Genomic DNA, 112,418 nt, shown 5'->3' on the forward strand with positions numbered 1-112,418 from the left:
TGACCCGTGCCGGCGTAGAGCTTGTTCGCGATGTTGAACAGTCCGAGCGACACCACCACGAGCACCACGCCGACGGCCAGTTCGCGGGTTCCGAAGTAGTCGACTGCGTAGGGTTCGAGGAGTACGTACGCGCCGGCGACGACGAGCGAGAACGCGAGGTGCGCGAGGAGCGCCGTCCCGAAAAAGGAGCCGGGCTCGACGCCGACCTCGCTCACCCGCTTTTTCACCGCCGCACCGATACCGCTCGGAACCTGCGTGAGGACGAATGCGGCGGCGAGGACGGTCCGGTACGTTCCCCAGCCGACGTCGCCGAGGAGGTTCGCAAAGATGACGACGCCGGCGAAACCGGTACCGGCGGTGAGGACCTTCGAAAACAGGGAAAGGAACGCCTCGCGGCCGATGGAGAGGCTGTCTGTCTTTTTCATGGGAGGCTGAACGACCGGCGTGCGAGGGAGTAGTCAGTCACGGCTGGGTCAGAGATAGCCGAGTTCGCGGAGGCGGTCCGCCGTCGCGCCGTCGACGCCGAGTTCGTCTTCGGCGGACCGGGCGCGCTCCGCGTAGTCGGCGACGGGCGTCTCGAAGAACGAGTCGTCGAGCGACTCGGCGTCGAACGGTTCGTCGGTCTCGGCCTGCCAGCACGGGCGGTCGGCGTCGAGACGGTAGGACTCTCGACTCCCGTCGTCGGCCCAGACGAACTTGCGGTCACCGTCGTAGACGGCGCGGAGCATCCGGTTCGTGTCCCGCGCCTGTTCGGCGAGCTTGTGCTGTTTGCCGCTGTGGCCGATTCGCTCGACGGGAATCCGCGCGCCGGTCACGTCGGGGCGCTCCCCGCGGGCGAGGCCGACGAGGAGGTCGCCGAGCCGAAGGTGCGAGACGTATCCGTCGACGACGTCGGTCCCCTCACCGGGCGCGTTCACGACCACGAGTGGGACGTGCGTCAGCGCTTCGTTGAGGCTGCTTTCGGTGTGACCCCACAGGCCGCCGTCGGCCTCGAACGCGAGGTTGTCGCCGTGGTCGGAGGTGACGACGAACGTCGTCTCCTCGTCGGTCGCCGCCCGCACCTCATCGATGAACGAACACACCTTGCGGTCGAGGTAGTCGATGGCCGCGCCGTAGAGGTCGCGGTAGCGCGTCATCTCGGTCTCGTCGCCCTCGGCGACGATTCGCGACCAGTCGAGGCGCTCGGAGCTCCACGAGTTCGGCGCGTCGTGGAGACTCCCGTCGTAGCCGAGGATGTGCCGTAGGGGACCGTGGGCGTCCATGAAGTTCGTAAAGAGGAAAAACGGCTCGTCGGACGCGCCGACGAGGCGGTTTGCCTGCCCGATGAGCGTCTTCGCGCCGTCGTCCATCGGCTTCGGAACCGGCGCGGTCGCAAGCGTGTTGTCGACCTGGACTGCCGCGCCGTTGAGGAGGCTCTGGACCGGCTTGTCGTGTTCGAGCGCGCGCCTGAGAAACTCGAGTTGTTTCCCGAGGCCGGTCTTCTCGCAGGACTGGCCGAACCGGGCCACGTCGATGCCCTCGGGAAAACGCCGGTCGGGAGAGATGTTGGAGAACTCGTCGAAGAAGCCGTCGAATCCGAACGACGACCCGGCCCAGACGTTGGCGCTCACGCCGAGCGCGCGGTGGTCCGGAAGCTCGGCGAGAAACGTGTCGTCGCGACCGATACCCGAGAAGTCGCGGTGATAGGCGTGAACGCCGTGTTCGTGGGGGAGCGTCCCCGTGAACATGCTCGCGTGGCTCGGGGCGCTCCAGGTGCTGGCGGTTCGGCACTGGTCGTAGACGATGTCCGCCCGCTCCTGGAGCCGCGAGGAGAAGGAATCGAAGAAGTCCTTTCGGACAGTATCGAGACAGATAAGGACGACATTTCTCATACGTCGGTACAGGTGGGTGATGTGGCGGCCATAGAAAGGTTCTTCGGGACCGAAATCGCCGCCGAAACCGCCCGAAATCGGGAGGAAGCGGTCGCCGACCGGCGCGTCAGCTGTTCAGATGTAGCCGAGGTCGCTCAGGCGCGCCTTCGTCGTCTGGTCCACGTCGTGGTCGGTGCTCGCGGTGACGGCCTCGCGCTTGTACTCGTCGAGCGGAACGTCGAAGAACGCCTCGTCGAGGTCGCTGACGTCGACGTCCTCCGCCGCGAGTTCCTGCCAGTTCGGTCGATCCGGGTCGAGTCGGTGGCGAAGCCGAGTCCCGTTGGAATCCCACTCGTACTTGTCGACCCCGTCGTAGACGACGCGGATCATGCGGTCCCAGTCGCGGCGCTCCGCCTCGGACGCGTCGGCGGCCATGTTGGAGCCGATTCGCTCGGCGGCGATGCGCGCTTCGAACACGTCGGGCGTCTCCCCGCGGGCGAGTCCGACGAGCAAGCGACCGAGGTCGACGTGCGAGAAGTAGCCGGTCTCGCTGTCGTCGTAGCCCTCGGGCGCGTTGACGACGAGAAGCGGGACGTGGAGCAGCCCCTCCGTGAGGACGCCCTTGTGGGCGAGGAGGCCGCCGTCGGCCTCGAACGCGAGGTTCTCGCCGTGGTCGGCGGTGATGACGAACGTCGTCTCTCGGTCCGTCTCAGCCTGCACGCGGTCGACGAACGAACACACCTTGCGGTCGAGGTAGTCGATGGCCGCGCCGTAGAGCCCGCGGGTGTGTTCGATGTGCTCCCGGTTCTCTTCGAGTTTGCCGGAGACGTTGACCTCGTGGGTGCTGTATTCGCCCGTCGTCCACGAGTACGGCGCGTCGTGGAGGTCTGAGTCGTAGCCGCGGACGTGGGTGAGCGGACCGTGGGCGTCCATGAAGTTCGTGAACATGAAAAACGGGTCCGCGTCGCCGTGTTCGCGGACGAGCTTCACCGCCTCGCGCGCGACGATGTTTGCCCCGTCGTCGAGCGGCTTCGGCACGGGGAGCTCGGCGAACTGTCGGTCGAACTCGACGAGCGCGCCGTTGGCGAGGCTCTGGACCGGGTGGTCACTGGCGAGCGAGGCTTTCAGGAAGGCGAGGTAGCGGGCGAGCCCCGTCTCCTCACACTCCTGTCCGAACTTTTCGGCGTCGATGCCATCGGGGAACCGCCGGTCGGGCGAGACGCTGGTAAAGTCGTCGAAAAGCAGGTCGAAGCCGAACGCGTCGCTGGCGTAGACGTTCGCGCTCGACCCGAACGCCCGGTGGTCCGGGAGGTCAGCGAGAAACGTGTCTTCCCGACGGAGCCCTGAGAAATCCCGGTTGTACACGTGAATCCCGTGTTGGTGCGGTAGTTTCCCGGTCATCATGCTCGCGTGGCTCGGAACGCTCCAGCCACTCGCAGCCCGACACTGGTCGAAAGAGGCGTCGGCCCGCTCGCGCAACCGCTCGGCGAACCGGTCGAAGTAGTCCTTCCGGACGGTGTCGAGGCAGATGAGGACGACGTTTCTCATTTCGGGTTGTCGGCGATTCTTCGCCGGAGGTTATAGCACCTTCGAGTGCGCCGACCGCTGAGCAACAGATATTTGAACGCACCTGCCACACCACCGAAGCAATGAACACCGTGTTGATCACCGTCGACGCGCTCCGGGCCGGCCACGTCGGCCAGTACGGCTACCAGCGGGACACGCTTCCGGTCCTCGACCGCCTGCTCGACGACGACTCGACGCTGTTCACCGCCGCCTTCGCCAACGGGACCAACACGGGAATTTCGGTTCCGTCGCTTCTCACCTCCCGGTACCGCGGGGACGAGCACGCTCGCGACGGGCCAAACATCGCCTCTCCGCTCCCCGACGAGGTATCGACCGCCGGCATCCATTCGAACACCTATTTCGCGAGCCGCGTCCCCCGCCCGGCCGACTTCGACCACTTCGACGACTTCGGCATCATGGACTCCGAGGACTCGGGGTCGCCGTCGGCGGCCCACAGGCTGTTTCGGCGGACGATGGACCTCGTCCGTCCGACGGTCGAGTCGCTCGGGATACGTCCCCTCGCCGAACGGATTCAGGAGGCCGTCTTCCCAGCGTCGCTCATCATGGAGCAGACGGTGTACGAGAACGCCGAGAAGACGACCGACCGGGCCCTGGAGTGGCTCGACGGCGTCGACGGCGACTTCTTCCTGTGGGTCCACTACATGGACCCACACCGCCCCTACGGCATCGACCTCGAGGACCCGGCGTACGGCGAGCCCGCCGACGAGTCGGAGATTCGCCGTCTCATGTCCAAGGCGGGAATCCACCCCGAAGACGTGACCGAAGCGGAGCGTCGGCGAATCGTCGACCTCTACGACTCTGATATCCGGTACACGTCCGACCACATCGACCGCTTCCTCGACGGGTTGCAGTCGCTCGGCCGCTACGACGAGACGGATATCATCCTCACCGCCGACCACGGCGAGGAGTTCGCCGACCACGGGAACTACTACCACCGGAACCGCCCCTACGACGAACTGACGCACGTCCCGCTCGTGGTGAAGTCCAACCGGGGCGACGGCGGGGTCGTCGACGAACAGCGCGAACTGCTCGACCTCGCGCCCACGGTAGCGCGAAACCACGGCGTCGAACCACCGAGCGCGTTCCGCGGGACCGACCTCTTCGAGGGCGGTCCCCGGCGGGTCGTCTCGACCGGATCGTTCAGCGACGCCGGCCCCGTCGTCGGCGTCCGCGAGGACGGCTGGAAGTACATCGCGGTCGACGGCGAGGAAGACGAACTGTACGACCTCCGCGCCGACCCGAAAGAGCGCGAGAACGTCGCGGCCGACCACCCCGACCGCTGTGCCTCGTTCCGGTCGGAGATTCCGCCGCACCTGCTGCGCGAGACGACCGAGGGCGTCCCGGAGGCCGACGACGTGAGCGAGGACGTACAGAAGCGACTCGAAGAACTCGGATATATGGATTGACCGCGAGGAGACGTCGCCAGCGGCGATAGCGTGGTGTCGTCCCGCTACGACGGGACGCTACAGGTAGCCGAGCGAAGAGAGCTTGCTGTCGAGCCCGACATCGTCGGGATCGGTGGATGCGGCGGGCGGCTCGTGGGTTCCCTCGTCAGTCGCCTCGGTGACGACCCACGGAACGCGAATGAGTTCCGGGACTGGGGTCGATTTGTGGTGGCCGTACAGCCCCCACTCGCCGAAACACTCGCCGTGGTCCGACGTGATTATCACCCGCTCCGAATCGAGGTTCGAGAGGAGGAGTTCGAGGTCGTCGAGCGCCCAGCGTAGGTTGTCTAGGTAGCCCTCCCACGCCTCCTCACGAGTTATCTTTCCGTCGAGAATCGCGCCGAATATCCCGGACCGGTCGTTCGCGTCGTCCTCGATGGCGAGCGCCCCGCAGTCGTGCTTCTCGAAGTGCGGGTACGGCGTGTGCGGCTGTTGGTACTGGATAATCGTTCGCGCTGGATCGAGTTCGCGGTGAGCCGCTATCGAGCGGTTCGTCACCGTCCGCGGCCGGACGCTCCCGATGTCGGCCTCCCAGGCGTCCCGCCACACCTCGTCCAACAGCAACCAGTCGTTGGGGTCGAGCATGGCGTCAGAGTTCGGGTTGAACGTGACGAACGCCGTCTGATCCATCTCCTCGCGATACTCTTCGGTGAAGTTGTACCGCATGAACTCGCGGGAGTTCGACCCGAGCGAGGTGGCCGTCGGGACGCGACCGTTGGGGAGGAAATCGTACCCCGATGCGACCGCTTCGAGGGCGTCGGGACGGCACGTGTCCAAAATAATCAGCGCGTCCCAGTCCCGCTCGTATATCGGTCTCCCAAGTCGTGGAGCGCGTGAATACGCCCGCCGAACCGCGCCCCCCAGTAGCTCCGCGGCGCTGACTTTCGCCGCGGTCCCGAGATTCAGATTCTGATAGTACCACCGTGCGTTAGATACCCAATCGCCAAGCCCCATAGGGTACACTCCTTTCAGGGGGGTTTGAACGTTTCTCCACAGAAATACAGTTTGATAATTAGGAACCGGGTATCCTACCGGTCGGTGTGAGACCAGCGACGGTCACGTGTCGGCGTATTCGCAGAACGCCTTCCTGCCCGCCTGGCTGAACTCGTCGCAGTCGACCTGGAAGCCGTAGTGGGCTTCCATCTCGGGGAGCGTCATCCGCGTCGCTGCGATGCGCGCTTCGAGCGCGCCCTTCCGCTGGAACTCCGCCGGGGCCTCGTGTCGTTCGAGCGGGAGCGATTTCAGGTAGGCGTACGGGAACGTCGCGAGGTCGTAGAGGCGCTTTAGGACCTCGCGGGGGAGGCTCCGCGGTCGCTCGAAGATGTAGTGGTGTTCGTGGTGGAGCGTCCACCGAATCGCGCTCCAGAAGGAGACACCCGACTGGAAGTCGGTTATCTTCCCGTGGATGTCGCGGCTGATTTCGCCGCGCAGGTCGAAGTCGTAGCCCAGCGAGTCCGAGACGTGACCGTGGTCCAGCCAGATGAGCGCGTCGCGGGCGTACAGCCGTCGCCAGTGGTCGCGGTCCTCTGCGCCGCCCACGTCGTAGTACGGCACGTCGAGCAGGAGTCCGCGGGGGGCGATGTTCATCCCGCGCCCGCTGAGGAAGAAGGGACGGTCGACCTGCGCCTCCAGCGCGTGGAATATCTCGACGAAGTCCTCGATGACCCCCTCGTGGTAGTAGTCGTCCGTGTCGAGCGATTCGAGGACGTACTCGCCGCGGGACTCCTCGAAGGAGATGTTTCGGTCCCCGCCGAGCCAGTCGCACTCGTCCGACCGGTCAAGGACCGCCCGCAAGTTGTCGAATTCGGCCTCCAGCTCGCGGAGGATATCGCGGCTACCGTCGGTCGAACCGCCGTCGACGACGACGACCTCGTACAGCTCCTCGTCGACCTGCTCAACCATGCTCCGAAGCGACTCCTCGATGGTCTCGGCCATGTTGTAGTTACAGACCGCGATGGAGTAGCGAGGGGAACTGGGCATACTCAGAGTGCCCCACACGAGGTTAAAAATCAACTGTCCGGTCGTCATCGCAGTCGCGTGCTCATCGTATTCTCTATCAACATTGATAACTGGGGGGCAAGGCTGATATAGCACCACGCGGAGACTCCGTACAATGCGGAGCGTAAAGACGACTGTCGAATCCGTGGTTTCGCGGCTTGGTTACCCCGAGATTGCCACGACGCTCATCGACAAGTCGCCCGCGGAGACGAACTTCTCACGGGGGCGGAACGTCGGCATCGAATCCGGCTGTTCGATGCGAGGAGATATCTCACTCGGTGACGACGTGCACGTCGGTCCCGACTGCGTACTCAACGGGACGGTAGGTCTCGGACGGGGGACGAATCTCAACGGTCGGAACACACTCAGAGGGACCGTCGATATCGGACGATACTGTGCCGTTGCCCCCGGCGCGGAGTTCCGGTCGCAGAACCACACGACCGCGAACCCGACGCTGCAGTTGAAACTGTACCGACAGGTCACCGGCGACGAGTTGGCGTGGACCTCGAAAGGAGACATCGACGTCGGGAGTGACGTGTGGATCGGTTCGAACGCGACCGTCCTCTCGGGAGTCTCTATCGGCCACGGCGCAATCGTCGGCGCGGGGGCCGTCGTGACGAGCGACGTAGAGCCCTACGCGGTTGTCGCGGGCGTCCCCGCCGAACGAAAGAAGTGGCGGTTCGACGAACACATCCGAGAGGAACTGCTCGACACGGCGTGGTGGAACTGGTCGGAGGAGAAGGTAGCAGAGAACAGGCAGTTCTTCGAGACGGACCTCACGAGCATCGAGAGCGTCTCCGACGTGCTCGGGTGAGACTGCCGGACGAATTCGAATCGGAACCCCGGCTGATTACTTGTAGCCGAGATTCTCCAGGCGCTCCGTGACCTCCGCGGAGGTGGCGCGGCTGCTGGACTCGACGCCGTCGTCGGTGATAGTCGGCCGCTCGCCGTCGAGGACCGCCCACGGGACCGTCACGAGGCCGGGGTGGCGGTGGTACGGCAGGTGTTGGTGGTAGGTGAATGGCAGCGGCCACGACTTTGCTTCGACCACGTTGCCGTGGTCGGACGTGAGGACGATGCGCTCGTCGAACGCGTCGATGAGCCGTTGGACCTCGTCCATCGCGTAGGTCAGGTTCTCGCCGTACGCCTGCCACATCTCTTCTTCGTCGACGATGCCCTTGGCCGCGGCCTCGAAGACGTTTCCGGCGCGGTCGTCGCCGTCCATGTCCAAGTCCTCGAACAGTTGGTAGGTACAGAAGTGGAGGTCCGGGCGGCCGACGAACGGGACGTGCGGTTGCATCAAGTGGACGATGAGCCGCTTGTCCGGGTACTCTTCGCGCGCTCGAATCGCGGCGTCGATGATGGGTCCGGGGAGAATCGCCTCCACGTCGTCGTCGTAGGCGTCCTGCCACACTTCGAAGAGCTTGTGCCACTTGTCCGGCACCTTCTTCGAGACCTGCGGGTTGCCCGAGACGTAGACGATGTCCCCGTACTCGTCGGGGAACGAGACCGGGAGCCACTCGGGAGTCGCGCTCGCTCGACTGGTCTCCGCGCGGTAGTCGTCGAACTGGTCGAGGTCGACGAACTCCTCGAAGAGGTCGGCCCGGCACGCGTCAAGGACGACGAGCGTGTCCCAATCCGCGTCGACCACGTCGATTCCGCGCCTGCCCGGATACAGTTTCGTCTGAATCGCCCCGTTTCCCCGCCGCATCAGCGTCCCCCGCCACCAGTTCAAACTCCGGCCGTTCTCGGCGATCTGCGAGAGGCCGTATTTGATCCGGTCGAATGCGTTCGACATAGAGGACCGGACCCAACCGACCAAAGAAAAACTTTCTATGGCTTCGGAACAGGACGGGCCGCGACGGCGACCCGCCGTCACAGCGACCCCATAACCGTAGACGCCCCGCTACCCGGGTATCCGCTTTCGTCGACGGGTCGGACTTGAGAGCGACCGTATAACCGCAGACGCCCCGCTACAGGTACCCTAAGTCCTTCAGGCGCTCTTTCGTTGCGCCCTCGGCGGCATCGATGCCCTCGCTCTCCTCGCGGACGCCGAGGTCGTCGAACGCGCCGAACGTCTCCGAGACGACGCCGTCGTCGGTATCGGCGGCCTTCCACGCGGTCTTCGCGTCGAAGATGCGAACCGTGCTGGCGGCGTCCTCCCAGGCCTGATACTGCACCACGCCCTCGTCGGTCGTCTCGTAAACGGTCCGTGAGACGCCTCCGTAGGGCATGACGGACCCGCAGAACTCCTCGGCGAGCGCCTGTGAGGGTTCGTCGAGGCCGTGGGTCGAGGCGACGACCGCCCCGTCGTCGGGGACGAACGCGTCGCAGTCCCACTCGCCGTCGAGGACGGCGTCGACCACGCGCGGGAACTCGGTGAGCGAGGCCGCCGCGGAGACCGTCTCGGAGTCCGCCTGCCCGGGGAACTTGACGACGAGCGGGACGTGGAGGACCGCCTCGTGTACGTCCTTGCCGTGGCCGGCGAGTCGCACATCGGGCTTGACCTGACTCTTCTCGCCGAAGCCCTCGCCGTGGTCGCCGGTGACGACGATGAGCGTGTCCTCGTACTCGCCGCGTTCTTTGAGCGTCGAGACGAGGCGTTCGATTTGGGCGTCCATCTGTCGGATGGTTCCGTCGTACAGCCCCTCCATGGCGCGTTTCTCCCACCAGGGTCGGTGGCCACCGAGGTACTCCCACACTTGGTCGTCGACGTCCTGTTGGAGCTTCTGGAGGCGTTTCCCGCCCCAGTTGTCGTGTTCCGGGCGGGGTTCGTACGGCATGTGGCCGTCCATGAGGTTGATGCAGGCGGCCCACGAGTCGTTCCGCGTCTCCTCCCAGTCCAGAAAGAGGTCGACGTACACGTCCGCGGGTGTAGTCGCCTTCAGCGAGTCGGGGAGGTACTGCGGGTAGTCCCACGCGAGCTTCGTGACGACCCCATTTGCGAGCGATTTCGCCGGGTGGTCGTGGGACAGACACCGCTTGAGGTAGCCGGCGTAGTTTCCCTGTCCCTCGGTGAGCACGAAGTTGCTCGGGTCGAGACCCTCGACGTACGGGATGTTTCGCGCGCCCTCGACGGTCTGGAAGGTCTCTTTCAGTCCCACGTCCATCTCGGTGACCCACGTGTTCTCGGAGAAGATGCCGGTCGAGTAGCCCTCCTCGTCGGCGAGTCGCTCGAAAATGGTGTGTCCGGGTTCGAGCTTGTTTTTCGCGCCGGTGACGCCGTGTTCGGCGACGTGGTAGCCGGTGAAGATGCTGGTGTGGCTCGGCAGGCTCCACGAGCCGGGGCTGATACCGGTCTCGTAGACCGTGGCCTCGTCGGCGAGCGATTCCAAGAACGGGGTCGTCCGGTGTTCGTGGCCGTGCAGGCTAGTGTTGCTCGCACGGACGCTGTCCATGATGAGGAGTAGGATATTCATGATTCGGAGGTCTGAAACTCAGTGTTCGAGCGGTGCGTCGTCGGCGTCGCTGAGCGAGAAAACGTCACCGGCCCACGACGCGTCGTACTCGATTTTCGACGGGGAGATGACGTTCACCTTCGCGAGCGCCAGTTTGAGCGCGGGGACCGCGACCTGCTTCGGGTGGCGCTTGAACAGGTAAAACAGCCATTCGAGGTGGGTCCCCACGTCGAAGTCCGACTCGGTATCGTGGTGCGGGACGATGCGACGGGGCAGGCGGTGAACCTCCGCGCCGGCCTTCTCGGCACGAATCGCGAAGTCGGTATCGCCGCCGTGTTCACGGTGCTCGTCGAAGCCGCCGACGCGTTCCCACAGGCTTCGGTGAAATATCATGAATCGAGTGAGCGTCCACCGCATGGGCCAGAAGTCCTCCAGCCCGACGACCTGGAACTCGTGCATCGAGTCGACGAGGTGTGCCGCGAGCCGAGTGGGGAAGGTGATGTCGTCGTCGGCGACGATTATCCACTCGTTTTCGGCCTCCTCGATGGCTCTGTTTCGCGCGTAGTTGCGGCCCTTGTCGGTGCGGACGACGACGTCGAGCCACTCCGGGGCGGTCTCACTGGAGTAACATCGCTCTCGGTTGCTCGCGACGACGAGCGACGCGTTGGAGAGCGTGGCGGTCACGTCGAGCGCCCGCGCCGTGTCGTCGCGGTACGGCGCACCCTCGTGGCTCCTGTCTTCCGTATCCCCGTCGGCCATACTGAGTGCTATCAGAAGGTCCCGTATAAAGAGTGTCGTTCGCGCGGGTCGGCCTCGCTCGGCCGCGAAACAGCGACGAGACGGCCGCGAACCCACGCAGAATCGAGTCTCTCCCGGAAATAGCCCGTGTCGGCGGTGAAACCGAGTCATAAGGCTTATGCGGGTTTTCCCAGTCCATCGAAGCGATGAGCGCAGACACAGAGCGTATCGAGGACCCCGACTCGAAGTCGGTCCTCGAACTCGCTAAAGACTGGTATCACGTTCCCGCCCTCCTCGTGATACTGGTCGCCATGTTGGCCGTCCGCCTTCGGTCGTATAGTACTTTCATCAGGGACGGTGATGTCCTCTTCTCCGGGAACGACGCCTGGTATCAGCTCCGAGAGGTGACGTACACCGTCCAAAACTGGCCGTCGACGATGCCGTTCGACCCGTGGACGTACTTCCCGTACGGGACGAGCGTCGGCCAGTTCGGGACGATTTACGACCAGATTATCGCCACGGCCGCCCTCGTCGTCGGACTCGGTAGCCCGTCGCCCGACCTCGTGGCCAAGGCCCTCCTCGTCGCGCCGGCAGTCTTCGGGGCACTGGTTGCTATCCCGACGTTCCTCATCGGTCGCCGCCTCGGCGGTCGGCTTGGCGGTGTCTTCGGGGTCGTCATCCTCGCGCTACTCCCCGGGACGTTCCTCCAGCGCGGCCTCGTCGGCTTCGCCGACCACAACATCGCAGAGCCGTTCTTCCAGGGCTTCGCGGTCGTCGCCATCATGATTGCTCTCTCGGTGGCGAACCGCGAGAAGCCCGTCTGGGAACTCGTCGCCGCCCGCGACTTCGACGCCCTCCGCTCCACGCTCATCTGGTCCGCGCTCGCGGGCGTGGGAATGACGCTCTATATGTGGGCGTGGCCGCCGGGCATCCTCCTGGTCGGCATCTTCGGCCTGTACCTGGTCCTCCAGATGGTCGCGGACTACGTCCGCGGTCAGTCCCCGGAACACGTCGCATTCGTCGGTGCAGTCTCGATGCTCGTCACCGGCCTCCTGATGTTCGTCCCCCTCACCGACTTCTCGTTCAGCGTGACGAACTTCAGCCTCCTCCAACCCGTGTTCGCCTTCGGTATCGGCGCGGGCGCGGTGTTCCTCGCCGCGCTGGCCCGGTGGTGGGAGTCTAACGACGTCGACGACCGCGGCTACCCGGTTGCGGTCGCCGCCCTCGGCCTCGTCGCCGTCATCGGTACGGCCGTCGTCCTCCCCGACGCCTTCCGTCAGGTGAGCGTCAACTTCCTCCGCACCGTCGGCTTCAGCGCCGGTGCGGCGACGCGGACCATCGGCGAGGCACAGCCCTTCATCGCCGCGAGCGTCCTGCAGAACAGCGGCATGACCGCGACCGAGCGCATCATGTCCGAGTACGGCTTCACGTTCTTCACCGGCCTCGTCGGTGCTATCTGGCTCGTCGGCAAGCCGCTCGTCCGCGACGGCGACACTCGGAAAATTGGCTACGTCGCCGGCAGTCTCGCCGTCTTCGGCGTTATCTTCCTGATTCCGGCCATCCCGGCCGGCATCGGCGAGCTCCTCGGCCTCGAATCCTCGCTCGTCAGCCTCGCCATCGCGAGCGCCCTCATCGTCGGTGCGGTGCTGCAGGCCGACTACGAGAGCGAACACCTGTTCGTCCTCGTCTGGGCGGCCATCATCACCTCGGCCGCCTTCACGCAGGTCCGCTTCAACTACTACCTCGCGGTCGTGGTCGCGGTGATGAACGCGTACCTCCTCCGCGAGATTCTCTCGCTCGGTATCATCGACCTCGCCGGCACCGACCGCCTCGACGACGTGTCGTACGGGACGGTCGCGGTCGTCGCCATCGCCCTGCTTCTCGTCCTCACCCCGGTGCTCGTCGTGCCGATTCAACTCGGCAACGCCGGCACCAGCAGCAACGCCCTCCAGTCGTCCCAGACCGGACCGGGCACGGTGACGCAGTGGCAGGACAGCTTCGAGTGGATGCAGAACAGCACGCCCGAAGAGGGGCAGTTCGGCGGCGCATCCAACGAGATGGACTACTACGGAACCTACGAACGAACCGACGACTTCAACTACGCCGAGGGAACGTACGGCGTCATGTCGTGGTGGGACTACGGTCACTGGATAACGGTCCTCGGCGAGCGCATCCCGAACGCCAATCCGTTCCAGCAGGGCGCGACCGAGGCCGCGAACTTCCTCCTCGCGCCGAACGAGGAGCAGGCCTCCGACGTCCTCGCCGACATGAGCGAGGAGGGTAACGAGACCCGCTACGTCATGGTCGACTGGCAGATGGCCTCGACCGACTCGAAGTTCGGTGCGCCGACCGTCTTCTACGACGAGTCGAACGTCTCCACGTCCGACTTCTACAGTACGATGTACCGCCTGCAGGAGCAGGAGGGACAGACGAGAGTCGCCGCTGTGTCGAGCCTCAAAGACCAGCGGTACTACGAGAGCCTGATGGTCCGGCTCTACGCGTACCACGGCAGCGCCCGTGAGGCGTCGCCCATCGTCGTCGACTGGGAAGAACGAACGTCCGCCGACGGGGAGACCACGTTCAAGGTGACGCCGTCTGACGGGCAGGCGGTCAGAGTGTTCGACAATATGACCGCCGCCGAGGAGTACGTCGCGAACGACCCGACCTCGCAGATCGGTGGCATCGGCACGTTCCCCGAGGAACGCGTCGCCGCCCTCGAACACTACCGCCTCGTGAAGTCCTCGAACAACTCGGCGCTCCGTTCGGGGTCCTACCAGAACTCGCTCATCCGCGCGGGCAACACCTACGGCATCCAAGCGCAGGCGCTCGTTCCCAACAACCCCTCGTGGGTCAAGACGTTCGAGCGCGTCCCCGGCGCGACGGTCGAAGGCAGCGGTGCCCCGGCCAACGCGACGGTGACCGCTCGCGTCCAGATGCGCGACCAGACAACTGGTACGAACTTCACGTACACGCAGCAGGCGCAGACCGACGCCGACGGTGAGTTCACGATGACGCTCCCGTACTCCACGACCGGCTACGACGAGTACGGTCCGGACAACGGCTACACGAACGTCGACGTCCGCGCGACGGGCGACTACACGTTCACCGGGCCGACGACCTTCGCCGGGAACAACACCGTCGTCAGCTACCAGGCGCAGAACGTCGCCGTCGAGGAAGGCCTCGTCAACGGTGCTGAAGACGGAACCGTGCAGGTCACTCTCGAACGGAACGAACAGGAGTTCAACCTGACGGAGAACTCCGATTCAGACGACTCGCAGACGAACGAGTCGGCATCGACCTCGGCGTCAGTCGACGCCAGCGCGGTTTCGGTCGCCGCGTAAGGTTTCGAGCCGGGCCGGGCAGTCGCCCGGTCGCTGATCGCCGTTTCGACGCGTTTCTCTTCTCGCCGCCGACCGGCAGAGCGGTGGACTGATATCCTTCCCGAGAGAGCATCCGACAACGAAATGTCGAGGAACTCAGACGGGACGACATCCCGTTTCTCGTGGCTTCTCATCTACCTGAAGGGCGTCTGTATGGGTGCCGCCGACGCCGTGCCGGGCGTCTCGGGCGGCACCATCGCGCTCATCACGGGCATCTACGAACGGCTCATCAGCGCGGTGACGGCCATCACGCCCGGCCGAATCAAGCGCGCTCTCGGCGTCGTCGTCCCGGGACGCCGGGCCGACGCAATCGCGGCGATGCGCGAGGTCGATGTCGGCTTCCTGCTCGCGCTCGGCGCGGGTATCGCCACCGCCATCGTGACCGTGATGCGCGTGCTACACATCGCGCTCAACGACGCGCCGGTCCCCACCTACGGCTTCTTCTTCGGGCTCATCGCCGCGTCGGCGGTCGTCCTGTACGCGCAGGTCTCGCTCGACGGCCCGCGGCAAATCGCGGCCGCCGTCACCGGGTTCGTCATCGCCTTCGTCGCCTCCGGCGGGAGCGGCGGCGCATTCGGGCACTCGCTCCCGGCGATTGCGGTCGCCGGCGGCATCGCCGTCAGCGCGATGATTCTCCCCGGCGTCTCGGGGTCGCTTCTCCTGTTGATTCTCGGCCAGTACGAGTACATGAACGCGGCGCTCAACACGTTCATCGACCGCCTCATCGACATCGCCGGCGGCGCATCGCTGTCGGTCATCGTCGAACCGGGGACGGTCGTCATCACGTTCATGCTCGGGGCGGTCGTCGGCCTGTTCAGCATCGCGCACGTCGTCCGCTGGGCGCTCGAACACCACCGCCGGGCGACGTTGGCGTTCCTCGTGAGCCTCATCGTCGGGGCGCTCCGCGCCCCTGTCGTCGAGAGCACCAACGCGCTCGTCGACGCGGGCCGGTCGTGGTCGACCGAACTCTACGCCGCGTTCGCCGTGGCCGCGGTCGTCGGCGCGGCGGTCGTCCTACTCGTCGACCGGTACACGGGCATCATCGAATCCTGAGCGGGCCGTCGTGGCGGGCGGCCACGGCGACCCGGTGAGAAGGAAGTCGGCTGTCTGTTCGGACTCGATGCGCTCACGGACTCGCGCGGGCGGCGGCGAATCTCACTCGCGGGCGACGGCGATGTTACGAACCGACCCGCCGCAGTCGGGGCATTCCGACAGGTGAGACGCACTGACCGTCCGCGTGCGACAGGAGCGACACTCGTAGTACCCCTCTGTCGGGTGATAGTCGTCGATGACTGAGTTATGCAATGCCATGGTATATTTTACCATGGTTTTCGTGGTAAGCGTTGTCCTGATATTCCCCAAATTACTCTAGTATGTTAATATTCTACGCCGTAGAAGAGCTCCGACCGAAAATAGAATCCGCATCAGAACACCGTACTGTTCAGTTCTGCCGGATTTCGGAGGACGGTGGCGCTTCACCGACCCCGCCGCGTCAGCGCCGGGCGACGCAGACAAACGTCTCGCGTCGGGTCTCGCCATGGGTGACCGTGAAGCCGACCGATTCGAGCGCGTCGACGGCGTCGCCGAGGCCGAACCGCTCGTCGAGCGGCGGCCCGTCCTCGCCCGAGCCGGATGTGGACCAATCGACCACGACCACGGTGCCGCCGGGGCGAACGACGCGGGCGAGTTCGGCGAGCGCGTCGTCGGTGGCGAACTCGTGGTAGGTCATCGTCGAGAACGCGGCGTCGAGGTGGTCGTCGTCGAACGGCAGGGACGCCACGTCGGCCGTGACGAACTCGACGTTGTCTGGCGCGCCCTTCTCGCGGTAGTAGTCGTGCATGACCTCCTGTACGTCCACGGCGTAGAGCGTGCCGACGTGGGGCGCGACCTCGTCGGTGAAAAAGCCGGTGCCGCTGCCGAGGTCGGCGACGACCCGGTCGGGAGCGACGCCGAGGTGCGAGAGCAGTTCCTCCCGGGAGACGAATCGGAACCGCGAGGGGTCGTCGAGTTTCGCCGCCCTGTCGGCGTCGAAGGTGTGAAAGCCCATGCGAATCACTCCGCACCCCGACCCGTAAGTCCCATCGGTTCCGGAAGACGCGTGTTCGTCGTGTGCACAACCGACCCGGTGGGTTCGCTCCGGTGGCGAGCGGTGCGGACCGGACGGGTCGACCGCGAAACTGCCGACGGCGATGGGCTTTTTTGCCCGGCAGTCAGTCTCACACGTATGGAACCCCAACTTCGACGACCGACGCGACGCGTCTGCGAGCGCTGCGGTCGGGTGGAACGCTGGGACGACGACACCGCGACGTGGGTCGTTGCCGAAGAGGACGGCGAGAAACGGGTCGGAAGCCCCTACTGCATCCACGAGTGGGACATCAACGGCCGCTTCGCTCCCTTCGAAGAGCCGGCCTGAGACGCCGACGAACTGCGCGCGCGGCCGGCGGCTACGCCGCGTCTTCTTGGAGCGATTCGAGTACCGAGAGCGTGCCGTCCATGTACGACTGTTCGAGTACGGTGTCGGCGGCGTCCTTGGCCACGTCGTCCGCGTTGGCGACGGCGAACGACCGGCCGACGACGGCGAACGTCGAGGCGTCGTTGACGCTGTCGCCGACGGCGACGAAGTCCGCCGGGTCGTAGTCAATCGTCTCGCAGACGCGTTCGAGGCCGACGCCCTTCTCCACTCCCGGCGTCTTGATGTGGTAGGCGAAGCCGGTGTCGATGACTTCGAGGTCGAACTCGTCTGCGACTTCCCGGAGGAGCGCCTCGTCGGCGTCGAGACGAGCGATGAGTTCGGTCTCGCGCCAGCGGTTCGCGGTGTCAGCGGCGTCCCACCCGAGGTCGCCGCCGCGCGCGACGAACTCGTCGGCGGCGGCCTGCGCGGCCTCGCGGTCACCGGTGAACGTCACCTCGCCGTCGGCGAGGACGACCCCGCCGTTCTCCGCGATGACGGTCTGCGGGAGGCCGAGGTAGTGACACAGCGAGACCGGGTAGGGAAACGCCTTGCCGGTGGCGAGGATGACGGGCGCGTCCCACGTCGGGAGCACCTCGAACGCGCGCGGGTCGAGGCGGCCCTGCGCGTCGGTGAGCGTCCCGTCGATGTCGAGTACGAGCGGCGGAACCATACCCGGAGTTGGGAGACGGGGGAAAAAGATTCAGCGGTCGGGGAGAAGCGCGCCGCAGGACGGCCCGAGCGGGTCGTCGCTCTCGCGGGTCACGCAGGTCCCGTTCTCGCAGGTCACGCAGGTCGTCGCCCCCTCGGCTCAGCGTTCGGCGTCGTCCAGTCCGCGGAACGCCAGCGTCGAGAAGTTCGGGATGGGCCGCGTCGCCGGCCGGCCCGGCCCGTCGGTGGAGTCGCAGTCCGAGACGCGGCGGACGATGCCGAGGTCAGAAAGCTCGTAGAGGACGCGCCGAATGGTCGCGGGCGACAGCGACACCCGCGGCGACGCGGCGATGTTCTCGGTCGCCGCCGAGACGGAGGCCGTCTCTTCGTCGTCGAGCGCGACGAACGCCCGGAGGACGCGCCGGCGACTCTCGGGGAGCGCGAACACGCGGCCGAGCGAACAGCCGTCGTCGGGGACGGCGTCGATGCCGGCGCAGACGTACTCGGTGTCGAGGGCGTCCCCGCCGTCGGCGGCGGCGAGCGTCGCCGCCCCGTAGAGCGCCGAGAGCGCGTCGTGGGCGTCGCCGTCGGCCCACTCGGCCACCTCGCGCGTCGCCTCGTGCGGGAGCGCGTTTCGGGTGACGCCGTCCGAGGCGCGCGCGACGAGGATATCCACGAGGCTGTGGCGCTCGTAGGCCGGCACCGCGATGGACGCCGCGTCGGTGGCGTCGGTCGCTCCGTCCCCGTCGTCGCGCTCGCTCGCGTCGCTTCGAGGGTCGCGGCCGACGGTGAGCACCGAGACGTGCGGCGATACCGACGAGAGCGTCTCGACCGCCGTCGCCGCGGGGTAGGTCTCCGGTTCGTCGACGTGGTCGACGGCGACGACCGCGTGTTCGTCGTGGGCGACCCGGTCTGTGAGCCGCTCGCGAAGCGCCTCGACGCCGACGCCCTGCGATGGCACCGGCTCCTCGCAGAGCGCGTCGAGCGCCGCGTGGAGAAGCGCGAACTCGGTCGAGGCGTCGCGGGAGTCGACGTAGGCGAAGGAGGTCGTCGGTGTGGCGGCGGTGCGCGTGGCGGTGTGGATGACCGACCGCTGAGAGGGGAGCGCGCTGGAGAGGTGCCCGAAGAGCGTCGCGACGACCGCCGACTTCCCGGCTCCCTTCGGTCCGTGGACGTGGGCGTCGGACGGCAGGTCGCCGTCGAACACCGGGTCGAGGTGGTCGAGGATGCGTTCGAGCGTCGGCCCGCGGCCGGTCGGCTCGTCGGGGTGGGCCGTCGGGTCGAGCGCGTTCAGGTCCCGGACGAGCCGCCGTCTCGTCCCGCCGCGGCGGCGTCGCCTGGTGATTCTGTCTTCGAGGCGCATGGCGTGGAAAGTCCGTAGCAGACGGTATCCGGTGCACGCGTAAAAATCGACCACTACCGACATCTCCCCTGAGAAATGAGAACATGAAACACGAAAATCGGCCGTCCGGGGCGCTTCAAAGCCAGTTGAGAGGTTCGTTGCCGGCGGGATTCCCACACCGGACGTAACTAATAAGAACAATAATTTTGAATTATTGTCGTCGTTTCGAATAGGCGTAGAAACGCCGAGCTACGGTATTCTACGGCCAGTACGATGGCAATCCGGTCGCCGAAGTGGTCCGTTCCGTGAGACGAACGGGGGGCGAGACGAGTGAAGGTAAAATAAAGTGCCGTCGGTCCTACCTCACGAAAGACAGATGAAAAAATCGCCGAGCGTCCTCGTCATTGGCGGGGGGTCGACCGGCACGGGCATCGCGCGCGACCTCGCGATGCGCGGGCTGGACGTGACCCTCGTCGAGAAGGGGAATCTCACACACGGGACGACGGGGCGGATGCACGGACTCCTCCACAGCGGGGGCCGGTACGCGGTGTCGGACCAGCCGTCCGCCAAGGAGTGTATCGAGGAAAACCGGGTCCTGCGGCGAATCGCCGGCCACTGCGTCGAGATGACGGGCGGGCTGTTCGTCCAGCGCCCCGAGGACTCCGACGAGTACTTCGAGAAGAAGCTGGAGGGCTGTCGCGAGTGCGGCATCCCCGCCGAGGTGCTGTCCGCCGAGGAGGCGCGCGAGATAGAGCCGTACCTCGCGAAGGACATCAAGCGCGCCATCAAGGTTCCGGACGGCGCGGTCGACCCGTTCCGCCTCTGCGTGGCGAACGCCGCGAGCGCCGTCGAACACGGCGCGCGCATCGAGACGCACTCAGAGGTCACGGACGTGCTCGTCGAGGACGGCGAGGTCGTCGGCGTCGAGGTCACCCACCAGACCGGCACCGGGCCCTACGTCCACGGCGAACCCGGAGAAGTCGAGGAAATCCGCGCCGACTACGTCGTCAACGCGACGGGCGCGTGGGCCGGCCAAATCGGTGACCTCGCCGGCGTCGACGTGGAAGTCCGCCCGTCGAAGGGCGTCATGACCATCATGAACACCCGGCAGGTCGACACGGTCGTCAACCGCTGTCGGCCGAAGGGCGACGCCGACATCATCGTCCCGCACGAGACGACGTGCATCCTCGGGACGACCGACGAGGAGGTCGAGGACCCGGAGGACTACCCCGAGGAGGGCTGGGAGGTCGACCTGATGATAGAGACGCTGTCGGAGCTCGTGCCCATGCTGGCCGAGGCGCGGACGATTCGCTCCTTCTGGGGCGTCCGTCCGCTGTACGAGCCGCCGGGCACCGGCACGGAGGACCCGACGGACATCACCCGCGAGTTCTTCCTGCTCGACCACGACGACCGCGACGACCTGCCGGGCATGACGAGTATCGTCGGCGGCAAGCTCACGACCTACCGGATGATGGCCGAGCAGATTTCGGACCACGTCTGCGAGAAGCTCGACGTGGAGGCCGAGTGCCGCACCGCCGACGTGCCGCTGCCGGGCAGCGAGGACTTCACCGTCCTCCGCGACTACATGGACGACTTCGGCCTGCGGTCGCCCATCGGCCGCCGGTCGGCCCAGCGGCTCGGCTCGCGCGCCGACGAGGTGCTCAACAGCGTCGACCCCAACCCGGTCGTCTGCGAGTGCGAGGCCGTCACCCGCGCCGAGATTCAGGACTCTCTCGACACCGCGGGTACGGAGCTCAACTCCGTGCGCATCCAGACGCGCGCCTCGATGGGCAACTGTCAGGGCGCGATTTGCTGTCACCGGATGGCGAACGAACTCGCCCCCGAGTACGACGAGGAGACCATTCGCGCGTCCCTCGACGACCTCTACCAAGAGCGCTGGAAGGGCGAGCGCCACGCGATGTGGGGCACGCAGCTCTCACAGACCGCGCTGAAGCACATGCTCCACGCGACGACGATGAACCGCGACGAGGACCCCGCGGCGGCCGACGCCGACATCGACTTCGCCGCCTTCGACGACGGCGGTGCCTCGGAGGGCGACGCCTCGGGCGTCGCGTCCGGCGGCGCGGTCGCGGACGGCGGCCGCGAGCGAACCGACTGCGCGGGCGACGACGCGCTCGGAGGTGCCGATGGCGATAACTGACGACGTGCTCGTCATCGGCGGCGGCATCGCCGCCTGCACGGCCGCGCTCTCGGCCGCGGAGACGGGCGCTCGCGTGCGCCTGCTCGCCCACAAGAAGAGCACGCTCCGGCAGGCCAGCGGCCTCGTCGACGTGCTCGGCTACGCCGGCGGCGACGGTCCACTCTCGGACCCCTCCGCCGGCCTCGACGCGCCCCCGGAGGGTCACCCCTACCACGTCGTCGGCGAGGACGGCGTCCGCGCCGGCCTCCGCATCTTCGACGAGGCGGTCGGCGACGCCTACCGCGGCGGCCACACGGACTCGAACGCGCTCGTGATGACCCACGGCGGCGCGGTGAAGCCGACCGCGCGCTACCCCGAGTCGGTCGCGCCCGGTCTCGCCAGTTCGTCCGGCGACATGCTCTTGGTCGGCTTTGCGGGCCTCACGGACTTCGACGCGCCCGTCGCGGCCGACCACCTGACGGCCGCCGGCGTGCCGTTTTCTGCCCGCGGCGTCACCGTCGAGTTCCCCAAGCGGTTCCGCGCCGACGCCAAGGTGACGCGGTTCGCCAAGGCACTCGACCGCGACGAGGAAGTCGACGGCGGCACGGTCCGCTCCGTCGTCGCCGACACGGTCGCCGAGAAACTGGACGGCGAGTCGCGCGTCGGCTTCCCCGCGATGCTCGGCGACGACCACGACGAGGACGTCCGCGCGGAGCTTTCGGACCGCCTCGGCGTCCCCGTCTTCGAGGTGCCGACCGGCCCGCCGAGCCTGCTCGGGCTCAAGCTCGAAGACATGCTGTTCGACGCGCTCGACGAGGCGGGCGTCCGCATCTCGGCGGGCAACCCGGCGGTCGACTTCGAGGCCGAAGACGGCCGCGTCGAGACGGTCATCGTCGACCAGAAGAGCCGGCCGACACCCTACTCGGCCGACCAGGTCGTCCTCGCCACGGGCGGCCTCGTCGGCAAGGGCCTCGACTCCGACCGAGAGTCGGTCACTGAGCCCGTCTTCGGCTGTCACGTCCCGCACCCCGAGGACCGCTACGACTGGTCCGAACCCGAGGCGTTCGGCGACCACGCGTTCGCGCGCTTCGGCGTCGTCCCCGACGCCGAACTTCGACCGACCGACGAAGACGGCGAACCGCACTTCGAGAACCTGCGCGCCGCGGGCGGCGTCGTCGGCGGTGCCGACGTGGCGCGCGAGAAATCCGCGAGCGGCGTCTCCTTGGCGACGGGTGCCGTCGCCGGCCGACTCGCGGGCGAGGAGGCAACCAGATGAGTGACGCAGAATCCCCAGGCAACCCGACGCTGACCCCCGACGCACAGACAGACGACTTCGAGGCCGTCGAGGTGTTCCCCGACAGCACCGACATGGACCTCCGACCGGGCGCGGACAACTGTTACAAGTGCACCGCCTGCGACGTGTCCTGCCCGGTCGCGGAAGTCGACGACGAGTTCCCCGGGCCGAAGTTCCAGGGCCCGGAGCAATGGCGGCTCAAGCGCAAGGAAGACGAGGCCGTCGACGACTCCATCATGTCGTGTTCGAACTGCATGCGCTGTGACGACGCCTGTCCCTCGGGCGTCCCGCTCAGCCAGATGCACAACACGGCCCGCGGCGAGTACGTCGACGAGGAGATGGACAAGCTCTCGCGGGAGTACATCCGCAACCGCATCCTCGCCAACTACGGCACGCTCGCCCAGTTGGGCAGCATGTTCCCCCGGCTGGCGAACGCCGTCATGGGCAACTCGGTCGTCCAGCAGATAAACGAGAAGGTGCTCGGCATCACGGCCGAGCGCGACTTCCCCGAGTTCGCCACCCAGACGTTCCGCGAGTGGTGGAACGAACGCGGCGGCCCGCAGGTCCGCTCCGAGGAGAAGCGCGTCGCCTACTTCCACGGCTGTTACTCCAACTACAACACACCCGAGGTGGGCAAGGCGATGGTCCGCCTCTTCGAGTCGTTCGGCTACGAGGTCGTCGTCCCCAAACAGCGCTGTTCGGGGACGCCGATGTTCGCAAACGGCATGCTCGACGACGCAAAGCGCGCCGCCGGCATCAACGTCGAGAACTTCGCGGGGCTCATCCCCGAGGGCTACGACATCATCGCGTCGTGTACCTCCTGTTCGATGTCGCTCCGCCAGGAGTACCCCGAGCTGTTCGACATCGACGGCATCGAGGACCTCTCGGCGCACACCTACGAGGCGCTCGAGTACCTGCGCATCCACGAGGACCTCGAAAGCGAGATTCGAGAAGCGTCCGTCGAGGACCAGTCGTTCGCGTACCACGCGCCGTGTCACGGCCGCAATCAGGGTCTCGACCGGCAGGCGGTCGAGCTGTTCCGCCAGCTCGACGGTGTCGACATCGAGGACGTGGGCGACTCCTGTTCCGGCATCTCCGGTACCTACGGCTGGAAGGAAGAGAAGTACGACAAGTCGATGCAGATCGGCGCGGACATGTTCGACCACATGGAGCACGCGCAGGGGAACGTCGGCATGACCGAGTGCCCCACCTGCTCGATGCAGATGGAGCACGGAACGGGCTACGACATCAAACACCCGCTCCAGCTCCTCGAAGAGGCGTTGGTCTGACACGCGCGCACGGCTGACGAACGACTTCGTTCGAGCGCCGGACCACTCGAACGCCGTCGCGCTCGGCGCGCGCGCCGATTCGACGGGGACTTTCCGGTGATTGTTGCTTGTTAATCACCGGATTTGTCCGTCGTTCGACCGAATCGTCCGTTTTGTCCGCCCGATTCTGTCCTCGATTAAAACGGGTGAAATAGTGCCCGTGTGAAATAGTAGACGCCATATTCTGGTGTTTCAGACCTTGTAATGCAATTTCATTCTCCACAATATACAGGCCAGTAGTAAAGAAACATTTATCATATAATTTGTACACGTTTGTAGTGGTAGGACTCTCACACCGAGAGTTCGTATCGAGGTTGGTTAGAAATGTCAGGAGAAACTTACGTCGGTGCCATCGACCAGGGTACCACAGGCACGCGGTTCATGGTGTTCGACCACGACGGCAAGGTGGTCGCCAACGCCTACGAGAAGCACGAACAGATCTACCCAGAGCCCGGTTGGGTCGAACACGACGCGAACGAGATTTGGGAGAACACGAAGAAAGTCATCGATGCGGCGCTCGGAAGCGCCGGACTCGACGCCGAGCAGTTGGAAGCCATCGGTATCACGAACCAGCGCGAGACGACGCTCATCTGGGACCGTGAGACCGGACAGCCGATTCACAACGCCATCGTCTGGCAGGACCGTCGGACGACCGACCGCATCGAGACGCTCGAGGCGGACGGCAAGACCGACGACGTACGCGCGAAGACGGGTCTCGAGCCCGACGCGTACTTCTCCGCGACGAAAGCCGAGTGGCTGCTGGACAACTCCGACCCCATCAAGCTCCAGCGCTCCCGACCCGAAGATATCCGAGACCGCGCCGCCGACGGCGAACTCGCCTTCGGGACCATCGACACGTGGCTCATCTACAATCTGACGGGGAACCACATCACGGACGTGACGAACGCGTCGCGGACCATGCTGTTCAACATCCACGACATGGAGTGGGACGACGAACTCTTAGAGGAATTCAACGTCCCGCGCGAACTTCTCCCCGAGGTCCGCCCGTCGTCCGACGACGACCACTACGGCGAGACCGACGCGGACAGCTTCCTCGGCGCGGAAGTCCCCGTCGCCGGCGCGCTCGGCGACCAGCAGGCCGCGCTGTTCGGCCAGACCTGTTTCGACGCCGGCGACGCGAAGAACACCTACGGTACCGGTTCGTTCATGCTGATGAACACCGGCGAAGAGGCGGTCATGTCCGAACACGGCCTCCTCACCACCGTCGGCTTCCAGCGCTCCGGTGAGCCGGTCCAGTACGCCCTCGAAGGCTCCATCTTCATCACCGGCGCGGCAATCGAGTGGCTCGAAGACATGACGCTCATCGACAACGCCGCCGAGTCCGAGAAGCTCGCTCGGTCGGTCGAGTCCACCGACGGCGTCTACTTCGTCCCCGCGTTCACGGGCCTCGGCGCGCCCCACTGGGACCAGCGCGCCCGCGGCACCATCGTCGGCATGACCCGCGGCACCCGCCGCGAGCACATCGTCCGCGCGACGCTCGAGTCCATCGCGTTCCAGACGCGCGACGTGGCCGAGGCGATGGAGTCCGACAGCGACATCGACCTCTCCAGCCTCCGCGTCGACGGCGGCGCGGTCAAGAACAACTTCCTCTGTCAGCTCCAGTCGAACATCCTCGACACGGAGATCGTCCGCCCGCAGGTCGACGAGACGACCGCCCTCGGCGCGGCCTACGCCGCCGGCCTCGCCGTCGGCTACTGGGAGACGCTCGACGAACTCCGCGAGAACTGGCAGGTCGACCGCGAGTTCGCCCCGAAAGACCCACAGAACGTCGAAGCGCGCTACGGCCGCTGGAAAGAGGCCGTCGACCGCTCGCTCGACTGGGCCCGGGAGGAGTAACTCGTGTTCGAAACATTCGCACTCCAGATTCCGGTCATCGGCGTCAGCGCCGAACGATTCGTCGTCCTCCTGCTCGCGGCGTTCGCGGGCGGTATGTTCGGCGCGGCCATCGGCGCACTGCCGTCGTTCATCTTCACCGGCTTCGTCGTGCTGCTCGGCGAGACGGCGGGCATCGTCATCCGACAGTTCGAAGGAGCCGACCTCATCACCGCAGGTGAACTCGGCACGGGTATCACCGGCAGTATCGGGTTCGGCCCGTTCGTCGGCCCGCACATCGCCTTCGCCGGCGGCGTCGCCGCCAGCGCCTACGCGGGCAAGCGGTACGCGGACATGGACCCCAGCGAGGGCGGCTACCACTTCGGTAAGGACATCACGTACGCGTTCGGCACGCAGCCCGACATCCTCGCAGTCGGCGGCCTCTTCGGCGTCCTCGGGCTCCTCATCTCCCGCATCGCGGGAGGTATCGGCCTCCCGCTCGACAGCGTCGCACTGTCCGTCATGACGACGGCGTTCATCGCGCGTATCGCCTTCGGCTACCCGCTCATCGGCTCGCCCGCCGGCAGCGGCCTCCTCGACATGTCGCCGTTCGAGAAGGGAACGATGCGCGGCGACGGGAGCGGCCGGCCCGCGACCGAACCGTGGCTCCCCCACCAGTACAAGTGGGTCAACATCGTTGTCATCGGTCTCGGAGCCGGTATCCTCGGCGGCTGGACGTGGCTCATCACGGAGAGCTTCTTCCTCGCCTACGGTATCTCCGCGGCCAGCCTGCTGTTCTTGAACCTCGGCGTCGAGAAGATACCCGTCACCCACCACATCACTCTCGGTGGGTCGGCGTTCGGAGCCGTCGCCGCCCCGATGGTCGGCGGGAGCGAACCGCTCATCATCGTCGCCGCCGCGGTCGGTGGTCTCATCGGCGCGCTGCTCGGCGAGGTCACCCAGCGCGTGGCCTACGCGCACTCCGGAACGCACGTGGACCCACCGGCGATGTCGATTACCATCTACTCGCTGCTCATCGGCGTGCTGTTCCTGCTCGGGGCCATCCCCAACTCGGCGTACCTCGGGCTCTAACCGCCCCGGACGCCCCCGGCCCCGCACACGTCGTTCACAATTTTTCTGCGACGCGTTCCGCAACCGGTAGCGATAACGCTCCCCGGTCGATACCGAACGTATGGAACGCATCGTCGCCGTCGTCCCGAAAGACGGCCTCCACGCCCGTCCCGCCTCCCAGTTCGTCGAGACCGCGAACTCCTTCGACGCCGACGTACAGCTCGGCCGCGCCGACGAGGACGACCTCGTCCCCGCCGCCAGCATGCTCGCGGTCACCGGCCTCGGCGTCGGTCACGGCGAGGAGATTCGCCTCGTCGCAGAGGGCGACGACGCGGAAGCGGCGCTCGACGCCCTCGAAGCAGTGCTCTCGACGCCCGAAGCCGGCGACGAAGAATAGGAAACGCCGGTCCGGGTCCGCCCCGCGGCGGTGTCTTTTTTCCGCACGCGTCGCCGACTGCGGCCGGGTCGCCAGCCGGCCGCTCAGTTCAGCTTCCGGTAGTCGCGGGCGTCCTCGGCGCGCTCGACGACCGAGTCGAGCGTCGCCTTCTTGCTCGTCGTCTCGACGGCCGCGTTGAGCGTCCCCTCCAGAATCGGCGCGTCGGCGATGACCGCCTCGGAGTCCGTCGCCATCTCGATGGCGAGTTCCGCGTTCATCACGGCGCTGCCGAGGTCCACGAGGACGACGACGCCGTCGCCGTCGTCGGCCTCCTCGATGCCCTCGCGGATGCGGTCCGGCGAGGTTCCGATGCCGTCCTCGTCGCCGCCAGCGGGAACGATTCGGGCGTTGCCGCCGCCCATCTGCGCGGCGACCTCAGCGATTCCCTCGGCGGCCTTTGCGCTGTGCGAGACGACGACGAGGCCAATCATTCCGCTCTCCCGACAGCGTCTTCGGCCCGAGCGTCGCGGTCGACCTCGCCGTCGAGGTACTCCTCGGCCGTCTCAAGCAGCTCTTCGAGGATGAACAGCGTGCTCGTCGCGCCGGGGTCCTGATGGCCGACCGAGCGCCAGTCGAGGAACGACGCGCGGCCCTTCATCGCCTTGATGGGGACTGTGAAGGCGACACCGCGCTCGGCCGCGTCGACGGCCTTGGCGAGGGCTTCGAGCGGCGGGAGGTCGTCCTGCTCGATGGACTTCTTGTAGGTGTGGACGGCGGGGACGAGCGCGTCGACCATCGTCTTCGCGCCGACCTGCGCGCCGCCGCGGTCCTTGACCTTGTCGAGGTACGCCTCCGCGAACGCCACCGAAGTCTCGGCGGTGATGCCGCCTTCGAGTTCCTGACTGGCGAACATGATAGAGCCGCCGTAGAGAGGGCCGGAGGCCCCGCCGACGTTCGAGATGAGCGTCGTCCCGACGTTCTTGACGACCTCGTTCGGCTCCATCTCGGCGAACTCGTCGCGCTTGTCGGCGGCCTTGCCGAAGCCGCGCTCCATGTTCGCGCCGTGGTCGGCGTCGCCGATGGCGGAGTCGAGGTCCGTGAGGTACTCCTTCTCCTCGGCGAGGCGCTCGGCGACGTTGTCGAGCGCGTCCAGCACCGCTTCGCGTTGTGTCTCTGCGTCAGCCATGGCTGTCCTTCGTCGGCCTGTCGTTAATCCCTTGTCCCGCGGGACTGTTCTGCCGCGAAAAATCGGTGGACGCGTCGGGAGTCGTCCCCGAGCGTGCTCGGCGAGCGTCGCCGCTTACTCGGTGACGGTCAGGCCGGGCGTCTCCGCGGGCGCGCCGAGCAGTTCCTTCAGCTCGTCGTCGACGCGGAGTACGGAGACCGAACAACCCATCATGTCGAGCGAGGTCATGTAGTCGCCGACCCACGCGTCCCACGTCTCGATGCCGCGGTCGTCGAGGATGGACTGGAGCTTACGGTTGACGATGTACAGCTCCGACAGCGGCGTGCCGCCCATGCCGTTGACCATCGTCACGACCTCCTCGCCCTCGTCGAGTTCGAGGTCGTCGAGGACGTTCTCGGTCAGGTGTTCGGTTATCTCGTCGGCGCTCATGATGTCGGCGCGCTCGGTTCCCGGCTCGCCGTGGATGCCGATACCGAGTTCGATTTCGTCCTCGCCGAGGTCGAACGTCGGTTCGCCCTTCTCCGGCGTGACACAGGAGGTGAGGGCCATCCCCATCGTGCGCACGTTGTCGACGACCTTCTCGGCGACGGCTGTGACCGCTTCGAGGTCGCCGCCCGCGGCGGCCTTCGCGCCGGCGCACTTGTGGACGAAGATGGTGCCCGCGACGCCGCGACGACCCGACGTGTACAGCGAGTCCTCGACGGCCACGTCGTCGTTGACGACGACCTGCTCGACCTCGACGCCCTCCATGGCGGCCATCTCGGCGGCGGTGTCGAAGTTCATCACGTCGCCCTCGTAGTTCTTGACGACGCAGAGGACGCCCTCGCCCGCGTCCGTGGCCTGAATCATCTCGTTCAACTGGTCGGCCGTCGGCGAGGTGAAGACCTCACCCGCCGCCGCGCCGTCGAGCATCCCCTCGCCGAGATAGCCCGCGTGCGTCGGCTCGTGGCCCGACCCGCCGCCGGAGACGACCGCGACCTTCCCATCGACCGGCGCGTCGCCGCGGACGAGGACGTTCGTGCCGTCGAGCCGGCGCAGTTCGGGGTGCGCCGCGACCATCCCGTCGAGCATCTCGTCTACGACCGCTCCGGGTTCGTTGATGAGTTTCTTCATGACTCACAGTCCCTCACGGTCGATAAGGCCAAAAGTGTTGGTCAGCCGGAAGTCGAAGCCGGCGTCGTCTGCGAAAAATCGGGTTACGTCACCCACTATTTCGCGGGTGGTCGGCGACGGCCGGGCCGCGATCGAACGCCGGCCGAACGCCAGCCGACCGCCGCCAGCGGCCGGAGACCGCGCGGGGCCGCCTCAGTCGAGTTGCGTGACCGCGATGGTCACCGTCACGTCCTCGACGTCCCACGTCTCGACCGTCTCGCCCTCGGCGTCACCGAGGTCGAGCTCGCGGGCGCGGACCTCCTCGGCGATGAGGTCGCGGTTCTCCTCGACGAAGCCGGCGACGCGGTCGTCGTCGACCGCGAGCGACACGTCGATTTCGGCCTCGACGTCGAGGTCGAGCTGTTTGCGCATCTCCTGGATGCGGCGGATGACGTCGCGGGCGTAGCCCTCGGACTCGATGTCGTCGGTGAGCTCGGTGTCGACGTAGACCGTGCCGCCCTCGAAGTCGGCTCCGGTGACGTGTTCCGGGGGTTCGGCGCGGTACGAGACCATCTCGTCTGTGAGGTCGTACGTCTCGCCGTCGACCTCGACGCCGGACTCGACCTCGGCGCGCGAGAGCCCCTCGACGGCCTCCATGATTTCCTGGGCGTCAGCGCCGAACTCCGGCCCGATGACGCTCATCTGCGGTTCGGCCGTCTCGACGAGTTCGTCGAAGACCTCGACGACCTGCACGTCGCGGGTGTTCACGCGCTCCGCGAGGAGGTCCGAGAGGGCTTCGACCGCGTCGGCGACCTCGGCGTCTTCGGACTCGACGACGATGCGCGAGACGGGCCAGCGGAGCTTGCGACCGCCGAGCTGGCGGGCGTGCGCCGCGGCCTCCTCCACGTCGCGGAGGACGGCCATGTTGGCTTCGAGGTCCTCGTCGCGGCGTTCCTCGTCGGCCTCGGGGTACGACAGCATGTGGACGGTCGTCTCCGAGCCGTCGAGCCGCTGGTACATCCGTTCGGCCATGTAGGGCGCGTAGGGCGCGATGAGCCGGAGAGACTCCGAGAGCACCGTCGAGAGCGTGGCGTACGCACCGAGCTTCGACGCCGAGTCCTCTTCGTCCCACATGCGTTCGCGGATGGCCTTCACGTAGAACCGCGAAACGTCCTGCGTGATGAAGTCCAGAAGCGTGTTGAGCGCGGTGGAGACCTCGTAGTCGTCCCACGCGTCGGCCATCTCGGCTTCGACGGTCTGGAGCCGCGAGAGCACCCACTCGTCGACGACGGTGAGTTCGCCCTCCGAGAGGTCGGCCTCGGCGGGGTCGTAGCCGTCGAGGTCCATGTACGGAAGCGGGAACCGGAAGACGTTCCAGAAGATGTTGAGCGTCGATTGGGTGTCGACGAGGCCGTCCCACTCGAACGAGAGGTCCACGCCCTGCTGGTCGTGGCTGAGGAGGTAGGCGCGAAGCGGGTCGCGGCCGGCGCGGTCGATGGCCTCCTCGGGCGTCACGATGTTGCCGACGGACTTCGACATCTTGCGGCCGTCCTTGTCGTTGGCGAAGCCGTGCATGATGACCTCCTTGTACGGCGACTCGCCGGTCGCGGCGGTGCCCATGCCGAGTTGCGACCAGAACCACCCGCGGGTCTGGTCGTGCGCCTCGATGATGAGGTCGGCGGGCCATAGCTCGTCGTAGGCCTCGGTCTCGCCGGGGAAGTCGAGCGTGCCCCACGTGGCGACGGAGGAGTCTATCCACACGTCGAACACGTCGGGGACGCGCTCGTAGGTCACGCCGTCTTCGGTGATGGTGATGGGGTCGACAGAGGGCCGGTGGAGGTCCACCGTCTCGGGGTCGACGTCTTGGTCGGCGCGCTCTGCGAGTTCCTCGCGGGTGCCGACGACAATCATCTCCTGTGCGCCCTCGGCGTCGGCGTCCTGCGGGACCCAGATGGGAAGCGGGATGCCCCAGTAGCGCTGTCGGGAGACGTTCCAGTCGGGCGCGTCGCTCACGAAGTCGCGGAAGCGGTTGTCGCGGGCCCACTGCGGGTGCCACTCGGACTCCTCGATGTTGTCGAGAAGCTGTTCTTTCACGTCCGTGACCGTGATGAACCACTGGTCGGTGGCGAGGAAGATGATGTCCGTGTCACAGCGCCAACAGTGGCCGTAGCGGTGGTCGTGCTCGCCGGCGTGGAGCAGGTGGCCGAGTTCGTCGAGGTCCTCGATGACTTCGGGGTTGGCGTCGCGGACGAAGGTGCCCGCGTAGTCGCCGCCCTGCTCCGTGAACTCGCCTTTGTCGTCGACGGGGACGAACACGTCCAAACCGAGTTCCTGCCCGCGGGCGAAGTCCTCCTGCCCGTGACCGGGCGCGGAGTGGACGAGTCCGGTGCGGTCGGCCTCGACGTAGTCGGCGGTGTACACCTGTCCCGCGCCCTCGAAGTCGGCGTACTCGGCGACGACGCCGTCGAGCGGGTGGTCGTACTCCCAGCCGACCATCTCCTCGCCCGTGACCTCGGAGAGGACCTCGTAGTCCTCGTAGCGGCCCTTCTTCAGGACCTCCTCGACACAGGGTTCCGCGAGGTAGAGCACCTCGCTCTCGCCGTCCTTCTCGGCGCGGACCTCCTGGTACGTCATCTCGCCGTCGACGGCGACGAACGTGTTCGCGGGGATGGTCCACGGCGTCGTCGTCCAGATGACGAGGTTGCCCTCGCGGCCCTTCAGCGGGAACTTGACGTAGATGGACGGCGAGGTGATTTCGTCGTACTCGACCTCGTTGGCCGCGATGGCGGTCTGACAGCGCGGGCAGTAGTTGACGCTCCGCTTGCCCTGTTCGACCAGTCCGTTTTCGGCGACCTTCGAGAAGGCCCACCACGCGGACTCCATGTACTCGGGCGACAGCGTCTGATAGGGGTTGTCCCAGTCCATCCACGCGCCGATGGACTGGAAGTCCTCGTCCATCGCCTCGCGGTTGCGGACGGCGAACTCCTTGCACTTCTGGATGAACTGCTCCATGCCGAACTCCTCGATGTCGCGCTTCGAGGTGAAGCCGAGTTCCTCTTCGACTTTGACCTCGATGGGGAGGCCGTGCATGTCGTAGCCGGGGCGGTCCGTGACCTGATGCCCCGTCATGCGCTTGTGCCGGATGACGGCGTCCTTCAGCGTCTTGTTCCACGCCGTGCCGAGGTGCATCTGGCCGGACGTGTACGGCGGGCCGTCGACGAAGAAGAACGACGGGTCGTCGGCGTGTGCCTCCTTCGTCGCCTCGTACGCGTCGTTCTCGTCCCAGTACTCGCCGACGACGGACTCCACGTCCGACGGCGTGTACTGGTCTGCGATGTCTTCCATACCCCGTCCTTCTCGCGGATATATATCAAAACGGCGGGTCTGGTCCGCGTCGGTCGGGCGTTCCGTCGGGTCCGACTCAGACACGGGAGACCCTCCGCTGTCGGCGGTCTGTTGGTCGCTGTCGATACGCCTGTCGGGTGTGGTGCGTGTGTCGCTCCATGGGGGGTTCCGGTGTGTCACACCGGAAGAGACTGCAGTCGCTCGGAGGTCGATACGGACGGGTGTCGAGGATGAGGGATATGCGAGGCTACTGCCCCGCAATAATGAGCGACGGAGCGACGACCGACGGTCGGGACTGGCCGACCGCGGGTGAGCGAGAGAGGCTCCGGTGTCGTCGCATGCTATCCGAACGAAGTCTCGGAAGCGTCATAACGCTTACTCCGGCGACGACATCGACATCAACGCCGGCATCGACGCTATCGGTCCGACCAGCGACCGACGCGGTGGGTCGCGACGACCGACTCAGAGTCCGACCCGTGCGTGGTTCCGGATTCGTCGTCGCGCTCGAACACCCGGAGCGTGGCGTTCGTCGGCGCGGCACCTCTCGCCACGTCGAACTTCGAGAGGTGAGTGCAGACGAGCGTGTCCGCGTCGAACGGTTCGAGGTCGGACGGCGGCGACCGGCGAATCGGGAGTTCGGCGTCGCGCCACCCGGTCCACGACGGGGACTGCGCGACGTTGTAGAACGCGGCGTCCTCGCGGGACATCCGAACCTCGAACAGGAGGGCGAACGAGTCGCCTTCGGCCCACAGCAGGTCGTTCGAGTACTCCCCCTGCATCGCGCGGTCGGTGAACACGTCCGTCTGGTCGTCCGGCGGGTCGGCGAACAGCCACCCGCGGAAGTCGGCGTCGTCGGGGAACGACCCGTTCACGTACTGCTCGTCTGCTGGGTGGAGTTTCGAGTGGCCGGTGTCGGCGCGGATTCGACCGCTGGCGGTCCGTCGGGCGTCGGCGAGACAGCCCGAGAGGCCTGCCAACGAGAGCGCAGCCGCGCTCGAAAGGAGGGCTCGGCGGTGCATGTCCGACGCTGACGGCGGCTATCGGTTTAATCCCACGTAATCCACAGGAGGACCGCCAGCGCCACCGCCTGGAGGACGTGGACGCCCATCAGCACCCGCCACGCCGCGGCGGGAACGGCGGTGGCGAACCAGACCGACAGCGTCGGGTCGACCAGGTAATAGTACAGCGCGAAGAGGCTCTGCGCGAGCAGAAAGACGCCGAAGACGACGAGACCGAGCGCGTGTTTCGACCGGAACAGCAGGTAGTTCCGCCCCCAGATTCCGAGCAGGACGACGAGGAACACCGCGCTCGCGCCGAGCGCGAACCGCGCGGCGTCGACCAAGACGCTCATGGCCGCCGCTGGGCGCGAGGCGGTTCACGTCGTCGGGTTCGCGTCGGCGTCATTCGTTCGGGAGGTGGTTCGCTCGAAGGCGGTATCGGAGCGGGGGCGGCGGCAGGGCGAGTGGGCGGCTCGCTCCGGGTCAGTTGTCCGCGACGACGCTGAGGTCGAACGCGGCGTCCGCCGGCTCGTCGTCGGGCGTCAGGTAACCGAGCGCGATGGCGGTGTACGCGCGACCGCCCTCGACGGTGACGTCGAACTCGGCGACCACGTCGCCGTCGTTCGACTCCGTATCGCCCCGAATCTGGAGCGTGTAGTCCCCGGCAGGGACCTCGACGGTCGCGGCGTCGCCGAAGGCCGCGCCGTCGACGAGAGCGTCCCCAGAGCCCGCGACGGTCACGTCGACCGCGGGCGCGTCCGGCGAGGCGTGTAGCACTCGGACGCGGGCCGCGTCGTCGGCGGGGGCCGAGCGGTCGTCTTCGAGGAGGGAGACGGCGAAGCCGTTCTCGGCCGCCGAGTCGAGTTCGCCGAGCGCCGCGGCGGTGTACGCACCGGCCGCGAGGTCGAGCGTCTCGTCGAAGACGACCGTGTCGGGCGCGTCGGTCGCGCGAATCGTCACCTGATGGGACCCGGCGGTCAGCGCGAGGTAGTCGCTGACCGCGCCGAACGGCACGTCAGAGAGGGCTACCGAGCCGTCGACGTACACGTCGACGTTCGGCGCGTCGGGAGAGAGGTGAGCGACGCGGAGCATCGCCATCTCGGGTTCCGGCGTCGGTGTCGGGGTGGGAGTCGGAGTCGCCGTCGTGGTCGTCTCCGTCTCGTCGTCGGTCCCGCCGCCGCCCATACAACCTGCGAGCCCGCCCGCGATGGCGACGCCACCGAATCCACGGAGTACGTCGCGGCGTTTCATGTTCGTCATAGCGACGAGAGATGAGAGCGTCGATTGGAATATCACCGTTTTCCCAAATTCGGCCACAATGGTTCCAGAAATATGTCTTTTTGCGAGAATGTCAGCAGATAACGCCGTTATTTTGTGAACGTTCGGAACCGAGCTCCAACCGGCGTCGGAGTGGGCACAGAAGCTAAGAAGGGAGGGGAGACCCGCCTCAGAAGTCGGGCAGGTCGTCGGGCGCTTCGTACTCGGACTCCCAGTCGATGTAGTCGTCTTTGAGCACGTCGCACACGTCCTGTCCGAGTTCGGTGAGACCGGCGTTGATAGACGACACCTCGCCCCACGAGGTCAGGTCGGGGTGGAGTTCGCGCTCCTTCCAGTCCTCGGGGATGCCCGGCGCGTGGTAGCCGACGCGGTCGGCGAAGTCGTCCCAGAAGAAGTCGAAGTGGGAGAGGAGGTCGAGGTCGAGGACGATTTCCCACTGCGCCTCGGTGACGGGCGTCTCCGCGGCCCACGCCTCGAAGGCGTCGGCCCACGCGCCGGCTTCGAGGAACGCCTCCAACTCGGCGCGCTTGAAGTCGGCGTCGGCGGCCACCTGTGCGTCCTCGTACTGGTTCGGGTCCACGGTCGGGAGCGACGGCGGGTCCGGGACGGGAACGTCGAGCATGGTCGCCAGTCGGTCGCCGTCCGGGAAAAGAGTTCGGCGCTGGTTTCCTCAGTTCTCCATGCGCTCGATAACGGATTCGAGCTGTTCGGCGCGGGCGGCGACCGCCTCGGCCCGGAGCTCCGCTTCCTCGTCGGTCTCGCAGACGAGTCGGGGGACCGGCGTCGGCTTCCCGTCGTCGTCGAGCGCGACGAACGTCAGGAACGAGGTGGTCGTCTTCCGGAGTTCGTCGGTCTTCGGGTTCTCGGCGTGCACGTCGACTTTCACGTCCACGCTGGTCCGGCCGACGTTGAACACGTACGCCTCCATCACGGCGACTTCGCCGAGGTCGATGGGGCTGATGAAGTCGACGTGGTCCATCGACGCGGTGACACACTGGCGGTTCGAAAAGCGCATCGCTGCGATGGCCCCGCAGATGTCCATCCAGTGGAGGACCGCCCCACCGAGGGCTCGCCCGAGGTTGTTGGTGTCGTTCGGCAGGAGGAGTTCGGTCATCTCGGTGCGCGACTCGTCGAGCGTCGCGGTGGATTCGCTCATGCGAGCAGGGTCACGCCGAGGGGGCTTGAAATCGTGGGGCGCGGCGGCGACGGCCCCAACTCACTCGTCGAAGTCGGCGTCGAACGCCTCGGGCGACTGCCCGGCGGCGTCGAGCACCTCGTCGGAGATGAGAATCGGACAGTCCACGCGGATGGCGAGCGCGATGGCGTCGCTCGGGCGCGCGTCGAAGACGAACGTCCGCGCCTCGCCGTCGTGGTACCGCTCGGCGTCGACCTTGGCGAGGAACGTGCCGTTCGAGAGGTCGTCGATGCGGATGCTGTCGATGGCCCCGCCGAACTCGGTCACCATCTCGACCAGGAGGTCGTGGGTCAGCGGGCGCTCGAACTGCTCGCCGGAGAGCCCGAGCTGGATGGCCTGAGCCTGGTCCGACGTGATGACGATGGGCAGGAACTCGTCGCGCGCTTCGAGGACCACCGCCGGCACGTTCGAGCCGTCTTCGCCGACGCCGACCCCGATACCGCGGACCACGGCACGGTGTTTCATGCTATCCTGTAGTTGGCCGGGGTACGAATAGTTACCCCAGAACGAGTCGCCGACCCGGTCGCCGTCGCTCCCCGCGAGCGCTCAGCGTCGGGCGAACTGAACGGCCGCGATGACGAGCAGGATGGCGAGGCCGCCGGCGAAGAAGGCGAGCCCCGGCGGGATTCCCTGCGCCGCCGCGGGCGCGGCCTCCGCGGCCATCGTCGAGACCGTCCCGGCGTCGGCAGACTCAGCCGCTCCACCAGCCCCGCCGAGAACGCCGAGACCCCGCGACGCGACCCACTGGACGAACGCCGAGAGCAGGCCCAAGACGGCGACGCCGCCGAGCAGGCTCGTCAGCATGGACGCCAGCCCCGTCCGCGTCTCCTCGCCGGCGGCGACGACGACCAGCGGCCTGTCGGCGGGGGCGTACACCTTCATCTCGCGGCCCTTCTCGGAGTAGACGGTGTCGACCACTTCGACGAGGCCCGCGTCGTCGAGCTTTCGGAGGTGGTACTGGACGTTCTGAAGCGACGTGTCGACGCGCTCTGCGAGGTCCGCGGCGTTCGTCGGCGTTTCGTGGAGCGCGGCGAGCACGCGGCGGGCCGTCTCCGACGAGAGCGCCGAGAGGAGGTCCGACGCCTCGTCGTCGTCGAGTCCGATGACCCGCGGGGAGGATTCGTCCGCGGCGGAGGTGTCGGGAGTGGAGGGCAACAAACCGGCCATGGGGGTGAGTACTCCGCCGGAGGATACAAACCTGTTGTCCGTCGCCCGCGGAACTGTCGGCGCTCAGACGCCCTCGCCGACGACGACGACGCGCAGGTCGTTGACGTTCGTCCCCGTCGCGCCGGACTCGACGAGCGCGCCGGCCTCCCGAAGCACCGGGAGCGCGTCGTTTCTCGCCAGCGCGTCGTGGGCGTCGCCGGCGTCGACGGTCGACGAGTCCACGACCGCGCCCGCGACCTCCGTCCCGCCGTCTTTCCCGTCGCTGTCGATGCTGGCGAGGACGGTCTCCTCGGGGAGTTCGGCGGCGGCCGCGAGGCAGAATTCGAGGTTCGGCCCGCCGTCGCCGTCGCCGCGGACCGTCACGGTGCACTCGCCGCCCGAGAGGACCACGGCAGGCGCGGAAATCGGGTTCCCGGTCGCGAGCGACTCCTCCGCGACGGCGACGTGGGTCTTCGCGGCCTCGCGCGCCTCGCCGCGCACGCGAGACGAGAGGACGAGCGGGTCGTAGCCGCGGTCCGCAGCCACCTCGCGGGCGGCGTCGAGCGCGGTGAACGTGTCCGCGAGAACGTGGTTCGTCACCCGGTCGAACACCGAGTCGCCGGGCTTCGGTGTCTCCGGAATGTCGCCGGCAGAGCCGCGAGCGAGGCGCGTGCGGACCGATTTCGGCACGTCGAGGTCGAAGCGGTCCAGCACGTCGAGGGCGTCGTCGTAGGTCGTCTCGTCGGGTGCGGTCGGGCCGGAGGCGATGACGCCGAGGTCGTTTCCGACCACGTCCGAGAGGACGAGGCCGACGACCGTCGCGGGCGCGGCGAGGCGTGCGAGACCGCCGCCCTTCAGCGCCGAAACGTGCTTTCTGACCGCGTTGAGGTCGTGAATCTCCGCGCCGCTTTCGAGCAGGCTGTCGGTCGTCTCCTGCAACTCGGCGAGCGAGATGCCCTCGGCGGGTGACGGGAGAACCGCGCTCGCACCGCCGGTGATGGCGGCGAGGACGAGCGTGCGGTCGTCGAGGTCGGAGATGAGGTCCACGAGCCGCCGGGTGCTCTCGACGCCGCGCGCGGAGGGGACCGGGTGGTCGCCGGGGAGTCGCTCGATACGCCCGTCGGGGCTCGGCGTCGGGTCGGGCGTCACGACGACGCCGTCGTCGATGCGGTCGCCGAGGACGGCTTCGAGGGCGTCTGCGACGCCGTCGCCGGCTTTGCCCCCGCCGACGACGAGGATTCGGTCGTAGGCGGTCAGGTCGTAGGTCTCGTCCGCGACGGTCAGGGTGTCGCCGTCGAGCGACACCGACTCGCGGACGACGCGGTCGGGTAGGACGGCCTCGACGCCGGCCTGCAGGCAGTCGATGGCCGTCTCGTGGGCGGGCGTCGGGGTTCGCGCGTCGAAATCCTGCATAGTTCGTGGGAGATGCCGACACGGATAAAAACCGTGGGGCGGTAAACCCGGCGATGAACGATTCGTCGCCCGGCGAGGGTCACGTCCGCGTCGTCGGCACGGCCCACGTCTCGGCCGACAGCGTCAGAGAGGTCGAAGAGACCGTCAGGGAAGAGCGTCCCGACGTCGTCGCGGTCGAACTCGACGAGGGTCGCTACCGGCAGATGAAGGGCGGAACGCCCGACGACATCGAAGCGCGCGACCTGCTTCGCGGCAACACCGTCTTCCAGTTTATCGCCTACTGGATGCTCTCGTACGTTCAGTCGCGGATGGGAGACAAGTTCGACGTGAAGCCCGGCGCGGACATGCTCGCGGCGGTCGAGACCGCCGAAGACGAGGGCCTCGACGTGGCGCTCGTCGACCGCGACATCCAAGTAACCATCCAGCGCTTCTGGCGGCGGATGGGCACGCTCGAAAAGATGCGCATGGCCGGCGACCTCCTGTTCGGCGTCGCCGACGCCCGCGGGGTCGGCGCGGTGTTGGGCATCGCCGTCGGCGTCTTCCTCGGGCCGCTCGTCGGCCTGTTCGGGGGCGCGGTCGGCGTCACCGACCTCCTGTTGACGCGCACCGCCACCGCCGCGGTCCTCGGGGCCGCGTCCGCGTACCTGCTCTACACCGTCGCCTCGTTCTCTCTCGACGGCGACGACGCGGTTCTCGCGGGCCTCGGCGGCGGCGCGGCAATCGGTATCGTCGTCGGCTTCGGTCTCGGGCTCGGCACCGGCCTCGTCTCCGGAATCCTCGGGAGCCTCGGCACCGCCATCGTCGGGAGCCTCGTCATCGGCGTCCTCGCGGGCGTCGTCGTGGGCGTCACCGCCGGCGCGGTCCTGAACGCCTTCGGCCTGTTCGCGCCCGCCGAGAGCGACGCCGACTACGAGGAGTTCGACATGGCCGAACTGACCGACGGCGACGTGGTCTCGGCCATGATGGAGGAGTTCCGCCGGTTCAGCCCCGGCGGCGCTGAGGCGCTCATCGACGAGCGCGACGCCTACATCGCCCACCAGCTCGTCGCGCTCCGGCAGTCCGGTCGGCACGTCGTCGCCATCGTCGGCGCGGGCCACCGCGAGGGCATCGAGAACTACCTCGCACACCCCGAGACGCTCCCGCCGATGGAGTCGCTCGTCGGCGTCGCGGAGAAGGACGGCTTCCCGTGGGGGAAACTGCTCGGCTTCGGCGTCACCGCCGTGTTCATCGCCTTCTTCGTCCTCCTCGCGATGGCCGGCGTCGGCAACGAACGGCTTCTGACCATCTTCGGCGCGTGGTTCCTCATCAACGGCGTGTTCGCCGCCGCGCTCGCCAAGGTCGCCGGCGCGCGGTGGACCTCCGCCCTCGTCGGCGGCCTCGTCGCGTGGATGACCTCCATCAACCCGCTTCTCGCGCCCGGCTGGTTCACCGGCTACGTCGAACTCCGACACACGCCGGTCAACGTCGGCGACATCGGCAAACTGAACGAACTGCTCTCCGACGAGGAGACGCCCATCGTCGACCTCGTCGGTCAGATGTTCGACGTGCCGCTGTTCAAGCTCATCATGGTCGTCGCCATGACGAACATCGGGAGCATCATCGCGAGCTTCCTCTTCGTCACCTACGTCATCCCCGTCATCGCCTCGGACCTCGGCGGCGTCGCGGGCGTGGCGAACCTGATGTTCGAGGGCGCGCGCAACAGCGCCGACCTCATCTGGAGGTCTCTGACGTGAACGTCTCCTTTTCCTCGCGCGAACTCCGCGACCTGCTCGTCGCGTGGGTCGCACTCGGCCTCGCCTTCGCCATCTTCTTCGCCGGCGGCGGCAACCGAACCATCCAACTGCTGACGAGCGGGTCGTTCGGCCTCGCGCTCGTCGTGAGCCTGCTGACGGCCGGCGTGGGCTTTCTCCTCCACGAGGTCGCACACAAGGTCGTCGCCGTCAGGTTCAATCAGGTCGCCGAGTTCCGCGCCGACTACGGCATGCTCGCAGTCGCCATCATGAGCGCGCTCGTCGGGTTCATTTTCGCCGCGCCCGGCGCGGTCTACCACCGCGGCGTGCTCACGGAGCGAGAACACGGCCTCATCGCCCTCGCGGGCCCGGTGACGAACCTGCTGCTCCTCGTCGCCTTCGCGCCGGTGTTCGTCGTCGGCGTCCTCGTCGGCTCTGACGTGGTCCAACTCGTCGGCTCTCGCGGACTCATTATCAACGCCTTCCTCGCGGCGTTCAACATGCTCCCGTTCGGCTCCTTGGACGGCAAGACGGTCAAGGCGTGGAGCACGCCGGCGTTCGCCGGCGTCCTCGTCCTGTCGGTTCTCCTCACGGTCGGTCTGTTCCTGTTCGTCGGGTTCTGACCCGACCGACGGGGGTTTCGGACGACTCCAATCGCTCTATTTCTGGCACGTCTCGGTCTCGAAGTCGCGAGCGACGCTAGAGTCGAGACGCGGGACGGAGAGCGGAGAGCACTCGGAGGGCTCGGGACGCACAGACGGTACTCGGGGCGCGACAGGGACGAATGGAGGGAGAAGGGGACCGCACGAGTGCGGCGGGGACCGGTCGGGCCGCCGAGGTCGGGATTCGGGGCAGGTTGCGGCTGTGGAGTGCAGTTCGGGACGCGAGGTTGGGTTAGGCTGTGTCGGGTGTGGGTGGGCGGGGGTTAGCTGCGGTTAGTGTTCGGGTTGGAGTGGGTGTCAGGTGGGCTGGTTTGCGGGCGGTTCGCGGTCGGGCAGGGGCAGACGCGCGCCGTGGGAGGGGAAAGCGTCGGCGGGGAACCGAGACGAATCCGGGTTGGTCGTACGCGTCGGGGACCGCGTTACTGCTGGCCGTGGTCGCGCCCGAGAACGAGCGCGACGGCGTGGACGGCGATGAGCCCGGCGAAGAGGGGGAGTTCGCCGGTTGAGAGACCGCCGCTGAGGACGGGCAGGTACGCGAGGGGCAGCGCGACTGCCGACCAAAACGCGACGGTTTCGAGGGGGGCGTACGCGAGGCGGCCGATGGTCGATGCGAAGCCGAGGGCGAGCGAGTCGTTCGTGGAGGGGATTCCGGACATCGTCACTCCTGCATACGACGGGGACCATCATATAAGGGGCCGAGCGTTACCGTGAATTCGCTTCTTTTTCGACTGTTCAGACCCGGCTTAGGGCGAACATTCTTCTTTCGTAACGTTTTATGAAGGTGTTAAAACCGACGAGAAATTTTATAATGCTCTCTAGAGCTTTTTCGCAAATATTGCAAAAGCTATAGATTATTCAACACAATCGGCTCGGAGAACCGTCGATTAGGAGGCTCGTAGCGGGGTCGTCGGAGCGCGCGCGCGACCGGCAGGACGCGCGTAACCGGAAGGGCGACGACGACACGACAACGACCGAGCGGCGGCGAACACTCACCTATGCGAGAACGTGTATGATTCGTACCCTGTGATTTTATATTTCGGCCTATCTCGTACACGAACATGACGAACGACGACTCCGAAGGGATGACCTACGCCGATGCGGGCGTCGACATCGAGGCGAGCGAGGCCGCGACCGCGGCGCTCGTCGCGCAGGTCGGCGGCGGGTCGGGCGACTACGCCGGCCTGCTCGACATCGGCGACCGCTACCTCGGACTCGCCACCGACGGCGTCGGCACCAAACTGCTCGTCGCCGAGGCGCTCGGCGACTACTCGACGGTCGGCATCGACTGCATCGCCATGAACGCCAACGACCTCGTCGCGGCCGGCGTCCGGCCCGTCGCGTTCGTGGACTACCTCGCGGTCGACGCGCCCGACGAGACGTTCGCCGAGCAGGTCGGACAGGGCCTCGCCGCGGGTGCCGAGGAGGCGGACATCGAACTCGTCGGCGGCGAGACGGCGGTCATGCCCGAGGTCATCAACGGCCTCGACCTCGCGGGCACCTGCGCCGGACTGGCGAAGAAGGACGCTATCTTCCCCGGCGAGGCCGAGGAAGGCGACGCGCTCGTCGGCTTCCCGTCGTCCGGCATCCACTCGAACGGCCTCACGCTCGCCCGCAAGGCCGCCACGGCCGACGGCGACTACGACGACGCGTGGGACGGCGACGACTACGACACCGTCGGCGAGGCGCTCCTCGAACCGACGCGGCTCTACACCTACCTGTTGGACGACCTGCGCGCCGCCGAGACCAACGCCGCGGCCCACGTCACCGGCGGCGGCTGGACCAACCTCGAACGCATGGGCGAGTTCCGCTACGTCGTCGACGACGCCTTCGAGCCCCAGCCGGTGTTCGAGTTCGTCCAGGAGCGCGGCGGCGTCTCCGACGAGGAGATGCACACGACGTTCAACATGGGCACCGGCTTCGTCGCGGCCGTCCCCGAGGCGAACGCCGAGGCGTTGGTCGAGGCGACCGACGGCCGCATCATCGGCCGCGTCGAATCGGGCGACGGCGTCTCGATTCGCGGCCTCGACCTCTGAACGCGGACAGCTTGTCGAATCGAAGTGTTCGATTAGAAGCACTATTTTATCGACGTTCGCCATAGTGGAGGTGTGACTTCACCGCCACCGACACCGAACGGCCTCCCGCTCGTGGGCCACACCGTCGGCTTCGCGGCCGACCCGTTCGGCTTCGTCGCCGACCTCCTCGCGGACCACGGCGTCGAGGACGCGGTCGGACTCGACGTGGTGGGTATGGGCGACCTGTACGTCCTCGCTCACCCCGACCACTTCGAGCGGGCGTTCGTGACCGACCGCGATACTATCGTCAAGGGCGGCGAGTTCGAGGCCGCCTTCGGCGACGCCGTCATCGCCGCCGAGGGGGACGAGTGGCGGCGACAGCGCGACGAGCTAGAGCCCTTCTTCGGCTGGGAGCGGGTCGACGAGTACGCGTCCGTGATGCGCCGACAGGTCGAGCGCCGCCTGCGGACGTGGCCCGACTCGGGGACGCTGTCGCTCGAAGCCGAGATGAAGTCCGTCACCCTGGACATCATCTTCGCCACCATCCTCGGGCGGGAACTCGACCTCGACGGCGACGACCGAGTTCGCTCGGCCGCCGACGGCCTCAACGGCCGCTTCGCGCCCGCGTCGTGGGTGTTGCCCTCGTGGGTGCCGACGCCGAGCAGGCGTCGGTTCGACCGGGCCGACCGAGTCCTCCGCGAGGAGGTCAGAAAACTGGTCGAGACCGCCGACGAAGAGAGTCTCACGCGCCGACTCGCCGACGCGCTCGGGACCGACGCCGACTACCCGGCGGCCGTCGAGTCACTGGAGAACCAGCTCGTGGGCATGATTTTCGCCGGCCACGAGACGACGGCGCTCGCACTCACCTACGCGCTGTACCTGCTCGCGACGCACCCCGATGTCCGCGAGCGCGCCACCGACGAGGTCGACCGCGTCGTCGGCGATGGCCCCGTGTCCGCCGAGGCGACCGGGGAACTCCCGGTGCTCGAACGCGTCATCAAAGAGACACTCAGGCTCTACCCGCCGGTTCACACGCTCCCGCGGGAGACGGCGAAGCCGTTTCCGACCGGCGACCGAGTCATTCCGGCGGGCGCGGACATCCACCTCTCTGTCATCCGCATCCACCGCGACGAGCGGTGGTACGACGACCCGCTCGCGTTCCGGCCCGAGCGCTGGGACGGAGAGACCGACCGTCCCGCCTACGCCTATCTCCCCTTCGGGGCCGGGCCGCGGAGCTGTCTCGGGCGGGCGTTCGCGCTCACGGAGGCGAAAATCGTACTCGCGACCGTCCTCCGCGACTTCGACCTCGGCTGGGGCGGCGACGGAGAGTTAGAAATCGCGCCCGAGATGACGACCCAACCGAAGGGCGAAACGCCGCTCGTCGTCCGCCGGCGCTGAGTCCGTCGCGTGGGAGTGTCGGCGTTTGGCGTTTCGGACGGCGGACCGCCTCCGGCGTCTCGCCGGTCGCCGGACTCGACCTCAGATGTGGGCAGCGATGTCAGCTTCGGTGATGATGCCGACCGTCTCGCCGCCCTCGACGACGATGATGGCCGAGTTGTGGTCGAGGTAGACGCCGATTTCGTCCAGCGTCGTCTCGGGTTCGACGGTCGTGACGCCCTCGGACATGACCTCGTTGACCGGGCGGTCGGTCACGTCGTCCTCCTGGACGTGGCGGATGTCGGCGTTCGAGATGATGCCGAGCGGGCGGCCGTTCTCGATGACTGGCAGTTGGGAGAACCCGGCGTCGAGCATGATGTCGCGCGCCTCGCGGACTGAGTTGTCGGGGGCGACGCTCCGGACGGTCGTGTTCATGATGTCTTCCGCGCGCACGATGCGACCCTCGGCCTCGTCCAGCGCCTCGACGATTCGCCGGAGCGTCGAGAGACGCGGGTCGACGTCGCCGCCTTCGATGCGGGCGATGAGCGGCTGGGAGACCCCGGCCATGTCGGCGAGTTTGCTCTGCGTCAACTCCAGGGAGTTCCGCCGTTCCCTGAGGTCCTGCGGCGTGGGGAGTTCCATGCCGGAGTGATAACCCGTAGTTATGAAAAAGTGTTCCGGTCGCTCATCGGGGCATGGGTTCGCAGGCGCCGCGAAAATCGCTCGCTCGTGTCGGGCGGTCGCCCCAAGTACACCGGTCGGTGCGGTTTGGCACGACCCGACGCGGCCGGGCGCGACGGCGCGGGATTACTGGTCTTCGTCGGAGTCGAACTCGCGGATGTCGATGACGTCGAGGGGGACATCGCGGAGCGCGCCGCCGACCTCGCTTTTGGCGATTCGGGAGGCGTGCTTCTCGCCGTCCGCGTTGAAAATCTTGATTTCGAGGAGCAGGCCGACGAGGGCGGTGTTGGCCGCGATGAACGCGGAGTCGAACGGTTCGCCACAGGCGGGACAGGGCGTCGCGCCGACTTCGACCTCGACGTACTCCTTGTCCTTCTGGTTGAGTCGCTTGCCGGCCTCGCTGACCGCGACGCCGATGGCGTCGTCGATGTCTTCTACGTCCCGGACCAACCAGGCCGCCTCCATCGCGACGAGATAGTTGCTCATACACACGTTACGCGCCGGTGGGGTTTCGTGTCTTGTGGTTCGAGCGCCGGGGCGCGTGGGATTCACACACCCGGGCCGCGAACCGACCGCGACGCGTCCGAATCCACGACACTCCCGTCCCTCGGCCGGAGCGCGCACGACCCGCGCATGCCACGGGGATTATCGCTATAACTTATGGAAAAGCGCTCCGCGGGTCACGCGCGTCTCACGCCGAATAGTCGGTCTAGTTGGAGTAGAGACAAGTGTGCTTTAATCGATAGACAGCGCCGGGGTGTCGTGCGGCCGGCTGAGAGAAGGTTTATATACTGGCACCTCCCGACCCTCGACTGAGGACACGGTGATGATACCCCGCCTAACGAAGTACGTCCTGTTCGCCGCCTACCAGCTATCGGTCGCGATGGGCATCGCGCTGCTCCCCGTCGCGCTCGCCGCTCGCCGGATGGGTGTGACCCTCCCGATTCGCCGGCTCGTGGAAACGACCGGAACCGCCTACGAACGCGCCGCGGGTCGCTAAGTCGACTCCCGCGCCCTCCCTCCTCCCGACGGTACTTCCCGCGAGCGATCGCATCGCGCGGCCGCCGCCGACGCGCGTCTGACGCTTTGGCACCGGCAACGGCGAGGTGAAGGGTTGCATTTATCAGCGCCGAAGTGCAATCGCTGACAATGCGTACCCCGACTCACGACGAGTTCTCCGGCCGTCTCGACTCGCTGAACGGCGACCGCTCGAACGTGTTCGGTCCCGAGCTCGGCGAGTTCCCGCACGCCGAGCGTCGCGCCGACTCGCTCGGAGACAAAGAGACGAAGACCGGAACGACCACCGTCGGTATCAAGACCGAAGAGGGCGTCGTCCTCGCGACCGACATGCGCGCGAGCATGGGCTACATGGTCTCCTCGAAGGACGTCCAGAAGGTCGAAGAGATTCACCCGACGGGCGCGCTGACCATCGCCGGCTCCGTCTCGGCCGCCCAGTCGCTCATCAGTTCCCTCCGCGCGGAGGTCCGCCTCTACGAGGCCCGCCGCGGCGAGGACATGAGCATGCAGGCGCTGTCGACGCTCGTCGGCAACTTCCTCCGCTCGGGCGGGTTCTACGTCGTCCAGCCCATCCTCGGCGGCGTCGACGAGACCGGCCCCCACATCTACAGCATCGACCCCGCCGGCTCCATCCTCGAAGAGGAGTACACCGTCACCGGCTCCGGCAGCCAGTACGCCCTCGGTGTGCTCGAACAGGAGTTCAAAGACGGCCTCAGCATCGAGGAGGCGAAGCAGGTCGCCACGAAGGCCATCCGCTCGGCGGTCGAGCGCGACCTCGCCTCGGGTAACGGCATCAACATCGCCGTCGTCACCGAGGACGGCGTCGACATCCAGCGCCACCAGAACTTCGAAGGCCTCGAATAAGTCGCCCGCAGTCGGCGGTTTCTCTTCGTTTTAACGGGTCGCTACCGGCTGGACTCGCGCGTACATCGTACTCACTCGTCGCCCGGAAGCGGCCGCAAGAGCCCGTACCACGCCCGGTAGCCGAGCACGCCGAGAACGCGCCCGAGTCCGAGGCTGTACCGGAACGACTCGGTTCGGGGGAGCAGTCGACGCTCGACCGCGATACCGAGGAGGCTGACGACTAGCCCACGACGCCGACGCGTCCGAACCTTCCAGCTATCGCGGTCGTACGCCCACACCTGTCCGATTCCCCACGCACCGCCGACGGCGATACCACCCGGCGACAGCGGCGTCGGCTCGTACGACTCGTCGTCGCTGGAGCGGAGCAGACGGCGCATCGACACCATCCAGAGCGCGGTGAGAAGCGCGAGACCGAATTCGGCGACGGCTTTCGTCCGGCGGGAGACCATACACGACGTTCGAGCGGCGCGATAATAGTTATTTCTCAGACAAGAATGTGTGAAGCCGAGGCCGACCCGCCGTCGTCGAGGCTGTCGCGGAGCCGACTGCACCCGCCGGCTCAGAACCAGTCGGCGAACGCGCCTTCGAGCAGCGAGTCGGACTGGCGCTCGACGTACTCGCGTTGCATCTCGCGGAGCGCCGTCTCGAAGTCGTCGGCGTCGCCGAGGGCGTCGCGGACGCGGGCGCGCTTCCAGTCGGCCGGCGTGACGCCCGTCTCGACGCGCTTGCGAAGGGGTTCGAGGTAGTAGTTGGCCTCCTCCTCGGAACAGCCCGCGAGCCGAAGCCCGTCGCGGGCGTGGACGAGCAGGTCCTCGTAGAGGTCAGCGCCGACCACGTCGTCGCCGTCGACGTCTATCCAGCGCAGGTCGCCGTGCGGTCCCTCACGCATCGCGGTGTAGAAGTTCTCCTCCGCGGTCTCCCAGTCGAGGTCGATGACGGGGTGGTCCAGTCGGGGGAGTCGCTCCATGAGTCCCGCGAAGGCGGCCTGGAACGCCACGGAGTCGCGGACGGTGGGCTGGCCCGCGATGGGGCGGAACTCGATGCGGGCGTTGGCCGACGAGCGGGACGCGCCGTCGAACACCGGGCGGACCCACCGCCAGTAGGTGCCGTGTTTCCGGCGGAGCGTGGCGAAGTCGTCGTCGAAGCGGTCGCCGCGTTCGACCGACATGGGAACCATCGTGGAGTCCTCGACGACGCGGTCGACGGCGTCTTCGACGGTATCGAGGTCGCCGGGGAAGGCGACCTTCTCGTGGTCGCCGGAGTTGAGCACCGACTCGAACACCGCGATGCGGTTTTCGTCCCAGCCGTCGGCGAGAATCTCGTCGGCCGTCACGCCATCGTCGTAGAGGTCGGCTGGGAAAAACGGCGAGTTGACGCCGAGCGCGAGAAGCGGCCCGGCGACCCGCAGCGCGTAGTTGAAGTGGTACGGCAGGTCGGCCGCGTGCGGGACCTGATAGTGCGGCTGGATGGACGTGATGAGCGCCTCGGGCATCACGGTGTCCGCTTCGAGCGAGACGTGCGGCGCGTCGAGCGTGAACGACTCCGGGGCGGTCGGCCCGTTGGCCATCGCGTGGTACCGCACGGAGTTGCTCATGTTCGTCGCGAGGCGGACGCCACCGTCGGTGACGGAGTCTGTCAGGTACTCGCGGGCGCTCTCGCCGGCCGGCGGGATGCTCCACATCCCGTCGGAGACGAGGCGCATCCCCTCGGCGGCAGCGCAGTCGAGCGCGGCGTCGAGTCGGGCGCGGACCTCGGACTCCTGCGCGCGGAGCCCGTGTGGATTCAGCGGCTGGGGGCTCGTGGTCATCTCGGCGTTGTGGAGCCCGAGTTCCTTCTCGAAGCCCATGAGGCCGAGCAGCCGGCGCGGGACCCGCATGAGCGCGTGCACGTCGTCTTCGCTCGCGGACCAGCGACCGTCGGAGACGGCGTAGAACTCGTACTCCAAGCCGACGATGGACTGGTGGTTGTCGAAGGTCCCCTCGCGCAGTTCGCGCTTGAGTACCTCGGCGTCGGCTTTCGCTTGCGCTTCGAACTCGGCCGCGTCGACCGCGAGCACGTCTTCGACGCGCTCTGCGAGGTCGTCGCTCATACCCGGCGTTCCGGCGTCGAACGCCTTCAACTTCCCGGCACCGCGGTCGTTCGGCAGCGAATCACATCCCCGACGACTGTCGAGACGCTTTTGCCCCGCGCGGCGATACCCACGGACGATGCAGTTCGCCGAGTTCGCCGCCCGCGCCGCCGAGATAGAAGCCGAGCCAGCGGACCTCGCGGTCGTCTCGCTCCTCTCCGACCTCTTTTCGGACGCCGGCGACGACCTCCCGACGGTCGCCCGGTTCGTCCAAGGTCGCGTCTTTCCGGCGTGGGACTCGACCACGCTCGACATCGGCCCGCGGCTCTGCCACGAGGCCATCGCCCGCGCGGCCGGCCCGAACGTCTCGGCCGACGACGTGGAAGACCGCCTCGCCGACCGCGGCGAAATCGGCGCGGTCGCCGCGAGCTACGACTTCGGCGGCCAGCGCGGCCTCGCCGCCTTCGGTTCGGGCGGCCGAGCGGGGCTGACGGTCGCCGAAGTCGATTCGGAACTCCGGGCGCTCGCGGCCGCCTCCGGTTCGGGGAGCGAGGAGACGAAGCTCAAGACGCTCTACGGCCTGTTCAACCGGACCGACCCCGACGAGGCGCGCATCCTCGCACGGCTCGTCCTCTCGGAGATGCGCATCGGCGTCGGCGAGGGGGCCGTCCGCGACGCCGTCGCGGAGGCGTTCTTGGTCGACCCCGCGGACGCCGCCGCCATCCGCGACGACGACGCCGACGCGGAGACCGAAGCCGTCGCCCGCGACCGCCGGAACGAGGCCGTCGCCGCCGTCGCCCGCGCCCTGCAGGTGTCGAACGACTACGGCATGGTCGCCGAACTCGCCCGCGACGAGGGCGAGGCCGGCCTCGACGGCGTCCGCCTCGAGGTCGGGCGCCCCGTACAGGCGATGCTGGCGCAGGCCGGCACCGCCGCCGACGCGCTCGACGAGTGGGACGCCGCCGCGGTCGAAACCAAGTTCGACGGTGCGCGCGTACAGGTCCACCGCGACGCCGACGGCGAGGTCTCGCTGTTTTCGCGCAACATGGAGGACGTGACCGGCGCGCTCCCCGAGGTGGTCGAGTTCGTCGCGGACGCGGTCGACGAGCCCGCCATCCTCGACGGCGAGGTCGTGGCGATGGACGACGACGGCGAACCCCTCCCGTTTCAGGAGATTCTCCGGCGCTTCCGCCGCAAGCACGACGTGGGCCGGATGCGCGAGGAGGTCCGGGTCGAACTCCGGGCGTTCGACTGCCTGCACGCCGGCGGCGACGACCTCCTGACCGACCCGCTGTCCGACCGACACGACCGACTGGCCGCGGTCCTCGGCGACGACTCGGCGGCCGTCTCCGACCTCCTCCTGACCGACGACGCCGACGAAATCGCCGCCTCCGAGGCCGACGCCCTCGACGCCGGCCACGAGGGAATCATGCTGAAGAACCCCGACGCGCCGTACTCGCCGGGCGACCGCGGGAAGAACTGGCTGAAACGCAAGCCCGACGTGGAGACGCTGGACCTCGTCGTCACCGGCGCGGAGTGGGGCGAGGGCCGACGCGCGGAGTTCCTCGGGACGTTCCTGCTTTCGGCCCGCGTCGAAGCCGAGTCCGGCGACGACGCCTTCGAGACCATCGGCAAGGTCGCCACGGGTATCACGGACGAGGAGTTGGCCGAGTTGACCGACCTCCTCGAACCCGAAATCGAACGGGAGTCCGGCAAGGAGGTCGACATCCGCCCGTCGGTCGTCTTCGAGGTCGGCTACGAGGAGATTCAGGCGTCGCCGACGTACTCCTCGGGCTACGCGCTCCGGTTCCCGCGGTTTGTCACCGTCCGCGAGGACAAGACCGCCGAGACGGCCGACTCGCTGGAGCGCGTCGAGCGACTGGCCGAGTCGCAGTAAGCGAGGCACGCGTCCGTCGCGGGTCGCGCCCAAAGGGATATACTATCGGTGATTCGACGTGTTGTCACGGTGACTACACGTGAACCTTGACGCCCTCCTGAAGCCGGTTCTCCTCTATACGGGGCTCCTCGGTCTTCTCACGGTCGGCGGGGTGTATTTCGCCACGCACTCGGGACTGTACATGCTCGGATTGACAGGAGCCGGCGTACTCCTCGTCGTACTCGGCGGCGGGGCCGCGGGTCAGATGGGTCCAAGTAACGTCGAACACGCGGGCGAGAAGGGAGGGACGAACAGGGTCGTCTCGAACGCGGGGCTGTGGTCGCCCGTCGAGACGGACACCTCGCTTCGCCTCACCCTCCTGTTCTACGGGGCCGGGTTGTTCCTGTGGAGCCTCGTCGTGTTCGGCGTCCTGCGCGACACGCTCGTCTGAGTCGGGGCCGCGCATCCGCCACTCGTCGCCCGCCCACACCGGCCGCCTCGCCCCGAGAGCCGCGTTTTTTACCCCTCGGTTCGAGGTGTCGCGTATGACCATCAAACACGACGGCCTCGACGTGTCCTGGCTCGGCTACGCGACCGTCAGAATCGAGTCGCCCGACGGCTTCGTCGTCTACTTCGACCCCGGCCGCTACGGCGTCCTCGACGACTACTACGCCCGCGACGGCGACCTGATTTTGGTCACACACAACCACCACTACGACTCCGACGCCATCGAGCAGGTCGCCGACGCCGACGCGACCGTCGTCGCCTTCGAGGGCGTCGACGCCGCGACCATCGACCGCGACGTGGTACCGGTCGAGGAACTCCCCTACGAGACGGTCCGCGTCGACGAGGCGGACCACCTCACCGTCGGTGAAGTCGACGTGTGGTCGCTCCCGGCGTTCAACGACCCCGACGGGCCGCATCTCCGCGACGGCGACGTGGTCCACCCGCAGGGCTTCGGTTGCGGCTACCACATCTCGATTGCCGACCGGACCGTCTTCTGGCCCGGCGACTCCGACGTGCTCGAAGGCCACAAACACCTCGAGGTCTCGCTGTTTCTCGCCAACATCGGCGGTTCGGTCGTGATGGACCGCCACGAGGCCGCCGACCTCGCGGAGACGCTCGACCCCGACCTCGTGCTCCCGATTCACTACGACACGATTCCGCTTCTCGAAACCGACCCGGACGCCTTCGTCGTCGACGTGGCGAACCGCGGCATTCCAGTCGTTCTCGACGACCCCGACCAGGTCTGAGACCGCGACGACGAAACGGACAGAACGATTTTGCCGCGCCGGGCCGTCCGTTCGCGTATGGACCTCGACTACGGCATGCTCGGCGGCCGGCGGCCCTACTACCGCTTCGGCGACGCCGACGCCGACCCGCTCGTGGTGCTTCCCGGCCTCTCGGACGCCTTCCAGCGCACCGACCCGAACCGCGCGACTGCGGCGGCGCTCGCCGGCCTGTTCCGCGAGTTCGACGACCGCGACGTGTGGGTCGTCGGCCGGCCGCGACACCTCCCGGTCGGGTCGACCACGCGAGACATGGCCGCGGGCTACGCCGGCGTCATCGACGAACAGGACCTGTGGCCGGCCGACGTTATCGGCGTCTCGATGGGCGGACTCGCCGCCCAGTACCTCGCCGCCGACTACGGCGACTACGTGGACTCGCTGGCCGTCGTCTCCGCCGGGACGCGACTCGGCGGCCACGGCGAGAACGTCGTAACGCGCTGGCGCTCGCTGGCGGGTAAAGGTCGCTGGGCCGAGGTCGCCGCCGACGCGGAGCGGGAGGCGGCGACGGGCCTCGAAGCGACCGTCGCCCCGCCGCTCATCGAGGCGGCCGGTCGAGTCGTCGACTTTCGGCCCGCCGTCCCCGCCGACGCCGTCGTCTCCTGTACGGCCTGTCTCGAACACGACTCCCGGGAGATACTCGGCGACATCGACGCGCCGACGCTCGTCGCCGCCGGGAAGGCCGACCGACTCTTTCCCGAACCGCGGATTCGAGAACTCAAAGACGGCATCGCGGACGCGACGCTCGCGCTGTTCTCCGGAGCGGGTCACAACCTCGCGACCGGCGAGCCGCGAACGCTGAACGGTGTCGTCAGGCGCTACTTCGACGGGTTCCGCGGCGACGGGCTGTATCCGTAATCGCGTACCGCGAGCGACGAGGGCCTCGAACCCTCCCCGCGGCACCAAGCTCATACGCCGGGCGGCCGTCGAACCGCCATGCGCGACGCCCTCCGGTCGAGCCCGCTTTTCAGCGGCTGCCGACTCCTCGTCTGTTTCGTCGTCACAGAGGTGTAAGGAGGAAGCCCTCGGCTTCAGCCGTGGGAGGAACCCGACACCCTCGGCTTCTACGGCGGCTACACTATCGTGGCGCTGTTCAACCGGTCCGGGACGGTGCGCTAGAAAAGCGGCGGCCGGGGTGACCGGGGTTAGATGACGCCCATCTCGTCGAGCCGCGTCGGCAGGTACTCGTCGGTCACGAAGTCGAGACCGCGGGAGGCGAGCGCCTGCTGTTCGGCCTTCTTGCCGATGTCGAGTTGCAGCTCGATCTGTTCGGTCCAGTAGTCGCTCATGAACCGCGGGTCCTCCAGTTCGGACTGGAGCGCGTTGATGTCGGAGTCCGCGAGCGGGTCGGTCGGGAGATCGTAGTCCACGATATCCTGCGGCTGGATGCCGACGAACCTCGCTTCCGGCGTCGCGAGGTGTTCCGAGAGGTGCGCGGACTTGATGGAGCCGTAAGCGACGGAGCCGAAGATGCGGTAGGACCACGGGTCGCCGTCGGTGAAGACCACGACCGGTAGGTCGAGTTCGTTGTGCAGGCGCTTCGTGATGCGCCGGGTCGCCCGCGCGGGCTGGCCCTTCAAGTGGACGATGAGCACGTTGTACTCGTCGTCGAAGCCGTTTTCGACGAGGCGGTCGCGCATACCACCGGTCTCCACGCAGAGGACGAAATCGATGTCGTGGTCGAGGAACTCGATGGTGTCGGGGTTGTTCGGAATCTGGTAGCCGCCCTCGCCCACGTCGAGTTGGCAGTGGATGTCGCGCTCGCCGCGGCGGGTCTGCTCGCGGAGTTCGAGCGGGCCCATAAGGGTCGCCCCCGACTCCTCGGGCCGCATGTGGAAGTCCTCGCGGGTGACCTCGGAGACGATTTCGAGGTCCTCGATGAGCTGGTTCGACTCGTCCTGGTCGGAGAAGTGCGCCTCTTCGGCGTCCCACGACTCGGAGATGTAGTACAGCTCACGCAGGGTGGACGAGCGGTCCTCCTCTAACTGCCGCGCGAGGAACTCGATGGTGTAGGCGGCCTTCAGGAGCTTTCGCGCCCCCCGGACGCTGTTCGCAGAGCGCGTTGAGGTCCGGTCGCCGTACACCCAGACGTTCGAGTTCTCGTCGTACTCGATGTTGCTTTTCGTCCGCGTCGGGAGCGTCATGTGCGGAATCTCCCCCGCGTCGAACTGGTCGTAGAACTCCGCCGCGAGGTCGATGAGACGCTCGCGGGCGCGTTCCTCGGATGTGTTCGGTTCAGGTGCCATTATACGTTCACCGTGAGTTTCTCCGTCTCGACGCCGTCGACGTTGATGTCGAACGACGCGTCCTGTGCGACCGAGTACGTGAGCGTCGCCGTCTCACCGGACGACACCTCGGGGTTCCACTTGACGAACCACTCCCCGTCAAGGTCGACGACCGTCGCCTCGCCGTCGAGGCCGGCCGGCTCCGCCGAGACGATGTCCGTGATGTCTGGCGACTCGTTCGTGTTGGAGTAGTTCTTCACCGTGAGCGTCACCTCGCCGTCTTCGACGGCTCGCTCGACGGTCAGGTTGTTCATGATGCGGCCGAGCGCGCCGTCGATGTTGGGCTCGGGTCGCCCGGTGACCTCCGAGAGCTTCGTCGCCATCTGCGGAAGGATGCGACCGAGCACGTCCTGTTTCTTGCGGCGCTTCTGGAGCGACCGCCGCTTCGAGAGGTAGGACTTGAGTTCGCGGGCCGCCTCGCGGATGGCGAGTTCGACCTCGTCTTGAATCGCCGGCACGTCCGCGAGCGCGTCCTTCGACTCACTCGTGAACGGGACGTTCGTGGAGGCGACGTGGACCATGAGGACGGCGGGACCGTTCGGCATGCCGCTGCCGCCCGGTTGGTCGAGGCCGTAGTTCCGCCAGCCGATGTCTTTGACGACGTGGGTGATGGTACACGCGCCCTGCTGGTAGACGAGCGGGACGCGGTTGGCGAAGCGGAGCAGGTCGATTTTCCCCTCGGACTTCAGTTCGCCGCCGTAGGCGATGCCGGCCTCGACGATGAACGGGTCGCCGCCGTGGACCTCGGCGTCGCGGGTCGCCGCGGCGTAGAAGTCGGCGTCGAACTCCTTTTTCAGGCCGGCTTCCACGAGGTCCGCGGAGATGGGAGAGAGACAGTCGGTCGGCGGCGCGAGGATGTCCGTCTGGCGCATCGCGTCGAGCAGGTCGCGGGCCACGTCGCGGTCGTCGGCGACCTCGCGGACCTTCGGCACCTCGTCGGAAACGGTGCGCATCCGCGACCAGATGGCGTCGGCGACGTTCTCCTGTGCCGTCTCGCCGTAGGTCTCGTCCTCGCGTTCTTTGGTTCGCTCGGCGGCCCACGCGACGAACTCGGCCACGTCGTCGCGGGTGGCGCGGTCGGCCGGGCCGGTCGTCTCGGCGAACTGCGTGGCGATGGAGCGCGCCATCGACACCTTGCCGGCGTCGTCTTTCTGCGTGGTCGTCACGTCGTCGACGATGGCGTACACGTCGCCCTCGCGGTCGTCGGTGAGGACGGGCCACAGCGCCTCGACGACGTTCTCCCGGACCGTCTCGCCGAACGAGGTGTCGGTCTCCTCACCGACCGTCTCGGCGACGTTTTCGACGATGGTGACGAGTTCGCCGTGGGCGATGCGGTCCTTGCCGACGACGATATCGACCAGTTCGTCCGCGAACGCCGCGGTCGCCTCCTTGCCCTTGTTGGCGACGGCGTCCTCGACGACGGCGACGAGTTCGTCCGCCTCGGTCGCGTCGGGCGTCCGCCACGTCATCTCGCGGCCGAAGTGCCGGTCGCGGAAGGCGTCGTGAATCTTGTCGGAGGTCTTCGCGCCGACACGGGTGAACTCCTCTTGGAGGAAGCCGGAGACGGAGTACGACTCGGTCGCCGCGAGCATCTTCAGGAGCGTCCCGAGTTCGACGCCGTGGGGGTGGGGACGGATCTCCTTCGTCTGTTTCGGAAGCTGGTCGGTCGCCCGCTCGAACTTCATCGGCTCGTCGAGGCCGGGTTCCCGGAGTTCGATGCGTGCGTGGGGGTTGACGACCGCCGTGTGGAGGATGTAGTCGTGGAGCTGCTGGCGGGCGCGCATGTTGGCTTCCATCTCCAACTCGATGCGCGTGCCGTGGGGGCGGTCCCACGAAGTCGTCTTCTCGGTGCGAATCTCGGGTTCGTTCTGGTCCGTGTTGATGACGAGTTCGAAGTACTCGGCGTCCTCCGAGCCCTGCGTCCGGCTCGTCACCTTGGCGGGCTTCCCGCTCGTCAGCTGCGAGTAGAGGACCGCCGCGGAGATACCGATACCCTGCTGACCGCGGGACTGTTCGCGCGCGTGGAAGCGAGAGCCGTAGAGGAGCTTCCCGAACACTTTGGGCACCTGCTCTTTCGTGATGCCCGGCCCGTTGTCCTCGATGACGAGGCGGTAGTAGTCGCCCGCCTCGGCGATTTCCACGTAGATGTCGGGCTGGATGCCCGCCTCCTCCGTGGCGTCGAGCGCGTTGTCCACCGCCTCCTTGACGGCGGTGACCAACCCGCGGGCTCCGCTGTCGAAGCCCAACATGTGCTTGTTCTTCTCGAAGAACTCGGCGATGGAGATCTCCCGCTGGCCCTTCGCCAGCTCCTCTGCGATCCCCGGCTCGTCACCGAGTGTCGACTGGAACGAGGTCATTTCCTGATGCGCATCTACCCAGTCCCGCGTTAAGTACTCACCGGCAACGGAGTGAAAGTGAACACGGGAGGTTGACGCGCTTCGAGGCCGATTCGCGCCGGAACCGCGAGTCGTGTTACACAGAGTCACCCACGAACTTCGGTCAATCAATCGAAATCGCCGGCCCGGAAACCGCTACGCGGGACTCCAGTAAGTAGTACGCGCCCGCGCGTGCGAGGCTTTAAGGGACGGGCTATCCTAGGCCAGTTCAGATGTCACAGGATAACGAGTACGGGGCCGGACAGATTCAGGTCCTCGAAGGGCTCGAAGCCGTTCGAAAGCGTCCGGCGATGTACATCGGGTCCACCGATTCTCGCGGACTCCACCACCTCGTCTACGAAGTCGTCGACAACTCCATCGACGAGGCGCTCGCGGGCCACTGCGACGCCATCGAGGTCGCCCTCCACGAGGACGGCTCTGTCAGCGTCACCGACAACGGCCGCGGGATTCCGGTAGATACGCACGAACAGTACGACCGACCCGCGCTGGAGGTCATCATGACCGTCCTCCACGCCGGCGGGAAGTTCGACAACAAGTCCTACCAGGTCTCCGGCGGCCTCCACGGCGTCGGCGTCTCCGTCGTCAACGCGCTATCGGGCAAGCTCGAAGTCGAGGTCAAACGCGACGGCGCGGTGTGGACACACCGCTTCGAGTTCGGCGAACCGCAGGTCGACGAGTTCGAGCGCGTGCGCGACCTCGAACCCGACGAGGACACCGGGACGACCATCCGGTTTTGGCCGGACGACGGTATCTTCGAGACGACCGAGTTCGACTTCAAGACGCTCGAAAACCGCCTGCGCGAACTCGCGTTCCTCAACTCCGGCGTCGAGATTTCGCTCGGCGACGAGCGGACCGGCGAGTCGAGCACGTTCCTCTTCGAGGGCGGCATCCGCGAGTTCGTCGAGTACCTCAACGAGACCAAGACGGCCCTCCACGACGACATCATCTACTACGACGACGAGTCGGAGGGCATCGAGGTCGAAATCGCCATGCAGGCGACCGACGAACTGCAGGGGTCGATTCACGCCTTCGCCAACAACATCAACACCCGCGAGGGCGGCACGCACCTGACCGGGTTCAAGACGGCGCTCACCCGCGTCGTCAACGACTACGCGAACACCCACGACATGCTGGACGACCTCGACGGCGACAACCTCCGCGGCGAGGACGTGCGCGAGGGGCTCACCGCCGTCATCTCCATCAAACACCCCGACCCGCAGTTCGAGGGCCAGACGAAGACCAAACTCGGTAACTCCGAGGTCCGCGGCATCGTCGAGAGCGTCACCCACCAGCAGCTCGGGACGTTCTTCGAGGAGAACCCGGACACGACGACGGCCATCATCTCGAAAGCCGTCGAGGCCGCCCGCGCTCGCAAGGCCGCGAAGCAGGCCGAGGAGCTCACCCGCCGCAAGTCCGCGCTCGAATCCACCTCGCTGCCGGGGAAGCTCGCGGACTGTCAGAGCCGCGACCCCGCCGAGTCCGAGCTGTTCATCGTGGAGGGCGACTCCGCGGGCGGCTCGGCCAAGCAGGGCCGCGACCGCAAATTCCAGGCGATTTTACCCCTCAAGGGGAAGATTCTGAACGTCGAGAAACACCGTCTCGACCGCATCCTCGAAAACGACGAGATACGGGCGCTCATCACCGCCATCGGCGGTGGCGTCGGCGACGAGTTCGACATCGAGAAGGCGCGCTACCAGCGGCTCATCCTGATGACCGACGCCGACGTCGACGGCGCGCACATCCGGACGCTGCTTCTCACGCTCCTGTACCGCCACATGCGCCCGCTCATCGAGGCCGGCTACGTGTATGCGGCCCAACCGCCGCTGTACCGCGTTCGCTACCGCGGCAACACCTACGACGCGATGGACGAGGCCGAACGGGACCGCATCATCGAAGAAGAGTGCAATGGCAACCCCACGCAGGTCCAGCGGTTCAAGGGACTCGGCGAGATGAACCCCGACCAGCTGTGGGACACGACGATGAATCCCGAGAACCGCGTCCTCAAGCGCATCACCGTGGAGGACGCCGCCGCCGCCGACCGGATGTTCAACATCCTGATGGGCGACGCCGTCGGGCCGCGAAAGCAGTTCATCAAGGACCACGCGAACGACGCCGAGTGGGTGGACATCTAACATGAGTTCTGACGCACCAGATTCCTTCGAACCGGGCGCGGGTATCGCGGCCGAAGTCAAGAACGCGCGCATCGAAGACGAGATGGAGCAGTCGTACATCGACTACGCGATGTCGGTCATCGCGGGGCGGGCGCTGCCCGACGTGCGCGACGGCCTCAAGCCGGTCCACCGGCGCATCCTCTACGCGATGCACCAGGCCGGCGTGACCTCCAACTCGTCGCACCGCAAGTCCTCGTCCATCGTGGGCGAGACGATGGGTGACTACCACCCCCACGGCGACTCCGCCATCTACGACACCCTCGCGCGCATGGCGCAGGACTTCTCCATGCGCTACCCGCTCGTCGACGGCCAGGGGAACTTCGGCTCCGTCGACGGCGACCCGCCGGCCGCGATGCGCTACACAGAGGCGCGGATGTCCCCCATCGCCGAGGAACTCCTCGACGACATCGACAAGGACACCGTCGACTTCCAGTCGAACTACGACGACCGCAAGCAGGAGCCGACGGTCCTCCCGTCGTCGTTCCCGAACCTGCTCGTCAACGGCTCGTCCGGCATCGCGGTCGGGATGTCCACGAACATCCCGCCGCACAACCTCGGCGAGGTCATCGACGCCACGGTCGAACTCATCGAGAACCCCGAGGCGACCATCCCGGACCTGATGGAACACATCAAGGGCCCGGACTTCCCGACCGGCGCGAACATCGTCGGCCGAAACGCGGTCCACAAGGCGTACAAGACCGGTCGCGGCCGCGTCCGCGTCCGCGCCGACTACGACGTGTTCGAAGAGGAAGGCCGCATCGTCATCAACGAACTCCCGTATCAGGAGAACAAGGCCCGCCTCATCGAGCGCATCGCCGACGACGTGAACGAGGGGAAAATCGAGGGCATCCGCGACATCCGCGACGAGTCCGACCGCGACGGCATTCGCGTCGTCATCGAACTCAAGCGCGGCGCGATGGCCGAGGTCGTCAAGAACCAGCTGCTCGACAACCACCTCGAATCCACGTTCGGCGTCATCAACCTCGCGCTCGTCGACGGCCAGCCGCAGGTGCTGACGCTCAAGGAGACGCTCGAACACTACCTCGACCACCGCCGCGACGTGGTCCGCCGGCGCTCCGAGTACGAACTCGCAGAGGCCGAAGACCGCGCGCACATCCTCGAAGGCCGCCTGAAGGCCCTCGACAACATCGACGACGTGGTCGAGACCATCCGGAACTCCGAGAGCCGCGACGACGCGAAAGCCGCGCTCCGCGGCGAGGTCGAAGTCGAAGTCGACGGCGAACCGCTGCCGACGTTCGACTTCTCCGAAGAACAGGCCAACCACATCGTCTCGATGCAACTCGGCTCGCTCACCTCGATGGAGGCGGCCGAAATCGAAGACGAGTACGAGGACGTGCAGGCGACCATCGAGCGCCTCGAAACCATCCTCGGCGACCGGTCGGAACTCGACGCGGTCATCGAGTCCGAGCTGCTCGACATCAAAGACGAGTACGCCGACGACCGGCGGACCTCGTTCGTTGCCAACACCGGCGAGGTCACCCGCGCCGACCTCATTCCCGAGGAAGACGTGGTCGTCGTCGTCAGCGAGGACGACTACATCAAGCGGATGCCGGTCTCCCGGTTCCGCGCCCAGCACCGCGGCGGCAAGGGCATCATCGGGACTGACCTCAAGGAGGGCGACAACGTCTCGTCGGTGTTCGTCACGAACACCCACGACGACCTGCTCTGTTTCACCAACCACGGACAGGTCTACCAACTCAAGGCCTACCAGGTGCCAGAGATGTCGCGGACCGCTCGCGGGAAGTCGGCGGTCAACCTGCTCGACTTCGACGACGGCGAGGAGATTACGGCCGTCGTCAACTGCGACAACCTCGAAGATATCGAGGGCTACCTGACGATGGTGACCCAGAACGGCTACATCAAGCGGACCGGCACCGACCGGTTCCAGAACATCCTCTCGACGGGCATCATCGCCACCAAACTCAACGAGGGCGACGAACTCGTCGACGTGGAGGTCACAGACGGCGAAAGCGACCTCGTCATCGGCACCGAACAGGGCATGTCCATCCGCTTCGACGAGGACGAGGTGCGCGCGATGGGACGCTCGGCCCGCGGCGTCCGCGGCGTCAAACTGACCGGCGACGACGTCGTCGCCGGCGTGGCCGCCATCGACGAGGCCCACCACAGCTGGATTCTCACCGTCACCGAGAACGGCTACGGGAAGCGCACGGACCTCGACGCCTACCGCAAGCAGTCCAGAAACGGCAAGGGGCTCATCGACATCAAGACCAACGAGCGGAACGGTCCGGTCTGCGCCATCAACACCGTCGGCGAGGGAGACCACCTCGTCGTCATATCCGACAAGGGACAGATTCTCCGGACGCCCGTCGAGGACATCTCGACGGTCGGCCGCAACACGATGGGTGTCATCGTGATGGACCTCGACGACGGCGACGACGTGGCCTCCGTCGACGTGATTCCGGCCGCGATGACGACCGAAGACGAGGAACTGGACGACGCGGAAACCGACGCGGAAACCGACGCGGAAACTGACGCGGACGACGAATAAGTCGGCTCTCCCCGACGACGGATTTCTTTTTGCGGACCCCACCGGGGAGCCGCGGTTCCGACCGTCACTCCCCGAAGGCATTTACCCCGGCCGACGGGTCCTCCCGGTATGAGAGACGCGTCGCGTTCGAGAGTCGTCGGCGTCTCGGCGCTCGCATTCGTCGTCGTTCTCGGCGGCTTGACCGCGCTTCGGGCGTGGAACCTCGAACCGCCGACACACGTGCAGTCGCTCGTCGTCGACGCGGGCGCGGTGCTCGTCGTCGCCGGCGTCGCGTCTCACGTCGCCCGAGGCGAGCGCGTCGGTGAACGGGCCGGCGAGGGTATCGTGCTCGCCTTCGGTCCGTGTTTCGCGTTCGCGGTCAACCTGTTCGTCCCGGTATCGACGATGGAGTCGCCGCTGTGGCTCGGGTATCCGTTCGTCGCCGGCGCGGTGCTTTCACTCGGGCTCGGCGGTCTCGGGGCGGGTGTCGGGTACGTCGTTCGAGTCCTGAGAGCGACAAAAACCAGCGACAGCGCGACGTAGCTCCTATTTCTCTACGTCCGACGGCTCTCTCGTCAGGTCGTAGGTGTAGTGTCGCGGCTTGCGGTCCCGGAGCCAGTCGCGGAGCGGTTCGACCCGCGGCCGGTAGGTGAGCGTCGACCCGAGCGCGGTGAGCGGGAGGAACTTCGCCGCCTCGATTTCGTCGTCGGGGTCGCTCGGCGACGGGGTCGGGTCGTCGGCGACGGGCGTCGCGTGATAGAACCGCTGGAGATAGATGCGGTGGTCGGGCGCGCGAATCTCGCTCGTGAAGGCCAGCGACTGGATTTCGACCTCGACGCCGGTCTCCTCTGCGGCCTCGCGGGCGGCGGTCTCGAAGAAGAACTCGCCGGGTTCGGAGCCGCCTTTCGGCAGTCCCCAGCGGTCCTTCTCGTAGACCGCGAGCACCGAGTTCTCCCGCAGGACGACGACGCCGGCGGCCAGGTCGTGCGGAGCGGGGGCTTCTCTCGGCGTCGACATCAGAGGATGCGCTTGCCGAAGGCGCTTGCGGCGAGTTCGGTCGCGAGCGTCGCAGTCTCGTTGTGCTCGTCGAGGATGGGGTTGACCTCCACGAGTTCGAACGAACGCATGGCCTCCGAGCGGGCGACGAGTTCCATCGCCGCGTGGGCTTCGCGGTAGGTCACGCCGCCGCGGACGGGCGTCCCGACCCCGGGGGCCTCGCGGGGGTCGAGCCAGTCGAGGTCGAGGCTGATGTGGACGCCGTCGGTCCCGTCGGTCGCCACGTCGAGGGCGTCGTTCGTCACGTCGGTGATGCCGCGCTCGTCGATGTCCGACATCGTGTAGACTGTGACGTCGGTGTCGCGAATCGCCTCGGCCTCCGGGCCGTCGACGGAGCGCAGGCCGACGATGGCGACGTTCTCCGCTTCGAGACCGGCGGCATTCGCCCACTCGACGCCCTCGAAGTCGCCGATACCGAGCGCGGCCGCCAGCGGCATGCCGTGGACGTTTCCGGACGGCGAGGTGCTCGGCGTGTTGAAGTCGCCGTGGGCGTCGAACCAGATGACGCCGATGTCGGCGTCGCGGGCGCTCCCGACCAGCGAGCCGATGGCGATGGAGTGGTCGCCGCCGAGCGCGAGCGGGGTCGTCCCCTCGGCGAGCGCGGTCGAGACGGCGTCGGCGAGGCTCGTCGTCACCTCTTCGACCTCCTGGACGTGTTTCGCGTTCGCCGGCCCGGCGTCCGCGTCCCGCGTCGCGTGGTGCGGGACCGCGAGGTCGCCCGCGTCCGTCGGCGAGACGCCGGCGGACTCGAGTTGCCCCGCGAGTCCGGCGTATCGAATCGCGGAGGGACCCATGTCCACCCCGCGTCGATTGGCACCGTAGTCCGTCGGTGCACCGAGAATCCTGACGTTCCGTTCCATAGTGAACCAACTCGGCCGGGGTGTTTAGTGGCATCGGAAAAATACCCTTATTGATAATGCCCTCCGTCGCCTCCCGGGAGGCCGCCGTGTGGCGACGTGGACTCCGGCCTGTCGCAAGGCCGTCTCGCTTTTCCACGGCCGCGTCGTATCGAGTGCCATGCGGCACTTACAGATTCGCGTCGAGGCGGGGGAACTCGACGCGGTCGTCGATGCGCTCCGAGGCGAGGACGTCGACCCGGTCGTCCTCCCGGTCGGCGAGTCCGACGCCGACGCTCGGTCGTACCTCATCGAGTTCCCGCTGCCGACGGAGGCGGTCGACAGAATCAGAGAGACGCTCTCCGAGGCGGGGTTCGAGGAACGCTACCTCGTCATCGGTAACATCGAGTCGGCGACGACGCCGCACTACGACCGACTCGTCGAGCGGTACGTCGAGGGCGACGAGGAAGAAGAGCGCGTCTCGAACGAGGAGATTCTGACGAAGGCGCACGACCTCAACCCCCAGCCGACGGCGTACTACGGGATGACGGTGCTGAGCGCGCTCGTCGCCACGGCGGGGCTGTTGCTCGACTCGCCCGCCCTCGTCGTCGGGTCGATGGTCATCGCCCCGCAGATCGGCGCGGCGCTCATGGCCAGCGTCGGCGCGGCGCTCGGCGAGGACGCGATGTTCACCGACGGGGTTCGCTCGACGGTCGTCGGCCTCGCCGTGGCCATCGTCGCCGCCGCGGCGCTGGGGTGGTGGCTTAAGACGGCGCAGTTCGTCCCGTCGGGACTGAACGTGACCACGGTCCAGCAGATTGCGAGTCGGTCGTCGCCGGGGCTGTTGACGCTCGTCGTCGCACTCTGTGCGGGCGCGGCCGGGGGCGTCGGCTTGGCGACTGAACTCCCCGTCTCAATCGTCGGCGTCGCGGTCGCGGCCGCGACCGTCCCCGCGGCCGCGGCCGTCGGTATCGGCGTCGCGTGGGCGATTCCGGCGGTCGCCGTCGGCGCGCTCACGCTCCTCGCGGTCAACGTGGCGAGCATCGTCCTCGCGGGGACGCTCGCGCTCTGGTACCTCGGATACCGACCGAGTTACTGGGACTCACCGGGGTCGACGCGACGGCGGCTTCGCTCGTTCTTCGGGACCAGAGCGACGTGGGTGGCGCTCGCCCTCCTCGGGCTCACCGTGCTCGGACCGGGGTCGCTTCTCACCTCGCAAATCGCGTTCGAGAACCGTTCGACCGGGGCCGTGCAAACCGTTCTCGACGACTCGGAGTACGACTCGCTCGAACTGCTGTCGGTCGGCGTCGAGTTCGGAACCGCCGGACTCGACGACGGCCCGCGACGGGTGACGGTCGCGGTCCAACACCCGGTCGGTCGTCAGTACCCGCAGTTGTCGTCGCGAATCGGGGACCGAATACGCGAGGCGACGGGGAGGGACGTCGTCGTGACTGTGAACTTCGAACAGCGGAGTCGGTCGGGGCCGTCGTGACCGACTGAAAGCGGAGACGAGCGTCCGGAGACCGAACGAAGAGCTACTCGTCGAGATACGGTTCGCAGACGCGTCGGACACCCTCCTCGAAGGAGATCTGGGGCTCCCAGCCGGTCGCCTCGCGTATCTTCGTGCAGTCGGCCATCGTGTCGTGGACGTACACGTCGAGGGGGTTTTCGATGTAGACCGGGTCGACGTCGGTTCCGAGGGCCTCGTTTATCATCCCGACCATCTCGTTGAACGAGTAGCTCTCGGCAGTCCCGAGGTTGTAGATACCCTGAAGCCGGTGGTCGGCGGCGAGTTCGATGCCGCGGACGATGTCGTCGACGTGCGTGAAGTCACGCGTCTGAGTGCCGTCGCCGAACAGCTCCGGCGACTCGCCGTTGGCAATCTGGTCGGCGAACTGCGCGACCGTATTCGCGAACTCGCCTTTGTGTGCTTCCGCGCCGCCGAAGCCCTGATACACCGAGAAGAACCGGAGCCCGGCCGTCCGCATGTCGTAGTGGTGGTGGAAGTACTCCGCGTAGCGCTCGCGGGCGAGTTTCGACGCCTCGTAGCCCGTGCGCGCTTCGACCGGCATGTCCTCCGGCGAGGGCTCCGTCCGAGAGCCGTAAATCGAGGAGGTGGAGGCGTAGACGACGGTGTCGCAGCCGTCCTTCCGGGCCTGTTCGACCGTGTTCACGAAGCCTTCGACGTTGACGCGCGCGCCTTTCGTCGGGTTCTCTTCGTGCATCTTGTACGACGACAGCGCCGCCAAGTGGAACACCACGTCGACGCCCTCGGTCGGGAGGTCGTCGTCGAGGACGCTCGCGTCGTGGAATTCGACCGCGTCGTCGAGATTATCGGGCGTTCCGAGGTAGAGGTCGTCGACCGCGACGACCTCGTTTTCCGCCGCGAGATGGTTCGCGAGGTTCGAGCCGATGAAGCCGGCACCGCCGGTGACGAGGACTCGTTTCCCATGCATGTGCTACCGAACTCTCGTGAGGCGTATAGTGCTATCGACAGCATCGAGGCCGAATTAGGGTTCAAAATGAACATTCATGAGCGTGTCGTGGTTACAAAGTAGACGAACGGCAGATTCGAGGCGTCATCCATCGGATTTAAGGACGTATGTAGCGAACCACTCTCCATGTCATCAATCGAGCTCACTTCGAGTCAGAAAACTATCTTGACCGCCCTCATCAACCTCTATCGGGACTCCGAGGACGCCGTCAAGGGCGAGGATATCGCGACCGAAGTCAACCGAAACCCCGGCACCATCCGAAACCAGATGCAGAGCCTGAAGGCGCTCCAGTTGGTCGAGGGCGTACCCGGTCCGAAGGGCGGCTACAAGCCGACCGCGAACGCCTACGAGGCGCTCGACGTGGACAAGATGGACGAGCCCGCGTTCGTCCCCCTGTTCCACAACGACGAGGAAGTCGAAGGCGTCAACGTGGACGAAATCGACCTCTCCAGCGTCCACCACCCCGAGCTGTGCCGCGCCGAGATTCACGTCCAGGGCTCGGTCCGCGAGTTCCACGAGGGTGACAAGATTCGCGTCGGCCCGACGCCGCTCTCGAAGCTCGTCATCGACGGCACGCTCGACGGCAAGGACGACACGAGCAACATCCTCATCCTCCGTATCGACGACATGAAGGCACCCGTCGGCGAACCCCAGCACTAACCACGCTCCTCTCTTCGTCTTTTTCCGGACACTCTCCGCGCGCTCCGACCGACGGGTCCGGCGTTCGGACGCCGGCCAACCCGAACAGTGGGGCTCGGACCGCAATAATGTCAAGTTTTAATGTAGAATTGGGAACAGTTTTATCTGAATCGAGGAACCAGTACCCCCATGGCGTACAATCAGCAGAGCGCGTTCGGCATCCCATCAACGTGGGAGGAGCTGAACGCCGACGTGACAGCGTTTCTCTTCACCGTAACCCTGCTTATCGGGGCGGCGTCGCTCGCTTTGATGGCCGGTGGAGACCCCGAAACGATGGCAGTGGTCGCACTGACCGGAGTCGCGGTCGTTCTCCTTGGAACGGCCCTGGTTCGGCTCTCCGAGAATCTCCGAACCGCTGAGTCGTCCCCCTTCTGAGGACACCGAGGCATCGAGAGACCACCGCTGCGCGGCAGCACGTATTTTCTCACACGAATCAGAACGAGGGGTCGCTGTTGAGTTCCTTACTCCGTGAGCGCCATCGACACTCGGGGATTGCGGCGTCGGAGAAATCGAAACCGAGTCGGCGAGCGTCGGGCGTCGCGTCACCCGGCGGCCGGGCGCGGCGACCGAGTTACAGGTCGTTCCAGGCGGAGAGCGCGCGCTTCGGCGACGTCACGTCCGCAATCCAGTTCGCGGCGATACCCTTCTTCAGCGTCCGCGCGAGCGGGCCGCCGAAGACGTTGACGGGGAACTCGCCGAAGACGGGGAACTTCACGCCGTGGGCGACGGCGTCGTGACCGATGGAGATGACCGTCCCCTTGTCGGTGAACGTCCAGCGCTTGAGCGGCTTGCCGGCGATGGCGCGGGCGATGTTCTCGCCAGCCACGTCCGCGGCGTCCCAGGCGGCCTGCGCCGTCGGCGGCGCGACGCTGTCGGGACCCTGCTCGACGAGGGCGCAGTCGCCGACCGCGAAGACGCGGTCGTTACTGGTCTGGAAGTCCTCCTCGGCGAAGAAGCGGTGGGAACGCTCGTCCTGTTCGAGTTCGACGTCGGACGCCTCGGGCTGGCCGGTGATGCCGCCGGTCCAGACGAGCACGTCGTAGGCGAGCTCCTCGGGCGCTTCGTCCTCGCCGCCGCCGATGAAGACGGTCTCCTCGTCGACCTTCGAGATGAAGTCGCCGGTGAGGATGTCGATGTCGAGGTCTTCGACGCGACGCCGGAGCGCGCCCTGCAGTTCGGGGTCGTTGCCGGGGAAGATTTCGTCCATCCCCTCGACCAGTTTGATGTCGATGGGCGCGCGGTTCGTGTCGCGGTACTCGGCGACCTCGGCGGCCGTCTGGATACCCGAGAGGCCCGCGCCGCCGATGACGACCTGCGCGGGGTCGTCGCGGGAGGCGTCGGCGGCCGCCTCCTTGATGTCCTGGTGAATCTCGCGGGCGTCGTCGAGACCCTTGAGCTGGTGGGCGAACTCCTCGAGGCCCTCGATGCCGAAGAAGGCGGTCGAAGAGCCGATGGCGACCAGCAGATAGTCGTAGTCGACGGTGTCGCCGCCTTCGAGTTCGACGACCCGGTCGTCGACGTTCACGTCGGACGCGCGGCCCTTGACGAAGTCGGTCGAGTCCTCCTTGACATCGTCGACGGGGATGGCGATGCTGGACTCGACGCTCGGGTCGCGGATACAGCGGTGGACCTCGTGGAGGACGAGGTGGTAGTCGTGTTCGGCGACCCACGTGAGTTGTGCGTCGTGACCGAGCTCTTCTTCGAGGGTTTTGACCGCGCCGGCCCCGGCGTACCCCGAGCCGAGAACGACGACCTGCGTGCTCATGTCGTCGTCTGTGCAGTCATCCGATAAAGGGGCTTTGAAACCGTCTCCACGACTGTGGTAATTTTGGCCTCCACGGCCCCAGAGCGTCGAAATCCGGGTTCGACGGTTGTCGGATTAATCGAGGCTGAGACCCGCGTGCCAGCGGTCGACGCCCGCGTCTCGCTTGGCCGCGTCCATCTTGGCGAGGAGGTGGACCGCGAGACTGGCGGTCTCCGCCGCGCGCGACTCGCCTTCGGTGCGGAACTCGCCCGTGACCCGGTTCGCGTAGACCGAGCAGACGGCACCCGCGCGGAGGCCGTAGACGTTGGCGATGGTCAGGAGCGCCGCGGCCTCCATCTCGATGTTCTTCACGTTCGCCTCGCGGAGTTCCTCGACCAGCGAGTCGGAGCCGGCGGCACGGAAGCCCTCGAAGCCGGGGCGTCCCTGCCCCGCGTAGAAGGAGTCGGCGCTCATCGTGAGGCCGACGTGGTAGTCGTAGCCGAGGCGTTCCGCGGCCGCAACGAGCGCCGAGACGACCTCGTGGTCGGCGACAGCAGGGTAGTCCTCGCGGACGTACTCCTTGGAAGTGCCCTCCTGTCGGACCGCGCCCGAGGTGATGACGAGGTCGCCCACGTCCATCTCGGGTTGAATCGCGCCGCAGGAACCGACGCGGATGAAGGTGTCCGCGCCGACGCGGGCGAGTTCCTCGACCGCGATGGCCGCCGAGGGACTACCGATACCCGTCGAGGTGACCGAAATCGGCGTTCCGTCGTAGCTCCCGGTCGCGGTCCGGTACTCGCGGTGGTAGGCCTTCTCCTCGTGGTCGTCCCACAGCGCCGTCACCTTGTCCACGCGCTCGGGGTTCCCGGGGAGCAACACCGCGTCGGCGAGGTCCTCGGGACCGACTTCGAGGTGGTACTGAACCTCGTCGTTCGGGTCCTCGCTATCGTTCATGGCTCTACTCGCGGGCCAGCGGTGGAAATTCTTGCGTTCTCCGGAGGCGTCGTCGCGTTCCCTGTCGGTCTCTCGACCGTCGCGTCGACCGTCGCCTCGCCCGCGACTCCGCGCCACGCCGGATCGTCGGAGCGGTCGCCGTCGCGGAACGGCGGCGGGAGGTCGGCGCGCTCGTCGGCCGCCAGCAGGTAGCCGAGTCCCGCGCCGACGTACCAGTCGACGAGCGACGGGTCGAGGCCGGCGTCGACGACGAGGTCGCCGCCGGTGTACCACTCCAGCGCCTCGTCGTCGTCGGCGTCGACACCGGTCCGACGCCAGCGCACGCCCGAGTCGCCGTCGCCGAACGCCGACACCGAGAGCGTCACGTCCGCCATCGTGGGGTCGGAAACGCGCTCGAACGAGAGGTTGGCGGGGGCGACGCCGTCGGCCCCGGCCTCGTAGTACGACAGCGCGTGGTCGAGTTCCGCCTCGTAGGTCGCTCGGTCGTCGGGCGAGACGTTCGAGAGGTCGACGTGGACCGCGACGGTCCGCTCGCGGAAGGGCGTCTCCCGGTCGGCGGCGTCCGGTTCGGGCAGTCGCGTCGTCTCGATGCGCTCCGACAGCACGGCGAAGTCGCCGGCGTCGTCGTGGGTCAGCCCGAGGAGGTGGCCGAACTCGTGGCGCAGGACCGTCTGGGTCGTCTGGTCGTCGTAGCCGGCGGCGACGACCACCGACACCGGTTCGCTGGGCGCGGTCGGGTCGTCGCCGTCCAAGAGGGGCGCACAGCCGACCGCGTCGGTGCCGTCGTAGTCGCCGCAGGCGTCGATTCGCTCGACGATCGAGACGGTCACGTCCGGAGTCGAGGCGTTCGGCACCACGACGAACGCCGGGTCGTAGGCGGTCGCCGACGCGTTCGCTCGCCAGTAGTCGACCGCCGATTCGACGAACGAGGCGTAGTCGCGGCCGTCCGCGGGCGCGTCGATGCCGACGACGATGGGCGCGCGACGCCACGGGTTGTCCGCGGGTCGCGTCTCCGGCACCGCCGACGAGCCGGTTCCGCCGCGGGCGGCCGAGACGACTCCGTCGTCGCCGTCGGTCGCGTCGGCCGACGGGGCTCCGAGGGCCGCGTCTACGACCGGCGGGGCGGGTGACAGAGACGTGCACCCAGAGAGTACCACGAGAAAGGCGAGCGCGAGGGCGGCGGTTCCGCGGCCGACGGCGAGGGACACGTTACTCGTCGGGCTCGGCGTCGCGCTTCGCCGCGGCGGCCTCCAGCGTGTCCAGCGAGATGGTGTTCGGGAGGAGTTCGCCGAGCGTGTACTCGGCGACGTCGTCGCCGCCGAGGTCGCAGACGACCGGGAGGTCCTCGTCGCAGAACTCCGCGAGCGTCTGGCGGCACATCCCGCAGGGCGTCACGCCGTCGCGCGCACCCGAGGTGACGACGAGGCGGTCGAACTCCGTGTGGCCGTTCTTTACCGCCTCCGCGACGGCGACCTCCTCGGCGTGGAGGCTGTTCGAGTAGTTCGCGTTCTCGATGTTGCAGCCGACGTAAACCTCGCCGTCGGCGGTCCTGAGCGCCGCTCCGACGGTGTACTCCGAGTAGGGAACGTAGGCGTTGTCGAGCGCTTCGCGGGCGCGTTCGACGAGTGCTTCGGGCATTGGGCGCTCATTCGCGTGGGGTGGCTTAGTTCGTTCGGCTCCCCGAGACTGTCGTGTCGGCCGACAGACACGGGCGAGATTACGGGGCCGCTCGCCCGTCGCGTCGTCCCGCAAGCGACTATACGGCTCGGCCCTAACGCGGCGTCGTGAACGACACATCCGGCGGACGACGAATCCTGCTCCTCGTCGGCGCGAGCGTCGTGGCCATCTCGGGCATCCTCGGCGTCTTTATCGGCGAGAACGGCGGCCAAGTCGCCGCCGAGATATCGCTGTTCGGCTTCCTCTCGCTTCCGACCACCCCGCTCGCGTTCAGCCTCTACGGGATGGTGTTCTCGGCCGTCATCCTCGGGGCGCTGTTCGCGCTCGTCGAGTACGTCTCGCGCGTCGAGAACGCCCGATAAGACGGCGGCTCTCGGACCGGGCGGCGAAGGCGTATCGGCCGGGGAACTCCGACCGAAAGGCGGACCGTTTTTGCTCGTCCGGCCCCGACGAACCCGCATGGACGCGCCCTCGTCGACCTCGACCTCGGACGCCTCGGCCGGCGACGCCTCGCCCGGCCCGCTCCCGGAGGACACGGGCGGCAAGAACCGAAAGCGCGCCGCGCTGGCGACCGCGCCGTTCCTCGCGCTCGGGCTGGCCGACGTGGTGCTCATCCTCCTGCAGGGGCTCGAACCGCTCTGGGGGTTCGCCATCCTCCCGCCGATTCTGTTCTGTAGCGTGCTGACCTGGATCGTCTTCAGCACCGACTTCCTCGACGACCGGACCTGACTCGGTCCCGGCTCAGCGCCGCAGGTTCGTGGAGTACTTGGTCGGCGTCTCCTCGTCGTAGCCGAAGTCCTCGGCGGTCAGCTCCGGTTCGGCGTCCCCGGCGCTCGCGGGCGCGGCGACTTTGAACCGCTCGCGGAAGCGCTCGGGCATCGAGAACGCCTCGCGGTCGAGTCGGAGCGCGATGGCGTCGCCGGCGACTTCTCTAACCCGGTCGAGTCGCTGACGCGGTCCCGCCGGCAGGTCCTCGGCGTCGACCGCCTCGAAGCCGAACTGCGCGCAGTAGCCGTGGTCCGAGGTGAAGCCGTAAACTGTCTCGAACTCCTCGGCCGCGGCGCGGTCGACCAGTCGCTCGACGACGTGTGCGCCGACGCCCTGTCCGCGCCACCGCTCCGAGACGCCGACGCAGGTGACCTCGCAGAACGGCTCGTCGGTCTTGTGGACCCGGATTCGTCCGAACCCCGCCTTCTCGCCGGACTCCTCGTCGAGCGCGATGACGTAGTCGCGGGAGCGGAAGGAGCCGTCGTCGAGTCCGAGTTCCTCCAGCGAGTCGAGCAGCCAGACCTCGTCTCGGTTCTTCGCGTCTCGGACGTACATGCGTACTCGTAGCACACCGGCCGACAAAAACGACTCGGGCCGATACGACGATTCCCGCCGCGTCCGGCGAACTCAACGAAAGAACACTAAAGATTCATAGTCGCGGTCGCGGTACCTCGATTCATGGACGTACCCGACACCGACACCGTGGTGCACGAACCGGACCCGGCGTTCGTCGAGGACGCCAACGTCACCCGATTCATGCGGGAACACGACATCGAGGACTACGACGAACTCATCGAGCGGACGACGACCGAGGTTCCGGGCGTCGGTGCCTCGGGCGTCGAGTGGTTCTGGGACGAGCTCGTCGACTACCTCGACATCGACTTCTACGAGGCATACGACGCGGTTCGCGACGACTCGGAGGGGCCGCAGTTCTCCCGCTGGTATCCCGGCGGCGAAATCAACGTCGCCCACAACACCCTCGACCGCCACGCCGCGGTCGACTCCGGGAACCGGAACCGCGTCGCCTGCATCTGGGAGGGCGAAGACGGCGAGGTCGTCCAGCGGACCTACCACGACCTCTACCGCGAGGCCAACCGCGTCGCCAACGTCCTCGAATCGTACGGCGTCGAAACCGGCGACACCGTCGGCCTCTACATGCCGATGGTCCCCGAAGTCATCTCCATCCTCTACGGCTGTTTCAAGGTCGGCGCGATAGCCGTCCCCATCTTCTCCGGGTTCGGCGTCGACGCCACCGCGACCCGCCTCGAAGACCCCGAGTGCTCGGTGCTTTTCACCGCCGACGGCTTCTACCGTCGCGGCTCGGAGGTCCGACTGAAGACGACCGCCGACGAGGCGATGGACGAAGCGGGCTGTGTCGAGAACGTCGTCGTCTACCGGCGGTTCGGTGACGAAAGCGGGGATAGCGACGACGTGCCGTGGACCGAGGGCCGTGACGAGTGGTGGGAAGACACCGTCGGCGAGGCCGAACCGGAGTACGAGACGAAGCGCCTGCCGTCGGACGCCGAGTCGATGCTCCTGTACTCCTCGGGGACGACCGGCAAGCCGAAAGGCATCGTCCACACCCACGCGGGCGTCCAGATGCAGACCGCGAAGGAGATTCACTTCGGCTTCGACCAGAAGCCCGAAGACCGCTTTTTCTGGGTCTCCGACATCGGCTGGATGATGGGACCGTGGACGCTCATCGGGAACCACACGTTCGCCGGCACCATCTTCATGTACGAGGGCGCGCCCGACTACCCGAACCCGGACCGCTTCTGGGACATGATAGAGCGCCACCGAATCACCACCTTCGGCATCTCGCCGACGGCCATCCGCGCCCTGCGGAAGTACGGCGACGAGGAGGTCGAGAGACACGACCTGTCGAGCCTCCGCCTGCTCGGGTCGACCGGCGAGCCGTGGGACCCCGAGTCGTGGATGTGGTTCTACGAGCGCGTCGGCGGCGGCGAGGCACCCATCATCAACATCTCCGGCGGCACCGAAATCTGCGGCTGTTTCCTCATGCCGATGCCGACCCAACCGCTCAAGCCCTGCTCGCTCGGCGGCCCCGGCCTCGGGATGGACATCGACATCGTGGATTCCTCGGGCGAGTCCATCGCCGACACCCACGAACGGGGCTTCCTCGTCGCCCGCGACTCCTGCCCGTCGATGACAAAGAGCCTCTGGGAGGGCGACGAGCGCTACCTCGACACCTACTGGTCGTCGTGGGACGGCCTCTGGGACCACGGCGACTGGGCGCAGAAAGACGAAGACGGCTTCTGGTTCCTCCACGGCCGCGCCGACGACGCCCTCAACGTGGCCGGCCGCAAGGTCGGCCCCGCCGAGGTCGAAGGCGCACTCATCGAACACGACGCGGTGAATCAGGCCGCCGCCGTCGGCGTCCCCGACGACACCACCGGGACCGCCGTCGTCGCCTACGTCGTCCTCGAAGACGGCGTCGAGGAGAGCGACGACCTCCGCGAGGCGCTTCGCGGCGTCGTCGGCGACGAGTTGGGCAAGCCGTTCCGCCCGCGCGAAATCCTGTTCGTCGACGAGTTCCCGAAGACGCAGTCGGGGAAGATTATCCGCCGCGCCATCGCCTCGATTTACGCGGGCGAGGACCTCGGCGACATGAGCAGTATCGAGAACCCCGAGGCGCTCGAAAAGATAGAGCAGGCGTCCTGAGACGGGTTTCTTCGCCTTCGTTCAGTCGGACAGCGCCGCGCCGACGCCGTCGTTCCACGCGTCGGCGGTGAAGTCGGCCGCGTCGTTCCACGTGGCGACGACGGTCGTCACCGCGAGGTCGCCAGTCACGTTCACCATCGTCCGGATGCGGTCGAGGATAGGGTCGACGCCGGCGACGAGACCGACGATTTCGAGCGGCAGGCCGAGTTGGGTCAAGACGAGCGTGAGCATGATGAGACCCGACCCGGGCACGCCGGCGGTCCCGATGCTCGCCAGCACGGCGACCGCGACGACCGCGAACTGGTCGGCCAGAGAGAGGTTCACGCCGACGATGTTCGCCGCGAAGATGGCCGCGACGCCCTGATACATCGCCGTGCCGTCCATGTTGATGGTCGCACCGAGCGGGAGGGTGAAGCCGTAGATGCGTTCTTCGATGCCGAGGTTGTCGTCCGCGTCGGACATCGTCACCGGGAGCGTTCCGGACGACGACCGGATGCTCAGCGCGGTCACCATCGCGTCGCGCGCACCGGAGAGGAACGCGACCGGCGACCGCCCCGCGACCCCGACGACGAACGCGCCGAGGTAGACGACCCCGATGTGGACGACGGCCGCGAGGAGCATCGTTCCGATGAGGAGCGCGAAGGGCAGAATAGCGTTGACGCCGGCGGTGCCAAAGACGTTCGCCATGAGCGCGAAGACGCCGAGGACGCCGAACTCCATCGCCCCCCAGACGACCTTGTACATCGCTTCTGCGCCCGCGTCGGCGAGGTCGAAGAACGTCTCGATTCCCCGTTTGACCTCCTCGTCGTCCGTCTCTTCCCACGCCAGCGTGAGGCCGAGACCGAACACGACGACGAAGAAGATGGTCGGGAGCACGCTGCCCTCGGCCATCGCGCCGACGGGGTTCGTCGGAACGATGTTGAGGATGACCTCGATGGCGTCCGGGGCCTCCGCACTCTGGGCTTCAGCACCGGTGAGCAGCTCTTCGAGCCCGCGGGAGCCGGGGGAGACAAGGTTGCTCACGCCGAGTCCGATGGCGACCGCAAACGCGGACGTGAGCGCGTACAGCCCGACTACCTGCGCACCGACGCGACCGAGCGACGACGGCGAGAGCTGTCGAACGCCCATCAGGAGCGTGAACACCACGATAGGGACGATGAGCATCTTCAGCAGTCGGACGAACAGGTCGCCGACCGGTTTCAGGGCCGTCGCCGGCTCGCCGACGACGAGGCCGACGAGCGACCCGAGGACGAACGCGACCCCGATTCGGTAGACGATGCCAACCGAACGATACCGGTTCCAGAGTGACACGATGCCAGACTGTGACATGTAACGTGTTTGCACTAACTATACAGCCAGAATATAAATATAGCGGTGAAAATTCTGAATATAACACTGAGGTAGAATTCAAGCTCAAATATGAGACAATAGTTGGAGTATTCGATGAGTACTTTCCATCCCAGACGCCGTCGTCAGCACGCGTCGTCGGGGGCGAGCGCGACCGACTCGGGAACCCCGTCGCCGACTGCGAGCGCCGCTTCGACGGCCTCGTCGCCCGCGGGGATTCGAATCGTCCCACCGGCGAGAAGCGGGGCGAGCACGCCGGCGACGACGGTTCCCGGGTGGCTGAGTGACGACCGGACCGCGACCGTGTCGTCCACGCCGAGGTCGAAGTCGGCGACGACCTCGCGGGCCGCGTCGAGCAGGTCGCCGTGTGTGAACTCGCGGTCGTCGGCGACGAGCGCCGGGTCGTCGGGCGCGACGACTTCCGGGTGAACTGCCGGGTTCTCGCTCCAGACCTCCTGTTCCCAGTGCGTCGTCGCGGGCGAACTCGGCGGACCACCGAACACGGCGAGTTTCTGTCCCGGCGGCAGGTCGGCGAACTCCGTCTCGCGGTCGACGGCGACGACGGTCGCTCGCGCCTCGACCGCCGGGTCGAACGCGGTCACCGCGCCGAGTTGGGCCGCCCCGAGGAACGTCAACAGCGGTTCGGGGAGCGAGACCGGGTCGACCGCGACGCGAGCGCCCTTGCGGACGCCGAGGTAGCGGAGGACGTTCCCGGCCTTGTACGAGGTCGTGATGAGGTCGTGGTACGTGTAGGTCCGGCCGGGGCCGTCGACCCGGAGGGCGAGTCGGTCGCTCCGCCGGTCGCGGGCCATGAGGTCGCCGATAACGTCCATGGCCGGTCGTAGGGAGTCGGCGCGAAAAAAGGCCCCGAGGCGCTCTCGCGGTCCGAGAACGCGGCGGGTGTCTGGGCGAGCGACGCCGAGACGGCGCCAGCGCGACGGGTCAGGGCGCGCCCGCGATGACGAACGTGCTCTCTTCGGGACCGTTTCGGAGTTCGCGGGTGTCCTCGGGCGAGACGCGCACGGCATCACCGGGTTCGAGGTCGACTTTCTTGTCTTCGACGACGAGCGTCGCCTCGCCGGAGACGAGGTAGTACACTTCCTCGTGGCCCTGTTCGGCGTGGTCGTGCGGCTTGCCGGACCAGTCGGGGTCGGTCTCTAACACGCTGAAGCCGAGTTCGACGCAGTCGAGTTCGTCTCGCAAGAAATGGAGGCCGCCGCCGACCGCGTCTACGTCCTCGTAGTTCGCTTTCGTGTATGACATCGCCTGAACTGACGGCCGCCGGACAAGAGAGCGTGGTGGTGCCGGAAATCCGTTACAGCGAGTTCTTCAGCTTCTGGAAGAGGCCCTCTTTGACCTCCTCGCCGCCGGCCTCGGCGAACTCTTTGAGCGCCTCGCGCTGTTCCTTGTTGAGGTCCTCGGGCGTGACGACGTGGACCTCGACGTGCAGGTCGCCGTTACCCCGGCGGTCGAGGTGCGGCATCCCCGCGCCGGAGACGGTGAACGTCGACCCGCTTTGGGTGCCCGCGGGCACTTTCAGTTCCTCCTCGCCGTCGAGCGTCGGCACCTCGACGGTCGCGCCGAAGACGGCCTGCGGGAAGGAGATGGGGTGGGTGTAGCGGAGGTCGTCGCCGTCGCGCTCGAACTCCTCGTGATCGCGGACGTTGACCTCGACGAACAGGTCGCCGTTGGGGCCGCCGTTCTCGCCGGGTTCGCCCTCGCCGCGGTAGCGGAGGCGCTGGCCGTCGCGGAAGCCGGCGGGGATGGTGATGGTCACGTCGCGAGTGCGGCGGACGCGCCCGCTGCCGCGACACTCCGAGCAGTCCTCGCTGTAGGTCTCGCCCTCGCCGCCGCAGGCGCGGCAGGTCGTCGTCTGCTGGACGCGGCCGAAGGGCGTCTGCTGGACCGTCGTCTGCTGGCCCGAGCCGTTACACTCCGAACACGTGTTCACGTCGGCGTCCTCGGGGTGGCCCTCGCCGTCGCACTCGGGACAGACCTCGCGGCGGCGAATCGTCACGTCGCGCTCGACGCCGTGGTAGGCGTCTTCGAGGTCGATGGAGATGCGCTGGGCCACGTCGCGGCCTTGCTGGGGCCGGTTTCGCTGTTGGCCGCCCGCGCCGCCGTTGAAGAGGTTGTTGAAGATGTCCTCGAAGCCGCCACCGCCGCCGCCCATCCCGCCGAACGGGTTGCCGCCGCCGCCGAAGGGATTGCCTCCCCCGCGGCCGCCGCCACCGCCGCGTTTCTGGGACTGCTGGAAGCGCTCGTGGCCGACTTGGTCGTACATCTGCCGCTTCTCGTCGTCCGTGAGCACCTCCTTTGCCTTCTGGACCTTCTTGAACTTCTCCTCGGCGTCGTCCTCGTCGGAAACGTCGGGGTGGTACTTCGCGGCCTTCTTGCGGTACGCGTTCTTGATCTCGTCTTTCGAGGCGTCCCGCGAGACCCCGAGTACGTCGTAGAAGTCCTCGCTCATCAGTTGCTCTCTTGTAGCCGGTGAAGGTATTTGAAAAGTCCGTCTCTCGTATCGCGGCGAGTGCGAGCGCCGTCAAACCCGGGGTTTCGACCGGATTCGACCGCCGGCATCGGGTCTCTCGGCGACCCGAGAGTCGGTCAGTCGATTACTTGTCCTCGTCTTCCTCGTCGAAGTCCGCGTCGGCGTCGACGAAGTCCTCGGGGTCCGCACCGCCGGGACCGCCGGCCGCGCCCGCACCAGCGCCAGCGCCGCCGGCACCGCCGGCCTGCGCCTGCTGTTGGTACATGCGCTTGCCGATTTCCTGCAGTTCCTTCGAGAGGTCCTCGGTCACGTCTTCGAGTTCGTCCGTGGAGGCGTCGTCGTCTTCGAGGACCGCTTCGACGTCCTCGATGGCCGCCTCGATGTCGGCGCGGAGTTCGTCGTCGACGTTCTCTTCGTTCTCTTCGAGGAGGGTCTCGGCGCGCTGGACCGCGCCCTCGGCCTCGTTGCGGGCCTCGACGGCGCGGCGACGCTCTTTGTCCTCTTCGGCGTGCTGTTCGGCCTCCTGCTGCATGCGGTCGATCTCGTCGTCGGAGAGGCCCGCACCGCCCTCGATGGTGATGGACTCGGCGTTGCCGGAGCCCTTGTCCTCGGCGGAGACGTTGACGATGCCGTTCTCGTCGATGTTGAAGCCGACTTCGATCTGCGGGGTGCCCGCGGGGGCCGGCGGGATGCCGGAGAGCGTGAACTCCCCGAGGAGTTCGTTGTCCTCGGCCATCTCGCGTTCGCCCTGGAAGACGCGGACCTGCACCGTCGTCTGGTTGTCGGCCGCGGTGGTGAATATCTTCGACTCCTCGGTCGGAATCGTCGTGTTCTTCTCGATGAGGCGCTCGAAGAGGCCGCCTTTGACCTCGATACCGAGCGACAGCGGCGTCACGTCGAGGAGGACGATGTCGTCGACCTCGCCGCCGAGGACGCCGCCCTGAATAGCCGCGCCGAGCGCGACGGCCTCGTCGGGGTTGACGGACTTCTTCGGCTCGGAGCCGAGCAGTTCTTCGACCTTGGCGAGGACCTGCGGCATCCGGGTGGAGCCGCCGACGAGGATGACGTCGTCGATGTCTCCCTTGTCGTAGCCGGCGTCTTCGAGCGCCTGCTCGGTCGGCTCGACCGTCCGGTCGATGAGGTCCGACGTGAGCGACTCGAACTTCGCGCGGGTCAGGTCGTATTCGAGGTGGACCGGCCCGGAGTCGGTCGCCGTGATGAACGGGAGGTTGATGGTCGTCTCCTTGCGCGAGGAGAGCTCGATTTTGGCTTCCTCGGCCGCGTCCTTGAGGCGCTGGAGGGCCTGTCGGTCCTCGCGCAGGTCGATACCGTGGTCGTTCTTGAACTCGGTGGCGAGCCAGTCGATGATGGCCTCGTCCCAGTCGTCGCCGCCGAGGTCGTTGTCCCCGTTCGTGGCGACCACTTCGTAGACGCCGCCCCCGAGGTCGAGGACGGACACGTCGAAGGTGCCGCCGCCGAGGTCGTAGACGAGCACGGTCTGGTTCGACTCGTCGTCGAGGCCGTAGGCCATGGAGGCCGCGGTCGGCTCGTTGACGATGCGCTCGACCTCGAGACCCGCGATTTCGCCGGCGTCCTTCGTCGCCTGACGCTGCTTGTCGTTGAAGTACGCGGGGACGGTGATGACGGCCTTCTTCAGTTCGTCGCCGAGGTAGTCCTCGGCGTCGCGCTTGATTTTCTGGAGAATCATCGCCGAAATCTGCTCCGGCGTGTACTCCTCGCCCTCGATGTCGACGGTGTAGCCGTCCTCGCCCATGTGGCGCTTGATGGACCGAATCGTGCGCTCGGGGTTCTGGATGGCCTGGTTCTTCGCCGGCTTGCCGACCAACCGCTCACCGTCGTCGGTGAACGCGACGACGGAGGGGGTAGTTCGGTCGCCTTCTGCGTTCACGATAATCTCCGGGTCGCCGCCCTCCATCACCGCGAACGCGCTGTTCGTGGTGCCGAGGTCGATACCCAGAATCTTGTTGCTCGCCATCTTGCCCGCAAATACCGTCTTTTGCCGGTTAAAGGTTACTAGATACTGCGACACACGGCGCGCACCGAGGCCGACGCTGTCTTGCGATTTTGCGTTCTCGCGTCGAAACAGGTCGGTCGATTTATGTAGAACCGCCGACCGCGTCGCCAGCGTCGCGTCCGGCAGAGTCGCCGTCGGGGGCGGCGGCGTCTCAGTCCATCGACTGCGGTCGCTCCGTCCCGTCGGTCGAGTCGTCGGAGCCGGGCGCGCCCGCACCGCCGAGTCGGAGCGACGACGGGTCCACCCCGTCGAGGGCGTCGAGCACCACCGAGAGCGTCCGCTCCCTGCCCTCGCTGGCGAAGAACTCGTGGCCGCCGTCGTACGGAACGAGGTTCGACGCGGGGGTCCGGTCACTGATTGCGCGGACGTCGACGACCCGGTCCGACAGCGAGACGAAGACCACGTCGTCGGGACGGAACGGCGGCAGCGACTCCTGCGCGCCGTGAATCATGCGGAGGAAGGCGGGCGAGGCGTTGTCCGGGCCGTCGGCCAGTTCGGCGGCGAGTTTCAGTTCGCCGAGGTCCGTACGAGAGATGCCCGCGGGGACGAGCGGGCGCGTCGTCGGCAACCGCCTGACGACGGGGAGCAGCAGGCCATCGAGGCCGGCTGTCGCGGTCCCCCACCACGGGCTCAAAAAGACGTTCCGGACCGCGAGGTCGAGGTGGGCGGCGACGAGGCCGCCGGTGCTGTGGCTGAGGACGAGGTCGATGTCGCGGTCGACCGCGTACGCCCGCACCGGGCTCACGTACTGGCCCTCGAACTCCCAGCCGTTCGTCGGGAGTTCGACGGCGTGGACGTGGTAGCCCTCGTAAGTGAGGCGGTCGAGGAGCCACTCGACGCTCCGGTGACCCGGCTTGTTGCCCCATCCGAGGACGAAAAGCAGGTCGTCGTCGCCGGGGTCACCGTGTTGGGTGACGCGCACGGTCGGCCGCCGCCGACGGGAACGAAGTCGCATGCCGTAGTGATTGCGAGGTGAGAACAAAAGTCCTCCCCGGATCGGCGGCGCGTCAGGTCACCGTGGCCGGTCGCGGGGAGACAGCTGTGTCGCTCGCGACTACTCGCCCTTACTGACCGTGATCTGCGCGGCGCGGATGACCTTGTCGGCCATCTCGTAACCGGGCTGGAACACGTCGGCGACGGTGTCCGCCGGCTCGTTGCTGTCGACGCGCATCATCACCTCGTGGCGGTTGGGGTCCACGTCCGTCCCCGGTTCGGGGTCGATGATTTCGACGTTCTCGTCTTCGAGGATGCGGTCGAACTCCTTGAGCGTCGATTCGAGGCCGCCGCGGATGTCGGCGTCCTCGTCCTGGTCGAGCGCGCGGACGAGGTTGTCGCGGACGGTGACGACGCGCTCGACGAAGTCCTCGGTGGCGCGCTCTTTTATCTGGTCCTGTCGCTTCTTCGCGCGCTTCTTGTAGTTCTGGAAGTCCGCCTGCGTGCGCTTGAGGCGAGACTGGAGTTCCTCGGCCGTCGCTTCGGCGTCGTCGCGCTCGGCTTCGAGGTCGGCGACGCGGGCTTCGAGCGTCGCGACCTCGGCCGCGAGGTCGTCGTCGTACTCGGCGACGCGGTCGGAGACGGCCGGCCCGTCACCCGTCGCGTCGGGGTCCGCGGCCGCCGACTCGCCGCTCGACGCCTCGCCCTCGGCGTCCGTCGCCGCGTCTTCGGCCGCCTGCGCCGCTGCGTCGGGTGCCGCGTCGGGCTCGGATTCTGCGTTCGCGTCCGTGGCCGACTCGGCAGGGTCGTCGCTCATGGGCGGGAGAAGTGGCCGGCGCGGCTTAAACGTGTAGACTGCGGGCCGGCCGAAACGTTTCTCACCGTGGGGCGGCTGCGCGGGTCGATACCCGCCGTCATCGACCGACAGCGACTTACTGGTACATCCCGAGCGGCCGGGCCTGCGTGCTCTCTTCGTCGGACTGCTGCATCCGACGGGCCAACTGCTCTTTCGCCTGCCGTATCTCGGTGGCGCTGTCCACGAGGTCGTCCACGGGGACCTCGACGCCGACGAGCGGTTCGATGCCCCGTTTGATGATGACCCGGGCCGCCTCGGGGTCAGGGAACTGCGGGTCCGACTCGACGACCAACGCGAGCGCCGGGCGGCCGACCGAGACGGCGTTGCTCAGGAGCGCGCCCGTCGGTCCCGAGACGAGGCCGGTCTCCGTCGGACGGTCGATGCCGGCGTCTTCGAGCCGCGACGTCGCGCCGTCGGTGCCGACGCCGTAGAGCGCGGGCACGTCCTCGGACTTCTCGTGGGCGATGCCCGAGAGGAACACGGGGAGCACGCCGAGTTCTTCGAACCACGGGCCGAGACAGCTGGCGAGTCCGGTCGCCGCGTCGGGTCGGATGGGGATGTCGCTCTGGAGGACGAGCAGGTTCCGCTCCGCGTCGGCGTAGAGCCTGACCGGCGGGTGGAGTGTCGGGTCGTCCTTCATGTAGACCGCAACCTTCGGGACGCCCTCGCAGAACACGTCCGCGTAGTGGGTCATGTCGAACGCCTCCACCAAGTGGTCGGCCGCAATTTTGCCGACCAACCCGACGCCCGGCAGTCCTTCGACCAGCGTCGGCGACTCCAGTTCGTCGGTGAGTTCCTCCGCGAGGACGCGAATGCGTGCCATACGTGAACATGGTCGCCGGGGCGAGGTAAATCCGACGGGTGACTGCGTCGTCATCGGCCGACTGGCCCGCGTCCGTGAACCGTCCGGCGTCGCCTCCCGTCGGCCCCGGACCCGTCACCCGACGACTCCGAAACCGACAAGCGCGCCCCCGCGGAATCGAGTGTCATGAACCCGCTCCAGCGGTACGCGCCGCTCGTGGACGACGAGGAGGCCTTTTTCGCGGCCTGCGAGCGGCCGCTTCCCTCTGTCGTCCGCGTCAACACCATCAAGACGACGGTGGCGCGCGCCCGCGAGGCGCTCGACGACGAGGGCGTCGCCTACGAACCGACCGACTGGCACCCCGGCATCCTGAAGCTCGAAGACAGCAGCCCGGGGACGAACTGGCCGTACTTCCACGGCTGGCTCCACGGCCAAGAGGAGGTGTCGGCGCTCCCGGCTATCGCCCTCGACCCGCAACCGGGCGAGCGCGTCTGGGACACCTGCGCCGCGCCGGGGTCGAAGACGACCCAGATTGCCGCCATGATGGACGACGAGGGCGTCCTCGTCGGCAACGACAACAACCTCGGGCGGCTGTCGGCGCTCCGCCACAACGCCGAGCGCCTCGGCGTGACCAACCTCGTCGTGTCGAATCAGGACGCCCGCAACTTCTCGATGAAGCCCTTCGGCGAGCGGACCCCGGAGAAGTCCGGGTCGTTCGAGCAGTTCGACCGCGTCCTCGTCGACGCCCCGTGTTCCTGCGAGGGCACCTGCCGGAAGAACCCCGACGTGCTCGACGAGTGGACGATGAACCACGTCAAAAGCGTCGCCGGCATCCAGAAGGGCATTCTCCGGCGCGCCGTGCAGGTGACGAAAGCCGGCGGCACCGTCGTCTACTCCACGTGTACCTTCGCGCCCGAGGAGAACGAGGCCATCCTCGACTTCGTCCTCGAACGGGAGGACTGCGAGGTCGTCGAGTGGGACGTCCCCGACGGCTTCGAGACCGCGCCCGGCATCACCGAGTGGGAGGGCGACGAGTACGACCCGTCGGTGACCAAGGCCCGCCGCGTCTACCCGCACCACAACGACACGGGCGGCTTCTTCACTGCCAAACTGGAGGTGAACGCATGAGCGACGACACCGCCCCCGACGAGAACTGGGGCCAGCAGTTCGACCGCCTGCCGCCGACGGCCGACGACCGCGTCGTCGAGGGGCGGCCCTCCCGCGAGGAGGTCGTCGACTGGTGGGAAGAGCGGTTCGGCGTCGACCCGGCAGTCTTCGACGCCTACACGTTCTGGGAGAAGGGCGCGGGCAAGATTTGGGCGTTCCACGGAGAGGTCGTCGACCCCATCAAAGTCGAAGGGCTCGGAATGCGCATCCTGCGGACCCGTCAGCGCCACTGGAAGCCCTCGACCAACGCGGTCCAGCGGTTCTGCGGCGACGCGACGAAGAACGTCATCGAACTGAGCCCCGGCGAGGCGAAGGCGTTCGTCGACGGCCACGACCAACAGCTCGACCGGTGGGAGGGCGACTGGGGCTACCTCACCGCCGCCCACGAAATCGCCGGCGAGCTCGAACCCCTCGGCGTCGGGCTCTACCTCCACGGGGAACTCCGCTCGACGGTCCCGAAGGGTCGGCAAGAAGAGCTCGTCAAACCGAAATAGCCAGCAGCGACCGGGGCGCGGTGCGGCGCACCGCTACTTCTCTTTGACTGTCCCGCCGGTCAGCCCCGCCCACTCGACCCGGTAGCCGAGTCGCGAGAGGACCGCGCTCGCGTCGTCGAGGCCGCGGTCGTCGAGGACGGACTCGACCGTCGACAGCGACATCCCCGCCTCGACTTCCCCGGCGAGCGCGTCGAGGACGGCGGGCCGGACCAGGGTCCGCCCGACGAGTTCGTGTTCCGGGAAGGCCACGTCGTCGAGCGCGTCGACGGAGACGCCGCGGGCGGCCGCGAGGTCGGACAGGGTGACCACGTCGTCGTCCGGCGCGAGTTCGGCGGGGAGCGACGAGGCCGCGTCGGCGACGAGGTCGGACTCGTAGTCGCGCAGCACGTCCACCACGTCCTTCACGCGCACGGAGCCGGAGTAGGGGACGGCACGGTGGTCGCGGGCGGCGATGTCCTCGCCGACGCCGAGCGACTCGTCCACGGCGACGACGAGTTCCACGTCCTCCACGTCGGCGAGTTGGCCCAGCTTCTTTTCGACGTACTCGGGCGTCCAAAAGCCCATAATCTCGAAGAAGACGCGGGAGTCGGCGTGCGCGTAGTCGAACGCGAAGTCCGGAATCATCACGCTCGTCCCTGTGTCGAGGGGTTCCGGCTCCCGGACGAGCGACCAGTCGAAGTCGAGGCCGCGGAAGCGGGCGGCGAAGTCGGCCTCCACGCCGCTGTCGAAGCCGGGTTCGGCCATCGGCTCGACGCCGGGGACCGACACGTCGTCGCTCGTGAGCGTCAGTTCGCGTTCCGTCCCGCGGTCGTCGATGGTCGCTACGAGTCGCCAGTCGCCGGCGGTTGCGACCGACCGAAGCAGGCGAGCGAAGGCGGTTCCGTAGCGTCTGGTTCGCTGAAAGAGCGCGTCGGGGCCGGTGACGACGACCTCGCGCCCGGCGTCGGTCTTCCGGACCTCGTACATGAGACGGAGGCGCTTGACCGCCGAGACGACGGCCTTCGGGTCGGAGCTTCGGACCCGAACCTCGGTCGCGTCGAACAGGGCGGTCTGGGCCAGCGAAAGGTTGTACTGCGCGAGCAGTTCGTCGGGCGTCCACCGCGGGTCGAACTCGGAAAGCACCTGTTCGACCTCGCGGTCGGCGGTCAGCGACTCGTCGACCGCCTCGGGAGACGACCCGAACGAGGACGCCGCGCGGTCGAGCGCCGCGGCCCGCTCCTCGGGCGTCGTCACGCCGCCGGCCGCCATCGCGGCCTCGAACGCGGCGCGGCGGGCACGGACCGGTGGCAGGGGAGCCGCCGTCTCGAACACCGCCTCGCGGTCGAGCAGCGACGCGAAGCCGCGGGCGAGTTTGAAGTCGTCGGCCTCGGCTTCGAGGTCGGCGAGGGCGTCGTCGAGGTCGGCCCGCGCGTCGCCGACGTGTCGCCGGAAGACGCCGATGGCCTTCGCAGCCAGCGGGCGGTCTCCCCGGTCAGCGAACTGCGGGTGGTAGCCGCCGCCCGCCCGCGACACGCGAAGCAGGTCCTTCGTCAGCACGCTCGCCACGACGGGACCGCGGGACAAAAACGACTCGGGCGGCGGGGCGAGAAGTGAGCGACGATGCGGACGACGACAACGCGGACGACAAGGTTCATTGCGCCCGCGGCGGACGCCATCGTATGGAGCGACGACGCCTCCTCGGACTGGTCGCGGTCGGCCTGTCGTCCGGCTGTCTCGGGTCGCTTCCGGGCGCGACGGGCCCGCGAAACCCGCCCGATGCACCGGCAGGGGAGCCCCGAGACACCCCGGAGGTACCGCCGGTTCGCATCTCCGAGGTCGACTTCGAGGCGACCGACGACGGCCGCCTCCGCGTCTTCGGGACGGTCGTCAACGACAGCGGAGCGGAGCGAATCGCCACGGTCGAAGCCCGTGTCAGCGTCCGCGACGAGGAGTCGACTCGGTCGCAGGAGCTCGCCGTCCCGGCCGCCGGGAGCGCCGACTTCGCAATCGAGTTCGAGTTCGAGTTCGACGCCTTCCGCAACAACGGCGATTTGAACGTCTCGCTGGCCTGACTCCGAAGGCGACCGCTTTCCCGCCGGTGCCGACCCGCGCCGACCCGCGTCCGCGTCACCGACGCCGGGCCGCGACCCGTTCTTCCGCCGTCTCGACGCTCACGAGTTCGTAGAGCGTCGCGGTCGAACCGTCGGCCTTCGGTCGGAGGATGCGACCGAGGCGCTGGGTGAACTCGCGTTCCGACCCCGACCCCGAGAGGAGGATGCCGACGTTCGCGTCGGGCACGTCCACGCCCTCGTCGAGCACGTTGGCCGCGACGACGGTGTCGTAGGTGCCGTCGCGGAAGCGGGCGAGGATTTCGCGGCGCTCTTTCGTGCCGGTCTCGTTGGTTATCGGCGGGACGAGAAAGCGCCGCGAGATGCGGTAGACGAGGTCGGTCGAGGCGGTGAAGACGATGACGCGGTCCTCGCGGTGTCGCGCGAGCAACCGGGCCAGTTTGTCCACCTTCGCCTCGGAGTTCATCATCACGTCGCGGGCGTGCTGCTTGGCGAGGAGCGCCTCCCGCGCTCTCGGGTCGTTCCCGGAGCGCATCACGAGTTTCTGGTAGTCGCTGCCCGACTGCATCGACAGCCCCGAGGTGCGCAGGTAGTTCACGAACGTCTCCTGTGCCTCGTCGTACGTCTCGCGCTCGTCGGCGGTGAGTTCCACCTCGATTCGGCGGACCTCGTAGTCGGCGAGGTGGTCGCCCGCCAAGTCGTCCACGTCGAGGCGGTACACCCGCGGGCCGACGAGTTCCTCCACGCGCTCGTGTGCGCCGTCGGGGCGCTCGAACGTCGCCGTCAGGCCGAGGCGGGAAGGTGCGGCGAGAAAGCGCGGAATGTCCTGATAGCCCTCGCCCCCGAGGTGGTGGACCTCGTCGAAGACGACGAGGCCGAAGTCGCCGCCCACGTCGTCGGCGCGGAGGTACGCCGAGTCGTACGTCGAGACCGTGATGGCCTCTTGGGTCTGCTCGCCGCCGCCGAACCGACCGACTGGCACGTCGAACTCGGTTTCGAGTTCTCGTATCCACTGGTCCTGTAAATCGATGGTCGGAACGACGACGAGCGTCGGTACCGAGCGGGCGACCATCGCGGCGACCGCGAGCACCGTCTTACCCGCGCCGGTCGGCAGTTCCACGACGCCGCGACCGCCCGCGTCGAGCCACGCGTCGAGAGCGGCCCGCTGGTAGTCGCGGAGGTCGTAGGTCGTCGAAAGCGAGAGGGGGGCCTCGAGAGCGGCCGTGACCCGGTCGTCGTAGTCGACGCCGGCCGCGTCGAGCGCATCCCGAATCGCGGCGTACCGCATCGCTGGGGCACGATAGCCGCCGCTTCGGGGGTCGGACTCGACGCCGGGAATTGAGATATCGAGGTCGGTGCCGACGTGAACGGTTCCGTCCTCGAAGCGGAGGGTCGTCACTACCGGCGCGTTGGCGGGGCGCGGTGATAAATCGACGGTCCCGCGGTGCGGCCGTCGGACCGGAGTCCCGTGCGCTTCCGGTCCCGCCGTCCGCGGGCCGAAGGTTCAAATCCGATGGCGGGGCTACGGACGTGTATGAGCGACGACCTCGACGACGCGGTCGCACAGTTCCTCAGCGACTACAACAGCGCGATGAAGGAGTACGAGAAGGGCTACGTCGACGCCGACGCGACGCTGTCGGTCATCGACGCGCACATCGACGAGTTGCGCGAGGCGCGGAAGTAGAGACGCGAGAATCGGGCGCGTAGAAGCCGGATTACTCCCCGATGAGCCCGCGAATCCGCTCGACGTACGCCGCGAACTCGCTTTCGGTCCGCTCGCGCGGGCGGTCGATATCGACCGAGACGATTTCGCGGACGCGACCCGGGTTGGCGGCCATGACGACCACGCGGTCGGCGAGCGTGACGGCCTCCTCTACGTCGTGGGTGACGAACAGCACCGTCTTGTCCGTCTCCGCCCAGATGTCGAGCAGTTCGCCGTGGAGCATGTCGCGGGTCTGGGCGTCGACCGCGCCGAACGGCTCGTCCATGAGGAGCAGTTCGGGGTCGACCGCGAGCGCGCGGGCGATGCCCACGCGCTGTTTCATCCCGCCGGACAGCTCTTTGGGATAGGCGTCGGCGAAGCCGTCGAGTCCGACGAGTTCGAGCATCTCCGTCACGCGTTCCGAGCGCGCCGGCTCCTCGACGCCCTGTTCCTCGAGCCCGAAGGCGACGTTCTCGGCGACGGTCCGCCACGGAAACAGCCCGTACTCCTGAAACACCATGCCGCGGTCGGTGCCGGGGCCGGTGACGGGCGAGCCGTCGAGGGTGACCGCGCCCGACGTGGCGTCTTCGAGGCCGGCGATGATGCGGAACAGCGTCGTCTTGCCGCATCCCGAGGGACCGACGATACAGACGAACTCGCCGTCCTCGACCGCGAACTCAACGTCCGACAGCGCCTCGACCGTCCGGCGGTCGGAGGCGTAGGTCTTGCCGAGCGAGTCGACCCGGACCGTCGCGGTCTCGTCGGGGCCGGTCGCGGTCGTGTCGGCTCCCGCGTTCGCGTCTCCGCTCATGCTCTCCACTCCAGCGCCCGCCGTTCGACCCGGCGGAACAGGCCGTCGCTCACGAGGAAGACGATACTGATGACGAGCATGTAGGCGACCGACACGTCCATGGCGAGGTTCTGCGCCGTGTTGAGAATCTCGTAGCCGACGCCGACGCCGACGATGAGTTCGGCCGCGACGACGATCATCCAACACTGGCCGATGCTCGTCCGGATACCGGTCATGATGGAGGGGCTGGCCGCCGGGAGGACGACCTTCCGAATCATCGTCCAGTCGTCGTCGACGCCGAGGGTCGCGGCGACCTCCTTGAGGTCCTCCGAGACCCCCTCGACGCCGCCGTAGGCGCTGTAGAAGTTAATCCAGAAGGAGCCGATGGCGACGATGAACGTCGCGCCCTGGTGGTTGACGCCGAGCCAGATGACGGCGAAGCCGATCCACGCCAGGGGCGGAATCGGCCGGAGGAGACGCGTGACGGGCGTGAAGACGCTGTCGACGCGAGTGTTCCAACCCATGGCGACGCCCGCGAAGACGCCGAGCGAGGTCCCGATGAGCAGGCCCGGCACGTAGTGGTAGAGGCTCTGAATCAGTTTGACCACCAGTCGAGTCGCCGGGAGTTCCGCGCCCGTAAAGGGAATCGACAGCGACGCCGGCGCGGTGAGTTCGACGACGAACGCCGCTAGCACCTCGACGGGCGAGGGGAGGAGATACGTGGGCTGGAACAGCGCGGCGACGTACCAGACGGCGAGAAAGCCCGCGAAGCCGGCGACCGCGAGCCCCGTCTGTTCCGAGGAGAACCCCGCGAGCCGGTCGAGCAGTCGCTCGTCCGCGTCGGTCTCCGAGAGGGCGACGCCGCTGCCGACTTCGTCGTTGCTCATAGCGAGTCGTAGATACCGTAGTCGAACATCTCGTCGACGGTCAACTGGGCTTCCGTCTTCCCGAGCGTCTGGGCGTAGTCCGCGAAGATTTCAGCGCCGCCTTCGATATCGTGGGGGTCGGTGATGAAGTCCGACGCGGGGGAGTCGAGCGCCGCGCGAGCGGTCTCGACCGGGAGCGCGCTCTCTCCGATGACCGAACTCGCGTGCTGGGCGGCCGTGTCGGGGTTGTCGGCGACGAAGTTCGTCGCCTGCTGGTGGAGTTCGACGAACTCCGTGGCGAGGTCGCGGTTGTCCTGCCGGAGGCGGTCGTGCATGAGCGTGACCGCCGCGGGCTGGCCGGGCATGAAGTCGCCCGCCCACGCGATGGGCTGGAACGGCGCGTCGTTGGCCTCGATGACCGTCGGCACGGGCTCCATGATGCTCGTGCCGTCGATGTTGTTCGAGAGGAGCGCCTGCTGGACCGCGGCCGCGCCGCCGAGGCCCTTGATGTTCACGTCCTCCTCGGGGTCGAGCCCGAGCGTGTTCTGAATCCAGTAGCGGAGCAGGATGTCCGGAACCGACCCCGGCGGAAAGGTGCCGAAGGTGAACTTCCGGCCCTCTCGGGCTTCGAACTCGGCGAAGGCGTCCTTGCCGTGTTCCTCCCAGAGGGCGGCGAAGTCGTCGGTGGCGAGAATCTGCATCGCGTTCTTGATGTTCGCCGCGGTGATCTTCGCGGGGATGCCCTTGTCCATGACAATCATCGCCGGGACGATACCGAACATCATCACGTCGAAGTCGCCCGTCGCCGACGCCTGCACGATGCTCGGGCCGTCGGAGAATTTCTTGCCAGCCACCGGGACCGAAAGCTGGTCGAACAGCCCCTCTTCTTCCATCACGAAGTACTGCATGTCCGGGTAGATGGGCATGTAGGCGACGTTGAGTTCGTCCAGCCCGCTCCCGCCGGACCCGCCGAGACAGCCCGCGAGGCCGGCGGTCGCGGCGAGGCCGGAGCCCTGCAGGAATCGTCTACGGCTGAGTGAAGTCGAGCGTGGTGCCTCTGTCATTGCCATCGTTACGAATCAGCGCCTTATTCCGGGCGCGTACGCGGTAACGATAGACGCGGTAGATGACGCGCGAGAACCGATGGAAATCCGGTTCACGACCGTATCCGGGGTTGAAACAGTCGGTCCTCCAGAATTGCCTCCTCCAAGATAGCGGCAGTAAAATCCGTTACTGTCCGTCGGTCATGTCACGGGGTCGACGGGTCGACCGCGACCGTGCGTGGGAAGAACTATCCCGAACCGCGACGCGGGATAGGATATGACGCACTTCTCCGACCGAGTGGAGCGAATCTCCATCAGCGGCATTCGCAAGGTGTTCGAGGCGGCTGGCGAAGACGCTATCAACCTCGGGCTGGGCCAGCCAGACTTCCCGGCCCCGGACCACGCGCGACGGGCGGCCGTCGAGGCCATCGAGGCCGGCGAGGCGGACGGCTACACGGGGAACAAGGGACTCCCGAGCCTGCGCGAGGCTATCGCCGAGAAGCACCGCCGCGACCAAGGCGTCGAGCTCGACCCCGACGACGTCATCGCCACGGCCGGTGGAAGCGAGGCGCTCCACATCGCCATCGAGGCGCACGTGAACGAAGGCGACGAGGTCATCATCCCCGACCCGGGCTTCGTCTCCTACGACGCGCTCACCAAACTCGCCGGCGGCGAACCGGTGCCGGTCCCCCTCCGCGACGACCTGACGCTCGACCCCGAGGCGGTCGAAGAGGCCATCACCGACGACACCGCGGCGTTCGTCGTCAACAGCCCCGGCAACCCGACGGGCGCGGTGTCGCCGCCCGACGACATCGCCGAGTTCGCCCGCATCGCCGACGAGCACGACGTGCTCTGCATCTCCGACGAGGTGTACGAGTACACCGTCTTCGAGGGCGAACACCGCTCGCCCATCGAGTTCGCCGAGACCGACAACGTCGTCGTTGTCAACTCGGCCTCGAAGCTCTTTTCGATGACCGGCTGGCGGCTGGGTTGGGTGTACGGCTCTCCCCGCCGGGTCGAGCGCATGCTCCGCGTCCACCAGTACGTGCAGGCGTGCGCCTCCGCGCCGGCGCAGTTTGCGGCCGAAGCCGCGCTCAGCGGCCCGCAGGACCGAATCGAGGAGATGACCGAGACGTTCCGCGAGCGCCGCGACCTCGTCGTCGAGGGGCTGGAGGACATCGGCCTCACCGTCCCGTCGCCGGGCGGCGCGTTCTACGTCATGCCCGAGGTTCCCGAGGGCTTCGTCGACGAGTGCATCGACCGCGGCGTGATTATCGTCCCCGGCGAGGCGTTCGGCGAGCACGGCCACGGCTACGCCCGCCTGTCGTACGCGACCGACACCGAGTCGCTCCGCGAGGCCATCGAGATAATGGGCGAGGCGTACGACGCGGTCGTTTGAGAATCTCGCACGTCCGTAACCGCCCGATTCGTCGACCGAACTACGACAACTCACGGCATCCGATACGTCTTATTCTCGGCGTTCGAAGTGAAAACCCTTAAATTCGGGAGCCGGTGACGAAACGTTTGTCATGCCCGCAGAGACGCAGGGAGTCATCAGCCTGCTGCCGGCGCTCTTCGCAATCGTGCTGACGCTGCTCAGTCGGCAGGTGCTCCTCTCGCTTTTCACCGGCATCTGGATCGGTGCGACCATCCTGGTGGGATGGAACCCCATCGGCGGGGCGGCGTACTCCCTCCAGTTGGTCATCAACAACGTGACCGAGTCGTTCAACAGCAAACTCCTCCTGTTTACCTTCCTCTCGGGCGCGATGCTCGGGATGATATTCCTCTCGGGCGGGATGAACGCGCTCGCACAGCGCATCATCGCCCGCATCAAGACCCGGAAACAGGCCGCGTTGGGGACGAGCGTCCTCGGGATGCTCATCTTCGTCGACTCCTACGCGAGCACGATGATCACGGGCTCGGTGATGCGGCCCATCACCGACAAGTTCGACATCAGCCGCGAGAAGCTGGCGTACCTGCTCGATTCGACCACCTCGCCCGTGGTGAGCGTCGCCGTCGTCTCGACGTGGGTCGGCTTCGAGGTCGGACTCATCCGCGAGCAGTTCGCCTCGCTCGGCATCGACCAGAGCGCCTTCGTGGTGTTCCTCCAGAGCATTCCGTTCCGCTTCTACAGCCTGCTCGCGGTCGCGCTCGTGTTCATCCTCGTCGTGATGGACTGGGACTTCGGGCCGATGAAGCGCGCCGAACGCCGCGCGAAAGAAGAGGGGAAGGTCCTCGGCGACGACGCCGACCCCCTCATCGAGACGCGCGAGGAGGACATCGTCACGCCCGACCACGTCGATTCGCGCTGGTGGTACTTCGCCGCGCCCATCGTCACGCTCGTCGCCGTCACCGGCTTCGGTCTGCTGTACTCCGGCGGCTGGCCCGGGCTTGCACCCGTCGAGGCGCTGAAGGAGGCGGCCACCGCCGACGCCATCCTCTGGGGCGTCTTCTCGGCGTGCGCGCTACTGCTCGCTATCCTCGTCGGCCACGCCCGCGTCGAACTCGAAGCCGTCAGCGACGCCATCTTCGAGGGGTTCAAGATGGTCATGTTCCCCGTGGCCGTCCTCTCGCTGGCGTGGACCATCGGCGGCGTCAGCCAGGCGCTCGGCGTCGGTGCGTTCGTCGTCAGCATCGCCGAGGGCGTCATCACGCCAGAAATCCTGCCCGCGGTCGTCTTCCTCGCCGCGGCCATCATTTCGTTCTCGATAGGTACGTCGTGGGGAACGATGAGTATCATGTTCCCCGTCGCGGTGCCGCTTGCCTACCAGCTCGGCGCGCCGCTGCCGGGCGCAATCGGCGCTATCCTCACCGGCTCGCTGTTCGGTGACCACTGTTCGCCCATCAGCGACACGACGGTCCTCTCGTCGATGTTCGCCGGCGCGGACCACGTCGACCACGTGAACACGCAGATTCCGTACGCCGTCCTCTGCGGAGCCGTCGCGACGGGGCTGTTCCTCGCGAGCGGCTACGGCGTGGGCTCGCTGGCGCTTCTCGGCATCGGCGTCGTCGCGCTGTTCGCGCTCGCGTACTACCTCTCGCAACACGCCGACGTGAGCGTCCCGACCGCCTTCGGCTCCTCGTCGGAGTCGGACTGACGAGTCCGAATCGGACCGCCGCTTCGCGCCCTATTTTTCGCGTCGTCGCGCGTGACTGAGCAGAAGAGAGGAGAGCCGCACTGTCGCCGACGCGGCGGCTCGACGATGGAAGCGTCGGCCCGAATCGGGTCACCGACCGACGAACCCCGAGACCAAAACCGTCGCGTACGCCAGGAGCAACAGCCCGCCGAAGAGCCCCGCAGCTTCGAGCCCCATGTTCGGGTAGACGAGCGAGAACAGCGCCGTCGAGACCGCGTCGACGAGCATGCCCGGGACGACGAGCAGCGCCGCGGCCTCCCGTTTCGCGCCGCCGGAGAGCCCGCGCCACCGGAAGACCCCGACCGCGAGCGCCCACATCGCGGGCACCGTCAACGCGAACACCGCAGCCGTGACCAACGGACGGGAGGGAACTAACACGAGCTGGCCGACGACGCGGAAGACGAGGCCGGCGACGAGGGCAATCGCCAGTCCGACGCCGAGAAGCACCCGCGTCTCGGACAGCGGGAGCCGACGAGCGTCGGCCTCGGAGACCTGTGAACCGATTGTCATGCGTTCCGTACGCGGGCGAGAAGTATCAGCGTTCGTACGAGGCCGTAGGTTATTATGTCATTCGGAAGTAACGATTGGACGGATGTCAGTTCTCTCGACCGCCGACGAAGGGAAGTTCCTCATGGACGAGGAAGCCGAACAGATCGGAATCGTGACCGAAGTCGACACGGACGCCCAAATCGCGTACGTCGAACCCGACCCAGACATCGCCGAGGCAGTCGTACAGGGCCTCGGCTTCGGCGACGCCGACGGCGACGACATCGAAGTACCCGCCGCGTCGGTGGAGACGGTCACCGATACGGAACTTCGCGTCGCCAAAGACCTCTAAGCCGCAGTCGGTTAGGAACCGATGATTCCATTTTTATCGCGTAAACCCGGACGAGCGACCGCCACGCCCCGGTGAACGATACTCTCGACCCGTTCCTCTGTCGTACGTCGGTGAGCTGCTGAACTCCAATTCCATATAGCGCCATTTGATTTATCTGTGGCGTGGCGGACGGAGTACTGACCCAAGAAGAGCGACAAAATCCGCAGAAAAGACGAATCGACGACAGTTACTTCGCCGTCGAGACGATTTTGATGACGTCACCCTCTTCGAGTTCTTGGTCTTCGGCGATGCGGCGTTTCGCTCGCGCGTCGACCGCGTGGAGGTAGCCGTCGCCGATGTCGGAGTGGACCGCGTACGCGAGGTCCCGCGGCGTCGACCCCCGCGGAAGGAGGAAGGCGTCGGGGAGGACGTTACCCGTGCCGTCGGTCCACTTCGACTCGTTTTGGACCGGGTAGACCGTGATTCGGTCGAGCACGTCGTAGACCGCGGTGTCGATGGCCTCCTGCGTGCCGGTGCCGCCGTGTTCGCCCATCAGGTCGCGGATTCGTTCGAGGCCCTTCTCCTGTGCGCCGCTCACGTCGCCGACGAGTTCGAAGTCGTCGTCGCCGGGGTGGTAGTCGATGATGCCCGCCTCGCGGGCCCGCCGGAGCGCGAGTTCGCCGTCCGCGGTGGCCGCGATGACGGGCTTTCCGGTCTCGGCGAGTCGTTCGAGGTTCTCCGGGGGCGCGATGTCGACCTTGTTGGCCACGAGGACGATGGGCTTGGTCCGCCGGCGAATCGCGCGGGCGAGTTCCACGCGGTCCTCGTCGTCCCAATCTTGGGGATTCGGCGAGTAGTCGAGGTCGCGCAGGACGGCGGCGATATCGTACTCGCTCGCGCCGACGCCCGTCAGGAGGTCCGAGAGGGCGTCGTCCATGTCGAAGTCGGGCGACCGCGACTTGCGGACCACGGACTCCCAGTTCTTGTGGACGATGCCGGCGAGCCACTGTTCGAGTTCCTCCTCGATGAAGTCGACCTCCTCGACGGGGTCGAAGCTCCCCACCTCGACGGGTTCACCCTCGGCGTTCGTCCCGCCGGAGGCGTCGACGACGTTGACGATGGCGTCCGCGTTCGTCAGCTCGTCGAGGAACTGGTTACCGAGGCCGCGGCCCTCGTGCGCGCCGGGAACGAGCCCGGCCACGTCGACGAGTTCGACGGCGACGTAGCGGATACCGTCCTCGCAGTTGCCACAGCGCTCGTCGCGGTCGAGACAAGGACAGCGGGTGCGAGCGTGCGTGACGCCGCGGTTCGCGTCGATAGTCGTGAAGGGGTAGTTCGCCACGTCGACCTCGGCGAGCGTCGAGGCCGTGTAGAACGTCGATTTGCCGGCGTTCGGCTTGCCGGCTAACGCGAGAGAGAGCATGGCTCGACGATGGTCGCGGACGCGGAAAAACGCTCGCGTGCGAGGACGCGCGAGCGACGAACAGAGACCGGCGAGCGGTCAGTCCGTCAGTCGCCTGTAGGCGGCGCGGCCGGCGAGCACCACCCCGCTCCCGAGAATCGCGAGGAGGCCGCCGAAGACGACGAGGTACGGGACCGCGTAGGCGACGGCGACGACGAGCGCCCGAAGGGCGACGAACGCGCCGTTGACCGACTCGGAGAACGCCTGTAAGACCGGCGTGTCGTACCACTGCGCCGGGCCGGGCGGCCGCTCGGACAGCGAGACGCGGACGGTCGAGAGGGCGACCCGGTCTTCGAGCGACTGCTTCTGGGCTTCGAGCCGCTCGATTTCGGTCTGGACCTCGGTCAGGCGCTCTTCGACCGCGAGCACGTCTTCGGTCGTGTTAGCCGACTCGTAGAGTTCGCGGAGGCGGTCACGCTGCGCGCGGAGGTTGCTCAACCGCGCTTCGATATCGACCAGTTGGTCGGTCACGTCCTGCGAGTTCGTCTCGACGCGCTCGACTTCGCCGAGGTCCTTCATGTCGGCCATGAACGCCGAGAAGTCCTCGGAGGGGACGCGCACGACGAGTTGACCCGAGCGGTAGGTGCCGCCGCTCCGGCGGTTGACGTACTCGTTGGAGTCGCTGATGTAACCGCCGTAGGACTCGGCGGTCGCTTCGACCGCGTCGCGCGACTCGTTGAACTCGTCGACGGTTAGTTCTATCCGGCCGTTCTTGATGACCGCCCGCCGCTGGGCCTGCGGGAGGTCGTCGCCGCCCGTCTGTTCGGCGTCGGTGGAGGCGGCCGTGTCGGCGGCGAGCGAGACGCTCTCCGCGCCGCCAGCGCCACCGTCCGCCGCGCCGCCGGTACACCCGGCGAGGAGGACGAGGAGGGCGACCGAGAGAAGTTTCAGTCGATTGTCCATAGACGACACTCTCCACCTGAGGGATTAATCGTTGGGTAAGCACAAACGACGACTGTTGCTATCGCGGCGCACGGGGAGCCGCGGTCGCTCGGTCGGTCTCGAATTCGGTTACTCGGCCTCGCGGGGGAGGTTATCGCGGTGAATGCGCATCTCGCCGCGGGCGCGCATCGTGCCGTCGACGTGCGCGCCGGCTTCGAGCACGAGGTCGTTACAGGACACGTCGCCGAGGACGCGCGCGTCCTCGTGGATGCGGACCTCGCCGTTTCGGGTGGTCACGTCGCCGTGGATGCGCGTTCCGCTCCCGACGACGATGTCGTCGCGGGCGCGGAGGCTCCCGAAGACGTTGTTGTCCTCGGCGAGGTCGATGGACTTCGCGCGGATGTTGCCGTGGATTCGGCAGTCTGACCCGACGTGTGCGGGCGTCGAGACGCGCCACGCGTCGTCTGAGACGGTGGCGTTCCGGGGAATCACGAGCGGGTCGTGCGGCGACTCGCCCGAGAGGGTTTCGGCGAGTTCGTCGGCCGCCTCGTCCTCGCCGAGTCGGAGAAGTTGCGAGAGGACGATGAAGTAGAATACGAGCGTCGGGATTGGGTTGCGGATGACGATCCAGCCGTTGGCCTCGAACCCCTCTTCGATGTCGACGTCGTCGCCGATGTCGAGGTCGCCCGAGACCATCAGGCGGCCGGCGATGTGGACGCGCTCGCCGAGGTAGGCGTCGTTGCCGACGAGGACGTTTCCGGCCACGTCGTCGAGCATGTCGAGTCGGCAGTCGGCCTCGGCCTCGATGTCGCCGCCGAAGGTGACGCGCTCGCCCGCGAGGACGTTCTGTCCGCGGACGCCGAACTCGACGGTGCTCTGCCCGCCGACGACCACGTCGCCGTCGGTGACGAGGTCGTGTTCCTCGACCGTCGTCCCGTCGGGAATTTCGAGCGCATCGAGCGGGTCCGTACCCAGTGACACGCTCCGAACCAACACCCGTGCCATAATAAACCGTCCGCAAGACGACCGTCAGACACGACGGGGGCCGCCGGTTTCGCGACGACGACGCGTATTTAACTACTCGCGGAAAACAAAGACAGGTATGACGATTCTCTCTTTCGACGACGACGGCGTAGACGTGGTCTACGAGGGAACGGAGTTCCGCCTCGAAAAGGCCCTCATCGAGGAGGCCATCGGGAAGTCCTACCCCGACGTGACCGACCACGAGGTGCTGAAAATCGTCGAGAAGGAGCCCTCCCTCTCCGGCGAGCCCCGGCGCGTCCGCGACATCCTGAACTCGTCGTAGCCGCCGCCCGAACGGCCGAAACTCCGATTCTCCGCGTATCGCCCTCGAATCACGCGCGCTCGCCGCGCGAACGACTACTCCTCCTCGCCGGTCGCGTTCTTCACCCCGTAAATCTCCGTCTCCGGGTTGAAGTCTGCCCACGCGAACCAGAACATCGGCGAGCGGTCGTTGGCCCGCGTCAGGACCGACCCCTCGTGGGGACCGTCGAGCGCCCGGCCGGTGAGGAGGTTCCACCGCGACCCGGCGGCGACGAGAACCGACCCGTCGCGTTCGAACGCGACGGCCTCGCCGTCGACCCGGCGGACGTAGGCGACGAGACTCCCCTCGGCGGAGGCCGCCACGACGACCGGGAGGTCGCCGACGGTGTCGTTGACGACGCCCGCGCGCTCCACCGCGTCGAGCGGGTAAGCGCGGGCGACACCATCGGCGGCGACGCCGACGACCGACGTTTTCGGGTGCAATCGGTCGTCCGCCGCGTCGTTGAAGCCGATGCCGATGGCGCTCGACTGCTGATAGCTCGCGTAGGGGTTCACGTCGTACTGGCGGGTCTGCCGCCCGCGAATCGTCCCCGAGACGGGCGGCGGAACCAACACCTCGGTCTCGGGGTGGGCCGCCCGCCACTCGCCCCACGTGGAGCTGGTCGAGGGGAGGAGCGACAGCGTCTCGCCGGTCAGTTCCCCGCGAATCGCGGTCGCGAGCACCTGGCTCCACAGCGAGTTCGTCCGGTCGTCGTACATCACGAGGTCGGACATCCAGAGCAGGCCCGAGACGCCGAAGTACGTCGGCTCGCCGCCGGCGAGTCTGTCGGCGACGACGGCGCTCCCGCACAGCGGACAGTAGGTCACGACCACGGGCCGGCCGTCGAAGCCGTCGTTGACGATTTCGTGCCAGTTCAGGACAGCGAGCGGGTAAGCGCGGGCGATCCCGTCGAGTTCGACGCCGACCACCTCGTCGCCGTCGTCGAGCGTCGCGTCCACCTCGTCGAACCCGCTCCAGTCGGCCGCGAAGACGGGGGCGGTGATGGCCGGGATGGCGTCTTTCGACGCGCCCCGGCGGAGTTCGTCCTCGGGGACCGGAAGCTCGAACGGGCCCGAGTACTCGCCCGCGGTGGAATCGGTTGTTTCGGCGGGCTCGGACGCGTCATCGGCTCCCGCGTCGTCGCCCGCGACCGGCGGGTCACTTCCGAGACAGCCTGACAGAGCGACACCGGCACCGAGTGCGGCGAGAACCCGGCGTCGGTTCGTTGTCGAATCCATGCCCGATATTCGACCGAGTCGCCTATGAGAAATGTGCGGTTAGGTATCGATGCGCACGACCGTCGCGGGGTCGTCAGTTCGGAGTCGGGCCTGAAGGGAGAAAACGAGCGAAGCGGCCGCTCAGAACCGAAGTCGCTCTTCCAGACAGACTTTGACGATGGACTTCCCGATGGCCGCGCCGCCGGCGAAGGGGTCAAGTTTCGTCTCGCCTGCGCGCTCGCGGTAGGGGATGGGCACCTCGGCGATGTTGTAGCCGCGCATCGCGGGGCGGATGAGGAGTTCGGCCGACAGCCCCGTGTTCTCGGTCCACTCGATGTCGTGGAGGAGTTCCCGGCGGTACGCGCGCATTCCGGTGGTCGTGTCGTGGACGGTCGCGCCCATGAGGAAGCTAGCGAGGCGGGCGAACGCGATGTTCCCCGCGCGGTTGAGTCGGGGCATCGTCTCCGCGCCCTTCGTGATTCGGTCCCCGGAGACCACGTCGTAGCCGTCGTTGATGAGGTCGAGGAACTTCGGGAGATACTCCATCGGATAGGTGTCGTCGCAGTCGGTGGTGACGACGACCGGCCGGTCGGGCGCGAGCACCGCGGCCTCGACCGCGACGCCGTACCCCTGCGGTTCCTGTTCGATGACGCGCGCGCCCATCTTGCGGGCGATTTCGGGCGTTCGGTCGTCGGAACCATCCACGCAGACGACTTCGGCGCGCCCGTCGGTGATTCGGTCGATGTCCGCCAGAACCGACCCGATGGCCTGTTCTTCGTTGTACGTCCCCATCACGACCGCGAGGTCGTCGAAGGTGTACTCGGTCATTGGACGGGGTTATTGACGGTCGCTCTTGAACTTTTAGGTTTGCCAAAACCGTGGCGTGCGAGGGCCGGTGTTAGCTCAGTCCGCGGCTATCGGGCTGGTCTTCCAGTTCTTTCGCGTGGTCGACGAGGTAGTCCATGAGGCGGGTCGCCGACGCTTCCACGTCGTCGAGTTCGTCGTTCGACTGCCCGCTGACGCGGACGGAGAGTTCGTAGAGGTCGAGTTCGACGTGGGGGACGGTCTCGTCGCCGTTGCCGTTGTCGCGCTCGTCTGTGCCGCCGTCCGCCGCTTCGACGGTCGCGTCGGCGTCGACCGGCTCGTCGCCGTCTGTCGATTCGGTCGCATCGTCGGACGGCGGGGTCGAATCGGCGGGGTCGTCCGCCTCGGGGTCGGCGTCGGGGTCGTCGGTCATGTGCGGCGCGTCGCTTCGGGGGATGAAAAAAGCGCGGGGTTCCGGCACGCGCTCGCGGGTCGCCGACCCTCACCGAATACGGTCGCAAACACGCCTCTGCGACCGATTCAGGCGAGGTCCGCGTCGAGTCCCTCGCAGGCGCGGTCGTGGAGGCGACCGGTGACCGTCTCCATGAGGCGTTCGAGGTTGACCGCGTCCTCGCGGTTGTACGACACGAGCGTATCGAGCGACGACTGGTCGCCGCGCTCGTACTCGCGCCAGAGGCGGACGGCGTCGCGGCCAGAGATGTCCGGGCGGTCGCGGTCGATGCCGACGTCTTTCTCGATTTGTTTCAGCCCGCCGGTGAGGTCGAGCGTCCGGCACGGATACATCAAGTCGACGTGCGGCACGTCGATGGAGACGTCGAACGAGGTCTCGAGGAACGGCACGTCGAAACGCGCGCCGTTGAACGTCGCGATGAGTTTCGCGTCGGCGAACTGCTCGCGGAGGGCGTCGGCGGTCAGGTCCTCCCCGCTGACGAGCGTCGTCGTCTCGCCGTCCTGATAGAACGAGACGGTCGTCACCGAGTCGCGCTCGGGCGAGAGGCCGGTCGTCTCGATGTCGAAAAAGCACGTCTCGTCGCGGAAGTTCTCGTACAGTCGCCAGCGCTCGCCCGAGGGGAAGCAGTCGTCGAAGAACCACGAGTTGCCGTCGTCGAGGTGGGCGTACGCGTCCGCGATGAACGTCTCGATTCGGTCGCCCGTCTTCGCGCCGACGAGCGAGGCGTCGAACTCGTCCCAGTGGGTCGACCCGGCCCGCCAGAGGTTTCGCTCCGTCCGCTCGCCCACGCCGCGGACGGGGATGAAGCTGTTCTCGATTCGCATGTCCGACAGGGGGGCGTCGGCGACCCTAAATGCGTCGTCGTGGGTCGGCGGCCGCGCTCCCGGGACGTCCCCGCCGCGGGCGTTTTACCCGCAGGGCGCGAAGCCGAGGGTATGTGCGGCCGCTACACGCTGTTCACCCCGCCCGAGGAACTCGAAGTGCGGTTCGACGCGACGCCGACGCGCCCACTTTCGGCGCGGTACAACTGCGCGCCCGGCCAGGAACTCCCGGTCGTGACCAACGAAGCGGACGACGAGTTCCGCTTTCTCAAGTGGGGACTCGTCCCCTCGTGGGCCGACAGCGCCAGCGTCGGCAACGACCGAATCAACGCCCGCGCGGAGACCGTCCGCGAGAAGCGGAGCTTCGCCGACGCCTACGAGGCCCGCCGGTGTCTCGTCCCGTCCGACGGCTTCTACGAGTGGGTCGACCACGGCGGGCGAAAACAGCCCTACCGCGTCGCCTTCGAGGACGACCGCCCGTTCGCCATGGCCGGCCTCTGGGAGCGGTGGACGCCGCCGACGAAACAGACCGGCCTCGGCGACTTCGGAAGCGGCGGCCCCTCGCGCGAGCAGGAGCCGCTTGAGACGTTCACCGTCGTCACGACCGAGCCGAACGACCTCATCTCCGAGCTCCATCACCGGATGGCCGTCGTCCTCGACCCCGAGGAAGAAGAGACGTGGCTCCACGGCGACCCCGGCGAGGCGGCGGCGCTCCTCGACACCTACCCCGACGACGAACTCGGGGCGTACCCCGTCTCGACGCGGGTGAACAGCCCCGCTAACGACGGCCCCGAACTGATAGAGCGAGTCGAGGCGTAGCACGCTGGGGGAAAGCCGCCAGCGTACGGCTGTCCCGACACCTCCGACGCGAATCGGCTGGGTTCGATGGAATCCCGAATGTTCCGGAATCGGTCGAACCCGAGAATCTGGATTGCATATAGCGATATGAGATATACAGGTCTCGAATCGGACAATCGGCAACCCGTAGAGAGACCGTAACCTACGAGCTAACGAACGAGCCACGCTGACGGAGAGAGTCGGGAAGACCGACGGTCGACAGTACTGACCGTCAGCGACGCAGAGCGAGAGGCAAGTCGTGCCCGCGGCTCGAGCGTTCGTATCGCAGCCAGGGGTTCGGTTTGCGCCGGTCGCATGGGTCGTGCGGACGGACCGATGAGTCACAGTCGAAATCCGAGACAGCTCACTCGACCGGGTCGTCGCCGTCGAGAGAGCAGCCCCCGTCGAATTCGAGCGTATTGACGAGTCACCGAGACTGCGATTCGAGCGATCCCGGAGAACGGCACAGCGCGCTTGAGAGCCGCTTCGGCGTGAGGTGGAAGGAAAGTAGGGTTCCCGTTCTCGCCTCGAAGATGGAGGGCTGTAGCGGCGTCAAACGCGAACGAATCGGGCCGTCGGAGACATCGGTCCGGGTCGCTCTCGGATGGTTCAACAATCATCGTCGACGGTGGGTTGCGTGTCCAAATCGAACAACATTCGAAGAGACTCTGCGTGGCGACCCCAGTATAATAACAAAATATCTATTCTGAAATTAATCGGCGACAGACGACATATATTCGGGAGAAGAAAGATGAGATAATCTATGAAAATATCAGATGAATCTATGTTGCAATATATTTGTTCGAGAGAGCGAGTCTGACGCGTCGATGAGCGTGTAAATTCCACACCATAATATAAAGAAAAATTCTTTGAATAATTCGGCCCTAAATTTGAAGAATAAAACGGAGACGAATCATCGTCATTCGGGAGATTTATAATAATTCAGTTAGGTTTGGATTGAAATAACGAACGGCGTGGAACCGCATCCTCGAAACGTCACTCAGGGGGTAAACAATCCGAGAAATGCCATCTAATATTTGGGCGCCTTAGCATAAATGAGATATTATCGGCAGTTCTATGACCTCTCAGAAGCAACAAATTTGGCCGAGTCTCAGATCCGCTCGAAACGCCTGAAATCGGGACTCTCCAGAGCAACTAAATATCCTGAATACTACATGCAAACCGCCGAAAATACGGTTGCATAATTCAGGATAATTCAACTCCACCGCGGGAAATCCACATGTGCATCTCAGGATAACATCTCTTATTCTGGACTGTGCCGGTAGATTGAATATCGACCCCCGTGTCGATCCGTCCATGAGCGACGAGGCCGACCGCGCGACGGTGCAAACCTACCTCCCGGCCCACCAGAAGGCCATCTGGAAGGACCACGCGGACCGACTCGGGATGAGCCAGAGCGAATTTGTCAGAACGATGGTACAGGCCGGTCGGCGCGATTTCGACGTTCCGACGGGAGGCGATGAGACGGCCACAACCCCAGGGGTTGACGGGGGAGAAAGGGGACTCCAGAACGGCGGTTCAAATCAAGACGAGGAGGACGAAAATAACGGCCAGTTCGAGGCCCGAATCGTCGAGGCGCTCGCGGACGATACTCACCGGTCGTGGGACGACCTCGTTTCGGCGCTGACCGACGACATCGAAGACCGCCTCGAATCGACGCTGCAGGAACTGCAATCGAGCGGCCGAGTCGTGTACAGCGGGCGACACGGCGGCTACACGCTGGCGGAGCGCGATGGCCGCTGAGCGCCCCGCCGACGCGGAGGACCCGGTCGGGTACTTCCTGCAGGATATGACTTACCACGGGAAGACCGACCGGACCCGCGACGCCTACGAACGGGTCCTCCGAGCGTTCGAATCGTTCCTCGGTGACCCCTCGCGGAACCCCTCCGGGACCGCTCGGTCGGTCGACGACGCGACCCACCGCGACTGCATGGCGTGGATACACACCCTGCGAAACCGCGACGTCGCACCGAGCACGGTGGCGACGTACGCCTCCTACCTCCACCGATTTTACGCCTACATGGCGCAGGTCGGCGCGTTCGACTCCAATCCGATGAGTCTCGTGATGGAGGAGATGGACGAGCGCATCGACACCAACCCCGCTCGCCGGGAGCTTTCGGTCCCGCAGATGCGGGGGTTCGTCCGCGAAATCGCCCATCCGCTGGACCACGCGCTGGTGGTCACCCTCCTCAAGACCGGGATGCGCGTCGGCGAACTGTGCAATCTCGACCTTCGAGACGTGTCGCTGGCGGCGGATACACCGCTTTCCGGTGTATCGACCCGCGCCGCCCTCGACGGACGCGGGCCGTCGATATACGTCGCCGCCGACCCGAGCGTCGGAAGCGTCACCAACGGCGAAGCGCGGACCGCCTCGAACAAGCGAAAGCGGTCGACGGTGGTCCCGGTCGACGAGGAGTTGGAAGGCGTCCTCCTGCGCTGGCTGGCGATTCGACCGGATTCGCCGTCGCCGGCGGAGCCGCTTTTCGTCGGCACCGCATCGGGCTGGGGCCAACGACTGGAACCCGACGCCGTCCACCACGTCGTCACCGCTCACGCCGCCGACGCCGGGTGGTACCGGGCGGGCGGCGACCGCGAGGAGAACGTCACGCCGCACTACTTCAGGCACTTCTTCACCACCCACCTCCGGGACCGGACCGGTGACCGCGGCATCGTCAAGTACCTCCGCGGCGACGTTGCCGGCGACATCATCGACACGTACACCCACAACTGGGGCGATAGAGTGCGTGAGACGTACGAATCGAATATCTACTCGCTTCGCTGAGCGGCTTGCGAGCTGTTCGAAGCGCTACTTGTAAACTGTATATCGCTATACTGAATCCGATGGTCGAGGTTTATCGTTTGACGCCCGTCGCCTCGATTTGGACGGTGACGTCGTTCGGGAGTTCGGAGACGCCGACGACGGTCATCGCCGGTCTCCGGTCGTCGAAGTAGGCGTCGTAGGCCGACTCGATGGCGTCGATTCGGTCGAGGTCGGTCGTGTAGACCGTGGTCCGGAGCACGTCGTCTAAGTCGAGATCAGAGCGTCCGACGGCCGCTTCTACGCGTTCGAGCGCGTTTACCGTCTGACTCTCGACCGACTGGTGACCGTCCGCCGTCTGCTCCGGGTCGGGGTACTGCGCGTCGAAGAAGACGAGTTGCAGGTTCCGCTTTCGAGCGCCGTAGCCGGCAGTCGCCTTGAAGTGGTCGCCCTCGTATCGGGCCGCATCGCCGTTCATATCCGCACCTCCGCGGGATTCGTTCGAATCTGGTTCACGGTCGTACTACCCCGCGAGCGGCCATCGACGTATCGCTAGCATGTACTAACTTCGGGAGAGAGATTCTCACGCGGTGAATCAGAGGGTCAAACGGATGCTTGACTCATGCCGGTCTCTTTATCGGCGGAGCGAGAACAACGGCCGAGACCGTGAGTTCGTTGCTCCCGTTGAAACCCGCCGCCGCATCGATTCGAGACCGAGCCCTGACGCCGCTTCTCGTCGAGCTCGACGACGACGACGCGGACGAGGTTCTGTCGGCGCTCTCGTCGACCACCGCGAGGCGACTCCTGGCCGCCGTCTACGACGACCCGCGCCCCGCCTCGGAACTGGCCGACGAACTCGACACGACGCTCCAGACCGTCGGCTACCACATCGAGCGACTGGTCGACGCCGAGTTGATAGAACCCGTGACGACGTGGGTCTCCGCGCAGGGCCGCGAGATGGCCGTCTACGGCCCGACCCGCTCGGCCGTCGTCCTCTTCGCGGGCGCGGAACGGACCGAATCGAAGCTCTCCTCTGGCCTCCGGACGCTAGTCGCCGGCGTGGGCGTCACGCTGGTCGGAAGCGTCGCCGTGCAGGCGCTGTGGACCGCGCGGCGACCGCAGGTCCGGTACGCCGCGCCGGCTCCGGCCGCCCCCGAACCGAGCGTCGCGGAGTTCGTCGCCTCCTACCTCGCCGGACCCGGCGCGCTCGTTCTCCTCGTCGGCGTCGTCCTCGCCGTCCTCGTGAGCCTTGGCGCGGTCTGGACTCAAAGGCGCGTTTGAGCCACACACAGGGGGAAGTGACCCCGACGCGTTGGGAGAGGTGTGCAACGACGAACCCTCCTCGCCGCGGCCGGAACCGGCCTCGCGGCGGCGCTGACAGGCTGTATCGCAAGTGCCGGCGACGGTGCAGACGACTCGGACGACGGGAACTCGACGACCGAATCGACCCCCGACCCGACGCCGACGCCCGAACCGGTGGACGCCGTCTCGGTCGCGACCGGCGAGCGCCTCACGACGGTCGTCGGCGACGGTCCCGCCAGCGACGACGGGGCGCTGAAACCCCACCACGTCCGCCTCGAAAACCCGACCGACGAGCCGTGGACCGCCCGTATCGACGTGTCGCGCCCGCTCGGCGCAGGCCACAGAGAGACCTACGAACTCGACACCGACGCGACGGTGAACGTCGCGCTTCGCATCCCTGCCGACTACGAACTGACGGTCACCGACATCACCTCGGACGCCGTGTCGACCGAGTCGGTCGGTCCCGAGGACTTCGACTGTAACCGCTCGTGGACTGCGTTTTCGCCCGGCGACGGCGGTGTCTCGGTCTCCGGGGCGTCCACCCGGATGGCCTGCGGACCCCACGTGCTCGCGGCCGACGACGCGGTCACGGTCGCGCTCGGCGACGGGTCGCTTCCCACCGACGCGACCAAACCCCACGGCCTCGCCGTCACGAACCCGACCGACTCGGCCGAAGTCGTCGAGTTCGCCTACGAGACGCCCGCGGGCGCGGTGGCCTTCGGCGGCGCGTACCGCCTCGAACCCGGCGCGCGGGTCGGCGCGTCGCTGACCGAAGCCCGCGAGGTCACGCTCCGCGTCGCTCGGCGGAACGAGTCGGGCGAAGAGACGACCGAGACGGTCACCATCGAAGAATCGCAGTTCGACTGCAACGCGTCGAACACGACCGTCTCGCTTACCGACGACGGCGGCTTCGAGGTGCGGACGCTCTCGACGCTGATGTTCTGCGGCGACGCGGACGCGAAAAACGAGTCGTCGGCGTCACTCGGCAGTTAGACCTTCAGTTCGGTCTCTAACTCGGGCGACGCGATGGCCCGCTTGACGGTTTCGGCGGCCGGCGTCGCCTCCGCGACGTTCTCCATCAGGACCGTCTCGCTCGGGAACAGGTGTTCGCCGAGGACGAGACCGTGTTCGCGCGCGGTCGACCCGGTCATCGTGAGGTAGACACCGATACCGGTCTCCGCGATGGCGGCCTCTTCTTCGGGCGCGCCGTCGGGGTACGCGAACGTCACGTCGTCGAGACACCGCGTGCCGAGGACCGCCTCCACGAGGCGCTCGTAGCGCGGCGAGATACACAGGTCGCCCGCGTAGTCCGCGACGAAGTCGCGGTCGAGTTCGGAGCCCGGCGGGAGGAGTTCGGGGTCGGCCATGAGCGTGTGGTAAACCGTGTCGCCGAGGCCGGAGACGACCCGAACGTCGGTGTCCATCGGGTCGATGCGGGCGTTCACGTCCTCGATGCTCCCGAGACCGTCGGGGCGGAGTTTGACGACCTCTTCGAGGACGAGGTCGGCGCTGTCGAAGCCGAGGCCGAACTCGTGGGTCCGCAGGGCGCGGAACGGCTCCTCGCGCCCGACGAGGTGAATGTCGACTCCGTCGATTTCGAGGACGACGCTGTCGAAGACGATGCGCCGCGGCATCCCGTCTCGGTCGTCGCGCAGGAGCGTGTACTCCGGCGCGGCCGGGTCCGAGAGGTCGCTGTAGTCCGCGAGTCGCTCGTACACGTCGTGTTCCGGCTGGGTATGGCCCTTCGTGACCGACTTCTCGTATCGGAGCGTCGAGGTGATTTCGTCCGCCACCTCGGCGATGCTCTCGGTCGTGGCGAACCGCTCGAGCACCGCTTCGAGGGGGCGACCCTTTCGCGGAACAGCGACGCGCACCGTCTCTGTCATCATCGGAACGTCGGGACGGCCCGCTAAACAGGTTGCGCTTCGGGAAAACGTCTCTCGGGAGAGAGCTCGGCGGGGCTACTCCGATTCGTCGCCGGCGTCGTCGTCGCCGGCGGCCGGACCGCCGCCCATGCCGGTCCCGAAGGCTCCCGCGAGGCGCTCGCGGAAGGTTTCGAGTTCGGCGACGGTGTCGTTCAACTCTTGGATGTCGTCGCGCAGGGCCTCGATTTCCTCGTCGGCCGCGGCGTCTTCGACCCGCGATTGAACGTCCGCGAGGCGGTCGTCGAGGGCCTCGCGCGTCTCCACGATGTCCCCGTCGAGTTCGGCGATGTCCTCGCGGATGTCGCCGACCTCGGCGTGGAGCGTCGAGGCCTGTTCGGTCGCTTCCGCGGCGCTGTTTTCGGCCCCTTCGAGCCGCTCGACGGTCTCGTCTAACCGACCGGCGATGTCGTCGAGGCGCTCGCGGACCGTCACGAGTTCCTCCTCGCGCTTGGCGAGCGTCTCCTCGACGCTGTCGAGGCGTGCGGAGCCGGCGTCGATGTTCCGCGAGGCGGTTTCGAGCCGCTCGTCGTGGTCCTCGAACCGACCGTCGTGGTCGTCCAGTCGACCCTCGACGGCCTCGAACTGCTCGTTGTGGGATTCGAGCCAGCCGTGGTGGTCGTCGAGCGTGTCGTCCGCGGTTTCGAGGTCGGACGCGAGGCCTTCGAGCCGGCCGTCGTGGTCGTCGAGGCGACCTTCGGCGTCCGCGACTCGCGTGGCGACGCGGTCGGAGCGGTCGTCGACCGCGGCGATGGTCTCCTCGGCCGCGTCGAGCCGAGAGGTCGCGTCGTCGACCGACTCGACCGCGCCGTCGACCATCGAGTCGAGGGCGTCGAGGTCCTCGCGGAACGCGGTCATCTCGGCGCGGAACTCGGAGACGAGTTCGCTTCCGGTTCCCTCCTCGTCGATGAACTCCGCGAGCGCGTCGGAGTACGCCGCGAGGTCCTCCATCTGCGACTGGAGGCGGCGGATGCGAACGTCGGTGCTCCGGCGCGTCTCGGCGTCGACCGCCTCGCGCAGGACTTCGATGTCCTCCTCGTCGGCCGACCCCGACCGAATCTCGGCGGCGAGCGCGCCGACGAGGGTGTCCGCGTCGGTCGCTGGCGCGCTTCCGGCCGCGTCCACGTCGTCGACCTCACCCGGCTCGCCGACCGGCGGTTCGGCGTCGGTATCGACGTCTTCGGCGGCCTCAACCTCGACCTCGGTATCGACATCGGGCTGTTCGAGGTGCGCGGTCACGGCCGGCGCGGTATCGGTGGCGACCGCGCGCGGGCCGGTCGGCTCGGCGGGGTCGTCGGCTTCCGCGTCGGCGTCGAGAACGTCGGCGTCGGCTTGGCTGACCTCGTCGGCCACGTCGGTCTCGTCGGCCACGTCTCCCTCGCCGTCTCCGCCCTCGAAGGCGGCCGCGAGGTCGTCGTCGGTCGGCTCGTCGTCGAAGACTTCCGCGCCGTCGGACGCCTCAGGGGCCGCCTCGGCTTCGACGGCGGCTTCGGCCTCTACGGCGTCGGCGGCGTCGGCGGCGGGTTCTTCGAGGACGACTTCCCTTTCGTCCTCACCGTCCGCGTCGGCCACCTCGTCGTCGTGGAGCGGTTCGCGGTTCCCCGCGAGCACGTCTCGAACGAGCTGACTGCGGTCCTCGCCGAGGATGTCGTCGATGTCGTCGGGGTCGATACCGCCGTCGACGGGGATGCGTTCGAGCGTCGGCTCTTCGAGGAAATCCGTCTGGTCGTGGCCGTCGGTGATGCGGATACCGTAGACCGTCACGAGTTCCTCGCCGGGCTCGAGCGTCCGCTCGTACTCGACGCGGTGGTCCTTGTAGGCCGTCCAGTTGTCGCTCTCGAACTCGGGGTGGAACCCGACGCTCTCCATCGGAAACGACTCCGGAATGCGGTCGATGACCCGGATTCGGGTCGCCTCGTCTCGCGTCGAACTGATGACGAACTTGATGGCAGGAACGGGAAACTCGTCGGCGGCGAAGGTCTTTTCGACCGTAACCTCGCCGTCGGAAACCGATGTAACCCCTTCGGACTCGCGGCTCATGGCCGCCACTTTCCCGACATCCATTATAAAACAACCGGGGGCCGTGGAGCTGCCCCGCCGCAGTCTCTCGATTCGACCGTTTCGACGCGGTGACTGTCCGTCTGTGTCGACCGTCGCTAAAAGGGCCGTCGCGGGAAACGCGGTTCTGGACGCGGCCTCAGAGGTCGACGCGGTCGCCGATTTCGACGAGGTCGAGCGAGCGCGGGGCCTCGAAGCTCTTTGCGTGGTGGTGCAGCACCTTCGGGTCGGCGGTCATGCCCTTCCACATGTCCCAGTGGGTCGGCACGAGGCGGTCGAGGTCGAGGTCGCTGGCGGCCTCGATAATCTGGTTCTCGTCGTTGTACCACTTCGTTCGAATCGGCTCGCCCGTCTCCTTGTCGGGGATGTTGCCGATGGTCCCGAACGCGAGGATGCCGAGGTCGAGGTCGTAGCGCTCGCCGATGTCGGCGAACTCCTCGGCGGGCTTGGTGTCGCCCCCGTGGATGAACGTGCCGGACTCGTGTTCGAAGACGTAGGCGACCGGGTGGCTCGCGTCGGGGTCGTAGGCGGGCTCGACGTGGACCGTGAACTCGCCGATTTCGACGCTGTCGCCCTCGGTGACCTCCTCGAATTGGTCGTCGGAGAGGTCGTAGTCGTCGAACCACGCCTCGTCGTCGTAGGCGACGGCGAGCGAGTCGTCGGGGGCGACGAACGTCGCGCCCGTGTTCTCGAGGATGGGGGCCTGACTCGGGCCGTGGACGTGGTCCGTGTGCTCGTGCGTTGCGAGGACCGCGTCGGCCTCGGCCACGTCCTCGGGGTCGAACGGGACGGGAATCATGCGGACCGTTCGCGGCGGGTCGCCGATGCCGACGTACGGGTCGACGAACAGCGTCGTGCCCTCGCTGCCCTTGATGACGAACCCGTTGCATCCCAGATACCAGATGGCCACCGTCTCGGGGTCGGCCGACTCGACCGCGCGTGGGAGCCAGTCGCTCCAGTCGCTGACTGTCATAGACACGTGTCCTCGCGCGGGGGGACTAAGCGTTGCGCTCTCTCGCGTTCGGCGCGCCGCGAGAGCCGCCTCGCGTTCCGTGACACCGCCGCCGTCGCGTCCCGGAATTCGGCGCAATTTCCGCAATATGTGTGAAAATACCGTAGAACGCAATAGAATCGGGTGATGTATGTGGTGTATAAGGTAGTACCCCGACAAGATATTTAGTGTAGGCACACATGGCATCAATTACCATGTCAGGAACTCACAAACAAACGGCGGATTTCTCGTCGATGGCTCGGACGATGCGCGCGTGCGGTGCGTGGGAAGCGGTTTCCCCGCTGGACGACGACGCACGGCGAACAGACGAGTTCTGACGCGACCGAACACTCCGCGTTCGGCCCGGTCGGGCGACGCGGCCCCGCACTTATCTTCTTCGACGCGGTCCGATACCCCATGCCCACAGCAATCAGTCACCACGACGGGCGCCGAGCGAACACCGCAGAGCGCGGAGCGGAGGGTTCGCCGTGCGCGTGAGCGTCGTCGGCGGCAGCGTCGTCCCCGACCCGGTCGAAACTATCGCCGAAGACGTGGGCCGCCTGCTCGCCCAGCGCGGCCACACGGTCGTCTGCGGCGGTCTCGGCGGCGTCATGGAGGCAGCTTGCCGCGGCGCAAAAGAC

The 112,418-nt window shown here is 67.0% G+C and carries 108 protein-coding genes (2 of these 108 only partly in view); 44 read left to right on the top strand and 64 right to left on the bottom strand.

What is annotated here, in order from left to right:
- From C5B91_RS06025 to C5B91_RS06035, 3 genes are all read right to left on the bottom strand, one after another.
- Positions 1-425, bottom strand: the 5' portion of a protein-coding gene (locus C5B91_RS06025) for a lipopolysaccharide biosynthesis protein (protein WP_049968472.1). The gene continues 1,018 nt to the left of window position 1, outside the view; the window shows 425 of its 1,443 coding nt (coding positions 1-425); the start codon lies at positions 423-425; the stop codon falls past the left edge of the window.
- 48 nt (positions 426-473) lie between these two features.
- Entirely contained in the window at positions 474-1,871 is a 1,398-nt protein-coding gene (locus tag C5B91_RS06030) for a sulfatase-like hydrolase/transferase (protein ID WP_115819234.1), read from the bottom strand.
- Between the two features lie 114 nt (positions 1,872-1,985).
- Positions 1,986-3,398 carry a sulfatase-like hydrolase/transferase gene (locus tag C5B91_RS06035; RefSeq protein WP_115819235.1) on the bottom strand — a complete coding sequence of 471 codons (1,413 nt, stop codon included), beginning with the start codon at positions 3,396-3,398 and terminating at the stop codon, positions 1,986-1,988.
- 101 nt (positions 3,399-3,499) lie between these two features.
- On the opposite strand from C5B91_RS06035, the gene C5B91_RS06040 reads away from it, so the two are divergent.
- The gene (locus tag C5B91_RS06040) at positions 3,500-4,843 is read left to right on the top strand and encodes a sulfatase-like hydrolase/transferase (protein WP_008093410.1); all 1,344 of its coding nucleotides are present in this window, start codon (positions 3,500-3,502) and stop codon (positions 4,841-4,843) included.
- 57 nt (positions 4,844-4,900) lie between these two features.
- Here C5B91_RS06040 and C5B91_RS06045 read toward each other — a convergent pair whose 3' ends face one another.
- Positions 4,901-5,659 carry a hypothetical protein gene (locus tag C5B91_RS06045; protein ID WP_008093412.1) on the bottom strand — a complete coding sequence of 253 codons (759 nt, stop codon included), beginning with the start codon at positions 5,657-5,659 and terminating at the stop codon, positions 4,901-4,903.
- A 279-nt stretch (positions 5,660-5,938) separates the two neighbouring features.
- On the bottom strand, positions 5,939-6,862 hold the full coding sequence (locus tag C5B91_RS06050) for a glycosyltransferase family 2 protein (protein ID WP_081909207.1): 924 nt from the start codon (positions 6,860-6,862) through the stop codon (positions 5,939-5,941).
- Between the two features lie 133 nt (positions 6,863-6,995).
- On the opposite strand from C5B91_RS06050, the gene C5B91_RS06055 reads away from it, so the two are divergent.
- The gene (locus tag C5B91_RS06055; RefSeq protein ID WP_049905203.1) at positions 6,996-7,694 is read left to right on the top strand and encodes a CatB-related O-acetyltransferase; all 699 of its coding nucleotides are present in this window, start codon (positions 6,996-6,998) and stop codon (positions 7,692-7,694) included.
- 36 nt (positions 7,695-7,730) lie between these two features.
- Here the strand turns inward: C5B91_RS06055 and C5B91_RS06060 are convergent, their stop codons facing one another.
- The 3 genes from C5B91_RS06060 to C5B91_RS06070 form a co-directional block, all read right to left on the bottom strand.
- Entirely contained in the window at positions 7,731-8,678 is a 948-nt protein-coding gene (locus tag C5B91_RS06060; RefSeq protein WP_008093414.1) for a hypothetical protein, read from the bottom strand.
- Positions 8,679-8,853: 175 nt separating this feature from the next.
- The gene (locus C5B91_RS06065) at positions 8,854-10,299 is read right to left on the bottom strand and encodes a sulfatase (RefSeq protein ID WP_049968476.1); all 1,446 of its coding nucleotides are present in this window, start codon (positions 10,297-10,299) and stop codon (positions 8,854-8,856) included.
- A gap of 18 nt (positions 10,300-10,317) precedes the next feature.
- Entirely contained in the window at positions 10,318-11,037 is a 720-nt protein-coding gene (locus C5B91_RS06070) for a glycosyltransferase family 2 protein (protein ID WP_008093415.1), read from the bottom strand.
- 185 nt (positions 11,038-11,222) lie between these two features.
- On the opposite strand from C5B91_RS06070, the gene C5B91_RS06075 reads away from it, so the two are divergent.
- Together C5B91_RS06075 and C5B91_RS06080 are read left to right on the top strand one after the other, a co-directional pair.
- The gene (locus C5B91_RS06075) at positions 11,223-14,357 is read left to right on the top strand and encodes an oligosaccharyl transferase, archaeosortase A system-associated (protein ID WP_115819236.1); all 3,135 of its coding nucleotides are present in this window, start codon (positions 11,223-11,225) and stop codon (positions 14,355-14,357) included.
- Positions 14,358-14,480: 123 nt separating this feature from the next.
- Positions 14,481-15,449: a DUF368 domain-containing protein gene (locus C5B91_RS06080; protein WP_008093417.1), complete on the top strand. Its 969-nt coding sequence runs from the start codon at positions 14,481-14,483 to the stop codon at positions 15,447-15,449.
- 102 nt (positions 15,450-15,551) lie between these two features.
- Here the strand turns inward: C5B91_RS06080 and C5B91_RS06085 are convergent, their stop codons facing one another.
- Together C5B91_RS06085 and C5B91_RS06090 are read right to left on the bottom strand one after the other, a co-directional pair.
- Complete coding sequence (locus C5B91_RS06085) at positions 15,552-15,707, bottom strand: rubrerythrin-like domain-containing protein (RefSeq protein WP_115804853.1); 156 nt, start codon at positions 15,705-15,707, stop codon at positions 15,552-15,554.
- Between the two features lie 181 nt (positions 15,708-15,888).
- A complete protein-coding gene (locus tag C5B91_RS06090) occupies positions 15,889-16,443 on the bottom strand; it encodes a class I SAM-dependent methyltransferase (RefSeq protein ID WP_049968478.1) in 555 nt (184 codons plus the stop codon).
- A 177-nt stretch (positions 16,444-16,620) separates the two neighbouring features.
- On the opposite strand from C5B91_RS06090, the gene C5B91_RS06095 reads away from it, so the two are divergent.
- Positions 16,621-16,809, top strand: a complete 189-nt coding sequence (locus C5B91_RS06095) for an HEWD family protein (protein ID WP_008093420.1) — start codon at positions 16,621-16,623, stop codon at positions 16,807-16,809.
- Between the two features lie 31 nt (positions 16,810-16,840).
- Here C5B91_RS06095 and C5B91_RS06100 read toward each other — a convergent pair whose 3' ends face one another.
- Complete coding sequence (locus tag C5B91_RS06100) at positions 16,841-17,518, bottom strand: phosphoglycolate phosphatase (RefSeq protein ID WP_115819237.1); 678 nt, start codon at positions 17,516-17,518, stop codon at positions 16,841-16,843.
- A 138-nt stretch (positions 17,519-17,656) separates the two neighbouring features.
- A complete protein-coding gene (locus tag C5B91_RS06105) occupies positions 17,657-18,859 on the bottom strand; it encodes a Cdc6/Cdc18 family protein (RefSeq protein ID WP_115819238.1) in 1,203 nt (400 codons plus the stop codon).
- 355 nt (positions 18,860-19,214) lie between these two features.
- Here C5B91_RS06105 and glpA point away from each other — a divergent pair, with 355 nt between their 5' ends.
- The 6 genes from glpA to ptsH1 all read left to right on the top strand — a co-directional run bounded on the left by glpA (position 19,215) and on the right by ptsH1 (position 26,901).
- On the top strand, positions 19,215-20,999 hold the full coding sequence (gene glpA, locus C5B91_RS06110) for an anaerobic glycerol-3-phosphate dehydrogenase subunit GlpA (protein ID WP_115819239.1): 1,785 nt from the start codon (positions 19,215-19,217) through the stop codon (positions 20,997-20,999).
- A complete protein-coding gene (gene glpB / locus C5B91_RS06115; RefSeq protein ID WP_119712786.1) occupies positions 20,986-22,254 on the top strand; it encodes a glycerol-3-phosphate dehydrogenase subunit GlpB in 1,269 nt (422 codons plus the stop codon). Before glpA ends, glpB begins: the two co-directional genes overlap by 14 nt.
- Positions 22,251-23,561, top strand: a complete 1,311-nt coding sequence (locus C5B91_RS06120) for an anaerobic glycerol-3-phosphate dehydrogenase subunit C (RefSeq protein WP_008093429.1) — start codon at positions 22,251-22,253, stop codon at positions 23,559-23,561. Before glpB ends, C5B91_RS06120 begins: the two co-directional genes overlap by 4 nt.
- A gap of 363 nt (positions 23,562-23,924) precedes the next feature.
- Positions 23,925-25,457: a glycerol kinase GlpK gene (glpK, locus tag C5B91_RS06125; protein WP_008093431.1), complete on the top strand. Its 1,533-nt coding sequence runs from the start codon at positions 23,925-23,927 to the stop codon at positions 25,455-25,457.
- A gap of 3 nt (positions 25,458-25,460) precedes the next feature.
- A complete protein-coding gene (locus C5B91_RS06130) occupies positions 25,461-26,525 on the top strand; it encodes a hypothetical protein (protein ID WP_008093432.1) in 1,065 nt (354 codons plus the stop codon).
- 100 nt (positions 26,526-26,625) lie between these two features.
- The gene (ptsH1, locus tag C5B91_RS06135; RefSeq protein WP_004976923.1) at positions 26,626-26,901 is read left to right on the top strand and encodes a phosphocarrier protein HPr; all 276 of its coding nucleotides are present in this window, start codon (positions 26,626-26,628) and stop codon (positions 26,899-26,901) included.
- Between the two features lie 83 nt (positions 26,902-26,984).
- Here the strand turns inward: ptsH1 and dhaM are convergent, their stop codons facing one another.
- From dhaM to C5B91_RS06195, 12 genes are all read right to left on the bottom strand, one after another.
- On the bottom strand, positions 26,985-27,371 hold the full coding sequence (gene dhaM / locus C5B91_RS06140; protein ID WP_004976921.1) for a dihydroxyacetone kinase phosphoryl donor subunit DhaM: 387 nt from the start codon (positions 27,369-27,371) through the stop codon (positions 26,985-26,987).
- Positions 27,368-28,066: a dihydroxyacetone kinase subunit DhaL gene (gene dhaL / locus C5B91_RS06145; RefSeq protein WP_008093436.1), complete on the bottom strand. Its 699-nt coding sequence runs from the start codon at positions 28,064-28,066 to the stop codon at positions 27,368-27,370. The genes dhaM and dhaL overlap by 4 nt, the downstream gene beginning before the upstream one ends.
- A 114-nt stretch (positions 28,067-28,180) precedes the next feature.
- Positions 28,181-29,179 carry a dihydroxyacetone kinase subunit DhaK gene (gene dhaK / locus C5B91_RS06150; protein ID WP_004976917.1) on the bottom strand — a complete coding sequence of 333 codons (999 nt, stop codon included), beginning with the start codon at positions 29,177-29,179 and terminating at the stop codon, positions 28,181-28,183.
- Positions 29,180-29,371: 192 nt separating this feature from the next.
- Positions 29,372-32,503, bottom strand: coding sequence for an isoleucine--tRNA ligase (ileS, locus tag C5B91_RS06155; protein ID WP_049968482.1), 3,132 nt, complete (start codon positions 32,501-32,503; stop codon positions 29,372-29,374).
- A gap of 416 nt (positions 32,504-32,919) precedes the next feature.
- The gene (locus C5B91_RS06160; RefSeq protein ID WP_008093440.1) at positions 32,920-33,522 is read right to left on the bottom strand and encodes a hypothetical protein; all 603 of its coding nucleotides are present in this window, start codon (positions 33,520-33,522) and stop codon (positions 32,920-32,922) included.
- Between the two features lie 26 nt (positions 33,523-33,548).
- Positions 33,549-33,854, bottom strand: a complete 306-nt coding sequence (locus C5B91_RS06165) for a hypothetical protein (RefSeq protein ID WP_008093441.1) — start codon at positions 33,852-33,854, stop codon at positions 33,549-33,551.
- Positions 33,855-33,984: 130 nt separating this feature from the next.
- Complete coding sequence (locus C5B91_RS06170) at positions 33,985-34,761, bottom strand: DUF4397 domain-containing protein (RefSeq protein ID WP_115819240.1); 777 nt, start codon at positions 34,759-34,761, stop codon at positions 33,985-33,987.
- 187 nt (positions 34,762-34,948) lie between these two features.
- Positions 34,949-35,401: a hypothetical protein gene (locus tag C5B91_RS06175; protein ID WP_008093444.1), complete on the bottom strand. Its 453-nt coding sequence runs from the start codon at positions 35,399-35,401 to the stop codon at positions 34,949-34,951.
- A 48-nt stretch (positions 35,402-35,449) separates the two neighbouring features.
- Positions 35,450-35,935: an acyl-CoA thioesterase gene (locus C5B91_RS06180; RefSeq protein WP_004976908.1), complete on the bottom strand. Its 486-nt coding sequence runs from the start codon at positions 35,933-35,935 to the stop codon at positions 35,450-35,452.
- Between the two features lie 60 nt (positions 35,936-35,995).
- On the bottom strand, positions 35,996-36,439 hold the full coding sequence (locus C5B91_RS06185) for a bifunctional nuclease family protein (RefSeq protein ID WP_008093446.1): 444 nt from the start codon (positions 36,437-36,439) through the stop codon (positions 35,996-35,998).
- Positions 36,440-36,520: 81 nt separating this feature from the next.
- The gene (locus C5B91_RS06190) at positions 36,521-37,141 is read right to left on the bottom strand and encodes a winged helix-turn-helix domain-containing protein (protein WP_008093448.1); all 621 of its coding nucleotides are present in this window, start codon (positions 37,139-37,141) and stop codon (positions 36,521-36,523) included.
- Positions 37,142-37,204: 63 nt separating this feature from the next.
- Positions 37,205-38,533 (bottom strand): glycerate kinase, encoded by a 1,329-nt coding sequence (locus C5B91_RS06195; RefSeq protein WP_115819241.1) that lies wholly within the window; start codon positions 38,531-38,533, stop codon positions 37,205-37,207.
- Positions 38,534-38,586: 53 nt separating this feature from the next.
- Between C5B91_RS06195 and C5B91_RS06200 the strand changes: the two genes are divergently transcribed.
- Both C5B91_RS06200 and C5B91_RS06205 read left to right on the top strand, forming a co-directional pair.
- Positions 38,587-40,266, top strand: coding sequence for a TraB/GumN family protein (locus C5B91_RS06200; protein WP_008093452.1), 1,680 nt, complete (start codon positions 38,587-38,589; stop codon positions 40,264-40,266).
- Positions 40,263-40,886 carry a hypothetical protein gene (locus tag C5B91_RS06205; protein WP_008093455.1) on the top strand — a complete coding sequence of 208 codons (624 nt, stop codon included), beginning with the start codon at positions 40,263-40,265 and terminating at the stop codon, positions 40,884-40,886. The genes C5B91_RS06200 and C5B91_RS06205 overlap by 4 nt, the downstream gene beginning before the upstream one ends.
- Before the next feature lie 458 nt (positions 40,887-41,344).
- Here the strand turns inward: C5B91_RS06205 and C5B91_RS06210 are convergent, their stop codons facing one another.
- Complete coding sequence (locus C5B91_RS06210) at positions 41,345-41,581, bottom strand: hypothetical protein (RefSeq protein ID WP_008093457.1); 237 nt, start codon at positions 41,579-41,581, stop codon at positions 41,345-41,347.
- A 402-nt stretch (positions 41,582-41,983) separates the two neighbouring features.
- Between C5B91_RS06210 and purM the strand changes: the two genes are divergently transcribed.
- Both purM and C5B91_RS06220 read left to right on the top strand, forming a co-directional pair.
- Positions 41,984-42,958 carry a phosphoribosylformylglycinamidine cyclo-ligase gene (gene purM, locus C5B91_RS06215; RefSeq protein ID WP_008093458.1) on the top strand — a complete coding sequence of 325 codons (975 nt, stop codon included), beginning with the start codon at positions 41,984-41,986 and terminating at the stop codon, positions 42,956-42,958.
- 72 nt (positions 42,959-43,030) lie between these two features.
- The gene (locus tag C5B91_RS06220; protein ID WP_081909209.1) at positions 43,031-44,335 is read left to right on the top strand and encodes a cytochrome P450; all 1,305 of its coding nucleotides are present in this window, start codon (positions 43,031-43,033) and stop codon (positions 44,333-44,335) included.
- 81 nt (positions 44,336-44,416) lie between these two features.
- Here the strand turns inward: C5B91_RS06220 and C5B91_RS06225 are convergent, their stop codons facing one another.
- Positions 44,417-44,956, bottom strand: coding sequence for a CBS domain-containing protein (locus tag C5B91_RS06225; RefSeq protein ID WP_004976886.1), 540 nt, complete (start codon positions 44,954-44,956; stop codon positions 44,417-44,419).
- 165 nt (positions 44,957-45,121) lie between these two features.
- Positions 45,122-45,481, bottom strand: a complete 360-nt coding sequence (locus tag C5B91_RS06230; RefSeq protein WP_004970698.1) for a DUF555 domain-containing protein — start codon at positions 45,479-45,481, stop codon at positions 45,122-45,124.
- Positions 45,482-45,821: 340 nt separating this feature from the next.
- Here C5B91_RS06230 and C5B91_RS22330 point away from each other — a divergent pair, with 340 nt between their 5' ends.
- Entirely contained in the window at positions 45,822-45,995 is a 174-nt protein-coding gene (locus tag C5B91_RS22330) for a hypothetical protein (RefSeq protein ID WP_004041439.1), read from the top strand.
- A 149-nt stretch (positions 45,996-46,144) separates the two neighbouring features.
- Positions 46,145-46,876, top strand: a complete 732-nt coding sequence (gene psmB / locus C5B91_RS06235) for a proteasome endopeptidase complex subunit beta (RefSeq protein ID WP_008093465.1) — start codon at positions 46,145-46,147, stop codon at positions 46,874-46,876.
- Positions 46,877-46,947: 71 nt separating this feature from the next.
- On the opposite strand, the gene C5B91_RS06240 is transcribed toward psmB, so the two are convergent.
- A complete protein-coding gene (locus C5B91_RS06240; protein ID WP_008093466.1) occupies positions 46,948-47,325 on the bottom strand; it encodes a hypothetical protein in 378 nt (125 codons plus the stop codon).
- A gap of 110 nt (positions 47,326-47,435) precedes the next feature.
- Positions 47,436-48,965 (bottom strand): hypothetical protein, encoded by a 1,530-nt coding sequence (locus tag C5B91_RS06245; protein WP_049913442.1) that lies wholly within the window; start codon positions 48,963-48,965, stop codon positions 47,436-47,438.
- Between the two features lie 118 nt (positions 48,966-49,083).
- Between C5B91_RS06245 and ligA the strand changes: the two genes are divergently transcribed.
- The 4 genes from ligA (at position 49,084) to C5B91_RS06265 (ending at position 52,964) form a co-directional block, all read left to right on the top strand.
- Positions 49,084-50,841, top strand: coding sequence for an ATP-dependent DNA ligase LigA (gene ligA, locus C5B91_RS06250; protein ID WP_008093468.1), 1,758 nt, complete (start codon positions 49,084-49,086; stop codon positions 50,839-50,841).
- Between the two features lie 79 nt (positions 50,842-50,920).
- On the top strand, positions 50,921-51,271 hold the full coding sequence (locus tag C5B91_RS06255) for a hypothetical protein (protein WP_115819242.1): 351 nt from the start codon (positions 50,921-50,923) through the stop codon (positions 51,269-51,271).
- A 94-nt stretch (positions 51,272-51,365) separates the two neighbouring features.
- Positions 51,366-52,073 carry an MBL fold metallo-hydrolase gene (locus C5B91_RS06260; RefSeq protein WP_049968487.1) on the top strand — a complete coding sequence of 236 codons (708 nt, stop codon included), beginning with the start codon at positions 51,366-51,368 and terminating at the stop codon, positions 52,071-52,073.
- A 57-nt stretch (positions 52,074-52,130) separates the two neighbouring features.
- The gene (locus tag C5B91_RS06265; RefSeq protein ID WP_049968488.1) at positions 52,131-52,964 is read left to right on the top strand and encodes an alpha/beta fold hydrolase; all 834 of its coding nucleotides are present in this window, start codon (positions 52,131-52,133) and stop codon (positions 52,962-52,964) included.
- Between the two features lie 287 nt (positions 52,965-53,251).
- Here C5B91_RS06265 and C5B91_RS06275 read toward each other — a convergent pair whose 3' ends face one another.
- Together C5B91_RS06275 and C5B91_RS06280 are read right to left on the bottom strand one after the other, a co-directional pair.
- A complete protein-coding gene (locus tag C5B91_RS06275) occupies positions 53,252-54,352 on the bottom strand; it encodes a DNA topoisomerase IV subunit A (protein ID WP_004976866.1) in 1,101 nt (366 codons plus the stop codon).
- Positions 54,352-56,748 carry a DNA topoisomerase VI subunit B gene (locus tag C5B91_RS06280; RefSeq protein WP_115819243.1) on the bottom strand — a complete coding sequence of 799 codons (2,397 nt, stop codon included), beginning with the start codon at positions 56,746-56,748 and terminating at the stop codon, positions 54,352-54,354. Before C5B91_RS06280 ends, C5B91_RS06275 begins: the two co-directional genes overlap by 1 nt.
- Before the next feature lie 251 nt (positions 56,749-56,999).
- Here C5B91_RS06280 and gyrB point away from each other — a divergent pair, with 251 nt between their 5' ends.
- The 3 genes from gyrB (at position 57,000) to C5B91_RS06295 (ending at position 62,010) form a co-directional block, all read left to right on the top strand.
- A complete protein-coding gene (gene gyrB, locus C5B91_RS06285) occupies positions 57,000-58,919 on the top strand; it encodes a DNA topoisomerase (ATP-hydrolyzing) subunit B (protein WP_049968490.1) in 1,920 nt (639 codons plus the stop codon).
- Position 58,920: 1 nt separating this feature from the next.
- Positions 58,921-61,488, top strand: coding sequence for a DNA gyrase subunit A (gene gyrA, locus C5B91_RS06290; protein ID WP_115819244.1), 2,568 nt, complete (start codon positions 58,921-58,923; stop codon positions 61,486-61,488).
- 108 nt (positions 61,489-61,596) lie between these two features.
- Entirely contained in the window at positions 61,597-62,010 is a 414-nt protein-coding gene (locus C5B91_RS06295) for a hypothetical protein (RefSeq protein ID WP_049968492.1), read from the top strand.
- 3 nt (positions 62,011-62,013) lie between these two features.
- On the opposite strand, the gene C5B91_RS06300 is transcribed toward C5B91_RS06295, so the two are convergent.
- Together C5B91_RS06300 and rocF are read right to left on the bottom strand one after the other, a co-directional pair.
- Positions 62,014-62,484 (bottom strand): NUDIX domain-containing protein, encoded by a 471-nt coding sequence (locus C5B91_RS06300; RefSeq protein ID WP_004041454.1) that lies wholly within the window; start codon positions 62,482-62,484, stop codon positions 62,014-62,016.
- Entirely contained in the window at positions 62,484-63,383 is a 900-nt protein-coding gene (rocF, locus tag C5B91_RS06305; RefSeq protein WP_049913445.1) for an arginase, read from the bottom strand. Before rocF ends, C5B91_RS06300 begins: the two co-directional genes overlap by 1 nt.
- Before the next feature lie 88 nt (positions 63,384-63,471).
- Between rocF and C5B91_RS06310 the strand changes: the two genes are divergently transcribed.
- Positions 63,472-64,851: a TIGR00341 family protein gene (locus C5B91_RS06310; protein ID WP_233514189.1), complete on the top strand. Its 1,380-nt coding sequence runs from the start codon at positions 63,472-63,474 to the stop codon at positions 64,849-64,851.
- 43 nt (positions 64,852-64,894) lie between these two features.
- On the opposite strand, the gene C5B91_RS06315 is transcribed toward C5B91_RS06310, so the two are convergent.
- Positions 64,895-65,815 carry an NAD-dependent epimerase/dehydratase family protein gene (locus tag C5B91_RS06315; protein ID WP_008093510.1) on the bottom strand — a complete coding sequence of 307 codons (921 nt, stop codon included), beginning with the start codon at positions 65,813-65,815 and terminating at the stop codon, positions 64,895-64,897.
- A gap of 165 nt (positions 65,816-65,980) precedes the next feature.
- Between C5B91_RS06315 and C5B91_RS06320 the strand changes: the two genes are divergently transcribed.
- Both C5B91_RS06320 and C5B91_RS06325 read left to right on the top strand, forming a co-directional pair.
- A complete protein-coding gene (locus tag C5B91_RS06320) occupies positions 65,981-66,514 on the top strand; it encodes an Rrf2 family transcriptional regulator (RefSeq protein ID WP_004976849.1) in 534 nt (177 codons plus the stop codon).
- Positions 66,515-66,682: 168 nt separating this feature from the next.
- Positions 66,683-66,928 carry a hypothetical protein gene (locus tag C5B91_RS06325; RefSeq protein WP_004976847.1) on the top strand — a complete coding sequence of 82 codons (246 nt, stop codon included), beginning with the start codon at positions 66,683-66,685 and terminating at the stop codon, positions 66,926-66,928.
- Between the two features lie 196 nt (positions 66,929-67,124).
- Here C5B91_RS06325 and C5B91_RS06330 read toward each other — a convergent pair whose 3' ends face one another.
- The 4 genes from C5B91_RS06330 to cdd all read right to left on the bottom strand — a co-directional run bounded on the left by C5B91_RS06330 (position 67,125) and on the right by cdd (position 70,889).
- Positions 67,125-68,318 (bottom strand): NAD(P)/FAD-dependent oxidoreductase, encoded by a 1,194-nt coding sequence (locus C5B91_RS06330; protein ID WP_008093511.1) that lies wholly within the window; start codon positions 68,316-68,318, stop codon positions 67,125-67,127.
- A 114-nt stretch (positions 68,319-68,432) separates the two neighbouring features.
- Positions 68,433-69,251, bottom strand: a complete 819-nt coding sequence (locus C5B91_RS06335) for a nucleoside phosphorylase (RefSeq protein ID WP_008093512.1) — start codon at positions 69,249-69,251, stop codon at positions 68,433-68,435.
- A complete protein-coding gene (locus tag C5B91_RS06340) occupies positions 69,248-70,459 on the bottom strand; it encodes a hypothetical protein (RefSeq protein ID WP_049968494.1) in 1,212 nt (403 codons plus the stop codon). Before C5B91_RS06340 ends, C5B91_RS06335 begins: the two co-directional genes overlap by 4 nt.
- 1 nt (position 70,460) lies before the next feature.
- Positions 70,461-70,889 carry a cytidine deaminase gene (gene cdd, locus C5B91_RS06345; protein ID WP_008093514.1) on the bottom strand — a complete coding sequence of 143 codons (429 nt, stop codon included), beginning with the start codon at positions 70,887-70,889 and terminating at the stop codon, positions 70,461-70,463.
- Positions 70,890-71,035: 146 nt separating this feature from the next.
- Here cdd and C5B91_RS06350 point away from each other — a divergent pair, with 146 nt between their 5' ends.
- Together C5B91_RS06350 and C5B91_RS06355 are read left to right on the top strand one after the other, a co-directional pair.
- A complete protein-coding gene (locus C5B91_RS06350) occupies positions 71,036-71,290 on the top strand; it encodes a hypothetical protein (protein WP_008093515.1) in 255 nt (84 codons plus the stop codon).
- A gap of 97 nt (positions 71,291-71,387) precedes the next feature.
- Positions 71,388-71,657 carry a hypothetical protein gene (locus C5B91_RS06355; protein WP_004976836.1) on the top strand — a complete coding sequence of 90 codons (270 nt, stop codon included), beginning with the start codon at positions 71,388-71,390 and terminating at the stop codon, positions 71,655-71,657.
- Between the two features lie 12 nt (positions 71,658-71,669).
- Here C5B91_RS06355 and C5B91_RS06360 read toward each other — a convergent pair whose 3' ends face one another.
- A complete protein-coding gene (locus tag C5B91_RS06360; protein ID WP_115819245.1) occupies positions 71,670-72,251 on the bottom strand; it encodes a GNAT family N-acetyltransferase in 582 nt (193 codons plus the stop codon).
- 123 nt (positions 72,252-72,374) lie between these two features.
- On the opposite strand from C5B91_RS06360, the gene C5B91_RS06365 reads away from it, so the two are divergent.
- Positions 72,375-74,378, top strand: coding sequence for an AMP-binding protein (locus tag C5B91_RS06365; RefSeq protein ID WP_049968496.1), 2,004 nt, complete (start codon positions 72,375-72,377; stop codon positions 74,376-74,378).
- Between the two features lie 21 nt (positions 74,379-74,399).
- On the opposite strand, the gene C5B91_RS06370 is transcribed toward C5B91_RS06365, so the two are convergent.
- The 8 genes from C5B91_RS06370 to C5B91_RS06405 all read right to left on the bottom strand — a co-directional run bounded on the left by C5B91_RS06370 (position 74,400) and on the right by C5B91_RS06405 (position 82,863).
- Entirely contained in the window at positions 74,400-75,707 is a 1,308-nt protein-coding gene (locus tag C5B91_RS06370; RefSeq protein ID WP_115819246.1) for a dicarboxylate/amino acid:cation symporter, read from the bottom strand.
- Between the two features lie 143 nt (positions 75,708-75,850).
- Positions 75,851-76,558 carry an AMP-binding protein gene (locus C5B91_RS06375; protein WP_008093524.1) on the bottom strand — a complete coding sequence of 236 codons (708 nt, stop codon included), beginning with the start codon at positions 76,556-76,558 and terminating at the stop codon, positions 75,851-75,853.
- Between the two features lie 109 nt (positions 76,559-76,667).
- Complete coding sequence (locus C5B91_RS06380; RefSeq protein ID WP_008093527.1) at positions 76,668-76,988, bottom strand: cupin domain-containing protein; 321 nt, start codon at positions 76,986-76,988, stop codon at positions 76,668-76,670.
- A 52-nt stretch (positions 76,989-77,040) separates the two neighbouring features.
- Positions 77,041-78,195, bottom strand: a complete 1,155-nt coding sequence (dnaJ, locus tag C5B91_RS06385) for a molecular chaperone DnaJ (RefSeq protein WP_115819247.1) — start codon at positions 78,193-78,195, stop codon at positions 77,041-77,043.
- 145 nt (positions 78,196-78,340) lie between these two features.
- Entirely contained in the window at positions 78,341-80,212 is a 1,872-nt protein-coding gene (gene dnaK, locus C5B91_RS06390) for a molecular chaperone DnaK (protein WP_008093531.1), read from the bottom strand.
- A gap of 190 nt (positions 80,213-80,402) precedes the next feature.
- Positions 80,403-81,173 (bottom strand): alpha/beta hydrolase, encoded by a 771-nt coding sequence (locus C5B91_RS06395; RefSeq protein WP_199519512.1) that lies wholly within the window; start codon positions 81,171-81,173, stop codon positions 80,403-80,405.
- 132 nt (positions 81,174-81,305) lie between these two features.
- Complete coding sequence (grpE, locus tag C5B91_RS06400) at positions 81,306-82,001, bottom strand: nucleotide exchange factor GrpE (RefSeq protein WP_049968498.1); 696 nt, start codon at positions 81,999-82,001, stop codon at positions 81,306-81,308.
- Between the two features lie 115 nt (positions 82,002-82,116).
- A complete protein-coding gene (locus C5B91_RS06405; protein ID WP_049968499.1) occupies positions 82,117-82,863 on the bottom strand; it encodes a proteasome assembly chaperone family protein in 747 nt (248 codons plus the stop codon).
- Positions 82,864-83,028: 165 nt separating this feature from the next.
- On the opposite strand from C5B91_RS06405, the gene C5B91_RS06410 reads away from it, so the two are divergent.
- Both C5B91_RS06410 and C5B91_RS06415 read left to right on the top strand, forming a co-directional pair.
- Positions 83,029-83,970, top strand: a complete 942-nt coding sequence (locus C5B91_RS06410; RefSeq protein ID WP_004976813.1) for an RsmB/NOP family class I SAM-dependent RNA methyltransferase — start codon at positions 83,029-83,031, stop codon at positions 83,968-83,970.
- Complete coding sequence (locus C5B91_RS06415; protein ID WP_115819249.1) at positions 83,967-84,503, top strand: hypothetical protein; 537 nt, start codon at positions 83,967-83,969, stop codon at positions 84,501-84,503. Before C5B91_RS06410 ends, C5B91_RS06415 begins: the two co-directional genes overlap by 4 nt.
- 33 nt (positions 84,504-84,536) lie before the next feature.
- Here the strand turns inward: C5B91_RS06415 and C5B91_RS06420 are convergent, their stop codons facing one another.
- The gene (locus C5B91_RS06420; protein WP_119712785.1) at positions 84,537-86,039 is read right to left on the bottom strand and encodes a DUF790 family protein; all 1,503 of its coding nucleotides are present in this window, start codon (positions 86,037-86,039) and stop codon (positions 84,537-84,539) included.
- A gap of 122 nt (positions 86,040-86,161) precedes the next feature.
- Here C5B91_RS06420 and C5B91_RS06425 point away from each other — a divergent pair, with 122 nt between their 5' ends.
- A complete protein-coding gene (locus tag C5B91_RS06425; protein ID WP_049968502.1) occupies positions 86,162-86,554 on the top strand; it encodes a hypothetical protein in 393 nt (130 codons plus the stop codon).
- A gap of 55 nt (positions 86,555-86,609) precedes the next feature.
- Here the strand turns inward: C5B91_RS06425 and C5B91_RS06430 are convergent, their stop codons facing one another.
- Positions 86,610-87,950, bottom strand: coding sequence for a DEAD/DEAH box helicase family protein (locus tag C5B91_RS06430; RefSeq protein WP_115819251.1), 1,341 nt, complete (start codon positions 87,948-87,950; stop codon positions 86,610-86,612).
- 135 nt (positions 87,951-88,085) lie between these two features.
- Between C5B91_RS06430 and C5B91_RS22335 the strand changes: the two genes are divergently transcribed.
- Positions 88,086-88,235 (top strand): hypothetical protein, encoded by a 150-nt coding sequence (locus C5B91_RS22335; protein ID WP_008093548.1) that lies wholly within the window; start codon positions 88,086-88,088, stop codon positions 88,233-88,235.
- 31 nt (positions 88,236-88,266) lie between these two features.
- Here C5B91_RS22335 and C5B91_RS06435 read toward each other — a convergent pair whose 3' ends face one another.
- The 3 genes from C5B91_RS06435 to C5B91_RS06445 are packed head-to-tail and all read right to left on the bottom strand — an operon-like array spanning position 88,267 to position 90,973.
- Positions 88,267-89,073, bottom strand: a complete 807-nt coding sequence (locus C5B91_RS06435; RefSeq protein ID WP_115819252.1) for an ABC transporter ATP-binding protein — start codon at positions 89,071-89,073, stop codon at positions 88,267-88,269.
- Positions 89,061-89,930, bottom strand: coding sequence for an ABC transporter permease (locus C5B91_RS06440; protein ID WP_008093552.1), 870 nt, complete (start codon positions 89,928-89,930; stop codon positions 89,061-89,063). The genes C5B91_RS06435 and C5B91_RS06440 overlap by 13 nt, the downstream gene beginning before the upstream one ends.
- Complete coding sequence (locus C5B91_RS06445) at positions 89,927-90,973, bottom strand: ABC transporter substrate-binding protein (RefSeq protein WP_049968505.1); 1,047 nt, start codon at positions 90,971-90,973, stop codon at positions 89,927-89,929. Before C5B91_RS06445 ends, C5B91_RS06440 begins: the two co-directional genes overlap by 4 nt.
- 256 nt (positions 90,974-91,229) lie before the next feature.
- Between C5B91_RS06445 and C5B91_RS06450 the strand changes: the two genes are divergently transcribed.
- Both C5B91_RS06450 and C5B91_RS06455 read left to right on the top strand, forming a co-directional pair.
- Positions 91,230-92,351, top strand: coding sequence for a pyridoxal phosphate-dependent aminotransferase (locus C5B91_RS06450; RefSeq protein ID WP_115819253.1), 1,122 nt, complete (start codon positions 91,230-91,232; stop codon positions 92,349-92,351).
- Between the two features lie 130 nt (positions 92,352-92,481).
- Positions 92,482-94,050, top strand: coding sequence for a Na+/H+ antiporter NhaC family protein (locus C5B91_RS06455; protein ID WP_049968506.1), 1,569 nt, complete (start codon positions 92,482-92,484; stop codon positions 94,048-94,050).
- Positions 94,051-94,179: 129 nt separating this feature from the next.
- Here C5B91_RS06455 and C5B91_RS06460 read toward each other — a convergent pair whose 3' ends face one another.
- Complete coding sequence (locus C5B91_RS06460) at positions 94,180-94,599, bottom strand: DUF5367 family protein (RefSeq protein ID WP_008093557.1); 420 nt, start codon at positions 94,597-94,599, stop codon at positions 94,180-94,182.
- 82 nt (positions 94,600-94,681) lie between these two features.
- Between C5B91_RS06460 and C5B91_RS06465 the strand changes: the two genes are divergently transcribed.
- Positions 94,682-94,927 carry a hypothetical protein gene (locus tag C5B91_RS06465; RefSeq protein ID WP_008093558.1) on the top strand — a complete coding sequence of 82 codons (246 nt, stop codon included), beginning with the start codon at positions 94,682-94,684 and terminating at the stop codon, positions 94,925-94,927.
- Positions 94,928-95,153: 226 nt separating this feature from the next.
- Here C5B91_RS06465 and C5B91_RS06470 read toward each other — a convergent pair whose 3' ends face one another.
- The 3 genes from C5B91_RS06470 to C5B91_RS06480 all read right to left on the bottom strand — a co-directional run bounded on the left by C5B91_RS06470 (position 95,154) and on the right by C5B91_RS06480 (position 98,231).
- A complete protein-coding gene (locus C5B91_RS06470) occupies positions 95,154-96,329 on the bottom strand; it encodes a redox-regulated ATPase YchF (RefSeq protein ID WP_008093559.1) in 1,176 nt (391 codons plus the stop codon).
- A 78-nt stretch (positions 96,330-96,407) separates the two neighbouring features.
- Entirely contained in the window at positions 96,408-97,271 is an 864-nt protein-coding gene (locus C5B91_RS06475) for a DUF4349 domain-containing protein (protein ID WP_008093560.1), read from the bottom strand.
- 108 nt (positions 97,272-97,379) lie between these two features.
- Positions 97,380-98,231, bottom strand: a complete 852-nt coding sequence (locus C5B91_RS06480) for a polymer-forming cytoskeletal protein (protein WP_049913448.1) — start codon at positions 98,229-98,231, stop codon at positions 97,380-97,382.
- A gap of 121 nt (positions 98,232-98,352) precedes the next feature.
- Here C5B91_RS06480 and C5B91_RS06485 point away from each other — a divergent pair, with 121 nt between their 5' ends.
- A complete protein-coding gene (locus tag C5B91_RS06485; protein ID WP_004976775.1) occupies positions 98,353-98,556 on the top strand; it encodes a DUF5800 family protein in 204 nt (67 codons plus the stop codon).
- Between the two features lie 74 nt (positions 98,557-98,630).
- Here the strand turns inward: C5B91_RS06485 and C5B91_RS06490 are convergent, their stop codons facing one another.
- The 4 genes from C5B91_RS06490 to C5B91_RS06505 form a co-directional block, all read right to left on the bottom strand.
- A complete protein-coding gene (locus tag C5B91_RS06490; RefSeq protein WP_115819254.1) occupies positions 98,631-99,812 on the bottom strand; it encodes a DUF3179 domain-containing protein in 1,182 nt (393 codons plus the stop codon).
- 120 nt (positions 99,813-99,932) lie between these two features.
- Positions 99,933-100,619, bottom strand: a complete 687-nt coding sequence (locus tag C5B91_RS06495) for a dolichyl-phosphate hexose transferase (protein ID WP_049968510.1) — start codon at positions 100,617-100,619, stop codon at positions 99,933-99,935.
- A gap of 70 nt (positions 100,620-100,689) precedes the next feature.
- On the bottom strand, positions 100,690-101,028 hold the full coding sequence (locus tag C5B91_RS06500; protein ID WP_008093567.1) for a hypothetical protein: 339 nt from the start codon (positions 101,026-101,028) through the stop codon (positions 100,690-100,692).
- 107 nt (positions 101,029-101,135) lie between these two features.
- Positions 101,136-101,891, bottom strand: coding sequence for a ribonuclease H-like domain-containing protein (locus C5B91_RS06505; protein WP_008093569.1), 756 nt, complete (start codon positions 101,889-101,891; stop codon positions 101,136-101,138).
- 111 nt (positions 101,892-102,002) lie between these two features.
- Here C5B91_RS06505 and C5B91_RS06510 point away from each other — a divergent pair, with 111 nt between their 5' ends.
- The 3 genes from C5B91_RS06510 to C5B91_RS06520 all read left to right on the top strand — a co-directional run bounded on the left by C5B91_RS06510 (position 102,003) and on the right by C5B91_RS06520 (position 105,528).
- Complete coding sequence (locus C5B91_RS06510; protein WP_115819255.1) at positions 102,003-102,707, top strand: SOS response-associated peptidase; 705 nt, start codon at positions 102,003-102,005, stop codon at positions 102,705-102,707.
- 1,335 nt (positions 102,708-104,042) lie between these two features.
- The gene (locus C5B91_RS06515) at positions 104,043-104,489 is read left to right on the top strand and encodes a DUF5805 domain-containing protein (protein WP_115819256.1); all 447 of its coding nucleotides are present in this window, start codon (positions 104,043-104,045) and stop codon (positions 104,487-104,489) included.
- On the top strand, positions 104,479-105,528 hold the full coding sequence (locus tag C5B91_RS06520) for a tyrosine-type recombinase/integrase (protein WP_115819257.1): 1,050 nt from the start codon (positions 104,479-104,481) through the stop codon (positions 105,526-105,528). The genes C5B91_RS06515 and C5B91_RS06520 overlap by 11 nt, the downstream gene beginning before the upstream one ends.
- A 70-nt stretch (positions 105,529-105,598) precedes the next feature.
- Here the strand turns inward: C5B91_RS06520 and C5B91_RS06525 are convergent, their stop codons facing one another.
- Positions 105,599-105,982, bottom strand: a complete 384-nt coding sequence (locus C5B91_RS06525) for a RidA family protein (RefSeq protein ID WP_115819258.1) — start codon at positions 105,980-105,982, stop codon at positions 105,599-105,601.
- A 188-nt stretch (positions 105,983-106,170) separates the two neighbouring features.
- Between C5B91_RS06525 and C5B91_RS06530 the strand changes: the two genes are divergently transcribed.
- Positions 106,171-106,785 (top strand): helix-turn-helix domain-containing protein, encoded by a 615-nt coding sequence (locus tag C5B91_RS06530; protein WP_115819259.1) that lies wholly within the window; start codon positions 106,171-106,173, stop codon positions 106,783-106,785.
- A gap of 42 nt (positions 106,786-106,827) precedes the next feature.
- A complete protein-coding gene (locus C5B91_RS06535; protein ID WP_115819260.1) occupies positions 106,828-107,799 on the top strand; it encodes a hypothetical protein in 972 nt (323 codons plus the stop codon).
- Here C5B91_RS06535 and C5B91_RS06540 read toward each other — a convergent pair.
- From C5B91_RS06540 to C5B91_RS06550, 3 genes are all read right to left on the bottom strand, one after another.
- On the bottom strand, positions 107,796-108,692 hold the full coding sequence (locus C5B91_RS06540; RefSeq protein ID WP_115819261.1) for a hypothetical protein: 897 nt from the start codon (positions 108,690-108,692) through the stop codon (positions 107,796-107,798). The two genes, C5B91_RS06535 and C5B91_RS06540, sit on opposite strands and share 4 nt — an antisense overlap.
- 75 nt (positions 108,693-108,767) lie before the next feature.
- Positions 108,768-110,768, bottom strand: a complete 2,001-nt coding sequence (locus tag C5B91_RS06545; protein WP_115819262.1) for a hypothetical protein — start codon at positions 110,766-110,768, stop codon at positions 108,768-108,770.
- 157 nt (positions 110,769-110,925) lie between these two features.
- Positions 110,926-111,759, bottom strand: coding sequence for an MBL fold metallo-hydrolase (locus C5B91_RS06550; protein WP_008093582.1), 834 nt, complete (start codon positions 111,757-111,759; stop codon positions 110,926-110,928).
- A 506-nt stretch (positions 111,760-112,265) separates the two neighbouring features.
- On the opposite strand from C5B91_RS06550, the gene C5B91_RS06560 reads away from it, so the two are divergent.
- Positions 112,266-112,418 carry the 5' end (the start) of a TIGR00725 family protein gene (locus C5B91_RS06560; RefSeq protein ID WP_008093584.1) on the top strand. Its footprint extends 297 nt past the window's final position, so the window shows 153 of its 450 coding nt (coding positions 1-153); the start codon lies at positions 112,266-112,268; its stop codon lies off the right edge, out of view.

The organism is Haloferax sp. Atlit-10N (genome assembly GCF_003586325.1).
Taxonomy (GTDB): Archaea; Halobacteriota; Halobacteria; order Halobacteriales; family Haloferacaceae; genus Haloferax; species Haloferax prahovense.

Excerpts from the sequence above, each read along its gene's own strand:
- C5B91_RS06030 (WP_115819234.1), bottom strand. The coding sequence starts at position 1,871 with ATGAGAAATGTCGTCCTTATCTGTCTCGATACTGTCCGAAAGGACTTC.
- C5B91_RS06035 (WP_115819235.1), bottom strand. The coding sequence starts at position 3,398 with ATGAGAAACGTCGTCCTCATCTGCCTCGACACCGTCCGGAAGGACTAC.
- C5B91_RS06040 (WP_008093410.1), top strand. The coding sequence starts at position 3,500 with ATGAACACCGTGTTGATCACCGTCGACGCGCTCCGGGCCGGCCACGTC.
- C5B91_RS06050 (WP_081909207.1), bottom strand. The coding sequence starts at position 6,862 with ATGCCCAGTTCCCCTCGCTACTCCATCGCGGTCTGTAACTACAACATG.
- C5B91_RS06055 (WP_049905203.1), top strand. The coding sequence starts at position 6,996 with ATGCGGAGCGTAAAGACGACTGTCGAATCCGTGGTTTCGCGGCTTGGT.
- C5B91_RS06060 (WP_008093414.1), bottom strand. The coding sequence starts at position 8,678 with ATGTCGAACGCATTCGACCGGATCAAATACGGCCTCTCGCAGATCGCC.
- C5B91_RS06065 (WP_049968476.1), bottom strand. The coding sequence starts at position 10,299 with ATGAATATCCTACTCCTCATCATGGACAGCGTCCGTGCGAGCAACACT.
- C5B91_RS06070 (WP_008093415.1), bottom strand. The coding sequence starts at position 11,037 with ATGGCCGACGGGGATACGGAAGACAGGAGCCACGAGGGTGCGCCGTAC.
- C5B91_RS06075 (WP_115819236.1), top strand. The coding sequence starts at position 11,223 with ATGAGCGCAGACACAGAGCGTATCGAGGACCCCGACTCGAAGTCGGTC.
- C5B91_RS06080 (WP_008093417.1), top strand. The coding sequence starts at position 14,481 with ATGTCGAGGAACTCAGACGGGACGACATCCCGTTTCTCGTGGCTTCTC.
- C5B91_RS06085 (WP_115804853.1), bottom strand. The coding sequence starts at position 15,707 with ATGGCATTGCATAACTCAGTCATCGACGACTATCACCCGACAGAGGGG.
- C5B91_RS06090 (WP_049968478.1), bottom strand. The coding sequence starts at position 16,443 with ATGGGCTTTCACACCTTCGACGCCGACAGGGCGGCGAAACTCGACGAC.
- C5B91_RS06095 (WP_008093420.1), top strand. The coding sequence starts at position 16,621 with ATGGAACCCCAACTTCGACGACCGACGCGACGCGTCTGCGAGCGCTGC.
- C5B91_RS06100 (WP_115819237.1), bottom strand. The coding sequence starts at position 17,518 with ATGGTTCCGCCGCTCGTACTCGACATCGACGGGACGCTCACCGACGCG.
- C5B91_RS06105 (WP_115819238.1), bottom strand. The coding sequence starts at position 18,859 with ATGCGCCTCGAAGACAGAATCACCAGGCGACGCCGCCGCGGCGGGACG.
- glpA (WP_115819239.1), top strand. The coding sequence starts at position 19,215 with ATGAAAAAATCGCCGAGCGTCCTCGTCATTGGCGGGGGGTCGACCGGC.
- glpB (WP_119712786.1), top strand. The coding sequence starts at position 20,986 with ATGGCGATAACTGACGACGTGCTCGTCATCGGCGGCGGCATCGCCGCC.
- C5B91_RS06120 (WP_008093429.1), top strand. The coding sequence starts at position 22,251 with ATGAGTGACGCAGAATCCCCAGGCAACCCGACGCTGACCCCCGACGCA.
- glpK (WP_008093431.1), top strand. The coding sequence starts at position 23,925 with ATGTCAGGAGAAACTTACGTCGGTGCCATCGACCAGGGTACCACAGGC.
- ptsH1 (WP_004976923.1), top strand. The coding sequence starts at position 26,626 with ATGGAACGCATCGTCGCCGTCGTCCCGAAAGACGGCCTCCACGCCCGT.
- dhaM (WP_004976921.1), bottom strand. The coding sequence starts at position 27,371 with ATGATTGGCCTCGTCGTCGTCTCGCACAGCGCAAAGGCCGCCGAGGGA.
- dhaL (WP_008093436.1), bottom strand. The coding sequence starts at position 28,066 with ATGGCTGACGCAGAGACACAACGCGAAGCGGTGCTGGACGCGCTCGAC.
- dhaK (WP_004976917.1), bottom strand. The coding sequence starts at position 29,179 with ATGAAGAAACTCATCAACGAACCCGGAGCGGTCGTAGACGAGATGCTC.
- ileS (WP_049968482.1), bottom strand. The coding sequence starts at position 32,503 with ATGGAAGACATCGCAGACCAGTACACGCCGTCGGACGTGGAGTCCGTC.
- C5B91_RS06160 (WP_008093440.1), bottom strand. The coding sequence starts at position 33,522 with ATGCACCGCCGAGCCCTCCTTTCGAGCGCGGCTGCGCTCTCGTTGGCA.
- C5B91_RS06165 (WP_008093441.1), bottom strand. The coding sequence starts at position 33,854 with ATGAGCGTCTTGGTCGACGCCGCGCGGTTCGCGCTCGGCGCGAGCGCG.
- C5B91_RS06170 (WP_115819240.1), bottom strand. The coding sequence starts at position 34,761 with ATGACGAACATGAAACGCCGCGACGTACTCCGTGGATTCGGTGGCGTC.
- C5B91_RS06175 (WP_008093444.1), bottom strand. The coding sequence starts at position 35,401 with ATGCTCGACGTTCCCGTCCCGGACCCGCCGTCGCTCCCGACCGTGGAC.
- C5B91_RS06180 (WP_004976908.1), bottom strand. The coding sequence starts at position 35,935 with ATGAGCGAATCCACCGCGACGCTCGACGAGTCGCGCACCGAGATGACC.
- C5B91_RS06185 (WP_008093446.1), bottom strand. The coding sequence starts at position 36,439 with ATGAAACACCGTGCCGTGGTCCGCGGTATCGGGGTCGGCGTCGGCGAA.
- C5B91_RS06190 (WP_008093448.1), bottom strand. The coding sequence starts at position 37,141 with ATGGCCGGTTTGTTGCCCTCCACTCCCGACACCTCCGCCGCGGACGAA.
- C5B91_RS06195 (WP_115819241.1), bottom strand. The coding sequence starts at position 38,533 with ATGCAGGATTTCGACGCGCGAACCCCGACGCCCGCCCACGAGACGGCC.
- C5B91_RS06200 (WP_008093452.1), top strand. The coding sequence starts at position 38,587 with ATGAACGATTCGTCGCCCGGCGAGGGTCACGTCCGCGTCGTCGGCACG.
- C5B91_RS06210 (WP_008093457.1), bottom strand. The coding sequence starts at position 41,581 with ATGTCCGGAATCCCCTCCACGAACGACTCGCTCGCCCTCGGCTTCGCA.
- purM (WP_008093458.1), top strand. The coding sequence starts at position 41,984 with ATGACGAACGACGACTCCGAAGGGATGACCTACGCCGATGCGGGCGTC.
- C5B91_RS06225 (WP_004976886.1), bottom strand. The coding sequence starts at position 44,956 with ATGGAACTCCCCACGCCGCAGGACCTCAGGGAACGGCGGAACTCCCTG.
- C5B91_RS06230 (WP_004970698.1), bottom strand. The coding sequence starts at position 45,481 with ATGAGCAACTATCTCGTCGCGATGGAGGCGGCCTGGTTGGTCCGGGAC.
- C5B91_RS22330 (WP_004041439.1), top strand. The coding sequence starts at position 45,822 with ATGATACCCCGCCTAACGAAGTACGTCCTGTTCGCCGCCTACCAGCTA.
- psmB (WP_008093465.1), top strand. The coding sequence starts at position 46,145 with ATGCGTACCCCGACTCACGACGAGTTCTCCGGCCGTCTCGACTCGCTG.
- C5B91_RS06240 (WP_008093466.1), bottom strand. The coding sequence starts at position 47,325 with ATGGTCTCCCGCCGGACGAAAGCCGTCGCCGAATTCGGTCTCGCGCTT.
- C5B91_RS06245 (WP_049913442.1), bottom strand. The coding sequence starts at position 48,965 with ATGAGCGACGACCTCGCAGAGCGCGTCGAAGACGTGCTCGCGGTCGAC.
- ligA (WP_008093468.1), top strand. The coding sequence starts at position 49,084 with ATGCAGTTCGCCGAGTTCGCCGCCCGCGCCGCCGAGATAGAAGCCGAG.
- C5B91_RS06260 (WP_049968487.1), top strand. The coding sequence starts at position 51,366 with ATGACCATCAAACACGACGGCCTCGACGTGTCCTGGCTCGGCTACGCG.
- C5B91_RS06265 (WP_049968488.1), top strand. The coding sequence starts at position 52,131 with ATGGACCTCGACTACGGCATGCTCGGCGGCCGGCGGCCCTACTACCGC.
- C5B91_RS06275 (WP_004976866.1), bottom strand. The coding sequence starts at position 54,352 with ATGGCACCTGAACCGAACACATCCGAGGAACGCGCCCGCGAGCGTCTC.
- C5B91_RS06280 (WP_115819243.1), bottom strand. The coding sequence starts at position 56,748 with ATGACCTCGTTCCAGTCGACACTCGGTGACGAGCCGGGGATCGCAGAG.
- gyrB (WP_049968490.1), top strand. The coding sequence starts at position 57,000 with ATGTCACAGGATAACGAGTACGGGGCCGGACAGATTCAGGTCCTCGAA.
- gyrA (WP_115819244.1), top strand. The coding sequence starts at position 58,921 with ATGAGTTCTGACGCACCAGATTCCTTCGAACCGGGCGCGGGTATCGCG.
- C5B91_RS06295 (WP_049968492.1), top strand. The coding sequence starts at position 61,597 with ATGAGAGACGCGTCGCGTTCGAGAGTCGTCGGCGTCTCGGCGCTCGCA.
- C5B91_RS06300 (WP_004041454.1), bottom strand. The coding sequence starts at position 62,484 with ATGTCGACGCCGAGAGAAGCCCCCGCTCCGCACGACCTGGCCGCCGGC.
- rocF (WP_049913445.1), bottom strand. The coding sequence starts at position 63,383 with ATGGAACGGAACGTCAGGATTCTCGGTGCACCGACGGACTACGGTGCC.
- C5B91_RS06315 (WP_008093510.1), bottom strand. The coding sequence starts at position 65,815 with ATGCATGGGAAACGAGTCCTCGTCACCGGCGGTGCCGGCTTCATCGGC.
- C5B91_RS06320 (WP_004976849.1), top strand. The coding sequence starts at position 65,981 with ATGTCATCAATCGAGCTCACTTCGAGTCAGAAAACTATCTTGACCGCC.
- C5B91_RS06325 (WP_004976847.1), top strand. The coding sequence starts at position 66,683 with ATGGCGTACAATCAGCAGAGCGCGTTCGGCATCCCATCAACGTGGGAG.
- C5B91_RS06330 (WP_008093511.1), bottom strand. The coding sequence starts at position 68,318 with ATGAGCACGCAGGTCGTCGTTCTCGGCTCGGGGTACGCCGGGGCCGGC.
- C5B91_RS06335 (WP_008093512.1), bottom strand. The coding sequence starts at position 69,251 with ATGAACGATAGCGAGGACCCGAACGACGAGGTTCAGTACCACCTCGAA.
- cdd (WP_008093514.1), bottom strand. The coding sequence starts at position 70,889 with ATGCCCGAAGCACTCGTCGAACGCGCCCGCGAAGCGCTCGACAACGCC.
- C5B91_RS06355 (WP_004976836.1), top strand. The coding sequence starts at position 71,388 with ATGGACGCGCCCTCGTCGACCTCGACCTCGGACGCCTCGGCCGGCGAC.
- C5B91_RS06360 (WP_115819245.1), bottom strand. The coding sequence starts at position 72,251 with ATGTACGTCCGAGACGCGAAGAACCGAGACGAGGTCTGGCTGCTCGAC.
- C5B91_RS06365 (WP_049968496.1), top strand. The coding sequence starts at position 72,375 with ATGGACGTACCCGACACCGACACCGTGGTGCACGAACCGGACCCGGCG.
- C5B91_RS06370 (WP_115819246.1), bottom strand. The coding sequence starts at position 75,707 with ATGTCACAGTCTGGCATCGTGTCACTCTGGAACCGGTATCGTTCGGTT.
- C5B91_RS06375 (WP_008093524.1), bottom strand. The coding sequence starts at position 76,558 with ATGGACGTTATCGGCGACCTCATGGCCCGCGACCGGCGGAGCGACCGA.
- C5B91_RS06380 (WP_008093527.1), bottom strand. The coding sequence starts at position 76,988 with ATGTCATACACGAAAGCGAACTACGAGGACGTAGACGCGGTCGGCGGC.
- dnaJ (WP_115819247.1), bottom strand. The coding sequence starts at position 78,195 with ATGAGCGAGGACTTCTACGACGTACTCGGGGTCTCGCGGGACGCCTCG.
- dnaK (WP_008093531.1), bottom strand. The coding sequence starts at position 80,212 with ATGGCGAGCAACAAGATTCTGGGTATCGACCTCGGCACCACGAACAGC.
- grpE (WP_049968498.1), bottom strand. The coding sequence starts at position 82,001 with ATGAGCGACGACCCTGCCGAGTCGGCCACGGACGCGAACGCAGAATCC.
- C5B91_RS06405 (WP_049968499.1), bottom strand. The coding sequence starts at position 82,863 with ATGGCACGCATTCGCGTCCTCGCGGAGGAACTCACCGACGAACTGGAG.
- C5B91_RS06410 (WP_004976813.1), top strand. The coding sequence starts at position 83,029 with ATGAACCCGCTCCAGCGGTACGCGCCGCTCGTGGACGACGAGGAGGCC.
- C5B91_RS06415 (WP_115819249.1), top strand. The coding sequence starts at position 83,967 with ATGAGCGACGACACCGCCCCCGACGAGAACTGGGGCCAGCAGTTCGAC.
- C5B91_RS06425 (WP_049968502.1), top strand. The coding sequence starts at position 86,162 with ATGGAGCGACGACGCCTCCTCGGACTGGTCGCGGTCGGCCTGTCGTCC.
- C5B91_RS22335 (WP_008093548.1), top strand. The coding sequence starts at position 88,086 with ATGAGCGACGACCTCGACGACGCGGTCGCACAGTTCCTCAGCGACTAC.
- C5B91_RS06440 (WP_008093552.1), bottom strand. The coding sequence starts at position 89,930 with ATGAGCAACGACGAAGTCGGCAGCGGCGTCGCCCTCTCGGAGACCGAC.
- C5B91_RS06445 (WP_049968505.1), bottom strand. The coding sequence starts at position 90,973 with ATGACAGAGGCACCACGCTCGACTTCACTCAGCCGTAGACGATTCCTG.
- C5B91_RS06450 (WP_115819253.1), top strand. The coding sequence starts at position 91,230 with ATGACGCACTTCTCCGACCGAGTGGAGCGAATCTCCATCAGCGGCATT.
- C5B91_RS06455 (WP_049968506.1), top strand. The coding sequence starts at position 92,482 with ATGCCCGCAGAGACGCAGGGAGTCATCAGCCTGCTGCCGGCGCTCTTC.
- C5B91_RS06460 (WP_008093557.1), bottom strand. The coding sequence starts at position 94,599 with ATGACAATCGGTTCACAGGTCTCCGAGGCCGACGCTCGTCGGCTCCCG.
- C5B91_RS06465 (WP_008093558.1), top strand. The coding sequence starts at position 94,682 with ATGTCAGTTCTCTCGACCGCCGACGAAGGGAAGTTCCTCATGGACGAG.
- C5B91_RS06470 (WP_008093559.1), bottom strand. The coding sequence starts at position 96,329 with ATGCTCTCTCTCGCGTTAGCCGGCAAGCCGAACGCCGGCAAATCGACG.
- C5B91_RS06475 (WP_008093560.1), bottom strand. The coding sequence starts at position 97,271 with ATGGACAATCGACTGAAACTTCTCTCGGTCGCCCTCCTCGTCCTCCTC.
- C5B91_RS06485 (WP_004976775.1), top strand. The coding sequence starts at position 98,353 with ATGACGATTCTCTCTTTCGACGACGACGGCGTAGACGTGGTCTACGAG.
- C5B91_RS06490 (WP_115819254.1), bottom strand. The coding sequence starts at position 99,812 with ATGGATTCGACAACGAACCGACGCCGGGTTCTCGCCGCACTCGGTGCC.
- C5B91_RS06495 (WP_049968510.1), bottom strand. The coding sequence starts at position 100,619 with ATGACCGAGTACACCTTCGACGACCTCGCGGTCGTGATGGGGACGTAC.
- C5B91_RS06500 (WP_008093567.1), bottom strand. The coding sequence starts at position 101,028 with ATGACCGACGACCCCGACGCCGACCCCGAGGCGGACGACCCCGCCGAT.
- C5B91_RS06505 (WP_008093569.1), bottom strand. The coding sequence starts at position 101,891 with ATGCGAATCGAGAACAGCTTCATCCCCGTCCGCGGCGTGGGCGAGCGG.
- C5B91_RS06510 (WP_115819255.1), top strand. The coding sequence starts at position 102,003 with ATGTGCGGCCGCTACACGCTGTTCACCCCGCCCGAGGAACTCGAAGTG.
- C5B91_RS06515 (WP_115819256.1), top strand. The coding sequence starts at position 104,043 with ATGAGCGACGAGGCCGACCGCGCGACGGTGCAAACCTACCTCCCGGCC.
- C5B91_RS06520 (WP_115819257.1), top strand. The coding sequence starts at position 104,479 with ATGGCCGCTGAGCGCCCCGCCGACGCGGAGGACCCGGTCGGGTACTTC.
- C5B91_RS06525 (WP_115819258.1), bottom strand. The coding sequence starts at position 105,982 with ATGAACGGCGATGCGGCCCGATACGAGGGCGACCACTTCAAGGCGACT.
- C5B91_RS06540 (WP_115819261.1), bottom strand. The coding sequence starts at position 108,692 with ATGACAGAGACGGTGCGCGTCGCTGTTCCGCGAAAGGGTCGCCCCCTC.
- C5B91_RS06545 (WP_115819262.1), bottom strand. The coding sequence starts at position 110,768 with ATGAGCCGCGAGTCCGAAGGGGTTACATCGGTTTCCGACGGCGAGGTT.
- C5B91_RS06550 (WP_008093582.1), bottom strand. The coding sequence starts at position 111,759 with ATGACAGTCAGCGACTGGAGCGACTGGCTCCCACGCGCGGTCGAGTCG.